Below are 115,343 nucleotides of genomic sequence, written 5' to 3'. Positions count from 1 at the left end.
AATCATAGCCGCGGCTCGTCAAGCGCATGATATGGGCTGGCTGGATCGTGCCATTTATGCTGCTGACAACACTCAGCAAGTGAGTAGCGTAGCGCTATCGCATCCGATGCCGCATCAAAGCGCCGTTGTACGTTACAGCAGGGAGGCTGGCATTGATCCTGCGTGGGCTTACGGCATTATGCGTCAAGAGAGCCGTTTTGTGACCTCAGCACGCTCCAACGTTGGTGCTAGTGGTTTGATGCAGGTCATGCCTGATACCGCCAAGTACATTGCACGCAATTTAGGCGAGACTTATAGCGCTAGCCGCGCCAACAGTGGCGATACCAATATTCGCTACGGGACGTGGTACATGGGCGATATCTTGGGCAAACTCAATTACCAGCCTGTCCTTGCAACCGCAGGGTACAACGCAGGCCCTAATAACGCTAAGCGCTGGCAGCCTGTTTATGGCTCGCTTGCTGCCGATCAGTACGTTGAGAGCATTGCCTTTCCTGAGACGCGCAATTACGTTAAGCATGTGATGGAAAACGCCACTATCTATAGCAGTCTACTCGGTCGCACCCAGCCTATTACTCAGCGTATGGGTACAGTGCCAGCGGCTTTTTAACACTCTACATACGCCAAAATCCTTTGATAAGGTGTTAAGGGGATTTTCAAAAAATTGTAAGCAGGTTGTTTTATAAGCTTGATACATCGTTTTGATATTTATCATATTTTTTTAGATGATAGGAGTCGTTTACGTTTGTGCTATATATTAAAAAAAGCGTTTTGCTACCATTGATTTAGTCTCCGTCCATGTTTGTTGTGAGATTGTCTAAGCGCTGACTGACAACCTAATTACTGATACTGCTCTATTAACTATGATAAAAAAATATTTAAACGCATCTACACTCTTAAGTGGATACCAGTTATCTACTTTGATGCGTGTGCATCCTAAAACCAAGCTCAATCCAAAAGTCTCTATATCAAGTCCGCTGCATTCTTTACGTTACCGCTTATGTCAGAGCGCTATAAGTATACTTGGGGTTTTATTAATTCAAGCAACTATCAGTACTTCTGTAAATGCTGCAAGCGTGACGCAGTCAGGTCAGCGCGTACTTATGATTGAGATGACGCCAGCGCTATGCAAAATCCAGCCAACGCGTGCACGTATGCGTCAATGTTTGGAGGGGTATTCATTAACGGTATCAGGTCTCAATTTAGGTTACGGTGCTAGCTGTGGCAGCAGTAGTGAACCGCGTTTGACGCCACTGCAACTAAAAGTCGTTAACCGCATCATGCCCGATACCACGGTGCGCAATCAGACTTGGCAGCACTATGGTGCTTGCGGGCCAATAAGCGCTAATAGCTATTTTCGCCTGATTACCAACTATGCAGGCGATCTAAAACTGCCAAGTGAGCTGACCACAGGTAACAGTTATACCGTTTCAAAGTCGCGTTTTTTGCGGCAAATGACGCGCTTGAACAAAGGCATGCGCTTATCAAACATCGATCTAATCTGCCAAGAGGGTAGTCGTCGCCAGTCTATCTTAACTGACATTCATATCTGCTACACCGGTAGCAGTTTTAGTAAATGTAGCAATCCTATCAACACTTGTGGCGGTAATTTTATTATTTCAGGCGGTAATTAGTTCATGCGTATAAAATGTAACAATAAAATTTTGAACTCCTGTCTTATCTTATCTAGACGTCTTATTGAGCGAAGTGCTACACTAGCCCACGTTTGAGACATTCATTAGTTGTCGTGACCATATTTTATAATCAATGAGGGAGTATTCTATGAAACAACCTATTCGTGTTGCCGTCACTGGCGCTGCTGGTAATATCAGTTATGCCATGCTATTTCGTATCGCATCAGGTGAGATGCTAGGCCCAGATCAGCCTGTTATCTTGCAATTGCTTGAGATTACGCCAGCACTTGACGCGCTAAAGGGTGTGGTCATGGAGCTAGAGGATTGTGCTTTTCCATTACTTGCCGATATCGTACAGACTGATGATGCCACAGTTGCCTTCAAAGACATCGATTATGCATTGCTAGTAGGCGCGCGTCCACGTGGCCCAGGCATGGAGCGTAAAGACTTATTAGAAGCCAATGCGGCTATTTTCTCAGCACAAGGCAAAGCATTAAATGACGTGGCTAGCCGTGATGTCAAAGTCTTGGTCGTCGGCAACCCTGCTAATACCAATGCGGTTATCGCTCAGCGTAATGCACCAGATTTAGATCCACGTAACTTTACCGCAATGACGCGCCTAGATCATAATCGTGCTATGGCACAATTAGCTGAGCAAACAGATAGCACAGTTAATGACATCAAAAAGATGACGATTTGGGGCAATCACTCATCAACTCAGTATCCAGATCTAACCGCTTGTACCGTAAATGGCAAGCCTGCGCTTGATTTAGTCGATCGCGACTGGTACGAAGGTACTTATATTCCAAACGTACAGCAACGCGGCGCGGCAATCATTAAAGCTCGCGGTGCCTCTTCTGCTGCTTCTGCTGCGAATGCGGCTATTGCTCATATGCGTACTTGGGCGATGGGTACAGATGAGAACGATTGGGTCTCTATGGGCGTATATTCAAATGGTGAGTATGGCATTGCCGAAGGTCTCATCTACTCGTTCCCTTGCACTTGCACAAATGGTGACTGGTCTATCGTTGAAGGTTTAGACGTCTCATCAGATTTCTCAAAAGAGAAAATGGCGGCAACTGAGCAAGAGCTTAGCGAAGAGCGTGACGCGGTATCACACCTACTACCATAAGCTTATGGTAGTATACAAAAACCCTCTCACTAGCAGAGGGTTTTTTTATGCTCAAGTATCTATTTGCTGACTAGCATTAACATAAGTGTTAACGAGCCATTACAGTTTTTCGCCGAGGGCTTGCTACAATAAAGTTTCAAACTAAAAAAGCTTAGAGTAGAATTTTAGGCTAATACAAAAATAATTGAGTCATATTATTGAGTCATACAAAGGGAGAGAGCAGATGTTAGGCGAACCAGATTACACTATGAATGATTTATTTGCACAACTGGGACTTGAGAGCTCAGATGAAGCTATTGATAGTTTTATCCAAAACAATCAACTAGCAAAAGAAGAAGAGCTTATTAAAGCGGATGTTTGGAGTGACTCTCAGCGGGCATTTTTACAAGAAGAATGGAAAAAAGACGCCGCTTGGGTCGAAGTCATTGATGATCTAAACGTGCGCATGCATCCAGATGCTTAATCTTTACGGCATAAAAAACCCACTACCTTTATGTTAGTGGGTTTTTTATGCCATAGGCTTTGCGTCATATCAATTGGGCTTGTCGCCACTTTAACAAATCAGCAACATCTTGATGAATACCTGCCTTTAACGCCTCGATACTCTCGTAATCTTTTTCACCATGCAAAAAATGCAAAAAACGCACTTGTAGTGTCTTGCCATATAAGTCGGCTTTAAACTGCGGAAAGTGCACCTCTAAGCGCCAATTATCACCTTTATCGACAGAAGGCCTAGTACCGACATTCGCGGTACCAAATAAGCTATGCGCGCGCATGCCGGCGACTCCTACCTGCTCATCGACCGCCAGTTTGCTCAAGCCATTGGGTACAATATTGCCTTTGTCATCGAGACAAACCACATCGACGGCCAAGATACCATGCAAAGCGGGTTTTAGGCGTGATAGCTCAATATTGGCTGTTGGAAAACTCATAGTACGACCAATCTGATCGCCGCCCACGACCTCACCTGTAATGGTATAGTCTCGGCCCAATAATTGATTCGCCGCCTCGATATCACCTGCTAGCAGTAGCTCACGGATACGCGTTGAACTGATACGCCGGCTAGCTGTCTCATCAATGTCGTCAGCAATCGTGTGTAGATTGGTCACGGGCAGCCCATAATCACGCAAGAACTGACTATCACCCGTGCGATCATGCCCAAAGCGAGAGTCATCTCCAAGTACTAGCGCTTTGACATTGAGGCGCTTGGCTAATAGATTGGCAAAGGCGGTGGCTGACAAAGCACGAAAATCACTATCGAAGTTGGCAACAATTAAAGTATCGACACCATGCTCAGCGAGCAAAACTTGCTTTTCAGCTAGCGTCGTCAAACGTGCAGGCGCAGACTTAGGCGCAAAAAATTCACGTGGCTGCGGCTCAAATATCATCACCGCAGCGCTTAGGTGTTCTGCATCGGCTAACGCACGTACTTGAGCCAGCATCGCTTGATGACCCAAGTGGACCCCATCAAAATTACCTATGGTCAACACGCAGGCATCAAGGGTACTGGTGATTTGGTCATCAGTTATATAAGGCGGCGCAATCAGTTGCTCAAGAAAATAGGTTTTCATAAATCATCGTTTATCGCTGTAGCTATCGCTAACATAAAAGGAATGCATTAAAAACACAAGGCTTGCGCGCTAGTTGTGTTCAAGGCTTGCCATTATAAAGTAAAATAAGCCCTCTCACACTCAAAACCAGATATTCCAGCAGATTATATGAGAACCGTTATGCGTATTGATAATAACAAAATGCTTGATGAAAAATTTACCGTAGAACGTGCCAACTTGCATGATTTGCCTGCTATTTTAGATATTTATAATCAAAGCATTGCAAGCAAACAGGCAACTGCAAATCTAGCACCAGTAACGACTACTGAGCGCGCTGCTTGGTTTGCTGAGCATCTTGATAATCAAACGCGCCCCATATATGTGGTTCGCGCCCTCCATACTTGTCTTCAGGATAATAGCAAAGATAAGTCACCGATTGTCGCTTGGGGTAGTTTTAGTGATTTGTACGCGCGCACCGCTTATCATATCAGTAGTGAGATTAGTATCTATCTGCACAAAAACTATCATAGACAAGGTCTGGGTGATAAGCTTGCACGGTATATGATCGCGCAAGCGCCCAGTCTGGGTATCGCAAACATTGTTGCGCTTATCTTTGCTCATAACCTGCCAAGTCTTGGTTTGTTTTACAAGCTTGGCTTTGAGCAGTGGGGCTATATGCCAAAGGTTTGTGATATGGACGGGTTTATCGCTGATGTCGTTATGCTAGGTTTAGCTATTAATCCTGATAACGCTCGCAAAATCTAATTTATTAGTTCAATATTTGGCGCTGTATTTAGCCCAAAATTTTCCATTGACCGTTCACTTTTTTGAGCTGATAAGTGAGCGGCGCAGGCTCGCTTTGACCCTTAAGCATTAGCTCGCCTTCGATAGTAGCCACAGTGTCGTCTTCACTATACTGAGTATCTGTAATAGTCACGCTATCTACAGTTTGCTGAAACGCGCTTTGGGTATTGGCAAGCTCTTGTTCAAAGTTTGCCATATCCACCTGATAGTATCCTACCGCGTCCTCAACATCGCCATAGTATAGAGTATTGAGCGCTTGTTTGACCGCATCTTCTGGACTATTGGGCTCGGTCATGTTGGTTACTATACTTGGCTGATCAGCTAAAGGCGGCGCAGGAATAGCACTAGGACTTGGCATACTCGTTTGATCGCTGGTAGTAGCCATATCAGCTGGTCGATTGTCTTCTAGTACAGCGTTATCTGTAGTCACAGCATCATCAACCACGACAGGTACATCATCAGTGTCGATCGCTATATTATCAGGATTACTGTTACTACAGGCACTCAAAATAAGACTACTACTTAGCATAAGCGCGTAGGGTAGTCGCTGCAGTTTTACGAATTGGGCTGTATCTGATTTCATTGCACACCTCAAATCTTTCACTTCATTTAAAACCAATTATGGCAACTATCATTACAATTAGCAGTCAGTGATTGATTTCACCTTGTGCCTATTTGGTAAAGCGGCTGTTTAATGCTTTAATCAATTACAACTACAACTAGCCATGCTTGAGCTGACGCGGGCGAAAGCCGGTAGCGAGCAGTACAATTGCATAAACTAAGGCACCGACCACACACATGATAAGTAGCGCCACGATTCGCTGCCACTGCGCAGAATCCGTTGGAAAGTAGGGGAGCAAGATATAGAGGACGGCAATCATAGCTACCGTTGAGACGATAAACTGCGCAAAAAGCTTTTTCCAGTGGCTATCAAAACGAAAGATATCGCGTTTTTGCAAGAAGTAATAGAGCAAGCCTGCATTGACAAAAGCGGCCCCTGTGGTGGCTAAAGCTAGCCCGCCATGCAATGGAATCTCTAATAGATAAAATATACCGATAAACAAAGCACTAAATATCATGTTGGCAAAGACTGAAACGATACCGATGCGCACTGGGGTCTTGATATCTTGACGGGCAAAAAACGCGGGCGCAAATATTTTTATCAGCATAAACCCTAAGATGCCGCCTGCCATACTACGCAGCGCAAGTCCGCTCATTTGCGAATCACGTAAGGTAAATTCCCCACGCAAAAACAGCGCTTGCATCAGCACATCTGAGAGAATAAACAGCGCGGCCGCAGCAGGCAAGCCGACAACGATGATCAATCTGGCAGCCCAATCTATGGTCTTTTTAAAGGTGATATCGTCCTTTTGCGCCTCACTTCTAGACAAACTTGGCAAAATAACCGTACCAATGGCGACGCCGATAAGACCCAACGGTAGCTCACTCATACGCTCAGCGGCATACAGCCACGAGACCGAGCCGCCAATCATCAAGGAGGCAAATACCGTATTTAGTAGCAGGTTAATCTGAGTGACAGAGACGCCAAAGATAGCAGGAAGCATTAATTTCAATATGCGCTTGACGCCTTCATGCCCAAAGTCAACTTTGGGCGCGACCAATAGTTTTTGTTGCCATAGCTGCGGCAGTTGAATCAAAAACTGTAATAGACCTGCGATAGCGACGGCGTAACCGAGCGCCATAATTGGCGTATCAAACATCGGTGCAAAGATAAGGGCGGCGCCTATCATACACAAGTTTAATAATACCGGCGCAAAAGCTGGCGCGGCAAAACGTCCATAGCTTTGCAAAATGCCACTAGCAAACGCGGTCATGGATATAAATAACAGATAAGGGAAGGTGAGGCGTAACAATTCTGCGGTAATCGCAAACTTATCGGGCTGATCGGCAAATCCTGGCGCAAACAAAGTCACAACCCAAGGCGCCAGCAAAATCACGACCACGGTCAACATTGACAAAATCAGCAATAACGCGCCTGAGGTACGGCTAACCAAAATCTGTACTTGCTGAAGATTGTATTTTTCTTTGTACTCGGATAATACTGGCACAAAAGCCTGACTAAAGGCGCCTTCAGCAAATAGACGACGCAAAAAGTTCGGTATTTTAAAGGCGACCAAAAAGGCATCCATTAGACCGCCTGCGCCAAAGACTCCTAAGAGTACGATATCGCGCACTAAACCTAATATACGCGATAACATGGTCATGCTACTGACCACCATGGTCGAACGAAACAAGCGACTTTTTGCCATGAGGATTATTCTGCCCAGTTGCTATTATCAAAAATCAAAAACAGATTGCCAAAAAACTGACGGATTATAGCATTTTCATAACATAGATAAATGAATTGCTTGTGGAATGCAGAGTGCTCTTTATCGCTCGCTGTTTTGATTGATCATCTGACGCAAGCGCATCCAGTCAAAATATTCACCCGGATCACTCTTGCGTCCTGGTGCGATATCGCTATGACCCGTTAGATGTCGGCGCGTTTTAGGATACGCGTGATAAATGGCAGTGATAATATCGGTAAGAGCGATATATTGCTCATCAGTAAAGGCCTGAAAATCTGAGCCTTCAAGCTCAATACCAATGCTATAATCATTGCATTCAGGTCGTCCCAAATAGCTGGACTTGCCTGCATGCCACGCGCGCTTATCAAAGGGGACAAATTGGGTGACCCTGCCATCGCGCTCTATTAGCAGGTGCGCGGATACTTCTGCGCCTTCGATACTTTTAAAGTACGGATGCGCACTCCAGTCAAGTTGGTTGGTAAATAGGGCTTTGACGTAGTGCAGACCATCACTATCGCAGCCACCAAACTCATCAGGTGGTAAGCTGATATTGTGGATGACGATAGTGTCAACACTCATGCTACCGTTTTTGCCCTTGGGACGCTCATTGAAATTGGGCGAGGCAAGCCAAGTGGCTGACAATAAGCGATGATCTTTGATATTTGTGATAGATGTAGACATGATGCTCTCAATTATTTGGCGACTAAAAACACGATAACAAACAGCGCTTTTAATTCTGGTATATCATATACAATATTATGAAGCGTATTGAAATATTATTACGGCGCTAATGTAAGCTTTAAGCCAACAGATTTTAGTCACAATCTTCTATAACCTCAAATTGCTTGCTAGCTATTAGCACAAAAACGCGAGATGCTGCCTTATGTTCTCTTATTCAACCGCTACAAATAAAAGCCATACTGCAAAAAAGACTCCGTCAAAAGGCGTAAGCCTGCGAGCACTTTTACCCCTGACTATCGCCAGTCTACTCTGTGCGCCTGCGCAAGCGGTCCTGCCAACGCCTTTGTCATTGGTAACGACAGGTGCCTTAGCGCCTAACTCAGCATCACTTGATGCAGCAACGCCAAAAACGACTGTAGTAGACTTAGCAGCTAGTACGGTGCAAGATAATAGTGCTAAGGGCGGACAAAATATTGCAGCAAATACGCCACAAGCCCAGCAGCTATTATCTAAGTGGCGCAAACAAGTTGAGGCGGATAATTTAGCTGAGCATACAACGTGGCGACGACTACTGTATTTTTTAGATGACAAAAAATCGATATTGAATAAAGGCGCGCCTAAGAGCCTAATCGATAATCCAGATTTCTTTTTGAGTGCCAATGGACAATCTGATGCTGGCGCTGAACTTGATGCGATGCTTATCGCATTTGCTAATCAAATGACAGTACCGAAAGCCACATCATCTCAAACCACATTGTCTCAAACCTCAAACTCTAGCAATAACGCAGCGGTTTGCCGTTTTCCTGCACGTACGCAGTGGCTCACAGATACTCTAGGCATTGATGGTGCGCGCTTGCAAGCGGACTGCCCAGAGCTTGCCTCTTGGATGAAAATGCTAAACCCCGAACAGCTATCAATTATGTTTGCTGAAGAGTATCTCGATAATCCGATTTCCGCTTTTGCTCATACCTTGCTGCGTATCGACTCGCCAATAAGCGCGGCAAATCCTAACCTGATACATCATGCTTATGCCCTTAACGATACCGTCGATGGCGACCCTGACGATGCTTTTGCCATTTACGCTATCAAATCAACGAGTGGTGGCTACAATAACAGAATTGAGATTGACCCTTATCACGAAAAGCTAGCTAAGTATCTCAAGGACGATGAGCGCGATGCGTGGACTTATCAGCTTGATTTGACGCCTGCTGAAGTACAGCAGATTATCTTGCACGTTTGGGAGACCAAAGATTTAGATATTCCTTATTATTTTACCACCGACAACTGCGCCTCTGAGATTCTGCGTTTAATTGATGTGGTGCGCCCTCAGCAAAACCTGCTTAGTCAATTGCCTTACGTGGTCATTCCCTCTGATGTGGTACAACTGTTAAACAATGAGGACTTACTAGCAGATGCCCGTTTTACGCCATCTGATAGTACCGTGCGTCAAGCTGAGCTGAACAAAGCCAAAGCAGCGGCCGAACTTGGTTATATATCATTAAGTAAAAACGATGCGCAAGCGATCAAATCCGCCGAGCGCAATGCGGCATCGAGCATATCAGCAGATGGCAAAACCATCGTAGATCATGGCATTGTTGCCTCAAATAATAACCCCACAGATCGCCATCCCTTCCAAATGGCTCAAATAGGTATCGGTCAGCGCGGTGACAACGGCTATATCGATGTTGGCGTGCGCGCAGGCTTTCATGACATGCTAGATCGCACCATGGGATTTTCGCAGTTTTTTAATTTAGAAGCCCTAGCTGCTACCGTGCGTTTTTACGATACGGACAGTAACGACAATGAGCCTGATAATGTGGTGCTAGAGAATATCACAATCCTGCGCGGACGCTCGTTTAACCCAGTCAACAGTGCACAAAGGGGCAAAACGTGGGGCGTCAACGTTGAGGCGACGCGCGTCGATGATGGCTCACAAGTTGAAGGGCGCGATCATCTGGTGGGCAGTGTCGGCTACGAGACAGGCTGGTCATGGGCGTTTGGCATCCCAAGATCAGGTACTGGCGAGATGCCGCCGCAGCTGTGCTATGCTTTGTTATCAGGAACCGCTCAGGGCGGACGTGGTCTAAGCAAAGGTTTTCGGGTTGGCGCAGGCGTGAACGCTGGCTGTCACTATCAGATTAACAATCAGTTACGTGCGCAGGCACAACTAGAGCTACCTTATTGGTATCATGGCGACACGAGCGCGCCTGATACTAAAGGTCACTATTGGCAACCGATAACGACGCTAGGGATGCAATATGATATTGACCGCACCCAAGCATTACGACTTGACGCCAGTTATGACTGGCAAGATCGCGTCGATGCTAATGACGATATCAAACTGGCATACAGACGGTATTTTTAGCGTTTATTGTTAAAGTAGATAACTCTGTTTTTATTGTAAGTGTGAAATCAAAGGATTCATTATGAGTACGCCACATATACTGATCATCGGTCAAGGCGATATCGGACTGCCTGTAACCAATAAGCTCGCTTATGATGGATTATCAGTCACTGGCCTTGCTCGCAGTGAACGTGAGCGCTATGATTTGGACGACAATGCAAAGTTTATGCAAACCAATGCGTTGACACTTAGCGCTGAGCAGTTGCAAGATTTTACTCATATTGCCATTATCGTAACCCCCGATGAATATTCTACCAGCGGTTATGAGGGTAGCTATTTGGCGATTAATCGACACTTGGCAAGCTTAGCAGACCAACTGCACAAGCTTTCGCGCATAGTTTTTATCTCCTCAACAGGCGTCTATGGACAAGATAGTGGCGAATGGGTGGATGACACGACCGCGCCGATTACGCCTGAGCGCGATGCCTCAAAGGTTATTTTGCAAGCAGAACAAGTATTGCAACAAGGCTTTGATGCTCGCGCCATTATCATTCGCCCAAGCGGTATCTATGGACGCGAGCGGCTTATGCGACTGCGTAAAGTGCGCGAGCCACAAAAAGAATCAGTAGCAGCGCAGCACTGGAGTAATCGCATTATGGATCGCGATCTGGTGACTATTATTACCAAGGTATTGACTTGTGATGCGCCAAAGCCTTTGTATATTGCGACTGACTATAGACCCGTGACGACGTTTGAATTAAGCGTTTGGCTAAGTGAGCAAGTAGGGGAGACACCGCCTGCTATCGATAAGAGTAAAACGGCAGTTACGGGGAAGCGCCTACATAGCAACATTCCGTTAGCATGGCTTGATTATCCTGATTGGCAGGTAGGCTACCGTGATATTTTGCATCATGAAGGATCGCAATAATAAAAGATTTTAAGTGTTTACTGGTAGTAGTTAGTTTTATAGTAGTTAATTTTATTTTAAGTCTGTGGAGACGTTATGACCCAGCCATTTATGTCTGACAATCACTTATCTAACCTCTTATTGTCAGAGTTAGGTGAGGGCCTTGAAGATAGCGCTGAGAAATCCTCCTTACCAGATAGCGAGCAACCTGCAATCGTGCATCCTAATTTTGATCCCAAGCAAACGCCGCTCGATCCTGCGCGTCCGCTTAACGATATTCCAGAGCCCACGCGCCAGATTAATAGCCAATTACGCCGTCTATACGGTAAATCTGTACGGTTTTTTGCGCCAAACGAGAGGGCACTATCTAAGTGGCGACTCATTGGTTCTGAGGCGTTCGCTGAGCATTTGGCCCTGCTTGAAGCGGCTGAGCTTATCGCGCTGCCTGACAGCTTTTATCATAATTACAGTGAGCAGCCACTATTATCCTCGCTTGAGCACATGGTTTTGCTCGATATGGCAGATATTAGGCGAACAATGAGTCGTTATCCTAAATTGAATCGCTATGGTTTTATAGCAGATGATAAGCCTTTATCAGCATCAAAAAGCCTTCAATCACCAGATAAAAAAGTCTTACAACATCATAAAAGTACAAACAATCAGTACGATCCCGACGAATTATTGAACAGTTTATACGCTGAGGATTGGCAAGTGATTTTGCAGCCGCAGCAGTTTGAAATGGGTGCGGGCAACTTGGCAACAGATGTCATGGCCTGTAGCGTAGCAGTTCACGCTCTAAAACAGTGCACGACGCGCAAAAGCGTCAACCAAAGCTATAGCGTTGAACAAATCTGCAATTATGTGCGCAGTTACTTGCTCAGCCAGCTGTCGCTTGCACCTATGCAGCGGCATCAATACCGTCAAATACGTTTGTTTGCAGGGCATATCATAGTGGCTGCGCACTATTTGGGATGGGATATTCAAGTCTCTGATACGGGCGATTGCTATTTCAATCTGTCATCGCGCTGTCGTTTGCTCACGCGTTATCCTAATATGGATGATTATTACATTAATGGCTGGTCAAGCCAATAACTCATAAAATCGCTTAGCCTCGTTACCGCTTTATCTTTTTACCGATTCATCTTTTCAACTACATCGTTTATAGGAATGCTTCATGTCAAACGCACAACCTGCTTCTTTCTCATCACAAGCTTTTATTCAACTGGCTTTGGACAATCAAGTCCTTAAGTTTGGTGAGTTTGTCTTAAAGTCTGGACGGGTTAGTCCTTACTTTTTTAATGCAGGTTTGCTGGCGACAGGAGAGATGTTGTCGTTATTGGCGCGTGGTTACGCGGATGCCCTAGCTACTGCTGGAGATAATGGCAACAAGGAGCAAGAGCTGGTTATCTTTGGTGCCGCTTACAAGGGCATACCTTTTGTAGCTGCCACCGCACAAGCTCTATGGCAGCATCATGGTATCAATGCCAAATGGGGTTATAACCGCAAAGAGACCAAAACTCACGGTGAGGGCGGCAATCTAGTTGGCGCTGATGTCAATGGCAAGGCGGTGTGGGTGCTCGATGATGTAATTACCGCAGGCACAGCGATGCGCGAAGTCGTTGAGATATTAGAGCAAGCAGGGGCAAGTGTGGCGGGCATTATCGTCGCCTTAGATCGAAAAGAGAAAGGTCAGAGCGAGCGCTCAGCGATTCAGGAGCTGGCGGCCAACCTGCAAGTGCCCGTACTTGCGCTTGTCGATATCGATAATTTAATCGAATACCTAGCCGATGATAATAGTCAAAACAAAGACGCGACTCAACTGGCAAAAATGCAGCAATACCGTGAGCAATATGGCGTTTAGTGCTTCTATTATGAGCGACTGTCTCGTTATATCAATAGTAATACAAAAGTGAGCCCTATCATGAGTGACAAAAAATCATTACATATACTAGTTATTATGGATCCCATTGAGCGGGTTAATTATAAAAAGGACACCACCTTAGCCATGATGTGGTCGGCGCAAGACCGTGGTCACACCCTGGGCTATTGCCAGATTCATGATTTATGGCTTGATCGCGGCGCGCTGATGATAGATTCGCAGCCAGTCAGTGTCCACCGCGATCCTGAGAATTTTTATACTCTAGGCGACAAATCGACAGCACCTGTCAGCGCTTATGATGTGATATTAATGCGTAAAGATCCGCCGTTTGATATGCGCTTTATTTATGCCACCTATATGCTCGATCATGCCAAAGCGGCTGACGTATTGGTCGTCAATGACCCACAAGCGATTCGCGACTGTAATGAGAAACTATTTGCCACTTGGTTTAGCGATTATATGAGCCCAACGATAGTCACGAGCAAACAGGCGCACATCCGTGAGTTTATTAGCGATCAACAAGATGTTATCGTCAAGCCGCTAGATGGTATGGGCGGCACGGGTATTTTTCGTTTGACCGCTGACAGCCCTAACATCGGTGTAACCTTAGAGATTTTAACCGAGCTTGAGACTTTGCCTATTATGGCGCAGCGTTATTTGCCAGAGATTGTTGAGGGTGATAAGCGCGTGTTGATCGTCGATGGCGTTGTTGTTGATTTTAGCTTGGCGCGCATTCCAACCAAAGGCGAGACCCGTGGCAATCTAGCCGCAGGCGGCAGCGGTGTGGCTATGGCACTCACCGATATCGAGCGTCAGGTGGCAGAAGTGGTCGCACCCATTGTCAAAGAAAAGGGGCTGATGTTCGTTGGACTCGACTTAATTGGCGGACGCATTACTGAGATTAACGTCACCAGTCCAACATGCGTACGCGAGATTGACGATCAGTGCGGTACTGACATCGCAACTGACTTTATCATAGCAATTGAGCATACGCTCGATAGCAAATAAGTCGGTTATACGATACCAGTCGATGCTGTCATGACACTATAGAGAATAGGAATTGCCCATGGCTAAATTTATAAAGTCATTTTTACTGAGCGCTAGCATGCTAGTAGCCTTTAGTGCTAATGCAACAGACCAGCTGAACAACACCAAATGGGTCAACTTCAATAAAGACGGTAAACCCAACGCAGTGCTGCGTTTTGTAGAGCGCGGCGGCAAGCTCTCAGCCAAGGTCGAAAAGGTGCTGATCAATCCTGAAAACAAGACCAAGTGCGACGAATGCAAAGGTAAGTACCACAACAAACCTTTGGTTGGCGCTACTCTTATTTGGGATCTGGAGCCAGATGCGAGTAATCCTAATGTCTACGATAACGGCACAGGTATCGACCCAAAGACAGGAATCACTTTTTCTGGCAAAGCCAAGCTTGAGGGCGACACTCTTAAACTGCGTGGCTACAAAGGCGTGTCATTTTTGGGCAAAACTCACGTTTTAAAACGTTTGTGACTTCTCATTTAGGAGTTTTATCATTCTTTGACCGCTTTTATAACACACTCTGGTTTAAAATAAGAAAAATACTAGTATTATAAATTAGGTGCCTAAATAGGGCGATCAAGCTATTAAAAACGCTATTAAAAACAGTATCGGTTAGAGAATGATTTGTTTTATACTAGCGAGCTTTATGACCTAAGGTGTGGTTACTTTGTGCTTTAGGTTAGACTGTTTTAAAAATTTTATCCATTCATAGAATTACATAGGTCGTCTCATGAAAACACCGCATATACTGATGATGGCTGCTGGTACTGGCGGGCATGTATTCCCAGCACTTGCGGTCGCTGAAGAGTTGACTCAGCGCGGCGCGGTAATTCATTGGCTTGGTACGCCAAGTGGTATGGAAAATGGGTTGGTTAAGCCTACAGGTTATACCTTCCATGCCATTGATATGCAAGGACTGCGCGGTAAAGGGGTTGGTCGACTATTAAAGCTGCCAGTAACACTACTATCAGCGACGATGGCGACGATCAGAATTATCAAAAGCAATCAGATCGATATCGTAGTTGGGTTTGGCGGTTATGTCAGTGCGCCTGGCGGCATTGCCGCGCGTATGACAGGCACGCCGCTGATTATTCATGAGCAAAATGCGATAGCGGGCATGAGTAATCGCTACTTATCCAAAATAGCTATTAAAGTACTCCAAGCGTTTGATAATACGTTTGCTGGTAGTCAAAGCGATAGCAAGATTGTCACTGTGGGCAATCCAGTACGTCAGACCATCACTGGGGTTGCAGCGCCGTCGGCTCGTTATGACATTAGCGATAAATCAGCGCTACGCTTGCTTATCGTTGGCGGCTCACTAGGCGCACAAGTGCTCAATGAAAACGTACCAAAAGCACTCGCACTGTTAGAGAGTCCATTTGAGGTGCGCCATCAATGCGGGCGCAATAACGAATCTGCGACTGTTGCAGCCTATAAGCGTGAAGATCTAAGTGTCCATCAGTATACCGTGCAGCCATTTATCGACGATATGGCAGCGGCTTATGATTGGGCCGATGTGGTCGTTTGCCGAGCGGGCGCGCTGACAGTCACTGAGATTCAAAATGTCGGTATCGCCGCTATATTTGTGCCGCTACCGCATGCGGTTGATGATCATCAGACAGCCAATGCCAAAACCTTGACTTCACAGGGCGCAGCGATTTTATTACCGCAAAGCGAGCTCACTGCGCAGCGCTTGAGCGATGAGCTTGCGGTACTTGATAGGCAAGCTTGCTTAAACATGGCGCAAAAAGGTCATGCGCTAGCTAATCGTAGTGCCAGCGCGCACGTGACCGATATCATTTGGCAAGCACTTTAAGACGTTGTAGTTATCATTCTACGGACTACTTTTATTTTTATTCACGAGCGCATTATAAGAGGGATCTATGCCGACATCGACCAAAGTACTACCCAAACGCTTGATTGAAATTCCAGAGATGCGCCGTATTCAGCATTTGCATTTTGTGGGTATTGGCGGTTCAGGCATGTGCGGTATCGCTGAAGTCATGAGCAATCAAGGCTATCAAGTCAGTGGCTCTGATATTGCTCAAAGCCCTGTGACTAAGCGTTTACAAGATATCGGTATAGAGCTATTTATCGGTCATGACTCCAAAAACATCGCTAATGCCGATGTTATCGTGGTGTCCTCCGCGATAGATCGTAGCAATCCTGAGATCAAAGCGGCGCTAAAAGCACGTCTGCCTGTCGTACGCCGCGCCGATATGTTAGGCGAGCTGATGCGTTATCGTCACGGCATTGCAGTAGCAGGCGCTCATGGCAAAACCACGACGACTAGCTTGCTTACTATGATGCTAGCAGAAGGAAAATTAGATCCAACGTATGTTATCGGCGGTAAGCTCAATGCTTCAGGCAAGAATGCAGCACTCGGTAGCAGTCGCTATTTGGTCGCTGAAGCGGATGAATCTGATGCCTCCTTTTTATCTTTGCATCCGATGGCGGCTATCGTAACCAACATCGACCAAGATCATATGGAAACGTATGAAAACAGTTTTGATAAATTAAAAGCCGCCTACATTCAGTTCTTACAAAACATGCCGTTTTATGGCTTAGCAGTCGTTTGCGGTGACGACCCTGAACTGTATGCGATGATTGATGACATCGGACGTCCTGTTCTGACCTTTGGTCTTGAACCATTTAACGATGTGCAAGCTGTCGATTTGGTTGTTGAAGGTACTAAAACTCACTTTACGGTTTTGCGCCGTGACAACGAACCTTTGCGTTTAACGCTCAATATCCCTGGTACGCACAACGTATATAATGCGCTCGCCGCGATTACCATGGCTACCGATGAAGGCGTGGATGATGAGGCCATTAAGCGCGCATTACAAAAATTTGCAGGAGTCGGTCGCCGCTTTGAGCAGCATGCTTCAGTCAGCGTTGAGGGCGGTGATGTCATCTTGATAGACGATTATGGTCATCATCCAAAAGAGGTTGATGCGACCATAAAAGCCGCTCGCCAAAGCTTCCCTGAACGCCGTTTAGTTATGCTATTTCAGCCGCACCGCTATAGTCGTACGCGTGACTGCTACGATGATTTTGTCGATGTGTTGTCATCGGTTGATGAGCTATTATTATTAGAGGTTTATTCAGCAGGGGAGAGCCCGATTGCAGGTGCTGATACCAAATCACTTGCTCGCAGCATTCGCCTGCGCGGGGAGATTGAGCCGACGGTTGTGGACAAGGATAATTTAGCGCCTGTTATGCAAAGGCTGCTAAAAGCAGGCGATATGCTTATCACTCAAGGTGCAGGGAATGTCGGTCAGATAGCTCTAGATTTGGCAGCGAACGATTTGTATCTTAAGTAAGTATTTTTGGAGTGATATATGACTACTCATAATCAACAAGACAGCATGCAAAAAAACAATGAGCACAAGACTATTGATAACCCAGAGCCTGCGTTAGCTGCTGCGTACGTAGAGCAGGACGATGAGTCTACAACCTCAAAAAAGACTAAGAGTGAGGATATAGACCAAGTACAAGACCCTGCTGTCTTTGGCAAAGTGGCTGTCGTTTATGGCGGCAGTAGCAACGAGCGTAGCGTATCTTTAGACAGTGGCGCGGCGGTGTTATTGGCGCTACAAAATAAAGGCGTTGATGCCACTCATTTTGATCCCAAAGATCAAGATATCATCGAGCTGCGTGCTTATGACCGCGTCTTTAACGTCTTGCATGGCCGCGGCGGCGAAGATGGTATTTTGCAAGGCGTATTGCAATGGCTTGATATTCCGCAAACGGGTTCTGGCGTATTGGCATCAGCACTAGGCATGGACAAAGTGCGTACCAAGCAACTATGGCAAGGCTGTGGCCTGGCGACTGCGCCATTTTCATTGTTGACTGCAGATACTGACTGGCAGCAGGTGGTTAATATGCTGGGTCTGCCACTGATTATCAAGCCAGTTCACGAAGGCTCGAGCATAGGCATGACTAAGGTCAATAATCTTGATGAGTTGCCTGAGGCCTATGCTACTGCTGTACAGTGCGGCGACGCGGTGATGGCTGAGCGCTGGATTACAGGTCGTGAATTTACCATTGTTATTATCGATGACGAAGCCTATCCCGTTATTCGTTTAGAGCCTGCTGACATCTCAAACTTCTATGATTTTGAAGCCAAATACAACCGCAATGATACTGGGTACTATATACCCTGTGGTTTAAGTGACAAAGACGAAAAGCACTTGCAAGCTTTAAGCTTAGCTGCTTTTCGTGCTGTAGATGCTAAAGGCTGGGGACGCGTCGATGCCATGCAAGATGTGGCAGGCAACTTTTGGTTACTTGAGATTAATACCGTACCTGGTATGACCAGTCATAGTTTGGTACCTATGGCAGCCAAAGCTAAAGGAATGGATTTTGATCATTTGTGCTGGCATATTCTAGCTCAGACGCTCTAGCTATTATATTGATACAAGATCATCAGAAATATAATGTATCGCTATACCTGCTATAGCACAACATAATGTAAACTTGTGTAAATTCGCTGTTAGTAATATAGGTTAGGCTATTGTTTATTAGTAAAATACGTTAATATCGTAAAAATATACACAGTTTGTTTACTGATAAGATATGTTTATAACACCTATAAGTCTTATAACACTTATAAGTAATATTTAGCTCATAACGATAACAAAGGCTATAGTTGTAACTGTAAATCATATGAGCAATAAAATCGCTAATATACTATTTTACTGCTGACTAACTACACTATCTGAGGACAAAGGTTACTATGGCTCAGGCTATTAACAATGCAACTGGCTTAATGAGTGATAAGACCCGTCGTACAAAGTCTAATTTTCAGCTGCCTAGTATTATCAGATACTTTTTTATAGCAGTAGTATTAGGTTTGCTCTTACTTATTTTGATTATGGGCGGCAAGGCACTTCGCGCGGCGCCTCCTGCTGCTATTTACGTTAGTAGCAAAGACTTGAGTACTGCTCAGTATCAAGCGCTCGCGCAAGTGATGAATCAGCAAGCGGTCAGTAGCTTTTTTACCTCTGACTTGCAAGCATTAAGAGACATTAGCATGGGCTTGCCGTGGGTCGATCAAGTCAGTGTGACTCGTGATTGGCAGCGTGGTATCGTTATCGAAGCTCTACCGAAGCAGGCCGTTGCCAAGTTTGGTACCGAGCGTTTGGTCGATGCTAAAGGCGTGGTATTTGTACCTGTTGACAGCAATGATTTGCATCAAACGCAGTTTGCAACCTTGCAAGGTGAGATTGCGCAAGCGCCTGTTATTATGCAGCAAATGCAACAGATTAATGACTGGTATGCGCCGCTTGATATCCAAGTCGAAGACATTATATTATCGCCGCGTATGACATGGCTGATACGTTTTGATAACGGTCTTCGAGTCATCGTGGATAATGAAAACACCGCGCAAAAATTGCTAAGTTTAAGCCAATTGCTAGGTAACCAGTTAAGCGCGCAGCGTGATGATATTCAGGCTATAGACTTACGTTATAAAAACGGTTTTACCCTAGCATGGAATATGGATAAGATGCCTGTTGACCCTTTAGATAATCAGTCAGCACCTGAGCCTCTAGCACCTTGATGTAGTACCTGTTTATTCTATAGCGCTGCAAGGATTGTAGTGTCTATTTTAATGATTTAATGGAAGCATCATTTAGTTTCCTGTCTTGCGATAATTTGTTTGGTACCATGAAAAATACAGAAAATCTGGTTGTTGTTCATCTAAGCGCCACGGCAGTGTATGTCGTTATTGGCAGTGTATACTCTGCAACAGACATCCGTATTATGGGTGTTGGACAAGTCAAAAATAGCGACTTTTATCAAGGCAAAATCAAGCACCGTGAACGCTTGCAAGGAGCGATTAAACAAGCCATCCAAGAAGCAGAAGATACGGCAAACTGCCGTGTGCATAGTGTTTGGTTAACACTTGCAACGCCAGAGCTTGCCAGCAAGAACAGCGCAGGCAGTGTGAGCGTGGAGGACGACGTCGTCAGTGCCAAAGACATGGTACAAGCCTTGTCTAATGCCAAATCGCAAGATCTCTCTTCTGATTACTACTTGATGCACTGCTGCCAGCAAGGTATCTATATCGATGATCAAGAGTTTATGGTCGATGATGCTATCGAGATGGTCGCTGACAAAATCAATGTCATGTACCACATGATGATGATGCCAGTCGCCAGCCGCCAAAACATCCAAAAACTACTGCAAAGCTGCGACGTTGGCATCGATCATATCGTCTTTGATGCAGTGACCAGCGCTGAATACAGCTTGATTAAAGAGGAGCGCCAGCAAGGGGTTTGTCTGGTAGACATTGGCGCTAGTACGACGAGTATTTGCGTCTATAAAGAAAACAAATTGATTTTTACCCACTGCTTAGCGACAGGTAGCCATGAGGTGACTATGGACATCTCAGCAGATTTTGGTATCTCTATGATAGATGCTGAAAGGCTCAAGAAATCTCACGGTACAGCCGATATTCATAGTATAGACCCAAGCTCGTTTTTTACCTTTAAACCGCAAGGACCAAATGACGACATTAACGTCAATATATACAATTTAGCGCGCATTATTGAAGCGCGCTATGTGCGTATTTTTACTGAAGTGGCGCGTCAATTACACGAAGCAGATCTGATAGGTTATATCGATCGCGGCATTGTACTGACAGGCGGCGGTAGTGCAATAAAAGGCATGATACCGTTTGCGAAAAAGCTGTTAAAAATGCGTGTAGTGATGACTAACATGCATCCCGCTATTAGTGCATACAATCATTTTGACAATGATGAAGTCTTTAAACATATTAATTCACAAATTAATGATCGCGCTTTTCATACCGCTTTTGGTACCTTATTATATAGTCAAAGCGAGCAGTTTCGTCATAGTGAACAAAGCGAACCTGAAGCCATTCAGCAAGCTCGGGTAAAAGGCGTATTTCAAAGCGCAGGACAGCGCTTATCTAAAGTGCTCAAAAAGATTCTATAGGACTTTTTTAAGCCTAAAAATACTGTTAAAGATAGATAATGATTCACCCTTTATTTTATTTAAACACATTCATAAATAGTAAGTCGATAGCACGCTATGTAAGTGCGTTGTTATATGATATTTAGACTATATGCAACTGGAGAACCCTTTATTATGTCAAAATATACCATGCCAGATGATAGCCAAGTTCATGACAATGGCCAAGCACGCTTTACTGTATTCGGCGTTGGCGGCGGCGGTGGTAATGCGGTTGAACATATGGTGCAACAAGGCATTAGAGGGGTTACTTTTGTTTGTGCCAACACCGATAGACAAGCACTTGATCGCCTAACGACGCCTAATAAATTGCAGCTAGGTGCCAAAACCAATCGCGGCCTAGGTGCTGGCGCTAATCCTGAAGTGGGACGCGAAGCGGCTGAGAGTGAAGAAGATGCAATTCGTGAATTGCTTGAAAACTCTGATATGGTGTTTATCACCGCTGGTATGGGCGGCGGTACAGGTACGGGAGCCGCGCCTGTCGTCGCTCGTATTGCAAAAGAGCTTGAAGTGCTCACAGTCGCCGTTGTTACCACGCCGTTTAAATTTGAAGGCGGTAAGCGCATCAAGGCAGCTAAAGCGGGTATTGAGCAATTAACCAACTTCGTTGACTCTATTATTACTATTCCTAATGATAAGCTGATGAGCGTGTACGGCAATATCTCTATGCAAGACGCCTTTAAAAAGGCAGATGATGTTCTACTTCATGCGGTACAAGGTATTGCTGAGACCATTGCTAGCGAAGGGGTTATCAATATCGATTTTAACGATATCCGTACGGCTATGACGGCCAAAGGTCATGCAATGATGGGTATTGGCCGTGCTAGCGGTGACGACCGTGCTCGCCAAGCCACTGAAAAAGCAATTAGATCGCCACTCCTTGACGACTTGTTATTAGAAAACGCCAAAGGTCTACTCGTTAACGTTATATCCTCTGAGTCGTTATCTTTAGATGAGATGAGCAAGATCAGTGCTATCGTTGATGAGATCACCGACATCGATGATGCTCATATTTTCTATGGCTCAGTCATAGACGAAAAAATGGGCGATGATCTGCATGTCACGGTTATCGCAACAGGTCTAACACTAGATGAAAACGCAGGTAAAGAGCAAGCCGCTGAGGCACCTGTACCTTCTGTTAATAGTACGCAGTCCGTTGATCCAAGCGTGCATACCAGCGCTCTAAATAGCCAAAAACAAGCACAGACTAAAACGTATCAAGACAATACAGTGCGCAGTGCAGTACCGCAAGAAGAGCAAAAGACCAAAACCAATAGCATTCAAGACTACCTCAAGCGTCAACAAAATAAGTAGTCTACTGATAGTGTCATTAGTCTAATATAAATCAGAACTATTCAAAGCCAGCACTAAGATGCTGGCTTTTTTGTGGCAGTTTGTTTGATGCACTACTAAGTCATAATAATAATGACTCATCGACAGCAGTATAAATCACGTCTTTAACCCTATGTTTTTAATACCATTATTTAAATTTTATTAACTAAAATAAACAAAGCCATCAATGATGATAAGGCCAGCTTATCAATGTTATTGATAATTTATCCTATCCCTACTATAGCGAACTTAGGACAACTAATGATACACTAGGGCAATTGTAACAAAATATGTGAGGAAACTGCCATGAATCAAAGAACTATAAGAACCGTTATAGCGGTTACAGGTACCGGTCTACATAGCGGTAAGCCTGTTGACCTAGAGTTTCATCCTCAGCCTTGTGACACTGGTATTGTTTTTGAGCGCTCAGATATTACAGGTTCAGCACCGATTCCAGCCAGCGCGTTTTTAGTACAAGATACTATGATGTCATCAAACCTAGTATTTGGTGGTACTCGCGTAGGTACAGTAGAGCATTTACTAAGCGCCGTAGCAGGCCTTGGTATTGATAACATGCTAATACGTGTCTCTGCCTCAGAGATTCCTATTATGGATGGTAGTGCAGCACCATTTATCGGATTGCTCTTGCAAGCAGGTTTTCGCGAGCAAGATGAGCCCAAAAAATTCTTAAAGATTGTGCGACCCGTTCGAGTCGAGGTTGATGATAAGTGGGCAGAGCTGAATCCTTATGATGGTTTTGAGCTAAATTTTGAGATTGATTTTGATCATCCTGCTTTTGATAAAGATCATCAGTATGCACAGCTTGATTTTTCAACCCAGAACTTTATTGAAGAATTAAGCTCAGCACGTACCTTTGGGTTTTTACGTGATATAGAGACGCTACGCAATAACAACCTCGCTTTAGGGGGTAGTATGGACAACGCTATCGTTATCGATGATGCGCGTGTACTCAACGCTGAGGGCCTACGTTTTAGCGATGAGTTTGTTCGTCACAAGATTTTAGATGCGTTAGGGGATTTATATTTGATTGGCTATCCTATTTTGGGTCGTTTCAACGCCTACAAGTCAGGTCATGCACTTAATAATCTACTTGTTCGTGAAATACTATCCGATTCAGATAACTTTGAAATTGTAACATTTGATGACAATGTAACTTGTCCAATCGATTATCTAGCCATAAATGACTATACCGTCGAAGGTTAAGTACACGGATATACATGATGTATCGAAACAATTACGCAATATTACATAAATCGCCAGGTTTTAAAGCCAAAAATTTATTTGGCTCTTTATATTATAATATATGAATATATTTCATGCTAAGTAGTACCTAGGCTCCAGAACTTCAAAAGCTGTCTTGTTAATGAATTCAAATTATGAATTTTTTAACAAGACAGTTTTTTTGTTTTTGTTAACAAGATTATTAAGACCTTATTATGGAAAAATTATAATTTTGTTTACATAAGATTACATTGTAATCACCTAGTTTTTAGTCATTTAGTAACCGTAAAAGCGCTAGTTTGAGGTTTTTGTCCGCCGTGACATGACTAGCGGCCTGTGATATAGTCCGCTTTGTGTTTTGGCTAAGCACTTGATTGTTAATGGCTTGAACAGGTTTTAATACTGTTTTTTGCAGGCTAGATTGAGTGTTAAACCCAGTATTTTTAGCATCATAGCTCGTGACTACAATACGTATATGCTTAAGTTGTTTAAATGTAATCGATTGATCTTTTAACACTTTTAGATAAGCGTTCTGTAAATAGCGAATATGGTTGGCTGCAGTCACTGAGCCAACACTGAGCGTCACTTGCTCAGATGTTAAACCAACGACTAAGCAGGTATCGAGAATCTCTTGAGGTAGACAATCTACCAAAAGCATCTTTATCTCTTTAGTAGCTTTAGTATAGAGCTGCATGTTGTCAGCTAAGGTTGAAGGTAGTGCGCTACCGGCAAAAGCTTGATGATCAATCAGTGTAGCAAGCCGATTAGGCTGTTTTTTTGACATTAACTTGATTCCCCTTTATCGGATCAAAGCGATGTTCTAATTGGCGATATACAAACCATATAGCAACCGATTTACGAGGTCAGCGACTATTAAGGTAATGATGCCAAGGTCGTAGACTGTAGACTAAATAGGACGCCGCTTTACTCAGGATTTTATCATGTTTATTTGATAATAATATCCTATAAATTAATTGATACTTCGTTACGGATGACGAGTAATCTTGCATTAACATAGGTAGTAAATTTTATGAAAAAAGCTTTATTGATTTTGTCAGTACTGGGAATGGGCATAGCACAAACAAGTGGTGCTGCTGAAACGACCTTTCAGACCAACAATACACTTAGTCAAACAATAACCAATATTTCTGCTTCATCGAACTATGGTTCCAACAAAAACATTTATAGCACCAATAGCAATGCCCATGTCTACAGCAACGACGAAATCAGTCAAGCTATCGATAACCTAAGCGAGCACGCCAAGCAAAAAGAATATCAGTTAGCATCACTAACTAGCCGTTTAGCGTACGAGCGCGAACAGCAAATCCGCAATAGTATCCCAGATAGCAATTCAGCGCCAGCTCGCGCTGCAGCGCGTGCAGCAAGAGCAGCGCACGCTAGAAGTACAGGTTACTGTGCTCGTTATGTGCGTAAAGCGCTACAGTCTGCCGGTTACGAGTTTACTCCAAACCCATCTGCCTATCAGTATGCGACGCGTGGCACTCTAGCGAAAGCCGGTTTTACTAAGATCAGCAACGACATGCAGCCGCAAGTAGGTGATGTCGTGGTGTTTGATCGTACCTCAAGACGCCCACACGGCCATATTCAAATATTTGACGGTAACGGCTGGGTCTCAGACTTCCGCCAAAAAGGTATCAGCCCATACAGCGGTGTCCATAGTTATACCACATGGCGCGATTCACAATATGTTGATGATGCCTCAGATCGTGGTATCTACCTTGCTATGGCTGACTAAGCGTCTTTTAGTTATGCGCACTTAGATATTAAACCCCGGTAATTACGACATTACTGGGGTTTTGTTTTTTAAGGAATTAAAGGTTAGCTAGCAGGGTTAAAGTCAAGCCAGTAGCGCTGATCGTGAAAATCAGGCGCCGTAGCATGTTGGCAGGCAAAGTATAACGGGGTGTCGTCAAAGTAAAGTATGACGCAAGGATTGATACGTTTAATAGTTAGCGTTTGCTTATCAAATATAGATTTAGGTAGCTGAGATAGAGCAATAGTAAAGCTGCGCTGATACAGATGAGGGTGAGTATCGTCTGTATCAGTCCAAACACTGTCAGTCCAAACGATGTTAGCATAACCTTTATCGTCTCTTTTGATTAAAGGGACAGGTGGCATACTATCAGGCTGACGATAACCGTGAAATTCATAGAATGCGTAATGACCATCTGGGCTAGCGTTAATTTCAATATAGCGACTATCATCATTGTGGGTTATGCCTTGTATAAAGCACTCAAGGCAAGTGTGTTCCCACAGATAATCTTGAAAACGCACATGTTGCGGCTGCCAATCTGGCCAATCAAGCCGCGCTGCTAAAGCCTGACTAGGTAGCTTGATACTATACTCTAGTTGTAAGCTTGGTAATGGCTGCTTAATAACGCTAATATTGACGTCAACCTGGATTTTCTTAAGCGATTGGGCTTTAACTTCAATGTCGCTGGCATCACTATCTAAGGTATTAATCGCTAGGCCAAGAGTAAAACTTTGGGTCGTAGTCATAATAAAGAGACACTAATAAAGGATAAAGTCGCTGCGGTGCTATGTATTTTGCTTCTAGATATATTTTGGCGCAAGAGATATAAAGAGATGATATACAAAAGCCGCAAACCCTTTAGGTGTTGCGGCTTCGTTGTAGCATAGTCTAACCCAACTACTGCGCGTGACGAGCTAGATTAGAGAGTTTGGGGTTAGCATTGGGGTTTTGACGTAGCAGCAAGGCCATACGACCGATAGTGTGAATCACCGTCGCTTTAGCTGCTCTTGCAATCTCGCTACTGACCACATCACGGTCGTGCTTGCTCCCTGCTGGTAGTTTGATTTTAATCAGCTCATGATCATCCAAAGCGCGGTCGATCTCCTCAGAGATAGCAGGGGTCACGCCATTGTTGCCGATCATGACGATAGGTTTTAGCTCATGACCAATGCCTTTTAGGCGTTTGATTGTTGCGTTGTCGAGTTCCATAATTGTCCTGTATTTCATCTAAAAAGTATGAATATGATTGAAAAAGTTAATCAGTATTATCGTCTATATCGCACGATTTTGGCTGCTGAAAATGCTAAACTATGACTATAAGGGTATTATAAACGCTATAGCATGATAAAGCAGGTTTTAAACCATGAGATTGTGCAAAGTATAAGAATATTAGCGCGTTACTTTTAAATAAAAAAGCACAACTAGGCTGTAGCGTACTATAGGTAGCAGTTTTTTAGCGTGCTGCGTCTTTATTGCTAGATGCTGCGCAAAACCTCTCTTAGTAGCACTGTATTTGTTTTATAGTAAATCGACTATATAAAGTGATAGGAGCATCATTTGGCCACGCGTATTGAAAATAAAACATTATCAAAAAGTAGCCGCGCTTGGATGAAAGAGCACTTAGATGATCACTATGTGCAAAAAGCGCAAAAAGAGGGCTACCGTGCGCGCGCCGCTTATAAATTGCTTGAGATTAATGACAAGACCAATATTATCAAAAAGGGCATGACCGTTGTCGATTTGGGAAGTGCGCCTGGTAGCTGGTCACAAATCGCAAGCCAGTTGGTCGGGGATAGTGGTACCTTGATCGCCTCAGACATTTTAGCCATGGATGCTCTACCTGATGTGACCTTTATTCAAGGCGATTTTCGCGAAGCTGAGATCTTTGACAAGATTATGGCAAAAATCGGAGAGCATCAAGTCGATGTAGTGCTCTCTGATATGGCACCTAACACAGCGGGTAATAGCGCGGTGGATCAGCCGCGAATGATGTACTTGTGCGAGTTGGCAGTTGATTTTGCCTTATCGACGCTTCCTGTCGGCGGCGCACTGATTATGAAAGTATTTCAAGGCGCAGGTACTCAAGAGTTGCGCCAACAGATGCAAAGCGACTTTAGCAAAGTACGCAGTATTAAACCTGCGGCTTCAAGAGCGCGTTCAAAAGAGATGTTTTGGATAGCAATCAAGTAGTTAATAGACGTTATATTCTAAGGTATTAAATATCACTAATATGCGAACATCAGTAGCAAACCGCTACATTAGTTAACCCAATATAAGCTTGAATTGTAACTCTCAAAACCACATATCATGATATATTAGCTTTGTTTTCATTTAAGATTTAAGCAAAGTCGCCTAGTAGAGCCTACTTTATCGTTGTTTTAGTCTAGATTGTTGGTTGCAAAAACAGTCAATCGCAACCACATAAGATATATAGACAATCAATAAGATAACGCTTTAATGGCGTCACGTGTCACCTTGACACACCAATAAGTAAGGGATGGAAAGCTTGTGAGCGACATGGTAAAAAATACCTTATTGTGGCTGGTGGTAATCGGCGTTCTAGTGCTGGTGTTTAGCGGCTTTGACCAATCGTCTGAGCCTGACAACCTCAATTACTCTGAGTTTGTGACCGCAGTGTCAGAGAACCAAGTAGCCAGTGTTGAGATCGACGGCGAGCAGATCACCGGTGAGAAAAAGAATGGCTCAACTTTTGAGACCATTAGGCCTGCTGTGTCCGATGAACAGTTGATGCCACTGTTACGTGAAAACCAAGTTGAGGTTGAAGGCACCGCGCCAAAACGTCAAAGTGTACTAATGCAATTACTAATTGCCAGCTTCCCGATTCTGCTGATTATTGGTTTGTTCCTGTTCTTTATGCGTAATATGCAAGGCGGCGCAGGCGGCAAGGGCGGTGGCCCTATGAGCTTTGGCAAGTCTAAAGCCAAAATGCTCACCGAAGACCAAATCAAAGTGAACTTCACAGACGTTGCAGGCTGTGAAGAGGCTAAGGAAGAAGTCGTTGAGGTAGTTGAGTTCTTACGTGATCCAGACAAATTTACTAAACTTGGTGCGACGATTCCTCGCGGTATCTTGATGGTAGGTCCGCCAGGTACCGGTAAAACCCTACTGGCTCGTGCCATCGCTGGTGAAGCTAAGGTACCCTTCTTTTCAATCTCAGGTTCTGACTTTGTTGAGATGTTCGTCGGTGTTGGTGCTTCACGAGTTCGTGATATGTTTGAGCAAGCCAAAAAAAGTGCGCCATGTATCATCTTTATCGATGAGATTGACGCAGTCGGTCGTCATCGCGGCTCTGGTATGGGCGGTGGTAACGATGAGCGTGAGCAGACACTAAACCAGTTATTGGTTGAGATGGATGGTTTTGAAGGTAATGAAGGCGTCATCGTCATTGCTGCAACGAACCGTGCTGACGTACTCGATAAAGCGCTATTACGTCCTGGTCGTTTTGACCGTCAAGTGCAAGTTGGCTTGCCAGATATCAAGGGTCGTGAGCAAATCTTGAAAGTGCATTTGCGCAAATTGCCAAATACCATTAGTGTTGATGCTCGTGCACTTGCCCGCGGTACGCCAGGGTTTAGTGGGGCGCAGTTAGCCAACCTAGTGAACGAAGCGGCATTATTTGCCGCACGCCGTAACAAGCGTAGCGTCGACATGAATGACTTTGAAGATGCTAAAGACAAGCTGTACATGGGTCCTGAGCGTAAATCTATGGTCATCCGCGAAGAGGAGCGCCGCGCTACCGCCTATCACGAAGCAGGTCATGCGCTAGTCGCTGAGCTATTGCCAGGTACAGATCCTGTGCATAAGGTGACAATTATGCCGCGTGGATTTGCTTTGGGCGTCACTTGGCAGTTGCCTGAGCATGATCAGACCAGTATGTATAAGTCAAAAATGCTAAGTGATATTGCTATCTTGTTCGGTGGTCGTATCGCCGAAGAGGTCTTTATTGACCAGATGTCAACGGGCGCTTCTAATGACTTTGAGCGGGCTACCAAAATGGCACGTGCAATGGTCACCAAATACGGTATGTCTGATGCGCTAGGTATTATGGTTTATGAAGACGATGATCAATCGCAAGGTTACTTTGGCGGTGGTGGTCGTACGATTTCAGAAGCTACTCAGCAAAAGGTGGATGAAGAAGTACGCCGTATGCTAGAGGAGCAGTATGATATCGCGCGTGAATTGATTGAAGCTAATCAAGATAAAATGCATGCAATGGTAGATGCTTTAATGAAATGGGAGACGATTGACCGCGATCAGCTCCAAGATATCTTGGCAGGTGAAGATCCACGTCCACCAAAGGTTTATCAGTCTAACGAAGTGAACTTATCTAAAGATAGACCTAAGCCTGAAGGTACTACGCCGCCACCATTACCAGCGATGTAGTACACTATCGGCACAAATATAAAGAAGCTCTTTTTTATAAAGGGCTTTTTTATTGTCTTTGTCCCGTCCTAGAATGAGTTGACACTTTTTAGGCGATAATATGTCAAACGTAGAGAGTAAGAGAGCGAAACGCAGTCAAAAAGATTACACCTTAGGCTTTAAATTAAGCATTGTACATAGTGTTGAAAAAGGCGACATGACCTATAAACAAGCCCAGAGTATTTATGGCATACAAGGACGCAGTACCGTTTTGGTATGGCTACGAAAGCATGGTAAATTGGACTGGACAGGTTCTAATCAGCGGAGGCGATGTCCTATGTCAGCCCATAACCCTAGTGTAGAAACCCCTGCTCAGCAGATAAAGCGTCTAGAACGAGAGCTTGCAGACGAAAGAGATCGTAATCTTATTTTAAATACCATGATTGATATATATGACAAAGACCATGGAGTAAACTTAAGAAAAAAGTCTGTCACGACAGTCTCTGGCACCTTAAACAAAACGGACAAGTGAGTTTAGCTAGGGGCTGTCGCTTATTAGGAATCAGTACTCAAGCCGTTTACCAACATAGAGCGCGACACCTCAAGCGAGTAGACGAGTTAGCCATACTGTCTGAATGGGTTGTATTTTATCGCCAGTTTATGCCAAAGCTTGGCGGACGTAAACTGTACTACTTGCTCAAACCTAAGCTTATAAAAGCAGGTATCAAACTAGGTCGAGATGGTTTCTTTGATTACTTGCGGGCACATGACTTACTGGTGAAACCCAAACGTAGCTATACTAAGACGACTGACAGTAAGCACTGGCTCAAGAAATATCCTAATTTGTTAAAAGACAACCAAAACCAACCGCTGATACCAGAGCAAGTACTCGTGGCGGACATCACCTACGTAAAGTCTAGTGAGGGCATTCATTATCTATCGCTGGTGACAGATGCTTGTTCAAGACAGATTATGGGCTATCACTTGAGTAACGATATGAGAGCGTGCAATGTGGTCAAAGCGTTAAAGATGGCGCAGTCTAACCGCTACTATGATCATGCTATGATTCATCATTCAGACAGAGGACTACAGTACTGCTCCGAGCTATACCAAGAGGCACTAAAAGCTTATCAGATAACGCCGTCAATGACGGATGGCTATGATTGTTACCAAAATGCCTTGGCTGAGAGAATCAATGGTATTTTAAAATATGAGTTCTTACTATACGAGTGTAATACTTTTGATGAGTTGAAAGTAATGATAGACGAGTCTATACATATCTATAATGAGAGGAGACCGCATTTAAGTTTGAATATGCTCACACCGAACCAAGCTCATAAAAATATAAGAAGTGATATTCCAAAAAAAAGCCAGATACTTGCAGTATCTGACTCCTTATAAACCCTCAACCTATTTTAGGACGGGACACTTTATTTTATCAGCAAAGGCGGTCTCTTTACTGGTATTATAATTCCAAGTATTTTAGTAATTGATGGATAGTTAATGAGCTTATTTTTACCTCTACCTGTGTATCAAATCATTAGTCGTCATAAGGTTTTAGATTTGTCACAGCCGCATGTCATGGGCATTTTAAATGTGACACCAGATTCGTTCTCAGATGGCGGTCAATTCAACGACATTGATAAAGCAGTCATGCGCGCTAAAGAGATGATCGCAGCTGGAGCAACCATCATCGATATCGGCGGAGAATCTACGCGTCCTAATGCTAGAGCAGTAGAGAGTGAAGAGGAGATAGCGCGCGTTATACCCGTTGCGAAGGCGATACGTGAGCAATGCGGCAGTGATATATGGCTCTCCATCGATACTAGTAATCCTGCCGTGATAAAGTCAGCTGTAGCGGCGGGTGCAGATATCTGGAACGATGTCCGTGCGCTTAAGCGAGAGGGCGCAGCACAGATGGCAGCAGAGCTTGGTATACCGGTTATGCTTATGCATATGCGCGGTGAGCCAACCACGATGAACAACTTGGCGCATTATGATAATGTTATCAAAGAGGTTAGTGCTGAGCTCACGGCTCGTATTGATGAGGTCATGCATTTAGGGGTCAAAAAAGAGAATATTATTATCGATCCAGGATTTGGCTTTGCCAAAAACTATGAGCATCATCGCGCGCTATTGACTCAGCTAAGCGATTTACAAGCACTGGGTTTACCCCTGATGTTTGGCGTCTCTCGCAAGCGCTTTTTGGCCCAGGTGCTGTCTAAAAGTGGGGTCAACGGCGCGGCGCAGACACCAGCTACTGAGCGTGATACGATCGGTACAGCAGCTGGGTTATTAGCAATACAGCAAGGCGCTTGCATTATAAGGACGCACAATGTTGCTATGATGCAGCAGGTTAGCGCTCTGTGGCAGCAATTATCTTTGTATAATGCCAGCATGTCCAATAAAGAATAATCTAATTTATAACCCCTTAATATCCATCTACCAAGTGACTATTAGAGATCTACTATGACCACACCATTGCAACCAGAGCCAACCACTGAGCAGCGCCGTATTATTTATCAAGCGCGCCGCGGTCTAAAAGAATTGGACTTCTATATCGATCCTTATATTAAAGAGCTGTACCTAAATGCTGAGCAGACCGAGCAAGATACCTTTGCTCAAATGCTCACTTGTGAGGACCCTGATTTGCTTGATTACTTTACCAATCAAAGCCAGCCAGAGGACAAGGCAATTTGGGACTTAGTTAATAAAATAAAAACTTGGCGTCATGCTAAGGACAAGCTATAAGCCCAAATAAACAGTTGTGATTTTCAATGAATTAAAGAGTCGCCTGCTTTGCAAGAGATACCTATACCCGTCTTAGTTACTCCGCTGCGTATTGATACAGTAGTTGAGCCGACTAGCCGTATTAGCATGGTGCTTTATACGGCTTTAGTTATAGTAATGCTAGTACTGGCTTGGTTGGCCCAGTTATCGTTGTGGCAGTACGTTTTAATACTGCTTGTGGGCGTATTAGCCTTTGGCTATATCACATTATCAAAACCTATACTTCTGCATTTGACTCAGCCTCCTTTAGAGCAGCGTATTGATAGACACTGGCAATTACTACTGCGGATGGGACGAGGGGATGAGTTATGGCAAGCAGGACTGATTGGGGCGCATCGCTATCCGCTACTGATACATTTTGACTTTATGGTGACAAGCCCTTATCAGCGTGAGCTCTGTATAACGATATTTCGTGATCAAGTCAGCTTGGACGACTGGCGTAAGCTTAATATCCTTGCCAGCATTTTACCGAATAAAACCAACTAAAACGTCTTTGGGCGTTATATCTGAACAACCATAACAAAACACCTAACCCTATTGAGAATCAGATTTGCTATATTGTTGACTGAATCGACTGTTGTTATCAGTTAGAGCGGTCACTATCTAGCTTAAAGCAGTCAACTAAATGTGTTTTAATTAAAATAATTAAAGGAATATATTATGAGCTTACTCGGTAATTTGGTATCGCAAGTGGCGCGCAGAGCTATGGATCCAGAAGATGCACAGCGTAACCCTGTCAATCAGCGCATAAATCCACGTCGCACAGGCGGTTTAGGGGATATCTTGGGCGGTGTGCTTGGCGGTGGTACGCAAGCAGGCGGCTATAACCCGCAGCGCTATGAGCGCCGGCAAGCAGACAACGGCTTTGGTCTAGATGATATTTTAGGTGGCCTAACAGGGGGCAATCAGCGCGGCGGCATGAGTTCAGGCGCAGGCGGCTTAGGTGATATTTTAGGAAGCGTACTCGGTGGTCAGCGTAGTCGAGGCGGTTTTGGCGGTAAAGGCATGCTAATTGCCGCGCTTATGCCTATGGTGCTAAGCTGGATTAAGCGTAACGGGGGCTTAAGCGGCGCTTTATCTAAAATTACAGGTATGGGTCATGAGCAGCAGGCACGCTCTTGGATGAGTAATAGTGAGCCAAATGACAACTTAGATCCTAATGAGATTGATAGGTTATTTGATAGTAGTGAAATTCAGCAAGTAGCAGCGAGTACTGGTGCTAACGAGACTGAAGTGCGTCAAGGTCTAGCGGAGCTTTTGCCAGAGGTGATGAATCAGCTTACCCCGCATGGCAATCTAGATGATGAGACCGAGGCCAATCAAGAGATCGATCAAATTATAGGTCAGCTATCAAACCGTTTGGGTTCATTTAAATAAAGTACTGACTTTAAGCCAGCTTAACCTAGTCACTAAAAAAGAGCACTTTAAATGCTCTTTTTTTGGTTCTGGTTTACTTTTAATTACTAGTACTAAAAGCGCTCATCTAACGTCTCAAGAGTGTATTCAAGAGCAGCAAAACAAATATCACTCTTAAAGCCGCGATACTGCAAAAACCGCACTTGCCGTGCTTTTTGCTTTTGCTCAGTCGGTATGTCGTTGCCGTATTTTTTGGTACGGGCGGCAACGGCTAGTTTGAGCCAATCAACGCCTTCAACCATACTATCATCGTCGTCATCGACAAACTCTCTAAACTCGTCAGATTCGCTATTTGCCATGTCGATAAGCTCATCGATGTTGCCAGGCATAGCGATCTTTTTTTGATAAAACGCTTGTTTGATACGCCCCCGCCCGCGCCCTTTACGAATGTTTTCTCGTATGAGCATCAAGGTCGTACGGTAGTCGCTTTGATAGCCTTTATCGCGAAACTCATCGAGTAGGGCATCAATTTTGTCAGGATCTTGCTCTTTATCGATGAGCTTTTGTTTGAGCTCAGCTCGTCCATGTTCGCGGCGCGATAGATAGTAAAATGCCAGCCAGCGCAGGCGACTCTCCGCTTTTATGGCATCAAGCTCGCTTTGCTTTTGTTCTGGCGTACGCAAGTAAGCTTTGAGTGCAGAGGGTAGATTATCTAGTTCGGTAGCAGTAAGCTGTTCCTTAGCATCCGAAGTTAAATGGGTAGTAGGCTCTAAGTTGACGTTATTATTAATATGGCTATTTGAGTTGGGCTCTTTATCTGCCGTTTCGCTATGCTGCTTGTGAGCTGACACATCACGTTTGACCTCAGCTAAAATATCGCGAATGCTTTGAGAGTCAGGATCTTTATATAGCTCAGCATCAGTAGGTTCAGCGGTAAAGCTAGCCGCGGGATGAAAGCGTTTTTTACGCTTTTTTCGAGGTTTGGTGTCATTGTTCTTTTTTGCAAGCGTACGCTTCGATTGTGATGGTTCAGCGTTGCTATCAGAAACCTGATTCTGGGCAGAAAGCTTATTTTGAGAGGAGGGTTTGTTTTTTTGAATGCGCTCTTTAGATGCTTTTTTTGGTTTAGGCGTAGCACTAGAGGCCGAGTCAGTGTCTGACTCGGCCAATATTTCAGCTAATGTTTTAATATGCATAATACAATAGTTATAACTACAGTTTATTGAACGGCGTCAGTTTCTGGCGCATCTAGCATCGTATCATCTTCTTCTTCAACGATAGCATCGCTGACCGACCCTAATTTCTCAGCGCGAATCTTACCTTCGATCTCTTCAGCAACTGCTGGGTTTTCTTTAAGATAAAGGACAGAGTTAGCTTTACCTTGACCGATCTTTTCATCGCCATAGCTGTACCAAGAACCTGCTTTGCCGACTGCACCGATCTCAACACCTAGATCGATGACTTCTGCTAGATGATTGGTACCCGCGCCATAAGTGATCTCAAACTCAGCTTGACGAAACGGCGGTGCCATTTTGTTTTTGATGACCTTGACGCGGGTTTGGTTACCGATGATCTCATCACCATTTTTGACCGCACCAATACGGCGAATATCCATACGTACAGAGGCGTAGAATTTGAGTGCATTACCACCAGTCGTCGTCTCTGGGCTACCGAACATAACCCCAATTTTCATACGAATCTGATTGATAAAGACGACCATACAGTTAGAGCGTTTGGCGTTACCAGTAATTTTACGTAGTGCTTGGCTCATCAAACGCGCCTGCAAACCCATATGTGAGTCGCCCATCTCGCCTTCGATCTCAGCGCGAGGTGTCAAGGCTGCAACCGAGTCAATAACGATCATATCGACTGCACCTGAACGCACAAGCATATCGGTAATCTCAAGCGCTTGCTCACCATTGTCAGGCTGCGACACGAGTAAGTCATCGGTATTAACGCCTAGCTTGCGTGCATAGACAGGATCCAAAGCATGCTCAGCATCAATAAAGGCACAAACGCCGCCTTGTTTTTGACACTGGGCAATCGCTTGTAAAGTCATCGTCGTTTTACCCGAGCTCTCAGGGCCATAAATCTCAACGATACGGCCTTTGGGTAGACCGCCTATGCCAAGCGCAATATCAAGGCCTAATGAACCTGTTGAGACGACCTCAGCATCAAGTACCGCTGAGTCATCACCTAAATGCATAATCGTGTTCTTACCAAATTGCTTTTCAATTTGACCTAGAGCCGCTTTTAGGGCTTTGGCTTTGTTGTCATCCATAATGGATTCCTTTTTATCAATAAAATATTTGAAAACAAAGAGGCAGTCAGGGTAAAACATGACTGCTGAATATCTCGATCAGCTAAGGATAACCAATCATTCGTATTTAGATAGAGGATAACGCTTAGTTATCAGTCTACTATACAGTAAAATAAGATAAAGTTAACGGACGTATCAAGCTAAAAACTAGGATAGTAAACTGCTAATTTTCAACGTCCTATAGAGTTATTTGATGAGGTAATTATAGCAAATTCCAAGCTCATTAGCGCGCTTTGGAGTAGAGCAGACGACAATGATTGTCGCCTACATCAACGACTAAAGCAGACATAAGTGAGTACTATTTGAATGATAGTTTTGAGATATAAATAAGAGGACTTTGTCAATATTTTTGCAAGTTGTCCACAGCGAATAAAGTGCTATTTTTGAGCAGTTGTGAAACATTGACAAGATAAAAAAATATTTTAAAAATATCGAAAATAAATTTATTGCTTTACTATTTTGTTGTAAGTAATTGATTCAAATGGATAAATAAATTGTATAAAAAATGACCACTTTTACCTTACCCTTTAAGCTACCAAGGCAATTGCTTGTCAAGTCCCTAGTTATCCACAGGGTTATCCACAGCAACTGTGGAGAACTCTTACACCCCTTATACTGTCTATGATTGCGTCTACTATTAAGGCAGTAGGGTCAACTAGGAGTCATGGTTTCATGAGACTGACAATCAAAATAATGATGAGTAATAGTGATGTTTCACGTCTTAAATTATTTTTATAACTGCAAGATAGATTTATGATATTTCATTTATTAGTAGAGATACTTCAAAAGTAAAAAAGTACCAACAAAAAAAGCGGCAGCTCCAATAGTTAGAGCTACCGCTTTTTTATAGAATAAGCATCAGTCTTTGACGTAGATTAGATCCCAAACACCATGTCCGCGCTCAATCCCGCGACGCTCAAATTTGGTCATAGGCCGAAAATCAGGACGTGAAGTAAATTGATTGGCGCCTGCCTGATTGCTCAGTCCTGGCACTTGGTCTAACACCTCTAACATCCAAAACGCATAGTGCTCCCAATCAGTTGCAGCATGGAACCAGCCGCCTGACTTGAGACTACGTGTGACAATAGCCATGCGCTCGGCGCTGACAAATCGGCGCTTGTAGTGGCGCTTTTTTTGCCAAGGGTCAGGGAAGTATAGCTGAATGCGATCGATGTGCTGCTCTGGCAGTTGCTTTAATAGTTGAATAGCATCACCGTTGATAATTCTGACGTTGGTCAAACCTTGCGTATCTGCCATATAAGCACATTTACCGATGCCAGGCTCATGAACTTCAATACCGACAAAGTTACGAGTGGGGTCAGCGGCGGCCATCTCGATAAACGAGTCACCCAACCCAAAACCGATCTCTAAGGTTAGCGGCGCGGCGCTACCATTAGGCGTGTCATGAAATAGCACTCGCAAATCATCAATATCATCAAGGTTGCCGTCGCCGGTGCTGTTATTGACTAAATAGTGCGCAAACTGTGGATCGGTAAGCGCCTGCTCAGCGTTTTTGTTCATGTGAGTGCGGCGCTTCATAAAGGTATTGACGATACGTAGATGTTTGTCATTGCCTTCAAGGTTTACGCGAGCTTGGTCTTGACTATCAGTACTCTCACTACTAAGAGTTTGATGTTTATCAAGAGATTCGTCGTTAATGGGAGATTGACTCATAAGATTAATATCATTAAAAATATGAGCGTATTATAGGTGAAATCAGAACCCGTGTGAACGATTATCCTGCGCTGGTGCATTTGTGGTTACTGGGCTTATAACCAGTGTACCTAAGCTAGAGCGAGTTTGATAAGAATTGGTTATCAGTGCACTTTTGCTGTGAATACAGGCTTATAATAATGGTGACCTCATACCGTTTATCTCAAATAAAAAGACTACTGCTATTACAGCGTGCTGCTGATATAAGTTTTTTTTGTGTGCTGCTATCTCTCAACGCTGCGCAAAATTCATCTCAGTAACACTGTATCTATTTTATAGTGGATCGACTATATAGGTCTCATCTGCTCTTAACTCCTAAATAGAGTCTATCCTTATGCTGTTTATCGAAACAGATTCACCGCCACCGTTTTATCAAGAAAAGATAACCCCAGCGCGCCGTCGGCAGCTGGATCAGTGGTTTATCGGTCAGCGTACACAAAAATATTATCTACAGCGTTTTGAGCAGTTTGATAAACAAGGGTATCTCTCGCCTAAATGGCACTGGGCGGCGTTTTTTATCACTTTTCCTTGGCTGCTGTATCGAAAGCGCTATATGGACGCTATCGTCTATAGCGTAGCTGGCTGGTCCTTTATTCAGCTAAACATTGCGATTGTACTGGTCACTTTTGAGTTTATGGCGATGTCCTTTGTGCCAGATGCTTATCAAATGGTAACTCGTATAGGTATTGCTGCCATTATTTGGCTGTTTTGGTCTTTTATGGTGGCGCGCTGGACGGACGCTTATTACTACCGTATGGCTAGGCGTGAGATCGCAGACGTGCTAGATGCTTATCCTCGTGATGGAGCCGCGCAAAAGGCGCACTTAAAACGTGAGGGCGGGGTCAGCTTGTTTGGTTTACTGCTAGGTTTTGGACTGTTTGTGTTTGCGCTTACGGTCATCAAAGTACAGTTTTTGCCTATTATTGCAAAACCTCAGGAGAACGAAGTACTGTTTAATACTTATGATATTGCCAAAACCACGCAAAACAAAGTGGCGCTTTTGTATGCGCAAACTGGGCAATGTCCAACCAAGCTACCGCTGGCTATCGATGAGCCGCAAGTACAACTACAGATCGCGACCGAGGCTGGAGGAGCTGCGAATACGGACTGCGCGATTATTGCTACTATCCAAAATGTACGGTTCCCACTGCGCTATTTAAATGACCATACCCTAGTGTTTTATCATGAGAGTGGGAGCGATAATTGGCAGTGCACCACGTCACTAAATGAGGACTTAGCGCCTGTAAATTGTTCTCCAAACTAGCTTTCAAAATCTCGATACTGAGAGTTATTGTAAGATAAATAACGATACTATTTATTAGGATGAATGACAATATTGCCTTCATTGTTGTTACCTGTATTGTCGCTATCGTCTTCATTAACAGGCGTCGCTTGGCTTCTAAGGGCTTCTTCAAACTCACCCAAATCCATCTTGCGCGAGCGACCGATATCTTCATCAAACAAGCTCTCAAGCTCGGCCATAGCGGACTTCGCTGAGGCTATCATACTGGCTTCATCGTCATAAATAGCTTGCTGACGCTCAATCAAATCATCGTCATAGTCACGGAATGTTTGGATAGTCTCGCGGGCCTTTTCAGGGGTAATGCCAAGTAATTGTAGCGACTCGCGTGACATATCAAGTGAGGACAGATACGTCTCACGCCAAATATGACGGACGCCCACTTCACGTAGGCGATAATAGTGCTGGCGATCGCGGGCGCGAGCGAGAACCACAAGATCAGGATAGTTGTGATGCAGATACTCAGCCGTGGTGATAGAACGCTCCAAGTCATCAACAGCGATGATAAAGATACGCGCCTTATCGATGCCTGCTGCTCGCAAAATCTCAGGGTTTTTGGGGTCGCCATAGTATACTTGATTACCAAATTTACGGACAAAATCTACGCGATTGGCAGAGCGTTCAATAGCGGTAAATTCGATATTGTGCATGCGCAATACCCGTCCTATGATCTGACCGACGCGCCCAAAGCCTGCGATAATGACAGGATGTTCGTGATCTGGAATGGTATCGTAATCACGGCTGGGTTTACTCTTAGCAAATAGTGGCTCGCCGACTTTTTCTAGCAGTAAGAACGCCAGTGGCGTGAGCGCCATAGAAATGGTCACTATAAGGTTTAAAGTGTTTTCAAGCTCAGGTCTTAGGACATTTTGAGTTGAGGCAACGTTAAAGAGGACAAAGGCAAATTCACCACCCTGCGCGAGCGTCACCCCTAAACGAATGCTAGTCGGCCAGCGATTGCCAAAAGCTTTGGCGATACCTGCGATGACCGTAAACTTAATTAGCATCAGTGCAACTGCGCAGCTGATAATAAATATAGGATGGGCAATAATGAATTTTACATCAGTCAGCATACCGACTGACATAAAGAACAAGCCAAGCAGCAAGCCTTTGAACGGCTCGATACTGGCCTCAAGCTCGTGACGATACTCAGAATCTGCGAGCAAGACACCTGTCAAAAACGCCCCTAATGCCATAGATAGACCGATTTGACCCATCAAAATAGAGACGCCCATAACAATAAACAAGGCGACAGCGGTCAAAAGCTCTGAGGCACCACTTGAAGCGACGAACTTAAAAAACGGTCTAATAACATAGCGGCTGGCAAGGATGAGACCTGCGAACACGGCAAATACTTTACCAAAATAAATCAGATCATAGCTCTGCTCTCGCACTCCTGATAAGAAGGGAATAACCGCAAGTAGCGGGATAACGGCGATATCTTGAAAGAGTAAAATAGTAAAGGCTTCGCGCCCATGAGTGCTTGAGAGCTGCTCTTTTTCGTTGAGTATCTGCAATACAAAAGCGGTAGAGGAGAGCGCTAAACCAAAACCGACAATAAAGGCAGTATCTAGTTTTAAGGAGAAAAACTGATACATAATCGCCATCAGTATTATGCCCGTCAAACCTACTTGCAAACCGCCTAATACAAATATAGAGCGCCGCAGTGCCCACAAACGCGAGGGCTGAAGCTCAAGACCGATGATAAACAGCAGCATGACTACACCGAACTCTGAGAAGTGCAATAGACTCTCAGCGTCTCCTGCCACGTCCAGCACACTAGGCCCTAGGATCAAACCAGTAATCAGATACCCTAAAACGGTAGCGATACCAAGACGTTTGGCAAGGGGAACAAAAAGTAGGGCTGCACCCAAAAAGATTGTGGCTTGTAACATTAAATTCGGTGAGCCCGCGGCGGCTGCGAACATAGGTGTTCCTTTGTTTGGATATAAGTAATGATGTTAATAAGTGTAGATTAGGGCGTGTTGAACATTCAACCATGGCACTGCTGATCGCTGCCAGTTTATCAAAGCTATGTTCCAGACACGGCGCAAGTCGAAGATAATGTCTAGACCTTAGCTAGACTTGCAACACACTGCTTATATAGAGCTGGGGAGCAATTTTAGCATCAGCCTGAAAGGACAGGACTCTTTTTTGCCGCTTCTTTGACAAAAATAGACGCTTAGAATGACTAAACTTACTATTTTTATCTTTGAATCGACTAAAAAATAGTCTCTGTCAGTGCGTATTTGTGAATTATCAAACACGCCCTATTATTTTTTGCGGTAAATTTTCCAAATACCATTGTCTGCAATAGGATCGTTATAAGCATCGTTGCGACGTTTGCGCGGGGTCTGTCTGCTATCAACGATCTTAAAATCTGGTAGTGCGTGAACAATGAGACCGGTGCGATAAAACCGTATGCGCTCAGGCTCTATCATCTCTCCCTTTTGATCGCGGCAAAACACATAAGCCCGCAAATCAATGAACTCACGATGCGCTACTAACCGGGCCTCATCGTCACCGTCTAAGATTGCGCTCATACGTGTCAATTCATCAACGCTGTACTCGCCGCACTTGTCAGTTAATGCACCTACTGAGCCAAAGCTTTTGGATTCCTTGGCGCGCGTTTTAGTCAAATGCAAGCGCTGGACATGATAGATAAATTGTGGAATCTCAAGACTTGCGGGCAATGGCAGGTGATCGGGTGGCAGGTAAGCGGCGGGATAAAACGCCATAGCACGCTCGATAAGGGGTTGCCAACGCTGCTGATAAACTTGCACTTCTGCTAGATTGCCTTCAAATATCGGCATATCACGCACTTGACGCAAGATATCAGGAGGAAACTGCTCATTACGAAAGCTTGAGATGTCCTCTTGCAGTGTGGATAGCAGAGCCTTAGACTGTTTTTTGCCGTCCTTTGAGACAGGGTCGTCAATGTAGTCGGGAGCGACAAAGGGCGCTGAGCGTCTAGACATGGTCTTAATGGTCCGTTTGGAATAAGATATAAAGCTCTAAAAGTGGTCTGATAAATATTTATCTAATAAATAATGCTAGCACAGACGCCTAATGCTGCGTAGATTTTATGCAAATTAATCAAAGAATATAGCATCAGTGATTATGCCCGGCATGACTGACATCAACAGGGCGCTCTGAGATATCGCATACTAGGGCATCAGTATGAGTTTGTGTTTGCAGATGCGATGAGCTCTCCACTTGAATGGTCACGTGATGAATACCTAAATCTAATAGCCTTTGCTCAAGCGCAACAATAAGTAGATTAGACTCTGAGATGCTCATATCACCGTCGACAACCACGTGACAAGATAGCGCATTAAGACCACTGGTAATGCTCCAAACATGCAGATCATGTACCTTTTGTACTTGCGGATGCGCCACTAGCTGCTGCTCAACATTGACCAGTGATATGTTACTAGGTGTACCCTCCATCAAGATATGCACAGAGTCGCGCACTACGCGATAACCACTGACTAAAATCAGTACTGCGACGATGACGGAGGCTACCGCATCTGCCCATATCCAGCCAAAAACTATCATCAGTAGCGCAGCAATAATAGCAGCGACTGAGCCCAAAAGATCGCTTAAGACATGCAAATACGCACTCTGCATATTGAGATTGACGGGTTCTTTGGCGTTAGAGGGTTGACTATCGCTTGCGCCGTGGTTGTGATCGTCTGAGCCGCTACTACCCCTATGCATCAACCACGCTACCAAAATATTGATTAGCATCCCGATTGTGGCAATAATCAGCATGCCTTGGCTGGCGATTTCAATTGGGGTGTTAAAGCGCTTAACCGCTTCATAAAAAATCATCACCGCAATAATGACCAGAGTAGCACCATTGACCATAGCGACTAAGATCTCAAAACGCTTATAGCCAAAGGTTTTTTGGTGAGTCGCGGTCTTCTCGCCAATCTTAAAAGCCAGCAAAGTTGCACCAAGAGCGATGGCATCACTTAGCATATGTCCTGCATCTGATAGAAGCGCTAAGCTGCCTGTCAACCAGCCGCCAATAGCTTCAATGAACATGTAGCCTGTGATAATCAAGAAGCTAATGAGCAAAGTACGTTGATAGCCTTTAGTATCGCGCGGCGGCGTAGTCTGCTCTAGATGCTCGTCATGATCGTGACTGTCTTGGGTATCGATGGTATAGATTTTTTGATGATTATGATCGCTATGTCCATCGTGCTCATCATGTGCACTGTGATTGGCGTGTTCAGTATTAGCGTTAGTATCAGTATTAGGATTGTTTTGATTCATAACCATACTCAAAGTTGATTATATTAATGTTAATAAGGATAACACTATTCTAAATTTAACATATTCATACCGCTTATAAATAAGGTAAACCCTCAAAACTACCAGCCCACAGGGTCGATATCTAAAGTTAGCTTGAGATACTTAGCGCTTGGCATAGCGAGTACAAGTTGCCACCATGCTTGTAGTACGCGGTGCAACTGCTGACGATCTTTGGCAAGTAACAACAATTGCGAGTGATAGCGGCTGTTTTTCTTGCTCATAGGCGCATCGATAGGACCGAGCACGGCTAAATGATGCGGTTTTGGCAAGTTAGCAACGGCATCATTCAGGGCTTGCGTGGTCGCCGCCAAGGTTTTGCCTTCACAGCGGACGAGCGCTGCATGGCTAAAGGGCGGTAAGCCCATCATTTTGCGCTCTTGTAATAGCGTGCGCGCAAAAGATAAATAGCCGTCTTTGACCAATTTTAACAGCAGCGCATTGTCAGGCTGCAGGGTTTGAATGAGCACCCGTCCAGGTTTGTCCCCGCGACCTGCACGACCTGCAACCTGAATCATCAGCTGCGCGGTATGCTCAGGTGAGCGAAAGTCAGCCGACAAAAAACCGCGATCAGCATTAGGCAGGCAAACTAACGTGACGTTGGGAAAATGATGCCCTTTGGCGACCATTTGCGTACCGACCAAAATGGCAGGCTTGCCTTCATTAATGCGCTGATATATCTTCTCCCAGCTGTCCTTGCGACGCGTGGTATCACGATCAATTTGGATAATAGGGTAGATATCTTTGCTGGTTTGTGGATTGGCAAAAATCGCATGGAGATTGTCGCTTAGACGGGTAGTGCCCATACCTTTGGCGTCTAGATTGAGGCTGGCGCAATCAGGGCACGTCGTTGGAATATACGCTTGCCAGTCGCAGTGATGACACTTTAGATAAGAGCTGTGTCTATTATAATGAACGGTTAAGTGTGCGTCACAGCGCGGACAGTCCGCTTGCCAGCCGCAAGCCTCACACAAGAGCACAGGCGCATAACCGCGGCGATTCAAAAATATGAGCACCTGATCGCCCGCCTCAAGTGTTTGCTTGATCGCACTGATAAGTGCATCGGTAAGCCCCGTATCAAAACGCTCGCCGTCATCTTGCGCTTGCTGATGGGTAGGTTGCAAGCGCGCATCAATCAGCTGCATAGTGGCGGGCTTGGCAAGTCCTGGACGTGTGCGGAGTTGATACTCTATCAATTTGCCATCGTCGACTAATTTTAAATGCTCAAGGGTCGGGGTGGCAGTACCAAGCACCACAGGAATCTTATGCTGATAACCACGGTATAAGGCGACATCGCTTGCATGATAACGCAGAGTATCTTGCTGTTTATAGGAGTTATCGTGTGCCTCATCTACGATGATAAGACCTAAATTGGCAAAAGGGTAGAGCACCGCTGAGCGCGTTCCGATGATAATTTGCGCATGCCCCGTACGGCAATCTTGCCAGCCTTGCATGCGATACGTATTGGTCATGCCAGAATGTAGCAGGACAATTTGTGCAGCAAAACGACTGGCAAAGCGTGCGCGCGTCTGCGGCGTAAGTCCAATCTCCGGCACCAAAATCAATACTTGCATGCCAGCCTCAAGGACGACTTGCATAGCTTGCAAGTACACCTCAGTTTTGCCACTACCAGTGATACCGTTAAGCAAAAATCCTGTGTACTCCTGCGCCGTATACGCGCTGATAATCGCCTCAACCGCAATCTTTTGCTCGTCATTAAGATCAAGCGGCATCTTGGCTAAGCTGACTGGTTTGGGCAGCGCTTTGGGTTCGATATAGCGCTCAATGAGACCTTTATCCTCAAGCGTTTTTAAAAAAGGTCGCTGCATTCCTTCTAGCAATAAGACGTCTTCGCTTGCACCGCGGCTGCCGTGAAGTTTGAGCATATTAAATTGCTGTTTTTGCTTGAGCGCATTTGCTCTAAAGTCATCATCCGTGACATGCGGCAAGATACGCCAATGGGTAATGAGCAAATCTAAAGGTTTACCCTGACGCACTAAGGTCGGTAGCATGACAGAGAGCACATCACCTAAAGGATAATGGTAATAGCGGGCAAGCCACTGCGCCAATGTGAGCATAGTAGTACCCAAAATAGGCGCATTATCAAGACACTTATTGATAGGTTTTAGCTTGCTAATAGGCACGTCACTCGCAGTTTGTGAGGTATAAGCGACGACAATACCGATAAGGGTTTGACGACCAAAGGAGACCTCAACACGGCTACCGATCAAAGGCTGCGGGGTGTCACTTGGTACACTGTAATCAAACACGCGATATAGCGGAACCGGTAGGGCAACTTGTACCAACATAGAGGACGCTCGCAACCTTTTAGCAGTGTAAATGTAGAGTTAGTAAGTTTAAAGCAAACAAGCCCAAATGGGATAATTTGGGCTTGTTTATTCAATCATTGGTTATTGACTATTTTACTCAAGATACATAATTGCTTCGATCTCAACCACGCCGCCTTTAGGGAGCGCCGCGACTTGTACCGCAGCACGTGCAGGATAAGGCTCTGATAAGTTGGCGATAAAGACTTCATTTAGAGCCGCAAAGTCATTCAAATCAGTCAAAGATACGTTGAATTTGATCACATCATTAATAGTGCCGCCAGCGGCTTCACATATGGCTTTTAAGTTTACAAAAACTTGCTTAGCCTGCGCCTCAAAACCTTCTTTTAATTCCATCGTTTGCGGATCTAAGCCCAGCTGCCCTGAAACATAAACCATATGACCAGCTTTGATAGCTTGCGAGTAAGTACCAACGGCTGCTGGGGCCTTATCTGTTTGAATAGTTTGACGACTCATTTTTATTCCTTTTGGTTGGTTTTTTAACACGCCCTATTATAACTGATACAAGCGCATGATGTTAGGAAAGCCCAACACTGAACGTAGTTCGCGGATACCTTTGGCTAGATGGTTACGGCTACGTACAATAATATGCACGATAGTATCTACGCTACGCACATCTATGGTTTCCACGCCGATATTCAACTGGCGCAGATGATAAATCACTTCACTAATTTGCTCATCAGTTAGAACGATAGAGACTTTTAGATAAGCGGGGAAGCGTATCTTGCTATCGTACTCGTTTGATTCGTTTTGTCTGACTGCCGTATCATCTCGCCACTGCAATTGAATCACCTGATAAGGGTTATCCTTGCGGATGTCATCTAACGAAAAGCATTTGTGCCGATGTACAACCAAACCATGACGCGATAGATGACCGACGATAGGGTCACCATAGATAGGATGGCAGCAGTTGGCAAAGTCAAACTCGACGCCTGCGGCATTGGCAACTAATTGCTGCGGCTGCGCCATCTCGCGATTATTTTGTTGTGTTTGTAAGCTGACCTCATCGTTGAACAGGCGCGAGACGACCAGCTGCGGCAGTAGCGTCCCTGAGCTTATCTGTTCATACAGGGCCTCTTTACTACTTAGGCCGCGCCATTCAAGCAGATTGTCCCACTCGCAATCGTGAATGTCATCGAGACTTTTTTGGTACGTTTTAAGCGCGCGATCGAGTGCTTGTTTGCCGTGACGTTGCTTATCATCGACAGATAGATCCTTAAACCAACGTAGAATCTCCTCTCGAGCCTTGTTAGTGACCACAAATCCGAGCCATTCAGCCTTTGGCTCTGAAAGCTTTTCTGTTTCAATCTCAACCGATTGACCGTTTTTGACCACAGTACCGAGCTTGGCATGTTTGCCATCGATATTGGCGCCAACAGCGACGTTACCTACAAAGGGCCCAACTGCATAAGCAAAGTCGAGCGCTGTAGCCCCTTGTGGTAGCTCATACGTTCGTCCCTGCGGGCTATAGCAAAGAATCTTGCTTGAGTGCAGATAATCCATAAGCTCATTGATAGCTGATACCGCAGCGCTAAAGTCCGTACTGTTTTCATCTAAAGTATCTTCATCAACCAAATCTTTCATGTTACGCAGTGACGCTTGAATGACCGATTGGCTGACGTCTGAGGCATGCTCGGCACCAATAACGCCAAGTCTGGCAGCACTTTGCATCTTTTTAGTCAAAATAGTGGCTTTGATAATGTCGTTATCACGCTCATAAATCAAGGTCAAAGACTGATTGCCACCAGGCAAAGGTCTGCGAATGTTGTCTTGAATATTAGCGTCTTCGATCTGATATTTTTTGATTAGATAGTAGGCAAGCTTGTCGCAAGCTTCGATAGTATCTAGCACAATCTCAAAGGCATAGTGGCGTAGTAGCGAATTGATCTCGCCGCGGTTACGAAAAAACTGCCGATAGATAACGACACGATTATCCAGCACTTTAACATGGCCATTTAGATCTAAATTGTTGAGCACTATGCTCAAATAACGATGAATGGCTTCTCTTTGAAAATTACGCCCCAGACCATGTTGCAACAACTTATCAGATAACTTGTTGTACATCTCAAAATCAAGGTTGCGATAACAAAGTACCTCAATATAATCGGCAATATCGTTAAGCCCCATAAGACGGGCAAACGGCACATAAAAATCAAGGGTTTCTTGTGCGGTATCGCGCTGTTTTTTGGGACTGACCGCATCAAGCGTCGACATATTATGTAAGCGATCGGACAGTTTAATAATCAATACGCGGGGATCAGCGAGGGTCGCGGTCAAAATTTTGTGAAAAGTCGCCGCTTTATTTTGCTGTTTATTATGGTTTGAGGATTTGAGCTTGGTGACGCCATCAACCAGTCTTGCGACTGCTTTACCGTAACGCGCCTCAATCTGCTCGCCGCTAACCTCAGTATCCTCGACCGTATCATGCAAGATGGCGGCAATGATTGTATCTCGATCTAAGCGAAAGCCTGCTAGTATTTCAGCGACAGCAATAGGATGAGTGATATAAGGTTCGCCTGATTTGCGCTTGTCTTTGATATGAGCGATATCACCAAATGCGCAAGCATCAACGATATCGCGGCGCTCGTCGCTACTTAAATAGCCCACTGAGCGCAGCAAGTTATATTGGGCATCGTCAACCAAGTGATGACTAAGTTTAGGTAAGGTTTGACTCATAGAAGGATTATCCTAATAAATAATGACGACTCATCGATTTCACTATGGTCAAGATAAATGGAGGGTGACAACCACGACCAAACGCGGCAACCACCCTCTAATTAATCGTAAAATGCGCTTGATGTCAACTGTTAAGCGATTAGGATTCATAAAAACTGAACTATTCGTCTTGCTACGGAGTAAATAGCACTTATTAATGGCGCTTATATGGGTATTAATGGTACTTATATGGGTATTAATAGTATTTATATGGGTATCAACAGCTGTTATTCCTACACCAAATTAGCTACGTGACTAAATATATTTTGAATGCTGCAAATAACAAAAGCCACCGTATAAACGGTGGCTTTGATTTGTGCTAAGCGGTATAAAGCTTAAAAACCATGATCACCTGATAAGGCTAAATCAAGAGAGCTGGTCGCAAAGTTGTGCTCAGGCTGATTGAGAATATCGCGGGTGATTTTGCCCGCGGCAATTTCACGTAATGCCAAAACGGTTGGCTTGTCGTTATCGACCTCAACCAAAGGCTCGGCGATGCCTTTAGCCAATTGACGGGCGCGCTTACTGGCAACCAAAACCAGCTCAAAGCGATTATCCACATTATCCAAACAATCTTCAATCGTCACTCGTGCCATAGCTCGCTACCTCAGTTGTCTTTTCAACGCATCTCTTGTGATAAAGAAGGTCGACAAAATAAATATATAAGAATTAATAACCCACTATCATAACATTTTTGTGCGCAGGCGTCATGAGTTTTTCTATCAATACTGTTTAGTTGCTAAGTGTTCGGTACAAGTATAAATGTAAGTATCAGTATCAGTATCAGTATCAGTCGTCAGTGCCATTGGCAAGCAAAGTACTGATCGTTCTATGATAGCGCTGTTGTTGGCGTTTTAGCGTTTGTCTATCAGCGACGATAATGGCTTTGAGTTCTGTCAATGCCACCTCAAAATTATCATTAATAATGACAAAGTCAAAATTCACATATTGCACCATTTCAGTCACGGCGCCAGCGAGCCGTTTTTCTATCACCTCCAAGCTATCTTGACCGCGAGTGGATAAGCGCTGACGCAAAGTGGCGATACTAGGCGGCAAGATAAATACCATCGTCGCCTCGGTAAATATCTTTTTAACTTGCAAAGCGCCTTGCCAGTCGATCTCCAAAATCACATCGACGCCTGCCTCGAGCTGCGCGCGTACGCTCGACTCTGAGGTACCATAATAGTTGCCAAATACTTCAGCATGCTCCAAAAACTGATTGTCATTAATAGCGCTGACAAAACTATCAACACTCGTAAAGTGATAGTGATGACCGTCAATCTCGCCCGGACGCGGCGCACGAGTGGTATGTGAGACGCTAACCGTTAAATCATTGGTGGTTGCCAGCAGCTGCTTGACAAGGGATGTCTTGCCCGTACCTGAGGCGGCTGTAATAATAAATAAGGAACCTGTCATACCATGTGTCCAAGTCAATGTTGTAATGAGTATTTAGCCAAAATCATAAAAATGTAGTTGAATTATCAAACATGCCCTAATAATAGCGCTTTATTATAAACCGCTTTTGACGACTAAAAATGATTTTATGAGTCTGTGTATTTACCTAAAAGTATTCAGCCTCTTTAAAGGTCATAAAAGTTAAAACGCAGCAAAAGCAAAATATGCTAAAGTAGGGCATTTGTTTTAAGCTATCTATTTAAGCTTTGACTGTAAATTATCTAATGATAGGTCACCTTATGCAAATTTATCTTGCCAATCCTCGTGGGTTCTGTGCTGGTGTGGATCGCGCGATTGCGATCGTTAACGAAGCCTTGATGCGTTTTGAGCCGCCTATTTATGTGCGTCACGAAGTCGTGCACAACAAGTTTGTGGTCTCAGACCTTGCCAATCGCGGTGCGGTATTCGTCGAAGAGCTGCACGAAGTACCAGATGGGGCAATCGTTATCTTTTCAGCGCATGGCGTCTCAAAAGCGGTCGAGGATGAAGCTGAGCGCCGCGACTTAACGGTGTTTGACGCCACTTGTCCACTGGTTACCAAAGTGCATATCGAAGTGGCAAAATTCGCTCAAGATGGTATGGACGCGATCTTAATCGGTCACGCTGGTCACCCTGAGGTTGAGGGTACGATGGGGCGCTTTAACCGTAAACACGGCGGCGAGATTCATCTGGTTGAAGACGAAAAAGACGTCGAAGCACTTACGGTACAAGATGCTGAGCGTCTCGCTTTTGTGACACAAACGACGCTATCTATGGATGATACCGCGCGCGTTATCGATGCCCTGCGCCATAAATTCCCAAGTATTCAAGGCCCGCGTAAAGATGATATCTGCTATGCCACTCAAAACCGTCAAGACGCGGTAAAAGATTTAGCAACGCGCTGTGAGGTAGTGTTAGTCGTTGGCTCGCCCAATTCCTCCAACTCCAACCGCCTACGTGAGCTGGCTGAGCGCATGAACTGCAAAGCTTATCTCATCGATAATGCGCAAGAGATGGATAAGCGCTGGTTCGATGGCGTCACCAGTGCAGGCGTCACTGCTGGCGCTTCTGCCCCTGAAGTGCTCATTCAAGAAGTATTGCAGCAATTGCAAGATTGGGGCGGGGAGCTACCCAATGAGCTGGCAGGTATCGAAGAAAACGTGACTTTTAGCTTGCCAAAAGCCTTGCGTATTCCAGTCACACAAGTAGGTAGATAACGCTTAGAGCAACAAGAGTAAGAGAAATAAGGGTAAGAGAAGACGTCATGAAAAAACATAGGACAAAGTTTGACTTAGCTACTGCTGATAGTGCTCAGATTGCTAAACAGTTGAAGATAAACCTATTTGTAATTGTTATGGTTATCTTTGTACTAAGTATCAATATGATCCACTTTATCAGAGAAAAAAGTCTTTTTTATGCCGCGCTAACGTTGCTTATGGTGGTTTTACTTTTCTTTATTATCAAAGCTCGCAGAATTTTAAAAATGAGACAACAAGATCTCACTCAATTAAATGAAGGTTAATTATGGCCGCATATTATGAATTTATCGGCCGTCAGCAGCAAAAAGACGGTAGCACGGTGGCGCAGTATCGCCCCACCAAACATGCACAAGGCGCTTGGAATGAGCATGAGCAGCATATGGCACCAGCGACAGGCCTGCTGACCTCTGAGCTCATTGGCTTTAATCTGCAAGACAACATGCGTGTTGCGCGTATTAGCTTAGATATTTTGGGGCTAATACCGCTCGACGACTTTACGATTACTACGCGCTGTATTCGTCCAGGTAGAACCATTGAGCTTGTCGAGGCGGTCATGAGTAGCCGTGGTCGCGATTGTATCATTGCCCGCGCTTGGCGACTCATGACGCAAGACACTAGCGTCATTGCAGGGTTAGAGGACGCGCCAGCCAAACACCAGCCTGAAGATTTGCAGAGCTGGGATGGCATGAAAGGCTGGCCGGGCGGTTTTATCAAAACCGTAAGCTTGGTCTCTGATGCTAATCGCCGCGCAGGTCGGGGTATGGTCTGGATCACCAATGATTTAGAGATGGTAGAGGGGACACCGACAAGCGATGTGGTGCATCTATTGGGTATGGTAGATACGGCGAATGGCGTGGTGCCAAGGCTTGGTCTTGGGCTCTCAAAGCTTGAATGGATGTTCCCCAATACTGACCTGCAAATTCACATGCACCGAGAGCCAAAAGGGGCTTGGCTCGGAATCGAGGCGGTGCAGCAGTACGGCGAAGATGGTATTGGCGTGACCAGTGCGGTGCTTCATGATGTGCAGGGACCCTTCGGTCGCAGCGAGCAGATCTTGACGATACGTCCGATGCCGCATTAACTCAGTGCCTATTGACTCAGTACCTATGAAAAATTGCCATTGGTAAATTGCCACAATACATTACTTTATTAAATGATACCGCTTAAAAAGCTTAGGCGGTGTTTTTGTTTCGACGCTATCTATTATTTACGCTTGAAAAATTTACCTGCGCCCCTATTAGTATAAGCAGCCTAGCGCTATTTAAAACCAAATCGCTCTTATGCTTATTTGAGCGATTTTGGTTTAATGACTGCTGTTTAATAATAAGTTTTGACATACATTAAAGGAGTTTTTTATGAGTGAATCAAAAAACGACAATCCAATAGTTAATGAGAATAATCCAGAATTAAAAAAACATACGTTTGAAGCGGAAGTGGCGCAATTGCTACATCTAGTGACGCACTCCTTGTACTCAAACGCTGATATTTTTGTCCGTGAGCTGGTATCAAACGCATCAGACGCCTGTGATAAATTGCGTTTTGAAGCCACCAATGACGACAGCCTGTACGAAGATGACGGTGAGCTCAAAATACGTATCGCCGTTGATGAGGAAGCTAAAACCATTACCTTTATCGATAACGGTATCGGTATGAACGAAGCTGATGCCATTGACAATTTGGGTACGATTGCCAAATCAGGTACCAAGGCATTTTTGGACAAATTATCTGAATCACAAAAGCAAGATGGTCAATTGATCGGTCAGTTCGGTGTTGGCTTTTACTCTGGGTTTATCGTGGCCGACACCATTACGGTTGAGTCGCGTAAAGCTGGTGAGCCTGCGGAGCAAGGCGTACGCTGGATATCTGATGGCAGCGGTAGCTTCACGGTTGAGACGATCACCAAAGAAACTCGCGGCACATCCATCACCTTGCACCTAAAAGAAGAATACACCGAAGGCGAGGATAACTACCTCGACCGTGCTAAGATTAAGCGCTTAGTCAATAAATACTCAGACCATATCAGCCTGCCGATTCAGATGCGTAAAGAAGTCTGGCAAGAAGATGTTAAAGATGAGAACGACGACAGTGATACGCCTGCGGGCGGCGAGATGGTACTCACCGATGAGTGGGAAACTATCAATAAAGCCAGTGCGCTATGGACACGCTCAGCATCCGAGATCGAAGATGAAGAGTATGTCGATTTTTATAAAAACATCAGCTACGACATGGATGAGCCGCTGACGTGGACGCATAACCGCGTGGAAGGCCGCGTACAGTACACTCAGCTATTATATGTACCCAAAAAAGCGCCGATGGATCTATATACTCGTGAGCAGCAGCATGGGCTTAAGCTGTATGTCAAACGTGTATTTATCATGGATGACGCCGAGCAACTACTGCCTATGTACTTGCGTTTCGTCAAAGGCGTGATTGATTCAGCTGATTTGCCACTCAATGTCAGCCGAGAGTTATTGCAAGAGTCGCGCGATGTCAAATCTATCCGTGATGGTAATGCGCGCCGCATCTTGACCATGCTGGCAAGCCTTGCTAATAGTGAAGATAGTGACAAGCAAGATAAGTTTGCACAGTTCTATAGCGAGTTTGGCGATGTCATCAAAGAAGGTCTGGGCGAGGACATGGGCAATCAAGAACGTATTGCCAAGCTTTTGCGTTATGCCACTAGCACTGATGATAAAGTTGCGACCAGCTTTGAGGACTATAAAGCTCGCATGATTGAGGGTCAAAAAGCCATCTACTATCTAACGGCTGATAACTTAGCCGCTGCAAAGAACAGTCCGCAGCTTGAGTTATTTAAGAAAAAGGGCATCGAAGTTATCTTGATGACCAGCCGCGTTGATGAGTGGGCGATGAACTTTTTGACGACATTTGACGACACACCGCTACAAAACATTGCCAAGGGCGCAGTAGATTTAGGCGATTTGCAAGACGAAGAAGAAAAAGCGGAAGCTGAAAAGGCGCAAGAGTCTATGAAGCCTGTGGTTGAAAAGCTAAAGACCGCCCTAGATACACGCGCTAAAGACGTACGAGTCTCTAATCGCTTAGTTGATAGCCCTGCGATACTCGTTACTGCAGAGGGCGAGCTGTCACCACAGATGATTCAGATGCTGCAGCAAATGGGTCAAGAAGTGCCAGAGACGCAGCCTATCTTGGAGGTCAATCCTGATCATCCGCTGATTAAAAAGCTAGAGGCCAGCGAGCAGGCTGATGGTGATTTTGATAAGCTTGCGCAAGTCATTTTTGATCAAGCGCTACTTGCCGATGGTGGGCAGCTTGATGATCCTGCCGCGTATCTCAAACGCGTCAACGAGCTGTTGATGCGCTAGAATCTACTGTTTCAATCACTCGTTAAAAAGAGACCTTTATATAAGGTCTCTTTTTATATGTGTTTAACGCTGTTTTTATAAGTATTTACAAATCCTAGTATTGTCTTCACTGACAATCCGTTACAATCGCGTTAGACTCATTCATTAAAAGTCTGATTTTTCAAACCATTTAGACGCTTATAAAAAGTCATCGCTTTGATGATTGTTCAATTATCTACTCGATAGAGGTCACCATCTTTGTCACTCTCATCGCTAAAAACCACTTCGCTTCAACGCTTCTCTCTTAATTTTGCGGCCAATATCATTGCAGCCTTATGGATGCTCGTTGGTTCAACGCGGGCGTTCTCTTGGGTTAAGCCTACTTTTTTTCAGTTTGCTTTATTTGCAGCACTCGCTCTTAGTAGCAACGTACTATTCTCTTGGCTAGCAGCCGAGAGCGGTAGCGTATTCAATGAGCAAGGGCTTGTCAGCTATTTAATTTGGCCAGTGATTATCTTGCTGGGTGGTATTATCTTAGCGCGGCGCTTGGGTAATCAAGGACTATTATTTGTCCCTGTAGTGCTGTGGCTCGTCGCCGATACTTTATCAGCGCTACTACAAAGCTTAGTACAGTTCTTTGGTCATCAAGGCTGGCTGCCTGAATGGAGCTACTCATTACTACCGATACTGTTTCTATTATTATTTTTGTGGCAGACCATAGCCCTGCTTTGGATATTCTCTCGTCGTCTGCGCGCGCCATGGTGGGAGCGTATTATTGTACTAATCGGCGCTGTCGCACTATTGACGATTTGGCAAAACAATGTGGCAGATCAGCCTATTTTTAAGCAAACCCTTATGCAGCCAGTGTTGGATGAAGCGGCTTTATACGAGCAGCCGCGTCTATTACAGCAAGCCTTAGATAGCCTTGACCCTAGCGTCTTGGGTCAGACAGACTGGTACTTTATGGGGGTGGCAGGTTTTGCAGGGCAAGATGTGTTTCGCTCTGAGATCAATCATGCGCGCGAGCTATTTGATGTACGCTTTGGTACTAGCGGGCGCTCATTATCCTTGATCAACAATACCTACAGCTGGCTGGATGAGCCTGTCGCGACTAAAACTAGTATATTACAAAGCCTTAAAACCATCGGTCAAAAAATGAACGCGGATGAAGATGTGCTACTCTTAACCTTGTCCTCTCATGGCAACGAAGATATTCTTCAGCTTGAGAACGCACCTGTTGAGATGGACAGCTTGGAGGCTGTATGGCTACGCGAGGCGCTAGATAGCGCAGGTATTCGCTGGCGAGTCATCATTATATCGGCCTGTTATTCAGGCTCTTTTATCGATGATTTAGCTTCGCCGACAACGGTAGTGATTACTGCATCAGCGGCGGACAAGATGTCCTTTGGCTGTACTAATAGCGCTGAGATGACTTATTTTGGCCAAGCGTTCTTCGCCGAGAGTCTACGAGAAAACACCAGCTTTGCAACTGCATTTAAAGACGCCAGCCTGCGCATACAAGAGCGTGAGAGTTTTATGGGTTTTGAGCCCTCAGAGCCGCAAATGGCGATCGGTAGCTTGATGGAAACTGCCTTGCCAGCGTTTGAGCAAGCACTGTTTAACCAGCGCCCAACGCCAAGTGATAGTAGCTTTGATAATAATGAGAGTAGCAGTGTCAATAATGCTAACAAGGCTGACAACGCTACGGCTGAAACCGCAGTGATAGTAGAATAAAATATATAGTTAACTATTATTTAGACAAAATTTTGCACCGATACGATGATTATTTTTATTAAAATAAAAGGATACTGATTATGAATACTACTTATGCCAATAGCTTAGCAACCAATTCTCAAATGACTCAAGTGAGTGTCAACCGCTGTTTTGATGGCGAGCAGCACTATTATCGTCATGAGTCTGTGGTAACTAAGACGCCAATGACCTTTAGTATTTATTTACCAGATGAGGCCTTGGCAGGACAACGCTGCCCTGCGATTTTGTATTTATCAGGACTCACTTGTAATGCTGATAACGTCACGCACAAAGCCCACTTTCAACAAAAATGTAGCGAGCTTGGCATGATATTTATCGCACCTGACACCTCACCTCGTAGCAGCGATGAGGTTGAGGTGCCAAACGATGAGCGTTATTTTGTGGGGCAGGGGGCGAGCTACTATGTCGATGCGACAACAGCGCCTTGGTCGGAGAACTTCAATATGCAAAGCTACATTGTCGATGAGCTATACGATCTACTGCGTAGCGAGTTTGCTATTAGCAGTATCGGTATTACAGGTCACTCTATGGGCGGGCATGGCGCGTTATTGCTTGGTTTCAAGTTTCCAAGTAAGTTTGTCAGTGTCTCAGCATTATCGCCAGTTTGCGCAGCTAGTGAGTCTGATTGGGGACAGGCAGCTTATACCGAATACTTTGGCGATGATAAAGCGCTTTGGAAGCAAGCGGACGCGGCGCATACGATTAGCGAAGTTGGCAAGCAGTATGCCAGCATTTTAGTTGATCAAGGCGCAGCTGACGATTTTTTAGCTCAAAATCAATTGCAAACAGAAAAATTACAGCAAGCTTGCAAAAAAGCTGAGCAGCCATTAACCCTGCGCTATCAAGCGGGTCATGATCACAGTTATTACTTTATTCAAACGGTGATCAATGATCATATTTGGCATCATTGGCGTATGGCGCAGCTTGCCTAAATTTTGCTAACTGCGACTCTAAGCATCTAAGCATTTAAGCATTTAAGCATTTAAATATTTAAGCATCTAAGCATTTACCGATATCTTAGGCAAAATTGTCTTATAACTGTAGCGACGCTTGATTCTAACTGTGTGTTTTATTATAACTGGCTATCTAATTGATAAATCACCCTATTTTTAGATTTAAAGGGTGTTTTTATGACTGCGCTGTCGCTAGATAAGTCGGCAGATTTTTGTCATTCGCGTTATGATTGCTACTGAAAATCATACTTATTATGATGCTTAAAAAGGTAATCTTTATGGTAGAGCATTCATCATTATCAGCAGACACTCAAATAGATGATGACAACTCATCGCTAGCGATTATGCGAGCAGATATGGACAAGGCAATCGAGCAAAAACAAAATGAGGCGGTGCCAGAGAGTCAATCTGATTTGTTATTAAATGAGATAGATGGGTCGGGCAACCAAACGCTAGATGCAGTGCAAATGTCACGCTTGATTGAGATGGCATGGGAAGATAGAACGCCATTTTCAGCGATAGAGCATAGTTTTGGTCTTAGTGAAGCTGATGTGATTACTTTGATGCGAAAAGAGCTTAAACCGTCCTCGTTTCGCTTGTGGCGTCAGCGCGTCACTGGGCGTGATACCAAGCATCAGGCCAAGCGCGGCTTTGAAATCGGCCGTGCCTATTGCAAAACTCAGTACAAACCCCGATAGTCATTAATAACCAAAAATCTTATCAAATTATGCTCAAAAGGTAATCTATTATGATCTGTCCTGCTAAGCCGTACCTAATCGCTCCTTCAATCTTATCCGCTGATTTTGCGCGCTTGGGCGAGGAGGTCGAGAATGTAATGAATGCAGGTGCGGATGTCATTCATTTTGATGTCATGGATAACCATTATGTCCCCAATCTGTCCTTTGGTAGCATGATATGTAAGGCGCTACGAGACTATGGTATTGATGCGCCCGTTGATGTACATCTAATGGTATCGCCCGTCGACGGTATGATTGAGCAGTTTTTGCAGGTGGATGCGAGCATTATTACCTTTCATCCAGAAGCCAGTGCTCATATCGATCGCTCATTGCAATTGATCAAAGATGGCGGCGCTAAATGTGGTCTGGTGTTTAATCCTGCAACGCCGCTACATTATCTAGATTATGTGATGGATAAAGTCGATCAGATACTACTTATGAGTGTCAATCCAGGGTTTGGCGGTCAGTCATTTATTGACAGCACCTTAGATAAAGTCCGCGAAGTGCGCCAGCGTATTGACGCTAGTGGTCGAGATATCAGATTAGAGGTAGATGGCGGTATCAAGGCAAATAATATCCGTGTTATCGCTGAGGCGGGCGCTGATATGTTTGTCGCAGGCTCGGCGATTTTTAATCAAGCGGACTACGCTGCGGCTATTAGCGCTATGCGTGAAGAGCTGGCGTTAGTACAAAAATAGAGCAAAGCGATAGGTGGTACAATAAGTAAGATGCTATTTGTAGTAGCATAACTATTATGTAAGAGGTGATATATGGATACGCAAAATACTGTTAGTAGCTCTCAAACTAGTAGCTCCCAAACGCCAAGTGATGACTTAATCTTATCGCAAAGCGTGCATACTTATGAGCCTAATCAATCTGCTAAAAGTTTTGAATCTAGAAGCCTAGTTCCTAAGGGTATCACTATTGGTCTGGCAGTCTTTGCCCTGGTACTGAGCTTGGCAGGTTATGGTTTTCGCCTGATGATTGGTGATAATCCTAGCAGCGTACTACGTCATGCTGCTGTTGTCGTACCTGCTTTTGTACTTGGCATTCCTTTATTATTTTGGCTCGGTTCGCGCGTGATGAACAAGGTCAAAGGCATGAATATTGAGACGAGAAACGCGCTGAGCCTTGGCTGGCTGACGGCTTGTGTCTCTATGCTATGGCTGATGGGTACTTACAGCTAATAAAGCTTACCCTTAATAATGCAGTTTTATCTAGCTTTATACTTCCTATTTCTATTTTACTCAATAAGTTGTGAGTCTCATCATAACTGGACACTTGCATGCAAAAGCAAAGCACTAAAATCACCGATGTTATTTTTCCAAAAGACTTACCCAACGGCCTGTTCATCGCTTTGATCATTGCCTGTTTATTATTAGGGCTGTCAGCACTGAGTCATGGTGAGGGCTTGCAAAGCTGGCTTGGTGTATTTGAGAGCTGGCTTTTGATGCTCATCATACTGCCTACCGCGACAGCAACTCTGGTTCTTCCTTTTAAACTTCGTGATCCGACTTTTGAGCTTAAACTTGCCTATTATCTAGGAATGTTTGTGGCATTCTTATTTACTTTAGCCAAATTACGTTACTGGCGCTAAAACCTTTCTCGTTTACAAGACTTGTGTCACACCTCTTGAAATTACGCGTCAAAGCGTCCATTGTATGACTATAATAGATTTTCCCTAGCGTTGTTAGCAGTTACATTGAGGCTACTTTACAGGGAATAATAAGGATACTAATTAATGCCATATGACAGTGATAATGAGATAGAAGTGGATCATGACAGTAGCGATCATTTCAACGGATTTGCTAAAGAGACGACCTTGGAGTTGGTGGAGGGCGATAATGGCAAACTATTATTGCGCGATACTGAAAAAGAGGGCGCGCCGCTGATGACTATAGACTTCTCAGAAAAGCTTAAAGAATTACTAGGTAGCGATACTCAAGCAATCGGTCAACACATGATACACGCCGCTATTCAAGTCATCATGCAAAAGCAGATGAGCCAGTGGCATGCGCATGTGTACGATAAAGAGCCAAAGCACTATAGCTAAATAACATTATTGAGTAAAAGTTAAGCAAAAAAAGGGTTTATCTACTGATAAACCCTTTTTTTGTTTTAAAGAAACAAAACTTACTTAATTTTTGCTTCTTTAAAAATAACATGCTGGCGAACTTTGGGATCAAACTTTTTGATCTCCATTTTGCCAGGCATAGTACGCTTGTTCTTGGTAGTGGTGTAGTAATACCCAGTACCAGCAGTTGATACCAACTTGATTTTATCTCTCATGACAACGATCCTTTAAATGGTGGCAGAGCACTTAGCCCAAGTTTAAGTCAAACTTAAACTTTTTGGCCTTGTGCGCGCATATCTGCTAATACTTTATCAATACCTAGTTTGTCGATAGTACGCATACCCTTAGTTGAGATACGTAGACGAACAAAACGGTTTTCAGATTCTACCCAAAAACGATGGTTATGAAGGTTTGGTAAAAAGCGGCGACGGGTCTTGTTGTTTGCATGCGAAACATTATTACCCACCATAGGGCGCTTTCCGGTCACTTGGCAAACTCTAGCCATGGGGAACTCCTAATCTGTGAGGTATGAGGGCTACCCATACCAGTCTGGACATATTGACGTTTTTGCGGCATGGACACAGCAATCGTCGTTTTGCACCAAACGAATCTATATGAAGGTTGAGCTGACATCTCCATCATCTAAAGGCAAATGACAGAGCGATCAATTCAGAAATTTTAAAGCCGACATTTATACCACAAAATGAGCAGATACTCAAATTATTTTGTCGTATTTATTACGGTATACGGCGCATATTATACTCTAAAATCGCAGGCGTATGTGATTGATTATTTGACGATAAGGATTAATTAACAGTTGTAAGTTAATATAAAAGTCAGTAAAGTTACTGTCATAAATTTTATACAAATCATTAATATAAAGGCATCAGTGTAATTATATGTGTTTTTATATATAGATGGTTTTTAGAATTATTTTTCTTATTTGTAAATTATTTCTGTCTCGGGGTTTAAAACATGTCCTATAGTTCGCTACCACTCAGCTCTAAATTATTCAAATTTACCTCTTTGACTTGTGCGTTAGCATTGGCTGGCTGTGGCGGCGGCGGTGGTGATACGGTTGATTCTATTGCGCCAGAATATGATGGTAGTAATGGTGGACAGACAGGTGGCAACAATGGCGGCAATAATAGTGGTGGCGGTGAACAAGTGCCAGAAGTTGAAGCCGATTTCTTTTTGCAGAAACTTACAGTAAATCCAACAATCGTCACACTCTCTGATGAAGAGACTGTTTTTAACGTTGTAGTAAAAGCTGCTGAAGTTAGCTCAGGTGGTGCAGTGGTTGGCAAGCCTGTGAGTCTTAAGGTTACAGACTCTGAAGGTAATGGTATTACTATTGAAGGCCAAAGTATCCAAACGACTGATAGTGATGGCAATGCATCCTATACGCTTAAATTAAACCCGCAAGCAGTGGTTGATAGATCTGCGCTAATAGCGAACGGATTTGTTTTAGTGGCTACTGCTCAGAAGGCAAATGGTACTTCTGTTTCACAAGAACTAAGAGTCTCAGTGAGTGTGGAAGGTAGTGGCGGTACTCAGGTTACGGAAAGTAAGCTTGATATACAACCTACACTCAGTACCAGTTCTGTCTCTAATAACATTCTAAACCCTTATGGTGACAATGCTGAATTTACTGTTATCGCCAAAGATAACAATGGGGCGCGAGTCCAAGGTGTTACCGTAGGGTTAGGTATAGCTAGCGTCAAAGGTATATCTATCATAGGTGGCAACAACAAAACAACGAACGCTAGTGGCGCAGCTATCTTTAACATAAAAATAGACGAAAATCTCACAGAGACTGAGCGTAACAAACTTATGCAAGGAATTGCATACGCTATTAGTATTCAAGAACAAAACGGTGCCACAAAGGCGGTAACAGGTAATTTCAATGTAGCTTTACCTTTTTCAGACTATGCTCTTAACGTACAAGGTCAAAACACGGTACTTAATGCTTATGGAGATAGGCAGACTTTGACTATCGTGGCAGCTGCTAAGAACAATCAGGTGCAAACTACTATCAATGGCGCAAAAGCAATTATTAAGCTTAACAATCCTATTGATGGTGTCACGTTAAGTAGTGAAGCGCTGACTCTCGATAACAATGGTAGAGCAGTAGTAGATTTATCGATTGCATCCACACTCAGCGCGGATGATCGTCAAAAGCTAGTAGAGCAAGGCGTTAGCTATACTGTGACGCTATCAGAGCCAAATAAGTCTGTGACTACTAAGACTTATAAAAATATAGTTGAATTACCAGCCGCAAAAAACATTGTTAGTTTTGAGAATAGTACTAAAAAGCAAATATCAAGCTCAGGTGGCGTTGCTGTCATAAGCTTTAGAATAAATGCTGTAGGCGGCGGTACTGTAGCAAATCAACCTGTTATCGCAAGCTTGCCTATTGAGTTGGCTAATAACGGTCTGCTTACTCTTGATGGTAGTGCTGAGAAAACGACTGACAATAGAGGTATTGTCAGTTATACGGTAAGAGTGCCTGCAGGTCTGACTAGCGTTCAAAAAGCTCTATTAGAGCAATCTAACAACTTTGCGTTAAGCGTGAGAGCAGTTGAAGCTTCAGGTGCGAGTAGTGTAGCCAGTAGTGAATCCATAGTTATAGGTTCAGACGTGGGTCGAAGCGATATCCAGCTATCATCTAGTAATATGCCTAGAAATGTAAGCGTGACAGATGAGCAGTTCACTGTTCAGATATCAGCAAAGCGTATTAATGGAAGCGCGGCTACCAATAAGTCTGTCAAACTTGTATTGAGCAATGTAGCAGGTATAAGCATACAAAGTGGTAATCAGCAAGCTACTGATGCAGCAGGTAATGCGGTATTTACGCTTAATATCAGTCAAAACCTCACTCAAGCGCAGCGCGAAGCTCTTGTAGCATCAGGTATCGACTATACCGCTATCCTTACAGACGATGATGGTACCGAAGCCAAAATTGTTAACACAATCAACATTGTGAAACCTGCAACTAGTATCGATTTTGCTTCTATATTGACACCTGCTGTCAGTGAGCTTGGTGGTCGTGGCAGCATCAGTGTCAAACTACAAACCAAAAGCGCGTCACCACAGCCAGTAGAGGCAAAGATAGTTGATATTCAACTGGGAGCAAAGGCACTTGACTATGGTATTAGTGTCAATCAAACCTCAGCGACGACTGACTTTAGTGGTGAAACTACATTTATAGTTGTCATTCCAGAAGGCTTAACAGCGCAGCAACGTGATGAGCTCAAGCGCACTGGAATTAACTATCAGATCTCTTACGTCGAAAATGGTATTACTTACAAGTCTGATGTCAAAAAAGTCAACATTACCACTCCAGTTATTGCTTTAAACATCTTGAATGCACCCAATAATATCGACAATAGAGCGGGATATATTCTCAACAGCGCTGGCGCCACTACCAATATCCAAGCTCAATTGAATAATCAGTCAAACAACTCGCAAGTGACTAATCAGTCAGTCAAGATGAGGTTTGATAATGCATCACTGGCAAGTCTGTTGACAGTTAATGGTCAGACTGGATCAGCAGTTATTACTGCTACTACAGATGCGGACGGTACTGTTAGTTTCGATGTCGTAGTACCCAACAACCTGACTAATGCACAAAAAACTGCTCTTAGCAATCAAGTACTGACAGCTACGTTGGAAGAAACAGTAACGGGCAAAAAACAACAAGTTAAAGTTAAAGTGCAGTCGATGGCCGCTAGTATTTCGCTGCTAGCAAATACACCGAATTCGCTAAATCTAAATGGTGGTCAGACCCAGATCGAAGTTATTGCAAAAGACAACCAAGACAATACTGTTACTGGACAAAAAGTATTCTTTGCGCTGCCAGCAGCTATTGCTAGTCAAGGCGTTGCGCTAGTATCAAGTGGTAGCCAAACGACTGACAACTCAGGTCGAGCGACGTTTACAATTGCTGTGCCAAATAACCTTACGAATGATCAAAAAGCGGCTATTGGAAGCAGCTTTACAATCGCCCTATCAGCCGCCGATGCTAGTGGTAATATCGTCACTCAAGCACGTACTGTAAATACAGTCATGCCAACGGGCACAGTAGAAGCCTTGACTATTGGTGCCAACAAAGTGGTTAATACAAGTGGTGATACCTTTAAGGTATTTGTCAGACTGACAGATGACGACGGTAGCATAGCTGATCGTGAAGTGCGCTTAAATGTCAATGACCCTATTAGAACGGGCGTAAGCATTAGCAATGGTACTGCAATTACTAACAATGACGGTGTGGCTACTTTTGATTTAACCTTGGAAGATGGCGCTAATGTAAATCAAGCCATACTAGAAGCTGGTATCCGACTCACAGCGACGACAACTACTGCCGAAAATGTGAAGTTGGAACAAAATTATATCGTCGCAGTAGATACTACGACCATTGACAGTTACCAGATTCTGGTCTCATCTGACAAGCCCACTTTAACAACAGGCGGTGACCAGACTAATGCAACATTCCGCGTCACTGATAGTAGTGGCGGAGTGCTTAGCGGAGTGCCAGTACAACTGAGCATTGAAGGTTTGGAGGCCAGTGGCGCAGCTTTGACCACTCCGAGTCTGGCAACTACAGACGTAGAAGGTAAGATAGATGTTGGTGTCTTATTAGCAGCTAATACGGTGAATGCGCGCCTTAACCACAATATCGTTATCAATGCCAAAATCGTCACGCCGCAGTATGATGCAAACGGTGATGTAACTTTACAAGTTCGTGAAGAGAAATCTCTGAACTTGTCAGCAGTAGGCACTGAGATTAGTATTGTGTCATCAACGACTAATCTTAAAGATGACGAAACCACTACTATTACTACCACTCTTGTAGATGGGTCAGGTCTGGCTATTAATAATGCAGGCGTAGAACTGATTGACGCTAACGGCACTATCATTGAAGCTAGTGCAATAGCGACAACTGACGCTAATGGGCAAGCTATTTTTGAAATTGCTGAAAATGAGCTTGATTTTGATAACAATGGTAACTTGCGTATATTCGCGCGTGCCTTTGGTGAAAATAGATTAAATACTCAGCGCAGCTTAAATAGTGTTGATCTAGTTAAAGTTTCACAAGCCGGTATTAGCTTTATTGATATAGAGGACGTCTATGACGTCAATACACCGCAAACCATCACGGTTCAGATACGCCGCGATACCGCAGCACAAGCTTCAGCACTTATTGGTAAGCAGGTTGAGGTGCAAACCACTATAGGTACATTCGCTAGTAGCAACGATGTCATAGTCACAAGACCAATTACTACTGCTAATATAATGGGAAATATAATCACAGTACCTGTAACTCTAACGTCGTCGCTTGCTGGTATTACTGCATTGCAAGCAACTGTATTGGGTGAGACGCTGCCAAATGGTGAACCACGCTTTCGCGCTACCGTCGATGCACGTTTCCGTGCAACAACTCCTGCCAAGATGCTGTTTCAGGCAGTAAGGTCTGTTATTACTCCAGGTGGTAGCACTGAGGTAGTCGCTACGGTCAAAGACAGAAATGATGTGCCAGTAGAGGGCCAGACGGTTGTCTTTAGTCGTGCTTCTGACTCATCAGCTGGTCGCCTATCTGCTGCTACGGCGGTCACGAATAGCAGAGGTGAGGCTCGCGTCGTTTATCAAGCCAATGCTAGCTCACCTATTAATGGTGTGATTATTAATGCGCGTTTATTGCAAAACAATGCAGGTATAGGGACTAAGACTACCAATATTACTGTATCGGAAGATGCGGTTTACACTACGTTAGCTTTTGCTAACAAATTATCATCTGATGATATTTACTATACGGTACGTGGCTCTATCTCTGTTATGGATGGTTCAGGACGCGCTGTTCCAAACAAAGAAGTCTCGATAAAATCTTATGCTACAGCATACGCTCAGGGCAGAGTTTGCTTATTAGATAGTACAGTGATTTATCAAGCTGCTGATAATACTGATGCAGATGGCAATGTAACTACTCCAGCGCCTGTAAGTTTCACTGAACAAGAACCAGTGTTTTTAGAGTCTAACTTTATATCTACTGAAGATCTCAATTACAACTTTACATTGGATCAAGATGAAGATGTCAATCAGAACAATCAATTAGATCCCATTAATCCAGTTGCCATTATTGGCGGCACGCTAGCAGATAATGAGTATTCTTTCATCACAAACGATGAGGGGCGTGCAGACTTCGAGATTCGATATCCTTTACGCTACTCAAGATGGGTAACCGTAGGTTTCGACGCAACGACCTTTGTTAATGGTAGCGAAAACACCCAAACCATCAACTATAGATTACCTGTTCTAGTGGGCGACGTATCGGTCTCTGATTCAACATTACTAACACCTTGGAATAATAATGCTAGCCCGTTTGGTACAGGTGGTGCTACTTGTGCAGATAGTCTAAGTGTGAGTATTAATGAAAATAAAAATAGTACAAGTGTATCTATTACGCCTTATCAGAACTACTCTGTATCTATAAACACGCAAACTGGCAGTTCAAGCTCAACTTCTGACGATGGCTTCTACTTTGTTAACTTCAACCAAGCATTTGATTTGGGCTCCACTATCAGTGTTACAAGTAATGGAGTAGGATTTACTAAGACTCTCAACATTGAATAATTAAATAGTCGTTGTCCGTTGTTACATAAAAGCTCTCTAGCGCCTAGCTATAGAGCTTTTGATTTTTACTCTCATAAAAAATTAATCACCAACTCAATTGCTAAAACACAATAAAATAGCCGACCGGCTATATCTCAGACAATCTTAACTTATTATAGATTTAATCTTTAAATTGGATACCTTATGTCAGACACCGCAACCCTCCTAATCAAATGCCGCGATCAAGCGGGTATCGTTCAAGCCGTATCAGAGTTTATTCATCGCTATAGCGGTAATATTATTGCGCTTGATCAATATTCAACCGCACATGAAGGCGGACAGTACTTTATGCGTTTGGAGTTTGCCTTAGCAGGTCTCAGCGAGATTATCGATAATTTTGAGGCAAGCTTTGCTCATACCGTTGCCAAGCGCTATGAGATGACGTGGCGGTTACATGACAATGCGATTAAGACGAAGGTGGGTATTTTGGTCTCGAAGTTTGATCATGCGCTGCTCGATTTATTGTGGCGGCATCAGCGCGGTTTGCTTGATTGTCAGATTACCACAGTGGTTAGCAATCACGAGGATTTGCGTCAAGCGGTGGAAAACTTCGGTATTCCTTTTTATTATGTGCCCGTGACCAAAGATAATAAGAGCGATGCCGAAGCCCAGATTCATAAGCTGATGGCGGGTAATGATCTACTGGTACTAGCGCGCTATATGCAGATATTGTCGTCAGACTTTATTGAGCGCTGGCCGATGCAAGTGATCAATATTCACCATTCGTTCTTGCCAGCTTTCGTTGGCGCAGACCCTTACAGACAAGCCTTTGATAAAGGGGTCAAGCTCATCGGCGCAACGGCGCATTATGTCACAGCAGAATTGGATCAAGGGCCAATCATCGAGCAAGATGTACACCGCGTCACCCATAGACAAGGCGTCAAGGAGTTGCGAGCGATTGGCCGTGATGTCGAGCGTAATGTACTGGCGCGCGCGGTCAACTGGCATGTACAAAACCGCGTTATCGTTACGGGCAACAAGACGGTGGTGTTTAACTGACAGCGGTTTGCATGATAAATAAGAAATAGCGCTCAGTATAGCGAGTGTGCTAAGCGCTAATCTTGATCTATAACACCAGCTCTAATACAAATTTGCTGCCTACAAACCCTATCGCTAGTAATACAAAGGCTGATATCGTGATATTAGCCGCGCGTTTGCCGCGCCAGCCTGCGCGCCAATGTCCAATCAGTAACCCGCCAAATAACAGCCAAGATAGTACGCTAAAAACGGTTTTGTGCGCGATATGCTGCGCCATCAGGTCCTCGACATAAATAAAGCCGATGCCTAGTGCGAAACTGAGCAGTACAAAGCCGACCAAGATCATATCGAACAACAGACCTTCCATTGTTTGTAATGACGGCAGCTTATTGACCCAAAAGCGATGAATGGTCTGATGCTTAAGCTCACGGTTTTGTAATCGCAAAAATAGCGCTTGTACCGCTGCCATGAACAGCACGCAGTAAGCGGCAAAGGAGAGTATAATATGTGCTTCTAGTCCGATACCGATATCTGTCAGGGGACGATAAGGCGCACGTCCAAAGTAGCCGATCGTGACACCGATAAGGGCAATAGGCGCGGCCAAAATCCCAAGACTAATAATAGGTCGATACAAAGAAAATAGCGTATAGAAAAGTAGGAACAATAGAGCGATTAAGCTTATCGTATTAAACAGATTAAAATTTAATCCGTATAAGGTGACGATATCAGGGTAGAGCAGCAGCATATGCGACAGCATACCAATGAGCAGCAAGCCTAGAGTAACGCTTTTATGAATAGGCTTATTGGTCGTGAGTGACCAGCCGATATATATACTGACTACAAGATAAGCCATGCTAGCTATCAAAAACGCAAGTAACACAGATGGTGCCTCATAAGTATCAATAGCAGTAGTATGACAGGAACTTAATCGCTATCTAAACAAAGCTAAACCTAACGCCGCGACAGGCTGCTAAGGTGGTATAAATGCTTTAAAAAACATAGCGTAAAATAGAATCACTGCCAAGTAAGCGCTAAAATGATATGATTAGAATAATCGTTCAATTTATCATAAAATGAAAGCCAATTGAGAATCATCTTCATTAAATGAATGACTCCCTAAGTCTTATCATGACAATATCATTGAGTATTAAGTATTGAGCACTTAGTTAGATAAAAAATTGAATACCAAATAAAAATTAACTCCCAATCGAGAATTATATATGTTTGATACCTTAACCGAACGCCTCTCATCGAGTTTACGTAATATCGTCGGTACCGGTCAGCTGACTGAAGACAATATAAAAGACACGCTACGTGAAGTGCGCATGGCACTGCTAGAAGCAGATGTCGCGCTACCAGTCGCCCGTGATTTTGTTAAACGCGTCAAAGAACAGGCATTGGGCGCAGAAGTGCTCAAAGAGTTAGCCCCAGGGCAGGCTTTTGTCAAGATTGTCCATGATGAGTTGACCGAAATGATGGGCAGCGCTAACCAAGCGCTTGAGATGACGGGTAAGCCGCCTGTCGTTTATATACTAGCGGGCCTGCAAGGTGCGGGTAAAACGACGACTGCGGGTAAACTGGCTAAATACTTGCAGGAGCGTCAAAAGAAAAAAGTCATGCTGGTATCGGCTGACGTCTATCGCCCCGCTGCCATCAAACAGCTTGAGCAAGTCGCCGGACAAGTAAGTGCTAAGTTTGTCAATTCAACGACGGATGAGAACCCCATTGATATCGCTCGCCGCGCCATCGAAGAGGCAAAGATTCAGTATCAAGACATCTTAATCATTGATACGGCGGGTCGCTTAGCTATTGATGAGATGATGATGGATGAGATCAAAGCGCTTACTGCGGCGGTCAATCCTCAAGAGACGCTGTTCGTGGTCGATGCGATGACGGGTCAAGATGCCGCCAATACCGCCAAAGCCTTTAATGATGCGCTGCCTCTGACAGGTGTTATCCTAACCAAGACTGACGGCGATGCGCGTGGCGGTGCAGCGTTATCCGTACGCGCGATTACGGGTAAACCTATTAAGTTCTTGGGCCGCGGTGAGCAGCTCGATGCCCTTGAATTATTCCATCCAGAGCGTATTGCCCAGCGCATACTCGGTATGGGTGATGTCTTAAGTCTAGTTGAAGAAGTTGAGCAAAAGATTGATCGCGACAAAGCCGAAAAAATGGCTAAGAAAATGCAAAAAGGCGGCGACTTTGATCTAGAGGATTTACTGACTCAATTCCAGCAAATGAAAAGTATGGGCGGCATGGCAGGATTTTTAGATAAGATGCCAGGTATGGGCGGCTCTGATATGCAAAAGGCGGTTGAAGACGCCAAGCCTGAAGAAAAGGTACGGGAGATGGAGGCACTAATTAATTCGATGACCCCGTACGAGCGCAAAAACCCTGACAAGATTAACCCAAGCCGCAAACGCCGTATCGCCGCAGGCTCAGGAAGAGAGATTCAAGATATCAATCGTTTGCTCAAACAGCACAAGCAGATGGCAAAGATGATGAAAATGATCTCAAAGCCTGAGGGCATTAGTAAAATGATGAAATCCATGCAAGGCTTGATGGGTGGTGCTGGCGGCGGCGGTGGCGGTGGCCCGTTATTCGGTGGTGGTCAAGCTAAGGGTCAGGGCGCAGGAGGTATGAAAGACGTCAATCAGGCGCAGCTCGCTAAACAAATGGGACTCGATCCCAACAATATGCCAAGCGCAGAAGATATGCAAAAGCAGTTGGCAGAGATGCAAAACCAAGCGCCAAAAGACTTTAAAAAACGCTTTTAGTTGATAAGAAAATATCATTTTGATAAGCCCCAAACTCATGTCAGTTTTGGGGCTTTTTATGAGTATTGCTTTTGGACATTCGCCAGAACAAATTTGCAAATAGTATGCACACTAAATGTTATCATAGGCGCTATTTTTAGGTGCTCCTAGCCAAAGCTGAGGTCTTATGTTTTTAGCGATAGATACGGTATTTGATCAGTGCTCAATTGCGATATTGGGCCGCAATGGTGAAGTTATCTTTAGCCAGACTGAAAAAGGTAAGCGTGAGCAAACTCGGCAGATACTACCGATGATAGACGCCGCTTTGCAAGCTAATCAGCTTAAACTTGCTGACATTCAAGCCTTGATGTTTAATCGCGGGCCAGGTGCTTTTAGCGGTATCCGTATTAATACCGCTGTGGTGCAAGCGCTGTCGGTGGCGCATGATTTGCCTTGCGTTGGGGTATCTAGCTTGCAAGTGATCGCGCAAGCTGCCTACCAAGAATATGGTATCGAGTCAGTCTATAGCGCTCTTGATGCGCGTATGCAGCAAGTTTATTTTGGACAATACTCATTAGTAGACGACATCATGCAGCCAGTCTCTACAGAAACTGAGCAACTTTTAGATTATGACACGCAGACTGAGCTAAATTTTGCTATCGCGGGTAACGGCGCTGGACTATTAACCCTGCGTGATGGTCAGCGAATCTATGAGTCCGTTGTACCAGACGCTACTGTCATCGGGCGGGTGGGGCTAGCGCAGTTTAGGGAAACAGGCGGTACGGATGCTGCGCATGCCTTACCTAAATATCTACGCAATCAAGCTTGGAAGACTCTCAAAGAGCAAGGCAAAGCCTAGAGTCGTTTATTTTTAAGGTTACAAGCTCGCTTAATCACTATTTAACAACCCATACCAGCTCAGTTTAGCTCAGCGCTGCTTTTAGGAAGATTGCCGTGGATATCATTTTATTAATTCAAGCCGTTGTCATGGGTATCGTCGAAGGTATCACTGAGTTTTTACCCATCTCTAGCACCGGCTACTTGATTTTGTCCGCAGATGTCATGAACTTTTGGACCAAAGATAAAGTCGATTTGTTCGTCGTTGTCGTACAGCTCGGTGCTATTTTGGCGGTCATTTATGACTACTGGGGCCGCTTGTGGGGCGCTCTTATGGGGCTGATAACGGGTCAATCAGATACGATGACTAACCCAAGGCAGCTGGGGCTTAGCCTTATTGTCGCCACTATTCCTGTGATGATCGTCGGCTTTACCTTTGCTGATGAGATAAAAGCCTATTTGTTCAATCCTATTACCGTAGCGATTATGCTTATCATCGGTGGTTTGTTGATATTCTACGTCGAAAATCGTCCGCAAACGATTATCGCCAGTGAAGCGGAAGACGTGCGTGTGGCTACGGCGCTCAAGATTGGACTGCTGCAATGCTTGGCGCTGATACCAGGCACGTCACGCTCTGGCGCTACCATTATCGGTGCCTTGTGGCTTGGCGTGTCGCGCAAAGCCTCAGCGGAGTTTTCTTTCTTTTTGGGTATTCCTGTGATCGTAGGCGCAGGCTTGCTCGATTTGCTCAAGCACCATGAGGTATTGACCAGTCAGGAGGATTGGCTCGTATTGGGAGTGGGCACTATCGTCTCCTTTATCGTCGCGCTGCTTTGTATCCGCTGGCTAGTGGCTTGGGTCAGTCGCCGCGACTTTAAAATCTTTGCCTGGCTGCGCATTATCACAGGAATAGTCGTATTAGTCGCCGCTTGGGTCTTTGGTTATCAGTTTGCGGGCTAGCCTTCTAACAGCATTTTGGCCTTTTAATTATACGAGAGTGAGTCATGTCAGCACAGCCTATATGTCACTTATACTACGCTACTGATAGGCAAAAACCGCAAATCGATGCACTGCAAAATCTGCTTGATAAGCATCAGTTATCATTGCAACTGAGCGTTGAGCAGACGATTGGTAAAGTCAATCAAAAAATTAAGCAGCAGTTGAGCGCTTTGCACGATGATCCTGTTTTATGGTTAGATGACAAGGATAAATTATCATTGATTGCTGATGGCTTGAGTGTGGCGCCAGAGTGGGACAAATTACAGCGGCGTGTGGTCAGCGCAGGACGCAAGTCAGAGCTGCTTTTGCAAGCGGCTAAAATCACAGCAGATAGTATAGTCATTGATGCCACCGCAGGTTTTGGTCATGACAGTCTGATACTTGCCAGTACAGGCGCACGAGTCATTATGCTTGAGCAGCAGCCGATGATGGCATTATTACTATTGGCAGAACAGCGCCGTATGAGCGCACAACCAAACTGGCAAAAGCTGATGACGCGTTTGCACATCATCAACATCGATGCACGGAGTTATTTTGCTGACAAACAAAGTGCATCGACACTTGATGATAGTATCGTCGATATGGTGTATTTAGACCCGATGTTCCCAGAGGACAGCCATCAAGATAGTAAAACAGGTAAGGGAGCAAAGGTTGGTAAGCACATGCAAGTGCTGCATCAATTAGCTTATCCGCCAACCTTGATTGAGGAGGTGCAGTTGTTGCAAAGCGCTGAGGATTTTATCGCTGGGCATAACGAGCAGGGTGGCCGCGTCATCGTTAAGCGTCCACAATACGCGCCAGTATTTGCCCAGCGACAAGCCGATGAAAGCTGGCAAAATACTGCGCTGCGCTTTGATGGCTACTTTGCCTAATATTTAAATGAGTAATAAATAGTCTAGGAGCATAGGATGCTAACGATAGTCATTTGGGCGGCAGGTGCAGCCTTATTATTGGTCAATATCATACTTCGCACGCGAATCTTGCAACTTGAGGCGCACCTAAGAGCGCTGAGCGATCCACAAGAGCAGTTGACCTATTTACGCAATCAAGCAGCAGCTGGAAATAAAAGAGCTGCCATTAAGGCGCTACGCACAAAATACCCTGGACTAACGCTAGCTGAAGCCATGAAGTTATGGAAGCAAATTGAACCATAAATCAAAGCTATCTATACATCAAAGGTTTTAAAATTAATAAGCACAAAAATAAAAAATACAGAAGGTCATAACCAAGCATAAAGGTTCTAAGACGAGTAATTAATGGCAAACTATCTTCATCTCACACTTAAAGATAAGCTCTATGCTTATATGCAACTGACGCGCTTTGATAAGCCTGTCGGTATAGAGCTACTCTTGTGGCCCACCCTTTGGGGCGTGATGCTCGCGGCTATGGGTCAAGCCCAGCAAGTGGATGGCGCAACAGCAGGTCTACCGAGTTTAAAGGTGTTTGTGCTCTTTGCACTAGGCGCGATTTTGATGCGAGCGGCAGGCTGCGCCATTAATGATTTTGCCGATCGCAAAGTAGATGGACACGTAACGCGTACTAAAGGTCGCCCACTAGCTGACGGTCGTCTAAGCGGACGCGAGGCAATAGCGGCGTTTTTGGTCTTAGTTGTACTGAGCGCCAGTTTGCTATTGTTTTTACCTATAACCGTATTTTATTGGTCATTGGGCGCAGTCGTTCTGGCCTTTATCTATCCGTTTATGAAGCGCTACACCCATTTGCCGCAAGTGTTTTTGGCTGCCGCCTTTGGCTGGGCGATACCCATGGCTTATGTCGCCGTGCAAGGCGCGCCTGATATCTGGTGCTGGCTACTATTCATCGCCTACATGTGCTGGACAATCGCTTATGATACTCAGTACGCTATGGCGGATCGAGAGGATGATCTAAAGATTGGTGTCAAATCGACAGCCATACTGTTTGGTCGCTTTGATGTGCTTATCATTTCAATACTACAGACTTTGTTTTTAGTGATTATGGGCGCAGTATTGTGGCACTATTTTGCGCCAACCAGTTTGAGTATCGTGCCTGTATTTGGCCTGGCCTTAGTGGCGATGATGTTTGCCAAGCAAAACAGCGTCTGCGCCACTCGCAAGCCTGCTGCCTGCTTTCAAGCATTCCTAGCTAATATTTGGGTCGGACGTTACGTCTTTGCCTTAGTCGCTTTATCTTGTATATGGACTACCTTTAATGGCTAAATTACCCAGCTCTCTTAAACGCTTTACTAGCAAAAAACCACCACTCAATGAAGTGCAGACTGAGTTTCAGTTAAGACTGGCTGAGCAAGGACTGACGCGCGAGCAAGTGATTGACACTGAGCGCAAATTAGCAAAATTTGCCAATACTATGGACTCTCTGGTGCGTGTACCCTTTACCAAACAGGGGTTAGGCGCGGATGCGGCACTCTCAACGATTCCGATAGCAGGAGATTTGGCGGGGCTGGCACTCACCAGCTACGCGTTTATATTAGGGCGTCAACTGGGCGTCCCTGCAAGCAAAATGACACCTGCGGTACAGATGGCGCTGGCTGACATGGTCGTCGGTATTATTCCGGGTGTAGGCACTGTGATCGATGTGTTTTTGCGCCCAAGCCGTAAGACATTGGGGATTGTCCATCAGCATATCCAAGATGAGTATGGCATCACCGACACCATGCATATCGATAGACCGTTTTTGCATCAAAGCTTGGAGGATAAGCAGCAGCAAAGCCGCTTTTGGCGTAATCCTGTTATCGCTTGGCTATACTTGCATATTCCTGACATCTTGGGGGTGCTGGTCATTGCCTTTGTTGTGCTTGGTCTATGGACGGCTATTAGATGGCTAATAGGAATGTTTGGCGGCTAGGTCGTCGTCATTCAGTGACGACCTCTGCCTCAGCGCTAGTGGCGTTATAATTAGTCACTTTGCCATTTTGTATCACATCTATACTACTACCGCCGCCATGACTGATAAGCTCGATACTGCCGTCACGGGAGCGATAGGTGGGATTATTGCCTTGACCTTCAGGCGCACTCAAGGTCATTTTTGGTCGGTTAGGCAGGGTAACTATAGCATTGAGCACTCCACTAGCTGAGGTCTCAAAGATGACAGAGAGCGTGTCACCGGCGTCACTACGGTATTTAACATCAGTGATTTGCGTGCCCTTTACAGCTTGTTCTGGATTTGGGGCAACATTTTGTAAGTCTGCTTCTTGATCTAGTTCATCAATATCATCGAGCGCGTCCAAATTTATCTCACGCTCGTCTACTTTTGGCTCCTCTACATTCTCTATTGGCTGCTTAGTATTCATATCGGCAGTAGCGGGCATGCTTTGCGTCTCAACCTCGATTGGAGTCTCAGGTTCAGGTTCTTTTTGACAAGCGCTTAGAGTGAGGCTAATCGCTAATACAAAAAGTAAGCCGTAGCGCACAGGTTTTAGGAGTTTTTTCATAGGACAATCAGCTTGGTTGATAGTAATGAGTAGTGTTTATATATTCGAGCAAAATTTATGGTTAAGTAAAGACAGCTATTAAACATTAAGCGCTTATTGTTATGATTATTTTACGCTTGCCTCCATGATCTCTATGCTCGCACAGATAAATACCTTGCCACATGCCTAATCCTAGCGCGCCGTTGACCAAAGGTATCATAAGGCTGACGCCAAGCATCATACTCTTAAAATGCGCGGGTAGATCATCAGATCCCTCTAAGGTATGTCTATATTCGGACTGATTGGCAGGAGCAATAGTATTGAGCCAGTCTTCGGTATCTAGTCGGACATCAGGGTCAGCATTCTCATTGATAGCAAGGCTCGCTGAGGTGTGCTGCAAGAATAGATGCACAAAGCCTGCGTTTGCTTTATCAGGTAGCAGCTTATTGATCGCGTGTTCGATATGGGCGGTAATAATATGGATACCGCGTGCGTAGGCTGGTAGCGTTATAGTGGTTTGCAGATAAGCCATGGTCTATCCTTATTCATCCAAAGGCGTTTGCAAGCGTATACGATTGGGTGCAAGCTTGGCAAGCAATGCACTTGATAAAGGCATAAAATCACCTAACATCATATCAGCCAAGGCTTCAGCACATATCGGTGCAAAAGCATACCCTTTTGCGCCCATCGCTGTGAGCGTCCATAAGCGCGTGCTATCAGGTAGTTGACCTACAATCGGATGATAATCGGGTGTTTGCGTGCGAACGCCTGCGCGCGCTTGCCACTTGCTAGTATCGGCCGGTATCACCTCATTCATCTCAGGAATGGCTTTGATCAGTTTATCACGGCTAATTTGGTGCTCGCCCGCCCGAATATCGGTTGCGATATCATTACGCACAAAACTTGCGCCAAGTAATAAATACGGTTGACCTTCTACAACATTATTAATATGCGCATCCCCTGCCTGAGCAGTAAAGAGCGTACAGTAGCCGCTATACTTGAGCGGTATCTTTGGCAGTTTAGCAAGCTGCTCGGTACTGGGTATGAACCATGACAGCTGACCACGAATCTTGCGACAATCAAAAATACGAGTATCTAAAGCATGGCTCTCAAAGGCGGCGCAGATGACCACATTGTCGGCTTGAAGGGTGATCTGCTCGCCATCCCTATGACCACTCACATAAACTTGCTCGTTATTTTCATTAATCTCATTAACGTCTAATTGCTGATAGCGAATCAATGGATGAGACATAATGACGTCTTTTAGGGCTTGCGGATTAACTAAGCCTGATTGCGGCAAATATAGATTATCGGATAAGTCCTGCATGGTTAAATGACTAAGTTGACGCGCTTGCTCATCGGGTAGGGTGGTCGCCATCGTATCAGGATAATCAGCAATTTGCGCGACATCGATATTGGCTTTTAGAAGTAAATCAAGCGCGCCTGTCGGTTCAAGCACCGCTGCGCTATTATTTTTGGCAGCTAACTCATTAAGGGCGCGATACAGGCGGCTACTATAGAGATAACCGATAGTATGCAGATGCTCGTCGGCGTGATGAATGGGTGTCATTTTAGGCGCGAGTAGGGCGCGCGGATTGCCAGATGCGCCTGCAAGCGGTGCGTTTTTATCCACGAGTGTGACCCGCGTACCGCGATTGGCTAGTGACCAAGCGACCGTTAACCCAGATACACCAGCACCAATGATAAGGGTATGGCTAGGTTTGGATTTTTCGTTGACTTGTTTTGTTTTAATGAAAGCATCGTTAGACAGCTCAGCGTCTTTTTTAACCTCAGCAGTGAGCATCTCTTTCTTTGGGCCAAAACCTTTTATCTTTTTGAGTATAAAGCCGCTGCTCTGTAGGCCACGTTTTACTACGCCTGCGCAGCTATAAGTCGCTGCTGTCGTACCGATATCAGATAAGCGGGCAATCTGTGCAAATACCGACTCTGCCCACAAGGACTCATTGCAAGAGGGCGCAAAACCATCTAAAAACCAAGCATCAATGGGCGTGCTCTTTTGAGTAGATTGACAATTAGAGTGATCAGTTGCAAGTTTAGCTAAGCTATCGGCAGCATCACCCAGCCAGATATCGAGCGTTAGATTATCAGCGCTAAAGTTAAGGCGATGACAGCCTGCAATAAGGATAGGATAGGCTGCCAACAACTCTACTACCATCGCTCGTAGTTCTGGCGCACGCTGGCACCAAATGCCCAGTATCTCGGTCAAATCCTCGATAGGTATAGGATGCTTTTCAGTAGTGATAATATGTAAGCGCGCATTACTTAAATGCGCATGCGTTGCTCGAAGCTTGCGCCATAAGTGCCAGAGAGCTAGGACATTGAGGCCAGTGCCAAAACCCAATTCAGCGACACTAAAGGTTTGATAAGCGGCTAGATTTGCCAAGCGCTCAGATACATGATTGCCCTCCAAGAACACGTAGCGAGATTCTGCTAAGCCATTAGCCTGTGAGTAATAAACGTCACCAAATTCACCTGATACGGGCACTAGGTTACCTGTATCGTCCTTTTGCCAGTCAATCTGCGCAGGCTTGATGATATTGGCATAGCTCGTAGCTTTTGTAGGGTCAAGATGCCCAATTGGCGCAACAGGATTAGACATAAAAGATCACATCAAATAAGGCAATAAAAGCAGGTTACCAGCGCTCGCGGCGTACAAAAACCAGCCAAGAGATAAAAATACCGACCAGTAAGCTGATGAGTACTGTAAATGCACCGTATAAAAACAGCTGACCTTTACTCTCATAGACCAAGACGTTAACCTGCGTTTGTAAGTCATTAACTTGGCGTTGCAGCTTGGCATTGCGCCCTAATAGCTCTTGATTGGCATCCGATAATGCTTGATTGGAGGGTTGCATTTGCGCCGCTAGGGTATTATCAATGGACAAAGCTAAGTCTGGATCAGCTTGAGCGGTACTGGGCTCAGTCATTGTCATTTGAGTCGTTGTTAAAGGCGTAGGCTCAGCACTAGGAGTTAGTGTTGAAGCCGCTTGCACTGGCATTGTCGCCAATAGCATGATGCTCATTAGACCGTACTTATAATGTTTCAATCGATTCACGATTGTGCTGCCTTGTTGGCAGGCAAGGTATGAATAAAAGGTCTGACGTCTACATGACTATACACACCATCACGCAGGTAAGGCTCGGCATCTACCCAAGTTTGCGCGTCTTTGAGCGTATCAAAATCCGCGATAATCAGGCTGCCTGACATAGCGTCGCTACCATGCTCGATAGGGGTAGGACCTGCGATGATTAAGCGCTGCTCACGATCTAAGGCTTGCAGGCGCTCGACGTGTTCTGCGCGAGTGATTAGGCGTTGCGCTTGGCTACCTGCAACGTCATGACCGATGATAGCAAATAAGGCCATGGTGGCTCCTTAATTAAGAGTAAAATAGCGAGTGTATAATACAAGAAAAGTAAAGTTTTAAATCTATTTGGCAGTTTTGTCCGTCAGTGCTGGATTGACATGGTTTTTTAGCACTACAAACTGAGCAATGACGAAAACGAGCATAATAGGAATCCAGCCGTAAGTCTTAAAGTTGATCCAAGCTTCGTTCGACATGGTAAAGGCCGTGATATAATGCAGCACGCCCATAAGCACAAAAAACAGCGCCCAAGCGATAGTGAGCTTTTTCCAGCCGCTCATAGTAAGCGTAAAGACCTCTTTCATTGCCAGGCGCATCAAAGGCTTGTTAATAGCTACGCTTACGAGCAAGGCAAAGGCAAACACCCCGTTTATAATCGGTGATTTCCAGCGTAAGTAGATGTCATCACGCAGCAATAAGGTGACACCGCAAAAGACAATGGTCAATAACAGAACTACCCATTGCTGCTTATCAAGTTTGCCTTTTTGACGGGCAAAGTGAATGACGTAAACGACGAGAGTCGCTATAAGCAGAGCACCTGCTGCGGCCAAGATACCTTGATTGCGGGCAACGATAAAAAAGGCAATCAGGGGAATAAAATCTAATAGAGCTTTCATAGCTAGGATAGTGTCCATCAAAACGTAGGAGATAGTTTACACGTCTACTGGGCTAAAAAAAAGCAATCAACGCATGAATAAGGCTGTACCTATGAAAATCGATTTGCACTGTCACAGTACCTGCTCTGATGGCACCTTTGCACCTGCTGAAGTCGTTCGCCGCGCACATGTCGCTGGTGTCGATGTTTTGGCATTGACCGATCACGATACGCTAGCAGGTATCGATGAGGCGCGCGCTGCGGCTAATACTTATGACATGCAGCTTATTAATGGGGTTGAGATCAGCTGCGAGCACACCTTGAGTGGTGGCTACGGCAAGAACAAATCTACTAATAAAATCATCCATGTGGTGGGCCTTGATTTTACCGATCGCGCGCAGATGCATGCCACTTTGCAGCAGCTGCAAGACAGCCGAGCGACTCGCGGTCAGCGCATCACCGAAAAGCTGAGCACGCTACTCGATATTGAGTTTGATGAATTATGGCAAGAAGTGTTGGCTAAAGCGGGCGATAACCCTCAAGCGGTTGGACGCGCTCATATCGGTCAAGTATTGTTTGAGCGCGGTGAGGTCAAAACTGTACAAAAGGCATTCGATAAGTATTTAGCTGATAATAAGCCCGCTTACGTGGCTCTTGACGCACTGAGTATGGCGGATGGTATCGCGCTCATTCATGCTTGCGGCGGCAAAGCAGTACTTGCTCATCCTACCCGTTATCAGCTCTCAGCGACGCGGGTGCGCAAACTTATTGAGGAGTTTGCCGCACTTGGCGGTGATGCCTGCGAGCTACCTGCTGATAGTGAACCGCTGAGCACTCGGCGTATGGTTGATCGCAGTATTACAGAGCACAATCTAGGGGTGTCAACCGGTAGCGACTTTCATGGCAGCAATATGCCGTGGCGCAAGTTGGGTGATATTCCTACTCTAAATGCAGATCAGCGGGGCGTTTGGCAAAGCTTTCGCTAATAGCGAGAACCACGATTAAAAACTTATACTATTATAAATTTAGGTGTTAGCAAATACAGTTTAGTAGGTGTCTGTATTTTGGAGGCGAGAAGTTTTAGAGGCGAGAATAACCTTGTAACAAAGTAAAGCGCTATTAGTCTTAACACGTGTATATAATTGCGTAACATAAGCGTAAACCATTTGGCTACTTATTTATGCCGGTATCTATAGACCAGTTGGGCTATAAAAAACTTACTCAGATTATTTTTGAGTGGCAAGCTGCTGATAGGGCATCGCTGTTTGCGTTATTTATAGTCATCGAGGTCGCATTGCATTGGCTATGGTGCTTGTTTGTATGGTTCAAACGAGACACTTATGGTCTATATGTCAACATGGATCTGCTCTATCCAGTCTGGATATGGACGACTGTCATAGGACTGTTCTCGTACTGGATAGTCGGTCATGTTGCGCGCATCAAAACCTCAGATCAGCGCCTGCATCTGTGGCAAATTATTCTGGTCACTATATACACAGTCTACATTGCCATCGCTATCGTCATCATGGGCTATAGCAGTCTGCTTGCTGGAGTATCTCTGGTTGGCGGCGCTATGCTTGGTATGATGCTGATTGAACAGCGCTACATTTGGCGTGCTTTTTTGGCGCAAACCTTTTTGATATTGTTTGCCGTCTCTTTGCCATATTTTGGTATTGCTTTACCTAATTTGAGCCAGTTGGTTGTGACTTCACTGCCGCCTGAGGTATATCATCAACTGACTTATAATGAGGTGATGACGATAGAGAATGCTATCGCTGCCTCAAACTTCAAAAACAATGATCTAAGATGGGATAGCGTTAGAGAGATTCAGCGCTCTTCAGCGTTTTTTTGGCGCTCAACGCATATGTATTTGGCGCTGCCAAAAGCGATTTTTATCGTTGCGGTGTTTAGAGTGTTGCTGCTTGTTTTATACGCCAGTAAAGATGAGAGCCTAAAACAGGCCAATCAAGACGATTTGACGCATTTAAAGAGTCGCCGTCATGGTCTTGAGATGATGCAACAAGCATTAAGCAAAATGTCTCGCGGACAAAGCTTTAGCATTATCTTACTCGATCTTGATAATTTTAAAGACATTAATGATGAGCAAGGTCATGATGCAGGCGATAGAGTACTGCAAAAAGTATCGGCTATACTGTCAAAGCCCAAATTAGATGTAGCAGGCAAAGACGCTATCGTTAGCCGCCATGGCGGCGAAGAGTTTTTGGTCGTATTGCCTAACACAGCACATAATAAAGCCATGAGTATCGCCGAGCAATTAAGACAAGATATCGCTCAGCATCCTATCGCCCTTAGTGATAATTTAGAGGCTGTAGAGAGTGTGGATACAGTAGAGTGTCTAAATGTCACAGCAAGCTTTGGGGTTTATAGCGTTGACTACGAGGAGCTAACGGCATACAAAATAACGTCTGTAGCCCATACAGATGCTGTTTCATTACCGAATGATATCTGCCAATACTTTATCAGTATAGCGGATAAAGCTTTGTATAAAGCCAAGCATCTAGGCCGTAATCAAGTGGTTAGCGCCAACGAGTTACTGGTGCAAGGCGCTATTACCAAAAAGCGTTACTGCAAATAGTATCAGGCAGTAAAAAAGCCTTATTCACGCCATTTGTAAGTTCTGAACGACACTTGCCAGCACGCTAGTGGCAAAACTACCTGTCGTCAAAGTAAAGCTGAGCACTAATGTCTGCTCACTACTATCTTGCTGCTCTTGCCACTCCCAATGCATCGCTTCAATCGGTAATCGCAATGCTCGCCGCTGCGCTTTGATGCCTCGCAGCTCTAAACCTTTTGCTAGCTGTGTTAATAATAGATTATTCTCTATGACATCAGCTTCAAGCTGGGCGGCTAACCCGCTGACCTTATCGTTAGATGTGCCCCACAAGACGCCCGTTGGATGAATGTCGGCGCTGGCAAGGCGCTCGCGTAATGTATCTTCTAGGCTATCGCTAGCAAATATCGAACCTGAGCCATCGAGGTTAAATACCTCGCCATCTAGTCCCGTATTCCAACTGCCATCACGCACTCTTGCAGCCAATATCTCATTGAAAATTAAACTACGCGCCGCTGACAACTCCATCGAGTTTTGCTCGCGCGGTGCACGTTTACGTTTGCTCTTTTTGGGCGTAGCTCGATGCTCTGGTATGGAGCGCGCAAACAGTGCTAAGGCTTCTTTAATATTGTTGCCTTGCCAGCCAAAACGCTGTGGACCAAAATAATTAGGCACACCGCTTTTGCTAATAGTCGCTAGATGCTGTTCTACAGACGACTTATCGTCATCCTTCAATTCAATATCTTGCAAAGTAATATCTCGCAAGGTAATGATAAATTGATTGGCCCTGTGCGTCCCGCGATTAAGCTTTTTGTTATGCCAATGCTGGGCGAGGATAGTGATTGATTCTTCATCGCGAATATCTACAGGTGCAAACTTGGACCCTGGCATTTGCCGCACAGGTATACGCAAACTAAACCACTGCGTCGTCAGTGCATGACGGTCCTTGAGACCTGAATATCCGACATCGCGCAGTGGAATATCTGCCCATTCTGATAGCAGTTTTGCCAGATACGCGGTATTTACCCCTGACTTTTGTATATGTAGCCACAAGTGCTCACCCTCTCCTGTGAAGTCAACATCTAATATCTCATTGACGACAAAGTCTGTGTTGTAGGACTTATAGGTCGCTTGTCTTATAGGAGGTACGGTAGGCTGCGGTAGGCTGGCAGTATCCGTCGCTTTTGTAAAATCAATATCAAATAAATTATGAGTATTTGTGATCATAAAAAGGATCTTTTAGAGAAGTGATTTAAGTATAAAAATGTAAAGGTTACTATTTCTAACTATATCTGAACGATCATAGGCTGACGCTTTTAGCTTTTATCTTCTAGCTTAGTGCTTTGGGAACGTTTGTGTGAATAGTCAAAAGTTACGTTTTGCAACGCAGTAAACGCACAAATAAACAGCGTGTGGACATGGGTCTTGCTACTATCGATGAATCAATACTATTTAATCACGTTTTGATGTGCCGTGTTTTAATTTGATATGACCTAAAAGCTGTAGACGCAAGCATTATTTTTTGAATAACAACCGTTAAGGATAACTTATGAGCAACGCTATGATTAACACCGTTACCATCGACAAAGCCGATATTCCAAATGGTGGCATGAAGTCCTATAAACAAGACGATGATAGTATCATTTTAATCACTCGTGATGATAATGAGTTTAGCGCCTTTGATGGTAAATGTCCGCATGCGGGTGCAGATTTGGGCGAGGGTATGCGCTGCGGTGATCGCGTTATCTGTCCATGGCATCATGGTAGCTTTGATAGCCGTGATGGGACGCTGCTTGAGCCTGTGGCTATGCGCGGCTTGACTCAGTATGAACTGACCGATGAGGGCGATAGCCTCACTATCAATACCGCAGCAAAGATGGACAAACGCGTAGAGAATGACAAATTAACTGACACTCATACGATCATTGTTGGCGGCGGCGGAGCCGGCTTTATGACTGCCAATCAGCTGCGTCATACTGGCTACGGCGGCAAAATTACTATCATTAGTAAAGACGACAAAGCGCCCTATAATCGTCCTCTACTATCAAAAGCGTTTTTGGCAGGCAAGATGGATGAGAAATATTTGATGCTGGGCGGCGCAGAATGGGCCAGCAAAAACAATATCGATCTGCGCCTAAAGCAAACGGTGAGCGAAGTGCTCCCTAATGAATGCACTATCGTTGTGACAAACGAGAATGGCGATAGCGAGCAACAAACCGCAGATTTCTTAGTCGTTGCAACAGGCGCTGAACCTAAAATACCACCCTTTAAAGGCGCTGATTTAGACGGCGTCTATACACTGCGCAGTATGGATGATGCCAAGGCAATCAAAGGTGCTACCGACAACAAAAACGTTGTCATCGTCGGTACAGGCTTTATCGGTATGGAGGCTGCTTCTGCATTGGCGCAGGTAGGCGAGACAAAGTCTATCACTGTCGTTGCTCGCGGCGCACGCGTCATGGCAAATATCGTCTCAGAAACGGTGAGTAATGCCCTTGTTAAACTTCATGAAGAAAAAGGTATCAAATTTGCCTTTGGCGCAGGCGTCGATCAAATCAATGGCGACGGCAAAGTTAGTGGCGTTACATTGTCAGATGGTAGTAGTATCGATGCTGACGTTGTCATCTTAGGCACTGGCGTCGCGCCACGTACCGAATTGCTCAATGAGGTTAACGATCCAGACGGCGTACAGGTCGATGATCACTTGCAGTTGCGTGATGGCGTTTATGCGCTCGGTGATATTGCCAAAGCCACCAATCAGATGGGGCGGATGCGTATTGAGCATTGGCGCGTAGCACTGCAACACGGCATCGTAACTGCCGCTGCTATTTTAAATGAAGACAACGTTAACTCACTAGAGGAGCGTATTCCGTTCTTTTGGACGGCGCAGTATGGCAATAGTTTGCGCTATAGCGGACATGCGGCGACGCCCGATCATAATATCTTGTTCGGCTCGCCTGATACGCTAGACTACATCGAGTATTATTTCGATGACGAAGGGGAGAATACGCGTGCCAGCGCTGCAAGCTCCTTAGGACGTGACAAAGAGCTGATTGCCTTCTCTGAACTCTTGCGCCGTGGTCATGCGCCAACGCGCGCGCAGATCAATGCAGGGTTCGATATTATTGAGCAAGCAAAGGTTTTATCGCGCTAGCATTGGCAGAGTTTTGTTACTATAAAGGCTGATCTATTGATTTAGGTCAGCCTTTTTATATATTAAATAGCATATTTTTGTTATACAAAGCGCTTTTTAAATCTTGAGAATACAATGATGACTACTATCAAAAACAAAGAAAAGGTGTTTCTTCGTCAAGCAACGGCCGACGATGTTGGTGCCATTGAGCAATTACTCAACCTGTGCTACCGAAGCACCCAAGGCTGGACGAATGAAGCATCTCTCGTCGGCGGCATACGCATTACCCAAAGCGAGCTTATCCACATCATCAACGATCCAAAACACTACTTTTTTGTATATCCCAAAACGACGATGGGCGAGCGCGATAGCGAAGAGACAGGCGAGCTACTAGGCTGCATTGCAGTTGATGTAAAATCAGATAGTGATGTCAACAACAAAGCCTATATTGGCATGTTTGCCGTTCATCCAGAATTACAAGGGTGCGGCGTGGGTCATGTCATCTTAGAAGCCGCCGAGACTTTTGCGACGCGGCATTTACTATCTAGTCATGAGCAAAGGAGCGATCAGCCAAGCCGTCTGACCATGTCAATCTTGAGTCATCGTCCTGAGCTGTTGGCATATTATCAGCGACGCGGCTATCAGTTGAATGGCAATAGTATGCCGTTCCCAGATGATGGTAATAATGGCGAGCCTAAACGGCAAGATTTAGAGCTATTAGAATTAGAAAAATTGGTGAGCAGATAGGGTTATCTTTACTGTCCCCAAAAGTGCCCAAAGGTCATAAACAGCCCAGCGCTTAGTAATACAAAGGCGACAATAAGTAAGCGCTTAAACCAGTTAAAGGCAGGCCGCCGCGTGGCATTGTCATCAGACATAAGGTAGGCAAACAAGCACAGTAAGCTTGCCGCCAATGTCATAATGCCAAGCCCAATAGGTAGGATGTACAGGTAGATCTGCCACACAATCATCTCGCAACTCTTATTATTTAAAGCATCATAACAGTATCAAGATTGTGCTGTCTGTCATAGATTTTAGTACGGGCATAGCTTATTAAGTAAACTGGCTTTGGTCTAAAGACAACTGGGGTTAAATCAGCACGCTTGTATTACTCAGAATCATCATGCATCTGTGCTTGAATATAGTTCTCTACACCTACCGATTTAATCAAATCCTCTTGTGTATCAAGCCAGTCGTCATACTCCTCATTACCATCCTTAAGAGTAAGCAATAAATGACGTGATACATAGTCTTGATGCGTCTCACACAATGTAATCGCATCAGTAATAATGTCGAATTTTTGTCGCTCTAAACGCAAGTTGCAACTGATAATTTCAGGGACGTCTTCACCGATATAGACTTTGCCTAGTTGTTGTAGATTAGGAAGCCCACCGAGCAAAAAGATACGGGCAATCAGATCATCCGACCACTTCATCTCAGCGATAGACTGCTTGTACAAATGATCGTTTAGAACCTCTAGTCCCCAATGCCTTGCCATACGCGCATGCAAAAAATACTGATTAATCGCTATTAAAGACTGACCAAGCACTTTATTGAGCACTTGAATGACTTCTTTGTCGCCTCTCATGATTCTCTCCTTTAGTGTGATACTAAATCTGGCGATACTTCAGCCATTTGGCTCTGCAAGTAGTTAGGCAGACTTATCATATCAATAAGACGCAGCTGCTGCTCAAGCCAATGAGCATGATCTTCTTCAGTGTCTTTGAGCTGCTGGGTCAAGATATCGCGAGTGACGTAATCTTTCTCTTCTTCACATAGCGCAATGCCTGCTTTGAGATCTTTTTGTACTGCATATTCAAGATCCAGATCAAGCTGTAGCATCTCAGGAACTGCAGTGCCGACTTGAATCTCATTAACGCTCATTTTAGGGATGCCGCCTAGCATCAAAATACGGCGAATGATCGCCTGCGCATGCAAGGTCTCATCTTCCATTTCGTGATGAATACGGTCATACAATTTGCCGTAGTGCCACTCAGCATACATCTCAGAGTGAATAAAATACTGGTCACGAGCGGCCAGCTCACCGCCCAATAAAAAGTTTAAATAATCGATAACTTTTTGACTACCTTTCATAATATATACTCACTAAAAATTTGATTAGTAGGGCGTGTACAGCAGACCTAAGTCAAGGATAGCAGACTGGATCTTGATAGTAATTGTACTTGATAGTAATAGTAACAGACATTTGCAGTAGAATAAAAATAGAAAATAGCATGCATAAACTCTAGTGCAGGATAAGCATCATAAAGATAATAGACTAGGCTAAGCGTGCTCGATAGTGGAGAGGTAGGTTTATAGGCTAACTATTCATGTACTAACTAAAAGCTAAACAGCATAAGCAAGAACGTCATGCTTGGCGTGATGCTCATCAAGATAATCATTGACCATAGGCTCGCAGCAGCCGCAGCGAGTAGCGACATCTAGCGTCTCTTTGAGACCATCAAGTGTATCGATACCAGAGCTGATTGCCGCCTGAATTTGCTTTTCTTTAACGCTATTGCAGATACATACGTACATATAACTATTCCTAAATCTTCTGACAATTTACTTGTCATGAATAAGAATGACGATTTAATAGCACATATAGTAACGATAATTGTTATTATTTGCAATAGCTTTTACAGTGACAAAGTTTAGAGAGGTTAGCTTTAAATCTAAGAAATTATGTTTGGTTTTTACTCATCGTTAGGTATACTTAATTATCGAAGATAAAAAAGCGAGACCATCATGAAAAATGTCAAAAATACAAATGTTAAAAATATAAATATCAGAAACATAGTTGCCATGCTTTTATTAACTCCACTACTTGCTGCTTGCTCAAGTGGACCCTCTGAGAGTGATGTAGAAAATCTTATTGAAGCACAGTATGAGCAGGCGGGCAGCATGATGGATAATGCGATGGCGGGTGCTGGCAATGATGAGATGGCAAGGGCAATGAGCGGCATGATGGCAGGCATGATGCCAACCCTTGAGAGCGTAGAAAATGTCAATTGCGATACCATTGAGGGCGACAATACCTATATGTGTACCGCTGATATTACGCAAACGGTTGCGGGTAATAGTCGCACTGACAAAGGAAGCTTCAAGGTGTACCAAGTAAATGATGAGTGGGTTTTGGGGATGTAGACTTTTTACTACTCTATTCAATAAGCCTTAATCACTCTCGCTCAGTCTAGTCACGATTTTCCCTGAACGATAAGCCAGTAAAGAGAGCAAGGTTTCACTCATGCCATGACTATGCTCACTTGCCCCTTGAATAAATATCTTAGGTTTAAAGTTAGCGTTAATCGTTTTCACCCTATAATCGGTGTCTAGCACCAAGCGATCCTCGGTATCGTATACTAAATACTCCTCAAAGTTTTTGACAATATCGGTCGCTATAATCTCGTAACCTGTCGCCAAAAATAAACCGTCAAACTCCATGTTTACCGTTTTATTATCCGTCAGCTCTTTAAATATTGCCTGTTTTGAGTCGCTATCTATACCTTTTAATTCATGAAATTGATGCAGCTGGACCTGCTCAGTCCCAATCAGTTTTTGATAATAAAGGCGTTCGTACAAGATGCTAATGAGTTTAGGATCGACGACTGAATAATTGGTATTTCTGTGGTTCTCAATGATGTCTTCTCGAAAGTCATCATCATAAGTCAAAAAGGTCTCAACCGTATCACTATCAAAGATCTCGTTCACAAATTCAGTTTCATCAGCAGGCTTTAGGGCATAGGTTCTAAAATAAAGATCGACTTTGGCATTGGGGTACTCATCTGCCAAATGCATGGTAATCTCAGCAGCGCTTTGACCAGAACCCACCACTACAAATTTATACTTTGCATGTTTATCGGTAAAATCAGTCTCTAAGCTGTACAAAAAATCTTCAGAGTGACTGATCTTGATATCAGGATTGGCACTCATATACTCAGGAATGACTTTGCTGATACCTGCTGCAAGCGAGATGTCTTTGGCGTATATAATCTCCGCCTCTTTAGTGGTGACATTTTGCAAATGTAGCGCTAAGTAGTCTACGACGTCTGAACCTTCGATAAGCACAGGCTCGATCTTTATAACCTTAGTAGCGTATTTGACATAATTTTCAAACTTCTTAGCCGCCCATTGTAGATAGTCGTTATATTCCACTCGCCTTGGAAAAAAGTTTTTGAGATTGGCAAAAGTCTCTAACCGACCATTTTCTGCTAAGTAATTGATAAAGGTAAAAGGGCTGGTGGGATTTCTGAGCGTCACTAAGTCTTTGAAAAATGAAATCTGCATCTCAGCTTCGGGTATCAGCATACCGCCGTGCCAGACAAAGTCAGGCTTGCTCTCTATAAACATGATTTTTGAGTGGTCATTTAACATATCCTTCTCTAACAGGGCAACAGCCACTGAAAGATTTGCTGGACCAAAACCTATCCCTATAAAATCGTAAATGTGCATAAGTAACCTTGTTTGAGTTTTTATTTTTAGATGTCAACACAGTCTATGGTTGGGTAAGTCAGCAACTAAGATGTGCAACCTTTATTATCTGAAAAGGCAGCGCTAAGCTGAACGACTTCAAGCCCTAAAAGACAAGTGAGACAATATCAGCTTTAGGCTTTTAAAAAGGTTACGTTTAGTATTATGTATTTAGTATCAAATACATAGCAAAAGTTTAAATAGTAGACCAAAGGCTTTGACCTAAAATCTAGCCACAAAAAAAGGCTATTCTATCTAAAATAGCCTTTTTACTTGTACACTCTATCAAACTAAAGCTGACTAGCGCCCACTACCTCATTGTCACAAACTCTTCAGAGCCTGTCGGATGAATAGCAACGGTATTATCAAAATCCGCCTTGGTCGCGCCCATCTTGATTGCGACCGCAAAACCTTGAATCATCTCGTCAACGCCATAGCCAATACCATGCAGACCAATCACCTTTTCATCATCGCCTAGGCATACCAGCTTCATCACGCACTTTTGACGATGCTGAGTCACTGCGCTATACATTGAGGTAAAGGTCGAGGTATAGCACTTGATATTATCCTTGCCATGATGATTGATCGCGTCAATCTCAGACAAACCAATCGTACCGATAGCAGGATGAGTAAAAATAACCGTCGGAATGAGATCATAAACCAGATGCTCATCGGTCTTATCATTAAACAAGCGCTCAGATAGCCTGCGACCTGCTGCAATAGCGACCGGCGTCAAATCAACACTGTTCTCGATAATATCGCCAACCGCATAAATGCCGTCAACGTTAGTGTTCTGAAACTTATCGACTTTGATTTTGCCGTTGTCCGTCGTCTCAACCCCTGTGACATCTAAATTGATAGTATCAGTGGAGGGCGCTCGACCAATCGCCCAAATCAAGCAATCGACCGTATCAAGGCTGCCGTCTTTGGTGAACAGCTCTAAACTACCATCGTCGTTTTTATTGACCTCAGTCAGCGTCGTTTCGGTATGCAACTGAATACCGTCTTGCTCCATCTCTATCAGCAAAGTCTCAACGATAGTGTGGTCAAACGAGCGTAGCGGTGAATGCTGGCGCACATACAGATGCACCTCTGATCCTAAACTGTTGAGTACGCCTGCAATCTCAACCGCAATATAGCCAGCCCCTGCGATAGCCACGCGTTTGGGCAGATGGTTTAATCTGAAGAACCCGTCAGAATCGATACCGTGCTCAGCGCCTGGGATGTTAGGGAAGATAGGATGACCACCGGTCGCAATCAAAATATGGTCAGCGGTAATGTGCTCGCCATTGACTTCTACGGTATTGGTATCGACGAACTTGGCAAAGCCTTTTATGACCTCAACGCCGTTCTTTGCCAAATTATTATCATAAGAGCGATGAATGTTTTGAATATATTGCTGGCGACTATTGACCAGTTTTTGAAAGTCAAAGTTCTTTAATTCAACATCAAAGCCATAATCTGGCGCATACTTCTCAATGGCTTCGGCGACTTGCGCGCCGTACCACATGACCTTTTTGGGTACGCAGCCCCAGTTGACACAAGTGCCGCCTAATTGTTCTGCTTCGATAATGGCGCATTTTTTGCCATAGCTTGCCGCGCGATTGATCGAAGCAATACCGCCGCTACCGCCACCAATGGCGATATAGTCATAATGTTTTGTCATGGTTGAGATCTCTTTATTTCGTTTTGAGGCAATTTTAGTCTTATTGTTATGGGTACGATTCTGTATCTTACAAGTTGCCGACCATACACCAAGCGTGCTTGATGATACCATGAAGCGTGGATAACTTTAATGAGGAAAACCTATGCATATCGCTATCTTGACTATGACGTTCTCTTTGCCTGGCTGCAGCTCCTTAAAAGAAAAGCGCCAACGTATGGGCGGCTTGCATGCGCGCTTTGGCAATACACCAAGTGTCGCCGTCTGCGAAAGCGGTGAGCGCGATCGGCACGATGCCAGCGAATGGACGTTTGTCATCGTCGGGCTATCCAAACGTGAGGTTGAGTCGCAGTGTAGTCAGATAGAGGAAAAGATAGAGCGGACGGTAGATGCAAGGATGATGAATGTTGAGCGGGAGTTTATTTAGGTGGGGTGGGTTTTATCTCCTACTATACAAAAACATTCAAAACCCTATCAAGCAAAATCAAGGCTGATTTCAACGCCTAAGTTAGCATTGATGTTCACCAATGCATCTAAGCTAAACTTGCTAATTTTGCCTTGTAATAAGTCATTAAGACGAGGTTGAGTGATTCCGCAAAGCTTAGCAATCTCGCTTTGCGTACCTGACATATCTTTAATAATGTCTGTAATATGATGCATAAGTTCAGCACGCAATTTTAGATTAGCGCTTTGAGTAGGCGTATCACAAAGAGCGTCAAATGCAGAGGTATATTTAGTCATCTTTTAAATCCTGTATAAGCGGTGCGTAGAACGCACCCTACAAGTAACTCAACACTATTTTACAATCCCCGAAGCGCCTGAGTCGCATCATTAAAAGCCACTTTAGCGTCCTCAATCTCTCCTGCGAAAAGAGGGAATAAATGCGGCATCGTCTCATAAATGGTGAGCTGAGTATCTACACCGGCTTCTTCAAGTTTATTCGCATAAGCCACGCCTTCATCGCGCAAAGGATCGAATCCTCCGACCAAAACAACGGCAGGAGCGACGCCTTCTAAATCACCAAATATTGGCGATACCATCGGGTCTGTCGTATCGGTGTCATCGTTTATGTATTGCTCTTGGAACCAGCGCATCTTAACGCGCTCTAAAAAGAAACCGGTCGCAAATAACTCATACGACTCATACTCACGGCTCATATCGACCCAAGGCACCCATAATAGTTGCAATTTTGGCGGATAGGTATCGTCTTTGGTTTGCTGCGCGACGACAGCCGCTAAGTTACCACCTGCGCTGTCACCACCGACCGCCAGACGCGTCGCATCAACACCAAACTTATCGGCATTATTGGCAACATGACGGAAAGCTGCCAGTCCATCATTGACAGGAGTAGGGAAGGCGTGCTCAGGCGCGAGGCGATAATCGACTGCGATGACGGTGCAATTACCATCTGCCGCCAAATACTGACAGACCAAATCGTGTGATTCAAGTGAGCCTGCCACATAACCACCACCATGAAAAAACACCAAAGCTGACTGATTATTATCTTTGACTTTGCGATGGCGATAACGACGTAGCGTTATGCTATCACCGCCTGATACGTCAAGGGGAAAGTCATCGCTGATGATATCTTTATGATTAGACTGCGCGAGTAATGGCCCTTGTGCATCGATTTGTCTGCGCGTGCTGGCAACGCTCGCTAGGTGATTGGGCGGTGGACCAAATAGCTTAAGAATGACTTGTACTGAGACATCTAAAGTCTGACCGTCTATGACGATGGGATCGCCTGCGATTTTGCGTAGAATGGGTTTAGGTAGGTGGACTATTCTTTTAACGATAGCTTTTTGTGCTTTGAATGCGAGTTTTTTTAGTTTTGGATGGTTTTTGATTTTCATTAAAGACATCCTTATCTTGAGTAATGAATGATAAACCGTTACGCCTTAGTTTTATGTCTACAAACCTTACGCAATACGGGTCATTTGCGTAAGATTAGAGTCTTCAATCATCTCCTTTGTCACCTTTATAAAGTTTTTAAAGTGCGCGCTTTGTCCATGCTGTTCCATAAGCTCCTGATTCTCCCAGACCTCGTAAGTGATAAAGTGATTCGGATTGTCATTATCTTGATGGATATTATAGTGCATAGCGCCTTGCTCAGCTTGCGATGCCTCGGCTAGCTTAAGTAGCTCAGACTTAAGGCTTTCAGCGTGTTCAGGTTTGGCGGTGATATTAGCAACGAGGGTGATAGCTTGTTTTTCTTGAGTGTTCATAATGGTGTCCTAAGGTTAGCCTTGTAGTGATTGTAGTAACTCTTGAGTTTGGCGTTTAAGCTCGGCAATAGCGTCTTTATTTAAAGCATTAGCATGCGGTTGTCCGAACTCGCCTCTAGCTTCGCCGTCCTCGCCATCTTTGATGTCATTATCAAAGTATTTACCCGTATCGTCAGCGAACTCATCCGACGTGGCAAGCTCGGTTAGGATGTTCGCGCCTTTATCTGCTGATGACCAATATTTGCCATAAGCTTCATCGACCATTTTGGTATTCAGTAACGAGCCAGGATTGACCGCGATAACGTTTATATTATCGTCTGCGACAGTGTCCGCTAAATCCATATTCCACATCGTAAGCGCGAGCTTGCTTTGCGCGTAGGCGTCTTTGTCGTCAAGACGTTCGTTCCCTGCAAAGGCTTGATAAGATATTGGTGCTTGCGCCGCTGAGCTTAGATTGATAATGCGCGCTTTATTAGACTTTTTAAGTAAAGGTAATAGGGCGTTGGTCAACTCGTGAGGCGCTAGATAATTGACTACGAAGCGCACGTCCAGTCCGTCTTTGGTCACGGGCGATGCGGTGGTATAAATCCCGGCGTTATTGATAAGGACATCAAGCTTTGATATCTTGTCATTCACTTCTGCTGCCATGCTACGCACCGCATTTAAATCTGACAAATCAGCCACAAACCCGTCAATCTTATCTGCTGCTGCGTCTGTCGCTACTGCTTTGACCTCCATAATAACCTTGTCGAGCTTATCCGCGTCTCTGCCATGCAAATATATCTGATGCCCTGCTTTTGCTAAATTTAAAGCGGCAAGTTTACCAATGCCATCCGTGCTGCCAGTAATTAAAATGGTTTTCGTCATGAGACATCCTTATAGTTTGAGTTATTATTTGAATTTTGAATGTGTTCTATTTTATCGGTCGCCATGGCGCTGATTGTAATGAAAGTGTTGTGATTGGGAAGGTGGCTGTAATTGAGGGGGTTTAATAGTGCTTTTAAATGGGGTGATTCGATGGGTGAGAGGACTTTGATAAGAGACGTGGTGTTAGCTCTGGTAGGGTGCGTTCCACGCACCATTCACTATCTCAATTTTAAAGGTGCGTGGAACGCACCCTACGAAAAATTTGAAGAGTATAGTGTCTGTTGGGTGTCGCAAGCTCCACGCCAACCTACGAATTGTATATGGATTCGAGAGTTATTCTGTAGGTTGGTGTCGAGGAACGAGACCCAACGAGTTGGCTTTGATAAATGTGAGACAGTTGGGTTTCCTTGGTCAAATCAACCTACGAGCTGAATTTAAAAACAAGGAACAGGCTGAGTCTAATAATGTGACTGTCTTAGCTGGAATGGACTTTATAAATTGGCTATATGAGAATTTAGAGTATGTTTCGGAGAAAAATTTGTCAAAGTTGGGTATATCTACGATGCCAACAATTCTATGAGAGGTTAAAGACTTTGACGAGTGTATTAAAACTCACTTAAGCTACAGATTAGGTATAAATTGACGAGCAATTTGTATATTAGCACCGAGACACAAGCCCCAACAATATTTTAAAATTGAATTTTTGGGTGTCGCAAGTTCCGTCCAGCCGTCCAGCCTACGTTTGCTGAGAGATGCTTAAGTCTACGAACTCTAAATTTTAATTATATTCCTCACTATAGGCTCGTATTACTTCGTGTTCTATTCTAATATAATCCTTAGCCAATTCAAGCAACTCTGGTCTTTGGAAGAACGGAGAATTGTATCCTTTAAAACCATGGGTTACAGACACTTTAGATCTATTTCTACCTTTAAAGAACGCATTGTGATAAATCAATGCTTTTCTAGCAGGGTGTTCTCTATCTCGCAAAATTTTTTCTAGGATACCAGCTTCGAATGTAATTTGACGAACATCTTTAATCTTATTTTCAAAGTTAAGTTGAATCGCTAGATTAGAGATTTCAGATTCTCTCTGTTATTTATCAAAACTAAACTGTTGGCAATATCTTCTAATTTGATGCACTGATTTGTCTAATAAAAATATATCGTAGCCAAAGGACATATTACTTACAGTTAAGTATCTATATTTAGCTCTTTCCTCAAGTTTATTTATAAAATCACTTACGTCATCGGATATATTTAAACTAACGTTAGTATGCTTCTCAAATTTATTTATCGCAGGACTTATATTATGGCTTATTTCTTTACCTTTGATTAAATTAGCTAAAAGAATGCATTTCGAATACTTTTCAAGGCAATGTAAAGAAGACCATAGAAACTGTGGCGTTAGATTATTTCTATATGCAAGACGAGCATGAATATAATCTTGATCTGCTGTATCTCTGAAACAGCGAATAGCAACCTCATATAAAGCCTGACTGTCTTTGATATCCATATTAAAACCTCGTAATTGATCTATCGCGAATCTGAGTATATTTACGATAAGTGTATAATCTAAGCTATAGTATTTTCAAAAAAGGCCACCCCAAAAGAGCAGCCTTTAAATGACAACCGAAACTAAAATACTAACTCGCCTCAGACATCGCTTGCTTTAGCATCGGCTTTAAGAACTCACCCGTATACGAGCCTTTCACTTCTGCCACTTCCTCAGGCGTCCCTTCCGCGATAATCAGTCCACCCCCTTTGCCGCCTTCAGGACCAAGATCAATGACCCAATCGGCAGTTTTAATAACATCTAAGTTATGCTCGATGACCACGATGGTATTACCTTTATCACGTAGTGCATGCAGGATATGGAGCAGTTTATCGATATCATGGAAGTGCAAACCAGTTGTCGGCTCATCCAAGATATACAGCGTCTGCCCCGTATCACGTTTAGCAAGCTCGCGTGCTAATTTCACTCGCTGCGCCTCACCACCAGATAACGTCGGCGCGGATTGACCGAGGCGAATGTAGCTGAGACCCACATCCATTAGCGCTTGCAAGCGACGATAAATCGCTGGTATGGCTGAGAAGAACTCAGTGGCATCTTCTACCGTCATATCGAGGACGTCCGCGATGGTTTTACCTTTATAGTGAATCTCGAGCGTTTCGCGGTTATAACGCTTTCCTTCGCAAGTATCGCAAGGCACGTACATATCGGGCAAGAAATGCATCTCAACTTTGATAAGACCATCGCCCTGACACATCTCACAGCGTCCACCTTTGACGTTGAAGCTAAAGCGACCCGCTTTATAACCCCGAGCACGCGCCTCTTGTGTTTGTGAGAACATCTCACGTACGGGCGTAAACACGCCTGTATATGTGGCAGGGTTTGAGCGCGGCGTACGACCAATGGGGCTTTGGTCAATATCGACCATTTTATCCAAATGCTTAAGGCCGCAAATGCTGTCATGCTTATCCGCGATGAGCGTTGAAGCGTTATTCAACTGGGTGGCGGCAAGTGGCATTAAGGTACGGTTAATGAGCGTTGATTTACCTGAACCCGAGACCCCAGTAATACAAGTCATAATACCGATAGGTAGGGTCAAATCTACGTCGTGTAGGTTATTGCCGGATGCGCCTTTTAACTCAATGCTCATGGGTACTTTTTTGGGTTTGGCTTTGCCTTTCGCTTCTACTTCTATGGTTTTGGCTTTGTGGCGTATAGTTGGAATCTCAATGCGCTTTTCCCCAGACATATATTGTCCAGTCAGCGATTCCTTGTTCGCCATAATATCTTTGACGGTACCTTGGGCGATGATATGACCGCCATGTACGCCTGCGCCAACACCGATATCGATAACGTGATCCGCTTGGCGAATCGCATCTTCGTCATGCTCTACAACGAGGACGGTATTACCCAAATCACGCAAGCGTGTTAGCGTTTTTAATAAGCGATCATTATCACGCTGATGCAAACCAATGGAGGGTTCATCAAGGACATACATCACGCCCATCAGACCTGCGCCAATCTGACTAGCCAAACGAATACGCTGCGCTTCGCCGCCCGATAGGGTTTCGGCAGAGCGGGCAAGGGTGAGATAATCAAGGCCAACGCTGACCAAAAAGTTGAGACGCTCGTTAATCTCTTTAAAGATTTTCTCCGCAACTTCCCCTTTATGCCCGCTCAGTTTGAGCGTTTTATAATAGTCAGCGGCATCACCGATAGACAGCTTAACGATTTCAGCGATGGTTTGATCATCAACGCGCACGTTGCGTGAGATCTCATTGAGACGTGCACCATCGCAGACATTACAAGTGGTGTCGGCTAAATATTTAGCTAGCTCATCACGTACTAGATTGCTTTGCGTTTTGGCATAACGACGCTCAAGGTACGGCAGCACACCTTCAAAAGGAATAGTCTTGTTGGTTTTGCGTCCGCGCTCATCGGTAAAGTTAAAAGTCAGCTTTTCTTTACCCGAGCCATGCATGATGAGGTCTTGCTGCGCTTTTGGTAGATCCGTCCACGGAGTATCCATATCTATTTTAAAATGCTTACAGACAGTGCTAAGCAAGCCAAAATAGTACGAGTGACGCTTATCCCAACCATTAATAGCGCCTTGATTGAGTGTTTTATCGATGTGGGTAATCAGCTTTTCAGCCGCGAAATACTGACGTTTACCCAGACCATCACAGCTTGGGCACGCGCCGTATGGATTGTTAAAACTAAACATGCGCGGCTCAAGCTCAGAGACAGCGCGATCACAGACAGGGCAAGAGTGCTTGGCGGACATCACTTGGTTCTGATCGCCACCTTCTTTTGGGTTGCCATCCATAAAGTGTAGGGTGACAAGACCTTGACCTAAACGCAGTGCGGTCTCCAAACTTTCGGCGACGCGGTTACCCAAGTCATCGCGCACTTTGAAGCGGTCAACGACGACCTCTATCGTATGTTTTTTCTTTTTATCGAGCGTTGGTAATTCATCGGTGTCATAGACATGACCATCGACGCGTACGCGCACAAACCCTTGTCCAATTAATTGCTCTAGCAAAACGGTATGCTCGCCTTTACGCTCACGAATCACCGGCGCTAGGATCATAAGCTTGGTATCAGCCGGCAAGGCCATGACTTGATCGACCATCTCAGTCACGGATTGGGCGACCATAGGCTCATTGTGCTCAGGGCAAAACGGCGTACCGATACGCGCATAGAGCAGACGCAAATAATCGTATATCTCAGTAATGGTACCGACCGTTGAGCGCGGGTTATGGTTGGTTGATTTTTGCTCAATTGCAATCGCAGGAGACAACCCTTCGATACTATCGACTTCGGGCTTCTCCATCTGTGATAAGAACTGGCGCGCGTACGCTGATAAGCTCTCGACGTATCGGCGTTGCCCTTCAGCATACAAGGTGTCAAAGGCGAGTGATGATTTACCAGAACCTGATAAACCTGTGATCACGACGAACTTATCGCGTGGAATATCAAGATCAATGTTTTTAAGATTATGGGTACGAGCGCCGCGTATTGCGATATGGTCATGTGCCATTATAGATAGGTTTCCTATGGGCTAAGAGCGTTATAAAGAGATAAGCGTTGGGCTAAAGATAAAACAAAGATTAAAATATAAGTAAGTTTTGAGAATAAGGGTTTTTAGATAAAGCGTTAAAAGTTATAAACAGTCAATTATCATAACGGGATGGCTTTGAGGTGTTGTTATTCATTGGTATGTATTTATTAAAGATCACTGTTAAACGTAACTATTAAACATAAATAATGCCAAAAACGCACCCGTTGATGACGTCAGTTGTGCTGTTCTATATTGTCATGACACAGGCATTATTCAAGGTTTCACTGTACTCCGATCGCTTTGAATTATAGAACTGCGGCGTCATCAAAAGTAGCCGAGTAAAAAGTCAGTGCTTTGGGGCAAAGTGGCAAAAGTTTCGGCAAGCTGACGGCGAATGTCTTATACTAGGGGGCTTGATTTGTCGCGAATATAAAGCACATCGTCATAAGGCAAACTGTTTGCTACGACGACAAGGCTTGATAGTCAGTTGCTATTGGATATCCCTGTGAGGCAAGTATGAACAGCGTAGAAAAACGGGCAATCTTTGGGGTTGGTGGTATCTTTGCCCTGCGCATGATTGGTCTGTTTATGATCGTGCCAGTGTTTTCGGTCTACGGCGATAATTACGCGCATGCCACGCCATTTTTGATCGGTTTGGCGGTCGGTATCTATGGGCTAGGTCAGGCGATATTTCAGATACCCATGAGCCTTGCCGCTGACAAATTCCCGCGTAAGCCGATTATTATGCTCGGCCTAGTCTTGTTCGCACTAGGCGGTATCATCGCCGCCAATGCGACCGATATCTACGAGGTTATCATCGGGCGCGCGCTGGCAGGTAGTGGCGCGGTGTCGGCGGTACTCATGGCGCTACTGGCTGATGTCACGCGTGAGGAGATGCGCACCAAAGCGATGGCGACCATGGGTTTGACCATTGCGACTTCTATTATGCTCGCTTTTGCTTTTGGACCGCTACTGGTCGGCTCGCTAGGTATCTCTGGTCTGTTTTGGCTGACCTCAGGGTTTGCGATTTTAGCGATGTTGCTATTGTTCGTCGTACCTACGCCGATGCGCGTCCTCAAGCATAATCTAGATAATAAATCGATCGGTGAGCAGCTTGCTACCGTCCTCAAAGTTGGTGATTTGAACCGTTTGCACATCGGTATTTTTGCCTTGCATTTAACCATGACAGCGATATTTGTGATTTTGCCGCATCAACTCTCTGAGGTAATGGGACTCTCTGTCCGTCAGCAAGGTTTGGTCTACTTGCCGCTATTATTTATTGGCTTTGCTGTCGCCATTCCCTTTATTATCATCGCTGAAAAAAAGCGCAAAATGCGTCAGGTGTTTTTGGGGGCAATGGCGCTCATGACGGTATCATTAGTATTGTTGGCCATAGGTAGCCAAGTTGGTGTTGGTATTATTTTGGGGCTTTTGCTGTACTTTATGGGCTTTAATTTACTAGAGGCGACCATTCCGTCATGGATATCTAAACGCGCACCTGTCGCTAATAAAGCCACGGCGATGGGGCTAAACTCCTCCAGCCAGTTCTTTGGGGCTTTTGTTGGTGGGGCGATGGGTGGTCTGCTGTTGACCCAATCCAATCTACTAGCATGGGGTATCTTGGCTGTCATTATGGGCGCAGCACTATTGCTTATCATACCGATATCTGACCCGCCTTATCTATCGAGTACCACTGTTACTATCCCCAAAAATATCGATATTCAGCACTGGTCACAACAAGTGATGGCAGTTGAAGGCGTTGATGAATTAGTGGTCATGGCAAAGGAACAAGTCGCTTATCTAAAGCTCGATAAGACGCAGCTGACCGACTCCTCAAAAGCGCAATTGGCAGATTTGGCGCAAAGTCCGTTAAATATTTAGAAGCTGATTTAATCTCAACTATCTAAATTTTTTGGCGTAGGCTGGGTCAAAAACTCAGCCTACAACAGTAGTTCACGCTAAGTCGAGAGTAAGGTATGATATAAAATATGTCGTAAATACTAAGATCAGATTAAGATTAACGTATCTTTAATAGTGGCAGTGCTGTTTTTAAACGATTGTCATACAAAAGGAATAAATATGAATAATCTCTTTGTTAAATCTATATGCAAGATTGCGATACCTTTTGGACTATCAACAGCGCTATTACTCTCAGGCTGCGCCACGCAAAACATTCAAACCTATCAAAACGTCAAACCGACGCTGGATATGCATGAGTTTTTCTCCGGTCAAATCGATGGTTATGGGATGTTTCAAGGGCGTAGCGGTGAGGTCAAAAAACGCTTTTATGTCGATATTGATGCCACCCACGAAGGCGATGATGTCATCGTCTTAAACGAAAAATTCAATTGGGCAGACGGCACTAAATCGCAACGAATTTGGCGACTGACCGAGCAAGCTGATGGTCGATGGACGGGCACTGCAGGCGATGTGATAGGGCAGGCCAAAGGCGAGGTCGCAGGCAATGCTTTTCATTGGCAGTATGTGCTTGATTTACCAGTCGATGACAAAACCTACAAAGTAAATTTTGATGATTGGATGTATTTAATCAGTGATGACGTGATGCTCAATCGCGCGGTTATGAGCAAGTTTGGCGTAGAATTAGGTAGCGTGACGTTGAGTATGCAGCGTAGAGATAATTAAAGATATTTAGAGTCTTAATAACAAAATCAGATAGTTGTAAATAAACGACGTGTATTGTCGTATAGGATAAAAGTTTTCTAGATATTTAGACAAAAATTGGTTAAAGTAAACTTGTATTATCAGTTATGATTATTTGCTAATTGATTAAATTATTCATAAATAAAAGGACGGTACTATGCGCGGAGTTAACAAAGTTATCATCATCGGTAATCTTGGAGCAGATCCTGAAGCACGTCAATTTAATAATGGCGGTAGCGTGACCAATATTTCGGTGGCAACCTCTGAGCAGTGGACAGATAAGCAAAGCGGCGAAAAAAGAGAGGCGACAGAATGGCATCGCGTGTCTTTATTTAATCGTTTAGGTGAGATTGCTGCGCAGTATCTACGTAAAGGTAGTAAGGTTTATATTGAAGGCAGTTTGCGTACGCGTAAATATCAAGATCCAAACGGTCAAGATCGTTATATCACTGAGATTCGCGCAGAGCAAATGCAAATGCTTGATGGTGCAACAGGTGGTCAGGGCAGCAATGATGGCTATGGCAATCAGGGTAATCAAAACAACTTTGCTCAGCAGCCACAAGGCAGCTACAACCAAGGCGGTGGCCAAGCTATCGCACAAGGTAGCAATCAGAATACCTTTAACAACAATCAGCAGGCCAGCCCGCAACAGAACAGTTTTTCATCTAATGCAAGCTCAGCGCCCAAATCTAATGCCATGCCTGATGGCCCAGTAGATGATGATATTCCGTTCTAACTTATAAGAGATAGCTTTTTAACTCAGCTAAAAAGCATATCAGTACTTAAGTACCTTATTATAAAAAGTCCACAAGCGTGGACTTTTTTATTGGTCTATAAAAAGTCCAGCTCTGTATGTTTGAGCTTCGATTAATAATTTTTATAAGTATAAATATAAACTTCTGTTTATTTTGAATAGAAATACTTTGAATATAATTTTAAATATAAAATAGTATTATTAATATTTTATTACCTATGTTTAATAAAAATTATGTTAATGTGCTTAATTAATAATACGGCTGTTTATAAATGCAGGTTTTAAATCATTATATTTAACGTATTATTAGCCTTTTATTTTTGATTTGATATTGATAATCAAATCTATCACTGTTCAGAACGAGGTCGTTATGAGTAAGAATAATGCTATTGATTTAGACAGTTTAGACGTTGATGAGCTACGCGCTATCACTGAGAATGCGCAGCAACTTATCGCTCAAAAGCAGCATCAGCGTTTGTATGACGCCTACACGCAGTTTGAAAAAATCGCTGAAGAGAGCAATAGTACGATTGAAGAGATATTAGAAGCGGGCGAGAAGCTGGCTAAAAAACGCAATATTAAATATCGTAATACCGAAAACAGCGATGAGACTTGGACAGGTCGTGGTCGTAAGCCCACTTGGCTTGTTGACGCTTTAGCTGACGGTCAAAGTCTTGAGAGTTTTGCTGTTTAATTGATGGATGTGATTCATCATGAGCTGATCACTTTATAGATAAGAATTCTTTTATCTTGTAAGCGAGAATTAAAAGCCAGTATCTTTGCCGCTATTATTAGCGCAAAAGATACTGGCTTTTTTTCTGTCATCTATAGGGCATTGTTTGTTATGATAATGACGTTTTTGTCTATTATAAGAGTCAGTTATCAGTGTCACCATCCTCTACCTCGTCTCATAAGCGTCTCCGTAAGCTTTGGTGGCTTGTCGGGCTGGTTTTGTTTGTGTTTTTTGCGCTGCTACAGATGCCAGCGGCGTGGGTGATGCAAAAATATGCGCCAAATAACAACCATGTCCAACACGTTTCGGGTAACTTGTGGCAAGGCTCAGCCATTTGGCAAATGCCAGCACCTAGTGCGCCACTGACAGGTACGGCCAGTTGGTCATGGCAACCGTGGCAGCTATTCTTGGGTAAAATCGGCGCTGACGTCGAGATTGCTACGGGTCAGACGCGCCTGCAAGGACAAGTCAAAGTGAGTCGCAGCGCTTGGCAAGTGGATGACATGAGTGGCAAGATAGCGCCTGAGACGCTAACTAGTGTGGTCGATTGGCAACTGCCTAATACGCCTATACAAGTCAATAATGTCTCTTTGCAGCGCCGATCAGGCTCAGATGAGCAGGTTGCAGGATTTACGCAAGCGGACGGTCAATTGACTTGGGTAGGCGGTGAGGTCGGATATCCAAGTGGCGGAAAAGTGTTTTATATCACGATGCCAGCTATGCGTGCCCAGCTTAGCCAAGAGCAAAAAAGCGATAAAAATATGCTGCATATCAATCTGCTTAACAACCAAGACAAGCGCTTGGGCGACTTGTACATTGATAGCGACAATATGGTGGATGTGAGCCTAACTCAGCGGCTTTTGGAGAATATGCCAGAATACCAAGGTCAAGCGCCGCAAGATACCTCAGTCGTTAGCGTACGCCAGCCTTTATTCTCTGGAGTGTCAAACTCAGCAAGTGCAGGAGCGCCTTGATGATAAGTGCCCGCGATCGCCTTAAACCTGCTATAGATATTCTGAACCGCTTCTCAGGATGGCTTTTATTATTAGCGATTATATGGCTGAGCTGGACAGTGGCGCGGTTATTATGGTTATTACTAGCCGCGCCAACAGTACCTGCCTTGCCATTAGCGACTTTGCAGAATAATACCTCAATGGACGCAGGCGATAACAGCTTATTTGCTATCTTTGCAGACCCAACGCCTGTTGCTGCTGCTACGTTGCCGCCGCCTAATATTATTCTTAAAGGCGTGCTATTGGCCGTGCCTAATAGCGCCTCGTCAGCACTGCTCGATGTCAATGGTGAGGTCAAAAACTACCGTATCGGTGACGAGCTACAAGAGAGCGGTTATACGCTAATCGCTGTTGATTGGGACTCAGTGATTATCTCAGATCGCAGCGATCAGCAAACCATCATTAATATGCCTGATCGCTTAGCACTTGACCAGAGCGAGATGATCGCTGATGGTATGAGCAATCAGCGTTTGCCTACGAGTGATGCATTAGCGCTACCACAAGCAGTCGCGCCCATTGATACAGGTCTTGATCCATCTGCTAGCACTAATAACGCTGACGAGAGCCCGCAGTCTGCTATTAGTGAGGCGGTGACCGCCCTGCAAGAGAATCCTGCCAGCTATCTGAGCCGTATGGGCGTTATGGCATCAGGAGAGGGTTATCAAGTGACTGCTGCTATGCCATCGAGCCTGCGCAATCGTTTGGGGCTTGAGCCTGGCGATAAAGTATTAAGCGTTAACGGTCAAAACGTCGGTAATAATCCTGCACAGGACTCTAGCCTATTGCAACAAGTGCAGCAATCAGGCGAGGCGCAAATAGAGGTTCAGCGCGGCGATCAGGTCATCACGATTCGTCAGCAGTTTTAATGTTATATATCAAAGGTAGTCACAACGCTGAGTCATTGTTATTCTCAGTATTACAGGCGCATTTTAGCTTATACTTGCACCATCACAGTAGGTATCGATCATCATGGTAAGTTTGCACAAATCTTCAGTCATACCCCAGCGCTTTTCACTACAGCGCTTGACAGGCTTTTGCCGTCCGCTATGCTTAGCGCTGCCATTGTGGGCGGCGAGCGTGGGACTTGCTTATGGCGAGAGCTGGAAAGTCAATTTGCAAGACGCCGATATCAAAGCCTTTATCAACGAAGTGGCAACGATTACCAATCAAAACTTCGTCTTAGATCCACGTATCAATGGCAATGTGACGGTCATATCGAACCGTGCCCTTTCACGCGATGAGATCTATCAGCTGTTTTTAAGCGTCATGCAAGTCAATGGCATTGCCGCTATCGACTCAGGTACAACGACTAAACTAGTACCAGATAATGTCGCCAAACAGTCTGGCGTTGCAGTGGATTTGCGCGGTGATAGTGTGGGCGAAGCCTTGGCGACGCGAGTGATTTATTTAACCAACACCCAAGCCGCTGAAGTGCTCGGCGTCATCCGTCCCCTTATGCCGCAGTCTGCCCATGCCGCAGCCGTTCCCGGCGTCAATGCCCTAGTCTTATCCGATCGCGCCGATAGTTTAAACCAGCTTACCGCTCTTATCCGTGATTTAGATAGCAATGTTAATGATAGCTTACAGGTGATACCACTGCGTCACGTGGATGCTGAGCGTATGATGGAGTTAATTAGCGCTTTGGTTGCAAGTGCTGGTAGCGGACAAGCACAAGGTGGTAACCAGCTCAAAGTGATCGCCGATTCGGCAAGTGATCGACTACTCGTGAAAGGCAGTCCTGAGATGATTGCCAAAGTACAAGACATGGTCAATCGGTTAGATACTACCCCGACGCGTAGGCTAAGCGGTTTGCGTGTGTTCCGCCTCAAGTACGCCAGCGCAACTCACATCGCTGACATGCTGCGCGGCTTGCTTGCCAATCAGTCTATCAATAGTGCAGGCGCCGTATCGACCCTAGAGCCTGCATCACTCACCGATGCCAGCGGCGCTAGTACCGCTATCAATAGTGGAGCCAGTCAGGCGCTCGAAAATAATAATAGCTCGATTGTACCAGCGGCTAGTGGCTCTACGGCACAATCTGGTAGGAAATTTAGTATTATTGCAGATGAAACCCAAAACGCGGTCATTGTAAATGCCGATCCTGAGCTCATGTTTGAGATCGAAGAGGCGGTAGATCAGCTCGATAATCGCCGTGCGCAAGTGCTGATTCAAGCGGCTATCGTTGAGATATCAGGAGATGATGCGACCCAGCTTGGTGTTCAATGGGCGCTAGGTAATGCCAACAGTGGCTATGGCGTCGTCAACTTCAATAACGTAGGCGCTAGTGCTACCTCGATTGCGGCGGCGGCTTTGGCAGGTGGCGGCGCAGCTGGCGCGGCAGGTATTAGCGCTGCTGCTAGCTCAATCGTTGGTGCCTTGGTTGGTATTGGTGATAGTCGCAAGGACAGTAATGGTAATACTGAATTTTATGGGGCTATCTTGCAAGCTTTGGACAGATCGACCAGTGCCAACCTGTTATCCATGCCTTCTATCTTAACCCTAGATAACGAAAAGGCCAGTATTTTGGTGGGTCAAAACGTGCCTTTTGTCACAGGCTCCTTTACCACTAGCGGTAACTCCTCAACCAATCCGTTTCAGACCATTGACCGTCAAGATATCGGTATCAACCTAAACGTCATTCCCCATATCGGTGAAAACGGCACAGTGCGTTTGGAAGTCTCGCAAGAGGTCTCGTCAGTTGTGCCCGGTAGCGTTGGAAATGCCAATGGCATTATTACCAATAAGAGCCTCATCAATACCACTATCTTGGCTGATGATCAACAGACCATTGCTTTGGGTGGCCTGATGCGAGATAACAGCACCACCAGTCAACAAAAAGTTCCTGGACTTGGCAACGTGCCTATTATCGGACGTCTATTTCGCTCTGATAATGACAGCACGCAAAAGAGCAATTTGATTATCTTTTTGCAACCCACTATCTTGCGTGATGGCGGCGCGGTGGCGAGCGTGACTGAGCGCAAATACAATCAGATGCGCGTGCTGCAATTGGTCATCGACAAAAACGGCACGATCAAGCAGTTACCTCTGAGTGGCACCCAAGGTTGGAGTGGTGAGGTGAGTGCAGATTACGAGCTTATGAATCTCAACCCTTTGATTCCTAAACGTGACCAAACGCCGCAGCCTGCGCCCTCAGGCTTTACGCGAGTCGATAGTCCAAGTGCCAGTAGCGGCGTGACGACTTATCCTTTAAACCGTTGATACCTTATTAAGTGACTGGTTAAGCGAAATGGTTCATCAAACTAAGGAGCGTAAGATGACTGCAAAAAAATGGATAGCTTTAACAGCAGTAGGTGCCGCTTTACTATTACTACCAAGACGCAGTAGCCGTCAGCTACCAGCGCACAGAGCGCATAGCACGAATGACGAGTCAAAAAATCTGACTGCTCACAAAAAGAGTGAGGATCATCCAAGTTCTTCTAAGATATAAAATGGAAGTTCAAGCAGATATGCTTTTCTTTAAAGGCAATTTTTAAGAGGGAGTTTTTAGACAATCAGAAACTATTCAACATTATTTGATACATAAAGCTAATATTCAATCTACCTCTATTTAATTTGCTATGCTAATATTTTAACTCCTCAATTCTAGCGGTCGCTCCTATGAATGCCCAGCACTTTGCCCGCGCCCATCCTATACTGATGTCGATAGCTTTTGCACTGCTGTGCATGACTCTGCTTGGGTGTAAGCCAAAGCCGCAGTCTATGTTTGAGCAGCAAGCAGAGGTAGAGTCCGCGCAAGAGATTGGCACTACTATTGACGAGACATCACATGCGGTGGCAGTAGTCGAGGACGCTCACTCAGTCATCAGTGAAAATTTAACCGCTTTAGATATTGATATTATCAAGCAGCAAGCCATCGCGCGCCAGCCTGACTGCGATACAGAATCTTGTCAGTACTTCGAGCTTAACATTGTAGATTTTTCGCCCAAGCAGCCGTGGCTCACTAGTATCATGTGGCAAACCATTGCCCATGTTCTTGCGCCCGAGATGCCCTTACCAAGCCAAGATGAAGCGGCCAAAAAAATTGTATTAATGCTGCTCAATCAAATTGAGTATGGTGAGGGCACAGTGAGTACACTGCCTATGTATCAACGTATTGATACCGAAGTAGTATTCAATCCTGTCTCTAACGCTCCGACTACTATACAGAGTACCCCGACAGGTTATCTGGCTATTCGCTCAAGTGTATCTAAAGACGATAGCCAAGAGCAATTTAATTACGTCATGCTCGATATGCAAAAAAAATTACAGCTTAATATCAAGGACATTTTATTGTCAGAGGCGACGCCTGACGAATTGCTAGCTACCTTCCAAACTGCTAAAAAAGACTGGCTCACTTTGCAAGGGGTGCAGGCGCAGTACCTTGATGACTGGCCATTACAGCTATCAGAGCAGTGGTATCTCGATAAAAAAGGTTTGCATATGGTATATCAATCAAGCGAGCTTTTAGAAGGTAGTACTGGTGCTGTCGATTTACTGGTGCCTTATGCACTATTGCAAGGACTGATCAAGCCCAACTACAGGGTCTATAGCAACCAGACATCCTAATTATTTATCATGGAAGCATGTATGTCCCGTACCAGATCTATACCCGAAAATAGCGATTATGATAAGCAGGATATGCCTGACTATTCTATGCCTAAGTATCCAATGATAGACACGCATACTCATTTTGATGCGCCAACTTTTGACCATGATCGACTCGTGCAAGCTCAAAAAGCCTATCAGCGCGGCGTGCGTCACTTAGTGCTGGTCGGTTATCTCCAGACGCATTTCGAGCGTCTATATACTTGTCAGCAAGCGCTATCAGCGACACCGTTGCAAGATGTGTCAGACAATAAAGAGCAAGTACCCAAAGCGCATATTGCCCTCGGTCTGCACCCTTTTTATATTGATCAGCATACTAAAGCACATTTAAGTGATATGGAATGTCGTTTAAACGCTAAGCGTCCATTGGCTATTGGTGAGATAGGACTTGATACGTATACCGATGCGATGAAAGCACCAGATATGTTTGCCAAACAAAAGCAGTTTTTTAAGGCGCAGTTAGATATGGCAGTTGCCCATCAGCTGCCTGTGATGCTACATATTCGTAAAGCACATGCTGAGGCCTTGGCGATTTTAAAAGCGCACAGTTATGACGCACACAAACTTGGTGGTATTGCTCATAGCTTTAGTGGCGGTGAGCAAGAGGCCAAAGCCTTTGTCAAATTAGGCTTTAGGCTTGGGGTGACCGGTCAAGTGAGTAACCCTAATGCTAAAAAACTGCGCCGCGCTATCGTCGCCGCGGTTGAAACCTATGGTACTCGCTGCTTAGTGATAGAGACCGACTGCCCGGATATGTTGCCGATCATGTGTCAGCAGGCACAAGAGGACTTGCCTGCGTCAGGTCAAAGCCCAGATGATGAATGGCAAGGAGTTTCCGCTCATAATAGAAACGTACCTGCCAACTTGCCTTGGGTACTACTAAGTTTAAGTGAGCTATTGGATGTTACTCCTGAGGTACTAGCGCAGCAGCTATGGCAAAACAGCTGCATGGCGCTAAAAACCTCATGGACTTATCCAACCAACGAGAGTCTTTGATCCTTATGAGTCAAGTAGCAAATAGCCAGTATGAACGCCGATTTAAAGGTACCAAAACGCTCTATGGTAGAGCAGCCGATGTATTTTCGGCAGCTCACGTCTATGTCATCGGCGTCGGCGGCGTCGGGTCATGGGCCGCTGAAGCATTAGCGCGCACGGCTGTAGGTAGCATTACGCTGATCGATTTGGACGTCCTGGTCGCATCGAACGTCAACCGTCAACTGCCCGCTTTAGACAGCACCTTTGGTGTGAGCAAAATCGAGGCGATGGGTCAGCGCATACGCGAGATCAATCCAGAGGCCAATGTACATCTGATCGATGATTTTTTGACTAGTGATAATGTAGAGGCTCTATTGCCAAGTCGCGCGCAGGCAAATCTTGCCGCCAAGCAAGGCCGTCCTATAGTCATCTTAGACTGCGTTGATGATATGAGTGCCAAGCTCGCTATTGTACTGCACTGCCGATTCAACAAGCTTAAGCTCATTTGTGCAGGCGGCGCAGGCGGCAAGATAGATCCGCTACAGATCACGGTTAGTGATTTGCGCGATACTTATCAAGATCCGTTACTGGCCCGTCTACGCAACAAATTACGGCACGAAAAGTGCATTAATAAGGAGCTAAAAGAAAAATTCGGTGTCAGATGTGTGTATTCTACAGAGCCGCCAAAAGTGGACAAAAGCGCTCAAGTGGGCGGCTTACAGTGTGGCGGTTATGGTTCAGCGGTTGTTGTGACTTCAGTGGTGGCAATGATTATGGTAAGTGAGGCGCTGTCAATAATCACTAAGCTGGCACCAAGTACAGAGTAAGATGCGCCCCTAGTATCTAATGCTTTTGATATCAGTAATAGCAACCTTAGTTATAGTAAGGTTAGTAATAGTGGTAAAACTAAAAAGAGCTATGAGTATTAACAGTGGGCGTCATATCAATATGCATATCGGTACTATTATTCAGTCGTGGAGAGCGTCTTGTCTATATTAAATTATCCCATAGCGATAGATGAAGCAGATCGTATTGACAAGCTGCATAAATATCAGCTACTAAACAATGATTATGATCCCGCTTTTGCGCGTTTGACAGAACTGGTCAAACTGTTCTTTGATGTGCCGATTGTCACGATCACTTTTATGGATGAGCGCACGCAATATCTAAGATCGCCTCACGGTATGGAGGGGGCTTGTAGCACTACGCGTGAGGTGGCGATTTGCAACTATACGGTATTATCCAACGACGTCTTTGTGGTGGCAGATTTATCCAAAGATAGCCGCTTTGTAGACAACCCCTTGATCACAGAGCGTCCTCATTTGCGTTTTTATGCTGGCGCGCCTATTTTGTTGTATGAAGACAATAAGGTATACCGCCTAGGCTCTTTGTGTCTTATGGACACTCAGCCCAATCACTTATTTGATGATGAACAAGCTGAGCTGCTGATCAAGTTTGCTGCGATGGCCTCAGATGCGCTGGCGCTACAAGAGAGTCAACGCATTGCCAAACATGCCAACAAAATGAAATCAGATTTTTTGGCCAATATGAGTCATGAAATACGCACGCCGATGAATGGCATCATAGGTATGATCGATATGCTTGGCGAGACTGAGCTGAGTTTTGAGCAAAAAGAGTATTTGAACAATATAAAGGTATCGACTGAGCATCTACTTGCCATTATCAATGGTATTTTAGATTTATCCAAAGTTGAATCTGGCAAGATGGTCATCGACAACGTACCGATGAATTTATCAACGCTGTGTAACGAGGTAGTCAGCCTATTTGCAGCAAAAGCTCGTTTGCGCGGACTCACTTTAGAGTATCACTATAGCGAATCGCTATCTGCTTATGTACAAGGCGATCCTGTTAGAATCAAGCAGATAGTCGCCAACCTTGTCAACAATGCCATTAAGTTTACGCGCGAAGGCGGGCAGGTCATTATTAATGTTGAACATGCCTCGACTCTCGGTAACGACGACAGTGCAGATGACCGAGCAACAGAGCAAAAGCCTATGACGGTAGGTATCGAAGTTATCGATTCAGGCGTCGGGATCAAACCTGAGTCCTTAGACGCTATATTTGATGCCTACAATCAAGCCGATAGCTCAACCCACCGGTTATACGGTGGTACAGGTTTGGGTCTGTCCGTATGCAAATCTTTGGTTACTTTGATGGGCGGCTATATCGAGGTTGAGAGCGAGGTTGGTGCTGGATCTACTTTTATGGTTATGCTGCCTTTGACGACCATTGACAAAGAGCAGTATGATGATTGGCAATTAACGCATGATAATGGCGCTCATGCTACCAGCACCCAGCGCACAGGCCATATACTTTTGGTCGAAGATGATAACGTCAACGCTGTTATTGCCAAAAAGGCCTTACGAGATGGCGGGCATATTGTGACCCATGTCACTGATGGTCAACAAGCGATTGAACATTTTGCGTTATATCCTAAGCGCTATGACATTATTTTGATGGATCATCATATGCCAATTATGGATGGGGTACAGGCGACCATCAAATTACACGAGCTCTACGAGCCGCAATCGCTACCCCCGATCATAGCGCTGACTGCAAATGCTATGGATGGTGAGCGCAAAAAATACCTGATGGTTGGGATGCAAGACTATTGCACCAAACCTTTTAAAAAAGATCAGTTGAATGCACTGGTGCAGTATTGGCTGATGCACAAGTCCTCAATGGTGGATGAGTACTAATACTAATAAAAAAGCTTAGCCGTCAATTTGAGGGCTAAGCTTTTTACGTGTCAGTTTTTGGTTTGATATGTTGTCGTCAGATTCAGCTTACACGAGTTTGATAGTCGCCGGTACGGGTGTCTACTCGTACTACTTCACCTTGTTGCACAAATAAAGGCACGCGTACCACAGCGCCAGTCTCAAGCGTGGCTGGTTTGCCGCCGCCGCCTGAGGTGTCACCGCGAACGCCAGGATCGGTCTCTGTAATTTGTAGCTCTACAAAGTTTGGCGGCGTGACACTCAAGGGCACACCATTAAATAAGGTGATCACGCACGAGGCGTTGCTATTATCTTTGAGCCACTTTTGGGCATCACCAATCGCCGTTTTGTCCGCCTGAATTTGCTCAAAGGTCTCTGAATCCATAAAATGCCAAAATTCACCATCATTGTACAGATAGTCCATATCTGTATCGATGACGTCAGCGGCCTCTAGGCTATCGCCTGATTTAAAAGTTTGCTCTAATACCTTGCCGCTGCGTAGATTACGTAGTTTAACGCGGTTAAAAGCCTGACCTTTGCCAGGTTTTACAAACTCGTTTTCCATAATAGAACACGGGTTGCCATCGAGCATGACTTTTAGACCGGCTTTAAACTCATTGGTAGAAAAACTTGCCACAAGAGACTCCTAAGGGTTGTCAGTATTAAAAATTGCCAAATAAAGGGATAGATACTCGTTTAGTCTATATTACATCAGGTTAAGTTTGTATTAGGGTCAGTCTATATTTTGGTAGGGTGCCTATTAACCGCGTATAATATCGGCTTTTAAATATAGATGTTAGGTGCTAGGTGCTGTCATGATAAACCATTTAATCACACAAAAAAACTGGCAAACACAATTATCCGAAGCCATCACCTCAATCGATGAGTTACTAGTGCTGCTAGGTCTTGAATCACTGCGTGAACAAGTCTATACCCCAGAGCATTTCAAAATGCGAGTACCGCGTGCCTTTGTCACAAAAATGAGAGTAGGAGACGCTGATGACCCACTACTTAAACAAGTACTGCCAGATAATCAAGAACAAATAGCTGTGACAGGGTACGTCGCTGATCCGCTCGCTGAAAATGAGCAAAATCCTATCAAAGGTATGCTGCATAAGTATGAATCTAGGGTGCTTTTGACCATTACAGGGGCCTGCGCTATTCATTGCCGCTACTGTTTCCGTCAGCATTTTGATTATAACGCCAATATGCCAACGAGTGCAGTGCAAGAAGATATTATCGCTTATATCAACGAGCATCCTGATATCAGTGAAGTGATACTAAGTGGCGGCGACCCCTTAAGTATTAGTAATCGCCGTCTCTTTGCGTGGCTTGATACCCTAGAATCTATCGAACAATTGACGACTATTCGTCTGCATACTCGTTTACCGCTCGTCATTCCTGAACGACTTGACAATGAGCTACTAGAAAGACTCGCGCAAAGTCGCTGCCATATCGTTATGGTCATCCATTGCAATCATGCTAATGAGATTGATGAGCATACCTCAACGTACTTAAAGCGCGCGCGCGCAGCTAATATTATGCTGTTAAATCAAACAGTTCTACTAGCTGGAATTAATGATGATGTTGATACTCAGGTAGATTTAAGTTTACGATTATTTGCCGCAGGGGTACTGCCTTATTACTTACATATGCTAGATAAAGTAAAAGGAGCTGCCCACTTTGATGCCGACGAACGGTCGAATATTGAGCTTTACTGGTTAATGCTAGCAAAACTACCTGGATACTTAATGCCCAAGCTGGTTCGCGAGTTGCCGAACAGACCTTTTAAGGTGCCCGTTGACATTTACAAGATTAACTAAAGTTGGCACCATAGTATGTTTAAATTGTAAAACAGTACTCGCCGCTCTGCGCAGGGATTACTTCGTTATGAAGGCTACATTTTTAGTGATCAAGAACGCCTTATACAATTTATCAATAGAGAAATACTTTTGATATATCAATTCGTATTCGTGTATAGTTCCATTATATTCTATTAATTAATTATACAATTTTACATATTGACCACGTATAACGTTATTCTAGTATTTCTACTAAGGAGTTTTTGTGGCCACTTTGTCAGCTTTTCAGAAATACTTATCGACTAAGAACTTACTACCCCAATCATCACGTCAGTATGTGCATGGTCAAGAACAGCAACTGCGTGAATGGACCTTCCATTTATCTTCACAATCTCAAAATGAGCAAGCGCATCAATTAGAAGAGGTACTCGCTGATCTAGCGGCTTCTGATTTAGAAGACGATGAGCGTCTTAAATTGGTCGCTATCGTAATGAGCGCTACTAATAAGCTAATTGTTGAT

At 44.6% G+C, this 115,343-nt stretch carries 107 protein-coding genes (2 of these 107 cut by a window edge); 66 read left to right on the top strand and 41 right to left on the bottom strand.

Annotation, left to right across the window (positions count from 1 at the left end; translation table 11 throughout):
* The 4 genes from ACR64J_RS10105 to ACR64J_RS10090 form a co-directional block, all read left to right on the top strand.
* Positions 1–607: the 3' end of a transglycosylase SLT domain-containing protein gene (locus ACR64J_RS10105; RefSeq protein WP_435949564.1), read on the top strand. The gene continues 1,532 nt to the left of window position 1, outside the view; only the last 607 of its 2,139 coding nucleotides appear in the window; its start codon lies off the left edge, out of view; it ends in the stop codon at positions 605–607.
* A gap of 313 nt (positions 608–920) precedes the next feature.
* Positions 921–1,631, top strand: a complete 711-nt coding sequence (locus ACR64J_RS10100) for a hypothetical protein (protein WP_317199274.1) — start codon at positions 921–923, stop codon at positions 1,629–1,631.
* Positions 1,632–1,779: 148 nt separating this feature from the next.
* Positions 1,780–2,763 (top strand): malate dehydrogenase, encoded by a 984-nt coding sequence (locus ACR64J_RS10095; RefSeq protein ID WP_317199130.1) that lies wholly within the window; start codon positions 1,780–1,782, stop codon positions 2,761–2,763.
* 223 nt (positions 2,764–2,986) lie between these two features.
* Complete coding sequence (locus ACR64J_RS10090; RefSeq protein WP_317199129.1) at positions 2,987–3,226, top strand: DUF2789 family protein; 240 nt, start codon at positions 2,987–2,989, stop codon at positions 3,224–3,226.
* 64 nt (positions 3,227–3,290) lie between these two features.
* Here the strand turns inward: ACR64J_RS10090 and ribF are convergent, their stop codons facing one another.
* Positions 3,291–4,334, bottom strand: coding sequence for a riboflavin biosynthesis protein RibF (ribF, locus tag ACR64J_RS10085; RefSeq protein ID WP_435949563.1), 1,044 nt, complete (start codon positions 4,332–4,334; stop codon positions 3,291–3,293).
* 159 nt (positions 4,335–4,493) lie between these two features.
* On the opposite strand from ribF, the gene ACR64J_RS10080 reads away from it, so the two are divergent.
* Positions 4,494–5,078: an N-acetyltransferase family protein gene (locus ACR64J_RS10080; RefSeq protein WP_435949562.1), complete on the top strand. Its 585-nt coding sequence runs from the start codon at positions 4,494–4,496 to the stop codon at positions 5,076–5,078.
* 28 nt (positions 5,079–5,106) lie between these two features.
* Here ACR64J_RS10080 and ACR64J_RS10075 read toward each other — a convergent pair whose 3' ends face one another.
* The 3 genes from ACR64J_RS10075 to ampD form a co-directional block, all read right to left on the bottom strand.
* The gene (locus tag ACR64J_RS10075; RefSeq protein WP_435949561.1) at positions 5,107–5,700 is read right to left on the bottom strand and encodes a hypothetical protein; all 594 of its coding nucleotides are present in this window, start codon (positions 5,698–5,700) and stop codon (positions 5,107–5,109) included.
* Between the two features lie 136 nt (positions 5,701–5,836).
* Positions 5,837–7,387 carry a murein biosynthesis integral membrane protein MurJ gene (gene murJ / locus ACR64J_RS10070; protein ID WP_435949560.1) on the bottom strand — a complete coding sequence of 517 codons (1,551 nt, stop codon included), beginning with the start codon at positions 7,385–7,387 and terminating at the stop codon, positions 5,837–5,839.
* Between the two features lie 120 nt (positions 7,388–7,507).
* Positions 7,508–8,107: a 1,6-anhydro-N-acetylmuramyl-L-alanine amidase AmpD gene (ampD, locus tag ACR64J_RS10065; RefSeq protein ID WP_435949559.1), complete on the bottom strand. Its 600-nt coding sequence runs from the start codon at positions 8,105–8,107 to the stop codon at positions 7,508–7,510.
* A 202-nt stretch (positions 8,108–8,309) separates the two neighbouring features.
* Between ampD and ACR64J_RS10060 the strand changes: the two genes are divergently transcribed.
* The 13 genes from ACR64J_RS10060 to lpxC all read left to right on the top strand — a co-directional run bounded on the left by ACR64J_RS10060 (position 8,310) and on the right by lpxC (position 23,828).
* Positions 8,310–10,472 (top strand): Lnb N-terminal periplasmic domain-containing protein, encoded by a 2,163-nt coding sequence (locus tag ACR64J_RS10060; protein ID WP_435949558.1) that lies wholly within the window; start codon positions 8,310–8,312, stop codon positions 10,470–10,472.
* A 61-nt stretch (positions 10,473–10,533) separates the two neighbouring features.
* Positions 10,534–11,379 (top strand): SDR family oxidoreductase, encoded by an 846-nt coding sequence (locus ACR64J_RS10055; protein ID WP_435949557.1) that lies wholly within the window; start codon positions 10,534–10,536, stop codon positions 11,377–11,379.
* 75 nt (positions 11,380–11,454) lie between these two features.
* A complete protein-coding gene (locus ACR64J_RS10050; RefSeq protein ID WP_435949555.1) occupies positions 11,455–12,450 on the top strand; it encodes a hypothetical protein in 996 nt (331 codons plus the stop codon).
* 82 nt (positions 12,451–12,532) lie between these two features.
* Entirely contained in the window at positions 12,533–13,219 is a 687-nt protein-coding gene (pyrE, locus tag ACR64J_RS10045) for an orotate phosphoribosyltransferase (protein WP_435949553.1), read from the top strand.
* Positions 13,220–13,279: 60 nt separating this feature from the next.
* The gene (gene gshB, locus ACR64J_RS10040) at positions 13,280–14,245 is read left to right on the top strand and encodes a glutathione synthase (protein ID WP_435949551.1); all 966 of its coding nucleotides are present in this window, start codon (positions 13,280–13,282) and stop codon (positions 14,243–14,245) included.
* A 58-nt stretch (positions 14,246–14,303) separates the two neighbouring features.
* Positions 14,304–14,744 carry a DUF2147 domain-containing protein gene (locus ACR64J_RS10035; protein WP_435949549.1) on the top strand — a complete coding sequence of 147 codons (441 nt, stop codon included), beginning with the start codon at positions 14,304–14,306 and terminating at the stop codon, positions 14,742–14,744.
* A 259-nt stretch (positions 14,745–15,003) separates the two neighbouring features.
* Positions 15,004–16,089 carry an undecaprenyldiphospho-muramoylpentapeptide beta-N-acetylglucosaminyltransferase gene (gene murG / locus ACR64J_RS10030; RefSeq protein WP_317199117.1) on the top strand — a complete coding sequence of 362 codons (1,086 nt, stop codon included), beginning with the start codon at positions 15,004–15,006 and terminating at the stop codon, positions 16,087–16,089.
* Between the two features lie 67 nt (positions 16,090–16,156).
* Entirely contained in the window at positions 16,157–17,596 is a 1,440-nt protein-coding gene (gene murC, locus ACR64J_RS10025) for a UDP-N-acetylmuramate--L-alanine ligase (protein ID WP_435949548.1), read from the top strand.
* Positions 17,597–17,614: 18 nt separating this feature from the next.
* A complete protein-coding gene (locus ACR64J_RS10020; RefSeq protein ID WP_435949546.1) occupies positions 17,615–18,679 on the top strand; it encodes a D-alanine--D-alanine ligase in 1,065 nt (354 codons plus the stop codon).
* A gap of 332 nt (positions 18,680–19,011) precedes the next feature.
* Positions 19,012–19,836 carry a cell division protein FtsQ/DivIB gene (locus ACR64J_RS10015; RefSeq protein ID WP_317199114.1) on the top strand — a complete coding sequence of 275 codons (825 nt, stop codon included), beginning with the start codon at positions 19,012–19,014 and terminating at the stop codon, positions 19,834–19,836.
* A 107-nt stretch (positions 19,837–19,943) separates the two neighbouring features.
* On the top strand, positions 19,944–21,236 hold the full coding sequence (gene ftsA / locus ACR64J_RS10010) for a cell division protein FtsA (RefSeq protein ID WP_317199113.1): 1,293 nt from the start codon (positions 19,944–19,946) through the stop codon (positions 21,234–21,236).
* A 153-nt stretch (positions 21,237–21,389) separates the two neighbouring features.
* Complete coding sequence (ftsZ, locus tag ACR64J_RS10005) at positions 21,390–22,586, top strand: cell division protein FtsZ (protein WP_317199112.1); 1,197 nt, start codon at positions 21,390–21,392, stop codon at positions 22,584–22,586.
* A 324-nt stretch (positions 22,587–22,910) separates the two neighbouring features.
* Complete coding sequence (gene lpxC, locus ACR64J_RS10000; RefSeq protein ID WP_435949545.1) at positions 22,911–23,828, top strand: UDP-3-O-acyl-N-acetylglucosamine deacetylase; 918 nt, start codon at positions 22,911–22,913, stop codon at positions 23,826–23,828.
* A 286-nt stretch (positions 23,829–24,114) separates the two neighbouring features.
* On the opposite strand, the gene ACR64J_RS09995 is transcribed toward lpxC, so the two are convergent.
* Positions 24,115–24,630: a hypothetical protein gene (locus tag ACR64J_RS09995; RefSeq protein WP_435949544.1), complete on the bottom strand. Its 516-nt coding sequence runs from the start codon at positions 24,628–24,630 to the stop codon at positions 24,115–24,117.
* Between the two features lie 246 nt (positions 24,631–24,876).
* On the opposite strand from ACR64J_RS09995, the gene ACR64J_RS09990 reads away from it, so the two are divergent.
* The gene (locus ACR64J_RS09990; RefSeq protein WP_435949543.1) at positions 24,877–25,602 is read left to right on the top strand and encodes a CHAP domain-containing protein; all 726 of its coding nucleotides are present in this window, start codon (positions 24,877–24,879) and stop codon (positions 25,600–25,602) included.
* Positions 25,603–25,685: 83 nt separating this feature from the next.
* Here the strand turns inward: ACR64J_RS09990 and ACR64J_RS09985 are convergent, their stop codons facing one another.
* Positions 25,686–26,366 (bottom strand): hypothetical protein, encoded by a 681-nt coding sequence (locus ACR64J_RS09985; RefSeq protein WP_317199108.1) that lies wholly within the window; start codon positions 26,364–26,366, stop codon positions 25,686–25,688.
* A 151-nt stretch (positions 26,367–26,517) separates the two neighbouring features.
* A complete protein-coding gene (locus tag ACR64J_RS09980; protein ID WP_317199107.1) occupies positions 26,518–26,829 on the bottom strand; it encodes a YhbY family RNA-binding protein in 312 nt (103 codons plus the stop codon).
* A gap of 348 nt (positions 26,830–27,177) precedes the next feature.
* Between ACR64J_RS09980 and ACR64J_RS09975 the strand changes: the two genes are divergently transcribed.
* The 7 genes from ACR64J_RS09975 to ACR64J_RS09945 all read left to right on the top strand — a co-directional run bounded on the left by ACR64J_RS09975 (position 27,178) and on the right by ACR64J_RS09945 (position 34,170).
* Positions 27,178–27,810, top strand: coding sequence for an RlmE family RNA methyltransferase (locus ACR64J_RS09975; RefSeq protein ID WP_317199106.1), 633 nt, complete (start codon positions 27,178–27,180; stop codon positions 27,808–27,810).
* 318 nt (positions 27,811–28,128) lie between these two features.
* Positions 28,129–30,024 (top strand): ATP-dependent zinc metalloprotease FtsH, encoded by a 1,896-nt coding sequence (gene ftsH, locus ACR64J_RS09970; protein WP_317199105.1) that lies wholly within the window; start codon positions 28,129–28,131, stop codon positions 30,022–30,024.
* 100 nt (positions 30,025–30,124) lie between these two features.
* Positions 30,125–31,404 (top strand): IS3 family transposase gene (locus tag ACR64J_RS09965; protein ID WP_435949542.1). Its coding sequence is split into 2 segments (ribosomal slippage): positions 30,125–30,503 and positions 30,503–31,404, totalling 1,281 coding nucleotides; the frame shifts between segments, so codons are not numbered across the junction.
* 102 nt (positions 31,405–31,506) lie between these two features.
* The gene (gene folP / locus ACR64J_RS09960; protein ID WP_435949540.1) at positions 31,507–32,418 is read left to right on the top strand and encodes a dihydropteroate synthase; all 912 of its coding nucleotides are present in this window, start codon (positions 31,507–31,509) and stop codon (positions 32,416–32,418) included.
* Between the two features lie 54 nt (positions 32,419–32,472).
* On the top strand, positions 32,473–32,754 hold the full coding sequence (locus tag ACR64J_RS09955) for a succinate dehydrogenase assembly factor 2 (protein WP_317199103.1): 282 nt from the start codon (positions 32,473–32,475) through the stop codon (positions 32,752–32,754).
* A 48-nt stretch (positions 32,755–32,802) separates the two neighbouring features.
* Positions 32,803–33,279 carry a hypothetical protein gene (locus ACR64J_RS09950; RefSeq protein WP_435949538.1) on the top strand — a complete coding sequence of 159 codons (477 nt, stop codon included), beginning with the start codon at positions 32,803–32,805 and terminating at the stop codon, positions 33,277–33,279.
* Between the two features lie 174 nt (positions 33,280–33,453).
* A complete protein-coding gene (locus ACR64J_RS09945) occupies positions 33,454–34,170 on the top strand; it encodes a YidB family protein (RefSeq protein WP_435949537.1) in 717 nt (238 codons plus the stop codon).
* A 92-nt stretch (positions 34,171–34,262) separates the two neighbouring features.
* Here ACR64J_RS09945 and ACR64J_RS09940 read toward each other — a convergent pair whose 3' ends face one another.
* From ACR64J_RS09940 to trmB, 3 genes are all read right to left on the bottom strand, one after another.
* Positions 34,263–35,345, bottom strand: a complete 1,083-nt coding sequence (locus ACR64J_RS09940) for a regulatory protein RecX (RefSeq protein WP_317199100.1) — start codon at positions 35,343–35,345, stop codon at positions 34,263–34,265.
* A gap of 23 nt (positions 35,346–35,368) precedes the next feature.
* The gene (recA, locus tag ACR64J_RS09935) at positions 35,369–36,430 is read right to left on the bottom strand and encodes a recombinase RecA (RefSeq protein ID WP_435949536.1); all 1,062 of its coding nucleotides are present in this window, start codon (positions 36,428–36,430) and stop codon (positions 35,369–35,371) included.
* A gap of 897 nt (positions 36,431–37,327) precedes the next feature.
* Positions 37,328–38,143: a tRNA (guanosine(46)-N7)-methyltransferase TrmB gene (gene trmB, locus ACR64J_RS09930; RefSeq protein WP_435949535.1), complete on the bottom strand. Its 816-nt coding sequence runs from the start codon at positions 38,141–38,143 to the stop codon at positions 37,328–37,330.
* 373 nt (positions 38,144–38,516) lie between these two features.
* On the opposite strand from trmB, the gene ACR64J_RS09925 reads away from it, so the two are divergent.
* On the top strand, positions 38,517–39,446 hold the full coding sequence (locus ACR64J_RS09925) for a pilin (RefSeq protein WP_435949534.1): 930 nt from the start codon (positions 38,517–38,519) through the stop codon (positions 39,444–39,446).
* Positions 39,447–39,493: 47 nt separating this feature from the next.
* Here ACR64J_RS09925 and ACR64J_RS09920 read toward each other — a convergent pair whose 3' ends face one another.
* From ACR64J_RS09920 to gmk, 8 genes are all read right to left on the bottom strand, one after another.
* Positions 39,494–41,410 carry a monovalent cation:proton antiporter-2 (CPA2) family protein gene (locus ACR64J_RS09920; RefSeq protein ID WP_435949533.1) on the bottom strand — a complete coding sequence of 639 codons (1,917 nt, stop codon included), beginning with the start codon at positions 41,408–41,410 and terminating at the stop codon, positions 39,494–39,496.
* A 345-nt stretch (positions 41,411–41,755) separates the two neighbouring features.
* Positions 41,756–42,460: a hypothetical protein gene (locus tag ACR64J_RS09915; protein WP_435949531.1), complete on the bottom strand. Its 705-nt coding sequence runs from the start codon at positions 42,458–42,460 to the stop codon at positions 41,756–41,758.
* 133 nt (positions 42,461–42,593) lie between these two features.
* On the bottom strand, positions 42,594–43,763 hold the full coding sequence (locus tag ACR64J_RS09910; protein ID WP_435949529.1) for a cation diffusion facilitator family transporter: 1,170 nt from the start codon (positions 43,761–43,763) through the stop codon (positions 42,594–42,596).
* 98 nt (positions 43,764–43,861) lie between these two features.
* Positions 43,862–46,108 (bottom strand): primosomal protein N', encoded by a 2,247-nt coding sequence (locus tag ACR64J_RS09905; protein WP_435949528.1) that lies wholly within the window; start codon positions 46,106–46,108, stop codon positions 43,862–43,864.
* A gap of 114 nt (positions 46,109–46,222) precedes the next feature.
* Positions 46,223–46,603 (bottom strand): RidA family protein, encoded by a 381-nt coding sequence (locus ACR64J_RS09900; protein ID WP_435949526.1) that lies wholly within the window; start codon positions 46,601–46,603, stop codon positions 46,223–46,225.
* 36 nt (positions 46,604–46,639) lie between these two features.
* Positions 46,640–48,823, bottom strand: a complete 2,184-nt coding sequence (locus ACR64J_RS09895; protein WP_435949525.1) for a RelA/SpoT family protein — start codon at positions 48,821–48,823, stop codon at positions 46,640–46,642.
* Positions 48,824–49,197: 374 nt separating this feature from the next.
* Complete coding sequence (gene rpoZ, locus ACR64J_RS09890; RefSeq protein ID WP_435949524.1) at positions 49,198–49,458, bottom strand: DNA-directed RNA polymerase subunit omega; 261 nt, start codon at positions 49,456–49,458, stop codon at positions 49,198–49,200.
* A 193-nt stretch (positions 49,459–49,651) separates the two neighbouring features.
* Positions 49,652–50,278: a guanylate kinase gene (gene gmk / locus ACR64J_RS09885; RefSeq protein ID WP_435949522.1), complete on the bottom strand. Its 627-nt coding sequence runs from the start codon at positions 50,276–50,278 to the stop codon at positions 49,652–49,654.
* Positions 50,279–50,556: 278 nt separating this feature from the next.
* On the opposite strand from gmk, the gene ispH reads away from it, so the two are divergent.
* From ispH to ACR64J_RS09835, 10 genes are all read left to right on the top strand, one after another.
* Positions 50,557–51,513 carry a 4-hydroxy-3-methylbut-2-enyl diphosphate reductase gene (gene ispH / locus ACR64J_RS09880; protein ID WP_317199088.1) on the top strand — a complete coding sequence of 319 codons (957 nt, stop codon included), beginning with the start codon at positions 50,557–50,559 and terminating at the stop codon, positions 51,511–51,513.
* A gap of 307 nt (positions 51,514–51,820) precedes the next feature.
* Positions 51,821–52,636, top strand: a complete 816-nt coding sequence (locus tag ACR64J_RS09875; protein ID WP_317199087.1) for a thioesterase family protein — start codon at positions 51,821–51,823, stop codon at positions 52,634–52,636.
* Between the two features lie 274 nt (positions 52,637–52,910).
* Entirely contained in the window at positions 52,911–54,899 is a 1,989-nt protein-coding gene (htpG, locus tag ACR64J_RS09870; RefSeq protein ID WP_435949521.1) for a molecular chaperone HtpG, read from the top strand.
* A gap of 237 nt (positions 54,900–55,136) precedes the next feature.
* Positions 55,137–56,612: a C13 family peptidase gene (locus ACR64J_RS09865; protein ID WP_435949519.1), complete on the top strand. Its 1,476-nt coding sequence runs from the start codon at positions 55,137–55,139 to the stop codon at positions 56,610–56,612.
* Positions 56,613–56,692: 80 nt separating this feature from the next.
* On the top strand, positions 56,693–57,583 hold the full coding sequence (gene fghA / locus ACR64J_RS09860) for an S-formylglutathione hydrolase (protein WP_435949518.1): 891 nt from the start codon (positions 56,693–56,695) through the stop codon (positions 57,581–57,583).
* Between the two features lie 488 nt (positions 57,584–58,071).
* Positions 58,072–58,302, top strand: coding sequence for a TIGR03643 family protein (locus tag ACR64J_RS09855; RefSeq protein ID WP_317199273.1), 231 nt, complete (start codon positions 58,072–58,074; stop codon positions 58,300–58,302).
* 50 nt (positions 58,303–58,352) lie between these two features.
* Complete coding sequence (gene rpe, locus ACR64J_RS09850) at positions 58,353–59,039, top strand: ribulose-phosphate 3-epimerase (RefSeq protein WP_435949516.1); 687 nt, start codon at positions 58,353–58,355, stop codon at positions 59,037–59,039.
* Positions 59,040–59,111: 72 nt separating this feature from the next.
* Positions 59,112–59,528: a hypothetical protein gene (locus ACR64J_RS09845; RefSeq protein WP_435949515.1), complete on the top strand. Its 417-nt coding sequence runs from the start codon at positions 59,112–59,114 to the stop codon at positions 59,526–59,528.
* A gap of 98 nt (positions 59,529–59,626) precedes the next feature.
* A complete protein-coding gene (locus ACR64J_RS09840) occupies positions 59,627–59,938 on the top strand; it encodes a hypothetical protein (protein ID WP_317199081.1) in 312 nt (103 codons plus the stop codon).
* Positions 59,939–60,082: 144 nt separating this feature from the next.
* Complete coding sequence (locus ACR64J_RS09835; RefSeq protein WP_317199080.1) at positions 60,083–60,394, top strand: hypothetical protein; 312 nt, start codon at positions 60,083–60,085, stop codon at positions 60,392–60,394.
* 80 nt (positions 60,395–60,474) lie between these two features.
* Here the strand turns inward: ACR64J_RS09835 and rpmG are convergent, their stop codons facing one another.
* Together rpmG and rpmB are read right to left on the bottom strand one after the other, a co-directional pair.
* A complete protein-coding gene (gene rpmG / locus ACR64J_RS09830; protein ID WP_010201403.1) occupies positions 60,475–60,630 on the bottom strand; it encodes a 50S ribosomal protein L33 in 156 nt (51 codons plus the stop codon).
* A 53-nt stretch (positions 60,631–60,683) separates the two neighbouring features.
* The gene (gene rpmB / locus ACR64J_RS09825) at positions 60,684–60,920 is read right to left on the bottom strand and encodes a 50S ribosomal protein L28 (RefSeq protein WP_317199079.1); all 237 of its coding nucleotides are present in this window, start codon (positions 60,918–60,920) and stop codon (positions 60,684–60,686) included.
* Between the two features lie 470 nt (positions 60,921–61,390).
* Here rpmB and ACR64J_RS09820 point away from each other — a divergent pair, with 470 nt between their 5' ends.
* A complete protein-coding gene (locus ACR64J_RS09820; RefSeq protein WP_435949514.1) occupies positions 61,391–67,045 on the top strand; it encodes a hypothetical protein in 5,655 nt (1,884 codons plus the stop codon).
* A 171-nt stretch (positions 67,046–67,216) separates the two neighbouring features.
* The gene (purU, locus tag ACR64J_RS09815; protein WP_435951065.1) at positions 67,217–68,083 is read left to right on the top strand and encodes a formyltetrahydrofolate deformylase; all 867 of its coding nucleotides are present in this window, start codon (positions 67,217–67,219) and stop codon (positions 68,081–68,083) included.
* A gap of 67 nt (positions 68,084–68,150) precedes the next feature.
* On the opposite strand, the gene ACR64J_RS09810 is transcribed toward purU, so the two are convergent.
* Entirely contained in the window at positions 68,151–68,942 is a 792-nt protein-coding gene (locus ACR64J_RS09810; RefSeq protein ID WP_435949513.1) for a cytochrome C assembly family protein, read from the bottom strand.
* A 340-nt stretch (positions 68,943–69,282) separates the two neighbouring features.
* Between ACR64J_RS09810 and ffh the strand changes: the two genes are divergently transcribed.
* From ffh to ACR64J_RS09775, 7 genes are all read left to right on the top strand, one after another.
* Positions 69,283–70,842 (top strand): signal recognition particle protein, encoded by a 1,560-nt coding sequence (gene ffh / locus ACR64J_RS09805; protein ID WP_435949512.1) that lies wholly within the window; start codon positions 69,283–69,285, stop codon positions 70,840–70,842.
* Positions 70,843–71,008: 166 nt separating this feature from the next.
* Positions 71,009–71,680, top strand: a complete 672-nt coding sequence (tsaB, locus tag ACR64J_RS09800) for a tRNA (adenosine(37)-N6)-threonylcarbamoyltransferase complex dimerization subunit type 1 TsaB (RefSeq protein ID WP_435949511.1) — start codon at positions 71,009–71,011, stop codon at positions 71,678–71,680.
* A 95-nt stretch (positions 71,681–71,775) separates the two neighbouring features.
* Positions 71,776–72,618 carry an undecaprenyl-diphosphate phosphatase gene (locus ACR64J_RS09795; RefSeq protein ID WP_435949510.1) on the top strand — a complete coding sequence of 281 codons (843 nt, stop codon included), beginning with the start codon at positions 71,776–71,778 and terminating at the stop codon, positions 72,616–72,618.
* 44 nt (positions 72,619–72,662) lie between these two features.
* On the top strand, positions 72,663–73,529 hold the full coding sequence (locus ACR64J_RS09790; protein WP_317199073.1) for a class I SAM-dependent methyltransferase: 867 nt from the start codon (positions 72,663–72,665) through the stop codon (positions 73,527–73,529).
* A gap of 36 nt (positions 73,530–73,565) precedes the next feature.
* On the top strand, positions 73,566–73,811 hold the full coding sequence (locus ACR64J_RS09785; RefSeq protein ID WP_317199072.1) for a hypothetical protein: 246 nt from the start codon (positions 73,566–73,568) through the stop codon (positions 73,809–73,811).
* Positions 73,812–73,913: 102 nt separating this feature from the next.
* Positions 73,914–74,852 (top strand): 4-hydroxybenzoate octaprenyltransferase, encoded by a 939-nt coding sequence (ubiA, locus tag ACR64J_RS09780; protein WP_435949509.1) that lies wholly within the window; start codon positions 73,914–73,916, stop codon positions 74,850–74,852.
* Positions 74,845–75,498 carry a DUF4112 domain-containing protein gene (locus ACR64J_RS09775; protein WP_317199070.1) on the top strand — a complete coding sequence of 218 codons (654 nt, stop codon included), beginning with the start codon at positions 74,845–74,847 and terminating at the stop codon, positions 75,496–75,498. Before ubiA ends, ACR64J_RS09775 begins: the two co-directional genes overlap by 8 nt.
* Before the next feature lie 7 nt (positions 75,499–75,505).
* On the opposite strand, the gene ACR64J_RS09770 is transcribed toward ACR64J_RS09775, so the two are convergent.
* From ACR64J_RS09770 to ispZ, 6 genes are all read right to left on the bottom strand, one after another.
* On the bottom strand, positions 75,506–76,084 hold the full coding sequence (locus ACR64J_RS09770; RefSeq protein ID WP_435949508.1) for a hypothetical protein: 579 nt from the start codon (positions 76,082–76,084) through the stop codon (positions 75,506–75,508).
* A gap of 85 nt (positions 76,085–76,169) precedes the next feature.
* Entirely contained in the window at positions 76,170–76,595 is a 426-nt protein-coding gene (locus ACR64J_RS09765) for a secondary thiamine-phosphate synthase enzyme YjbQ (RefSeq protein ID WP_435949507.1), read from the bottom strand.
* 9 nt (positions 76,596–76,604) lie between these two features.
* The gene (mnmC, locus tag ACR64J_RS09760) at positions 76,605–78,683 is read right to left on the bottom strand and encodes an FAD-dependent 5-carboxymethylaminomethyl-2-thiouridine(34) oxidoreductase MnmC (protein ID WP_435949506.1); all 2,079 of its coding nucleotides are present in this window, start codon (positions 78,681–78,683) and stop codon (positions 76,605–76,607) included.
* Between the two features lie 34 nt (positions 78,684–78,717).
* Positions 78,718–79,140: a hypothetical protein gene (locus tag ACR64J_RS09755; RefSeq protein WP_435949505.1), complete on the bottom strand. Its 423-nt coding sequence runs from the start codon at positions 79,138–79,140 to the stop codon at positions 78,718–78,720.
* Positions 79,137–79,448 (bottom strand): YciI family protein, encoded by a 312-nt coding sequence (locus ACR64J_RS09750; RefSeq protein ID WP_435949504.1) that lies wholly within the window; start codon positions 79,446–79,448, stop codon positions 79,137–79,139. Before ACR64J_RS09750 ends, ACR64J_RS09755 begins: the two co-directional genes overlap by 4 nt.
* Positions 79,449–79,511: 63 nt before the next feature.
* Positions 79,512–80,063, bottom strand: a complete 552-nt coding sequence (ispZ, locus tag ACR64J_RS09745) for a septation protein IspZ (RefSeq protein WP_317199064.1) — start codon at positions 80,061–80,063, stop codon at positions 79,512–79,514.
* A gap of 91 nt (positions 80,064–80,154) precedes the next feature.
* Here ispZ and ACR64J_RS09740 point away from each other — a divergent pair, with 91 nt between their 5' ends.
* Together ACR64J_RS09740 and ACR64J_RS09735 are read left to right on the top strand one after the other, a co-directional pair.
* A complete protein-coding gene (locus ACR64J_RS09740; RefSeq protein WP_435949503.1) occupies positions 80,155–81,027 on the top strand; it encodes a PHP domain-containing protein in 873 nt (290 codons plus the stop codon).
* 194 nt (positions 81,028–81,221) lie between these two features.
* Positions 81,222–82,637 (top strand): GGDEF domain-containing protein, encoded by a 1,416-nt coding sequence (locus ACR64J_RS09735; protein ID WP_435949502.1) that lies wholly within the window; start codon positions 81,222–81,224, stop codon positions 82,635–82,637.
* A gap of 24 nt (positions 82,638–82,661) precedes the next feature.
* Here the strand turns inward: ACR64J_RS09735 and truD are convergent, their stop codons facing one another.
* Positions 82,662–83,840, bottom strand: a complete 1,179-nt coding sequence (gene truD, locus ACR64J_RS09730; RefSeq protein WP_435949501.1) for a tRNA pseudouridine(13) synthase TruD — start codon at positions 83,838–83,840, stop codon at positions 82,662–82,664.
* A gap of 322 nt (positions 83,841–84,162) precedes the next feature.
* Here truD and ACR64J_RS09725 point away from each other — a divergent pair, with 322 nt between their 5' ends.
* Together ACR64J_RS09725 and ACR64J_RS09720 are read left to right on the top strand one after the other, a co-directional pair.
* On the top strand, positions 84,163–85,767 hold the full coding sequence (locus ACR64J_RS09725) for an FAD-dependent oxidoreductase (protein WP_435949500.1): 1,605 nt from the start codon (positions 84,163–84,165) through the stop codon (positions 85,765–85,767).
* Positions 85,768–85,881: 114 nt separating this feature from the next.
* A complete protein-coding gene (locus tag ACR64J_RS09720) occupies positions 85,882–86,493 on the top strand; it encodes a GNAT family N-acetyltransferase (protein WP_435949499.1) in 612 nt (203 codons plus the stop codon).
* An 8-nt stretch (positions 86,494–86,501) separates the two neighbouring features.
* Here ACR64J_RS09720 and ACR64J_RS09715 read toward each other — a convergent pair whose 3' ends face one another.
* From ACR64J_RS09715 to ACR64J_RS09700, 4 genes are all read right to left on the bottom strand, one after another.
* Positions 86,502–86,717, bottom strand: a complete 216-nt coding sequence (locus tag ACR64J_RS09715; RefSeq protein ID WP_435949498.1) for a hypothetical protein — start codon at positions 86,715–86,717, stop codon at positions 86,502–86,504.
* 137 nt (positions 86,718–86,854) lie between these two features.
* Positions 86,855–87,334 (bottom strand): bacterioferritin, encoded by a 480-nt coding sequence (gene bfr / locus ACR64J_RS09710; RefSeq protein WP_317199057.1) that lies wholly within the window; start codon positions 87,332–87,334, stop codon positions 86,855–86,857.
* 11 nt (positions 87,335–87,345) lie between these two features.
* Complete coding sequence (gene bfr, locus ACR64J_RS09705) at positions 87,346–87,840, bottom strand: bacterioferritin (RefSeq protein ID WP_317199056.1); 495 nt, start codon at positions 87,838–87,840, stop codon at positions 87,346–87,348.
* Between the two features lie 252 nt (positions 87,841–88,092).
* Positions 88,093–88,284: a (2Fe-2S)-binding protein gene (locus ACR64J_RS09700; protein ID WP_435949497.1), complete on the bottom strand. Its 192-nt coding sequence runs from the start codon at positions 88,282–88,284 to the stop codon at positions 88,093–88,095.
* Positions 88,285–88,551: 267 nt separating this feature from the next.
* Here ACR64J_RS09700 and ACR64J_RS09695 point away from each other — a divergent pair, with 267 nt between their 5' ends.
* Positions 88,552–88,893 carry a hypothetical protein gene (locus ACR64J_RS09695; protein ID WP_435949496.1) on the top strand — a complete coding sequence of 114 codons (342 nt, stop codon included), beginning with the start codon at positions 88,552–88,554 and terminating at the stop codon, positions 88,891–88,893.
* A gap of 27 nt (positions 88,894–88,920) precedes the next feature.
* Here ACR64J_RS09695 and ACR64J_RS09690 read toward each other — a convergent pair whose 3' ends face one another.
* Together ACR64J_RS09690 and gorA are read right to left on the bottom strand one after the other, a co-directional pair.
* A complete protein-coding gene (locus ACR64J_RS09690) occupies positions 88,921–90,198 on the bottom strand; it encodes a lysine N(6)-hydroxylase/L-ornithine N(5)-oxygenase family protein (RefSeq protein ID WP_435949495.1) in 1,278 nt (425 codons plus the stop codon).
* Between the two features lie 328 nt (positions 90,199–90,526).
* Positions 90,527–91,882 (bottom strand): glutathione-disulfide reductase, encoded by a 1,356-nt coding sequence (gorA, locus tag ACR64J_RS09685; RefSeq protein ID WP_435949494.1) that lies wholly within the window; start codon positions 91,880–91,882, stop codon positions 90,527–90,529.
* Positions 91,883–92,024: 142 nt separating this feature from the next.
* Here gorA and ACR64J_RS09680 point away from each other — a divergent pair, with 142 nt between their 5' ends.
* The gene (locus ACR64J_RS09680; protein WP_435949492.1) at positions 92,025–92,306 is read left to right on the top strand and encodes a DUF503 domain-containing protein; all 282 of its coding nucleotides are present in this window, start codon (positions 92,025–92,027) and stop codon (positions 92,304–92,306) included.
* A gap of 47 nt (positions 92,307–92,353) precedes the next feature.
* On the opposite strand, the gene ACR64J_RS09675 is transcribed toward ACR64J_RS09680, so the two are convergent.
* The 6 genes from ACR64J_RS09675 to uvrA all read right to left on the bottom strand — a co-directional run bounded on the left by ACR64J_RS09675 (position 92,354) and on the right by uvrA (position 99,521).
* A complete protein-coding gene (locus ACR64J_RS09675) occupies positions 92,354–92,620 on the bottom strand; it encodes a helix-turn-helix domain-containing protein (protein WP_435949491.1) in 267 nt (88 codons plus the stop codon).
* A gap of 59 nt (positions 92,621–92,679) precedes the next feature.
* On the bottom strand, positions 92,680–93,732 hold the full coding sequence (locus ACR64J_RS09670) for an alpha/beta hydrolase (RefSeq protein WP_435949489.1): 1,053 nt from the start codon (positions 93,730–93,732) through the stop codon (positions 92,680–92,682).
* Positions 93,733–93,798: 66 nt separating this feature from the next.
* A complete protein-coding gene (locus ACR64J_RS09665; RefSeq protein ID WP_435949488.1) occupies positions 93,799–94,104 on the bottom strand; it encodes a putative quinol monooxygenase in 306 nt (101 codons plus the stop codon).
* A gap of 15 nt (positions 94,105–94,119) precedes the next feature.
* Complete coding sequence (locus ACR64J_RS09660) at positions 94,120–94,971, bottom strand: SDR family NAD(P)-dependent oxidoreductase (RefSeq protein ID WP_435949486.1); 852 nt, start codon at positions 94,969–94,971, stop codon at positions 94,120–94,122.
* Positions 94,972–96,064: 1,093 nt separating this feature from the next.
* Entirely contained in the window at positions 96,065–96,484 is a 420-nt protein-coding gene (locus ACR64J_RS09655; protein WP_435949485.1) for a hypothetical protein, read from the bottom strand.
* A 130-nt stretch (positions 96,485–96,614) separates the two neighbouring features.
* Positions 96,615–99,521: an excinuclease ABC subunit UvrA gene (gene uvrA / locus ACR64J_RS09650; protein WP_435949483.1), complete on the bottom strand. Its 2,907-nt coding sequence runs from the start codon at positions 99,519–99,521 to the stop codon at positions 96,615–96,617.
* Positions 99,522–100,058: 537 nt separating this feature from the next.
* Here uvrA and ACR64J_RS09645 point away from each other — a divergent pair.
* The 12 genes from ACR64J_RS09645 to ACR64J_RS09590 all read left to right on the top strand — a co-directional run bounded on the left by ACR64J_RS09645 (position 100,059) and on the right by ACR64J_RS09590 (position 113,003).
* Positions 100,059–101,423 (top strand): MFS transporter, encoded by a 1,365-nt coding sequence (locus ACR64J_RS09645; RefSeq protein ID WP_435949482.1) that lies wholly within the window; start codon positions 100,059–100,061, stop codon positions 101,421–101,423.
* Between the two features lie 198 nt (positions 101,424–101,621).
* On the top strand, positions 101,622–102,185 hold the full coding sequence (locus ACR64J_RS09640) for a DUF3833 domain-containing protein (RefSeq protein ID WP_435949481.1): 564 nt from the start codon (positions 101,622–101,624) through the stop codon (positions 102,183–102,185).
* A 175-nt stretch (positions 102,186–102,360) separates the two neighbouring features.
* On the top strand, positions 102,361–102,939 hold the full coding sequence (gene ssb, locus ACR64J_RS09635) for a single-stranded DNA-binding protein (RefSeq protein WP_317198777.1): 579 nt from the start codon (positions 102,361–102,363) through the stop codon (positions 102,937–102,939).
* A 388-nt stretch (positions 102,940–103,327) separates the two neighbouring features.
* A complete protein-coding gene (locus tag ACR64J_RS09630; RefSeq protein WP_317198776.1) occupies positions 103,328–103,651 on the top strand; it encodes an H-NS histone family protein in 324 nt (107 codons plus the stop codon).
* 191 nt (positions 103,652–103,842) lie between these two features.
* Positions 103,843–104,664, top strand: coding sequence for a type II secretion system protein N (gene gspN / locus ACR64J_RS09625; protein ID WP_435949478.1), 822 nt, complete (start codon positions 103,843–103,845; stop codon positions 104,662–104,664).
* The gene (locus ACR64J_RS09620) at positions 104,664–105,569 is read left to right on the top strand and encodes a type II secretion system protein N (RefSeq protein WP_435949477.1); all 906 of its coding nucleotides are present in this window, start codon (positions 104,664–104,666) and stop codon (positions 105,567–105,569) included. Before gspN ends, ACR64J_RS09620 begins: the two co-directional genes overlap by 1 nt.
* Positions 105,570–105,672: 103 nt before the next feature.
* Complete coding sequence (gene gspD, locus ACR64J_RS09615; protein WP_435949475.1) at positions 105,673–107,922, top strand: type II secretion system secretin GspD; 2,250 nt, start codon at positions 105,673–105,675, stop codon at positions 107,920–107,922.
* 55 nt (positions 107,923–107,977) lie between these two features.
* Entirely contained in the window at positions 107,978–108,151 is a 174-nt protein-coding gene (locus ACR64J_RS09610; RefSeq protein ID WP_435949473.1) for a hypothetical protein, read from the top strand.
* 170 nt (positions 108,152–108,321) lie between these two features.
* Positions 108,322–109,269, top strand: a complete 948-nt coding sequence (locus ACR64J_RS09605) for a DUF3298 domain-containing protein (protein ID WP_435949472.1) — start codon at positions 108,322–108,324, stop codon at positions 109,267–109,269.
* An 87-nt stretch (positions 109,270–109,356) separates the two neighbouring features.
* Complete coding sequence (locus ACR64J_RS09600; protein WP_435951064.1) at positions 109,357–110,304, top strand: TatD family hydrolase; 948 nt, start codon at positions 109,357–109,359, stop codon at positions 110,302–110,304.
* Between the two features lie 5 nt (positions 110,305–110,309).
* Complete coding sequence (locus ACR64J_RS09595; protein WP_435949470.1) at positions 110,310–111,110, top strand: tRNA threonylcarbamoyladenosine dehydratase; 801 nt, start codon at positions 110,310–110,312, stop codon at positions 111,108–111,110.
* Between the two features lie 159 nt (positions 111,111–111,269).
* A complete protein-coding gene (locus tag ACR64J_RS09590; RefSeq protein ID WP_435949469.1) occupies positions 111,270–113,003 on the top strand; it encodes an ATP-binding protein in 1,734 nt (577 codons plus the stop codon).
* Between the two features lie 82 nt (positions 113,004–113,085).
* Here the strand turns inward: ACR64J_RS09590 and efp are convergent, their stop codons facing one another.
* A complete protein-coding gene (efp, locus tag ACR64J_RS09585) occupies positions 113,086–113,658 on the bottom strand; it encodes an elongation factor P (protein ID WP_435949468.1) in 573 nt (190 codons plus the stop codon).
* A gap of 178 nt (positions 113,659–113,836) precedes the next feature.
* On the opposite strand from efp, the gene epmB reads away from it, so the two are divergent.
* Complete coding sequence (gene epmB, locus ACR64J_RS09580) at positions 113,837–114,844, top strand: EF-P beta-lysylation protein EpmB (RefSeq protein ID WP_435949467.1); 1,008 nt, start codon at positions 113,837–113,839, stop codon at positions 114,842–114,844.
* 244 nt (positions 114,845–115,088) lie between these two features.
* Positions 115,089–115,343, top strand: the start of a protein-coding gene (locus ACR64J_RS09575) for a hypothetical protein (protein ID WP_435949466.1). Its footprint extends 1,569 nt past the window's final position; the window shows 255 of its 1,824 coding nt (coding positions 1–255); its start codon is at positions 115,089–115,091; the stop codon falls past the right edge of the window.

It is taken from the genome of Psychrobacter sp. DM8 (genome assembly GCF_051307025.1).
GTDB lineage: Bacteria > Pseudomonadota > Gammaproteobacteria > Pseudomonadales > Moraxellaceae > Psychrobacter.
The sequence above is the reverse complement of the archived record's forward strand: the minus strand, read 5'-3'. Positions and strand labels throughout refer to the sequence as shown.

Coding starts and splice junctions, on each gene's coding strand:
- ispH (WP_317199088.1), top strand. CDS start 50,557: ATGCAAATTTATCTTGCCAATCCTCGTGGGTTCTGTGCTGGTGTGGAT.
- ACR64J_RS09735 (WP_435949502.1), top strand. CDS start 81,222: ATGCCGGTATCTATAGACCAGTTGGGCTATAAAAAACTTACTCAGATT.
- ssb (WP_317198777.1), top strand. CDS start 102,361: ATGCGCGGAGTTAACAAAGTTATCATCATCGGTAATCTTGGAGCAGAT.
- ACR64J_RS09855 (WP_317199273.1), top strand. CDS start 58,072: ATGTCACGCTTGATTGAGATGGCATGGGAAGATAGAACGCCATTTTCA.
- ACR64J_RS09905 (WP_435949528.1), bottom strand. CDS start 46,108: ATGTTGGTACAAGTTGCCCTACCGGTTCCGCTATATCGCGTGTTTGAT.
- ACR64J_RS09765 (WP_435949507.1), bottom strand. CDS start 76,595: ATGGCTTATCTGCAAACCACTATAACGCTACCAGCCTACGCACGCGGT.
- ACR64J_RS09665 (WP_435949488.1), bottom strand. CDS start 94,104: ATGAACACTCAAGAAAAACAAGCTATCACCCTCGTTGCTAATATCACC.
- gshB (WP_435949551.1), top strand. CDS start 13,280: ATGAGTGACAAAAAATCATTACATATACTAGTTATTATGGATCCCATT.
- ACR64J_RS09925 (WP_435949534.1), top strand. CDS start 38,517: ATGCTGTTTATCGAAACAGATTCACCGCCACCGTTTTATCAAGAAAAG.
- trmB (WP_435949535.1), bottom strand. CDS start 38,143: ATGAGTCAATCTCCCATTAACGACGAATCTCTTGATAAACATCAAACT.
- ACR64J_RS09645 (WP_435949482.1), top strand. CDS start 100,059: ATGAACAGCGTAGAAAAACGGGCAATCTTTGGGGTTGGTGGTATCTTT.
- ACR64J_RS09750 (WP_435949504.1), bottom strand. CDS start 79,448: ATGGCCTTATTTGCTATCATCGGTCATGACGTTGCAGGTAGCCAAGCG.
- ACR64J_RS09660 (WP_435949486.1), bottom strand. CDS start 94,971: ATGACGAAAACCATTTTAATTACTGGCAGCACGGATGGCATTGGTAAA.
- fghA (WP_435949518.1), top strand. CDS start 56,693: ATGAATACTACTTATGCCAATAGCTTAGCAACCAATTCTCAAATGACT.
- ACR64J_RS09600 (WP_435951064.1), top strand. CDS start 109,357: ATGCCTAAGTATCCAATGATAGACACGCATACTCATTTTGATGCGCCA.
- ispZ (WP_317199064.1), bottom strand. CDS start 80,063: ATGAAAGCTCTATTAGATTTTATTCCCCTGATTGCCTTTTTTATCGTT.
- lpxC (WP_435949545.1), top strand. CDS start 22,911: ATGAATCAAAGAACTATAAGAACCGTTATAGCGGTTACAGGTACCGGT.
- ACR64J_RS09770 (WP_435949508.1), bottom strand. CDS start 76,084: ATGAAAAAACTCCTAAAACCTGTGCGCTACGGCTTACTTTTTGTATTA.
- ACR64J_RS09900 (WP_435949526.1), bottom strand. CDS start 46,603: ATGAGTCGTCAAACTATTCAAACAGATAAGGCCCCAGCAGCCGTTGGT.
- mnmC (WP_435949506.1), bottom strand. CDS start 78,683: ATGTCTAATCCTGTTGCGCCAATTGGGCATCTTGACCCTACAAAAGCT.
- ACR64J_RS09790 (WP_317199073.1), top strand. CDS start 72,663: ATGTCAGCACAGCCTATATGTCACTTATACTACGCTACTGATAGGCAA.
- ACR64J_RS09740 (WP_435949503.1), top strand. CDS start 80,155: ATGAAAATCGATTTGCACTGTCACAGTACCTGCTCTGATGGCACCTTT.
- pyrE (WP_435949553.1), top strand. CDS start 12,533: ATGTCAAACGCACAACCTGCTTCTTTCTCATCACAAGCTTTTATTCAA.
- folP (WP_435949540.1), top strand. CDS start 31,507: ATGAGCTTATTTTTACCTCTACCTGTGTATCAAATCATTAGTCGTCAT.
- ACR64J_RS09595 (WP_435949470.1), top strand. CDS start 110,310: ATGAGTCAAGTAGCAAATAGCCAGTATGAACGCCGATTTAAAGGTACC.
- ACR64J_RS10060 (WP_435949558.1), top strand. CDS start 8,310: ATGTTCTCTTATTCAACCGCTACAAATAAAAGCCATACTGCAAAAAAG.
- murC (WP_435949548.1), top strand. CDS start 16,157: ATGCCGACATCGACCAAAGTACTACCCAAACGCTTGATTGAAATTCCA.
- ACR64J_RS09985 (WP_317199108.1), bottom strand. CDS start 26,366: ATGACTACGACCCAAAGTTTTACTCTTGGCCTAGCGATTAATACCTTA.
- ACR64J_RS10075 (WP_435949561.1), bottom strand. CDS start 5,700: ATGAAATCAGATACAGCCCAATTCGTAAAACTGCAGCGACTACCCTAC.
- rpe (WP_435949516.1), top strand. CDS start 58,353: ATGATCTGTCCTGCTAAGCCGTACCTAATCGCTCCTTCAATCTTATCC.
- ACR64J_RS10080 (WP_435949562.1), top strand. CDS start 4,494: ATGCGTATTGATAATAACAAAATGCTTGATGAAAAATTTACCGTAGAA.
- epmB (WP_435949467.1), top strand. CDS start 113,837: ATGATAAACCATTTAATCACACAAAAAAACTGGCAAACACAATTATCC.
- gspD (WP_435949475.1), top strand. CDS start 105,673: ATGGTAAGTTTGCACAAATCTTCAGTCATACCCCAGCGCTTTTCACTA.
- ACR64J_RS09680 (WP_435949492.1), top strand. CDS start 92,025: ATGCATATCGCTATCTTGACTATGACGTTCTCTTTGCCTGGCTGCAGC.
- ACR64J_RS09620 (WP_435949477.1), top strand. CDS start 104,664: ATGATAAGTGCCCGCGATCGCCTTAAACCTGCTATAGATATTCTGAAC.
- ACR64J_RS09630 (WP_317198776.1), top strand. CDS start 103,328: ATGAGTAAGAATAATGCTATTGATTTAGACAGTTTAGACGTTGATGAG.
- ribF (WP_435949563.1), bottom strand. CDS start 4,334: ATGAAAACCTATTTTCTTGAGCAACTGATTGCGCCGCCTTATATAACT.
- bfr (WP_317199056.1), bottom strand. CDS start 87,840: ATGAAAGGTAGTCAAAAAGTTATCGATTATTTAAACTTTTTATTGGGC.
- ACR64J_RS09695 (WP_435949496.1), top strand. CDS start 88,552: ATGCTTTTATTAACTCCACTACTTGCTGCTTGCTCAAGTGGACCCTCT.
- htpG (WP_435949521.1), top strand. CDS start 52,911: ATGAGTGAATCAAAAAACGACAATCCAATAGTTAATGAGAATAATCCA.
- ACR64J_RS09895 (WP_435949525.1), bottom strand. CDS start 48,823: ATGAGTCAAACCTTACCTAAACTTAGTCATCACTTGGTTGACGATGCC.
- recA (WP_435949536.1), bottom strand. CDS start 36,430: ATGGATGACAACAAAGCCAAAGCCCTAAAAGCGGCTCTAGGTCAAATT.
- ACR64J_RS09980 (WP_317199107.1), bottom strand. CDS start 26,829: ATGGAACTCGACAACGCAACAATCAAACGCCTAAAAGGCATTGGTCAT.
- tsaB (WP_435949511.1), top strand. CDS start 71,009: ATGTTTTTAGCGATAGATACGGTATTTGATCAGTGCTCAATTGCGATA.
- ACR64J_RS09845 (WP_435949515.1), top strand. CDS start 59,112: ATGGATACGCAAAATACTGTTAGTAGCTCTCAAACTAGTAGCTCCCAA.
- ACR64J_RS09820 (WP_435949514.1), top strand. CDS start 61,391: ATGTCCTATAGTTCGCTACCACTCAGCTCTAAATTATTCAAATTTACC.
- ACR64J_RS09875 (WP_317199087.1), top strand. CDS start 51,821: ATGGCCGCATATTATGAATTTATCGGCCGTCAGCAGCAAAAAGACGGT.
- gorA (WP_435949494.1), bottom strand. CDS start 91,882: ATGACAAAACATTATGACTATATCGCCATTGGTGGCGGTAGCGGCGGT.
- murG (WP_317199117.1), top strand. CDS start 15,004: ATGAAAACACCGCATATACTGATGATGGCTGCTGGTACTGGCGGGCAT.
- ACR64J_RS09835 (WP_317199080.1), top strand. CDS start 60,083: ATGCCATATGACAGTGATAATGAGATAGAAGTGGATCATGACAGTAGC.
- ACR64J_RS09700 (WP_435949497.1), bottom strand. CDS start 88,284: ATGTACGTATGTATCTGCAATAGCGTTAAAGAAAAGCAAATTCAGGCG.
- rpmG (WP_010201403.1), bottom strand. CDS start 60,630: ATGAGAGATAAAATCAAGTTGGTATCAACTGCTGGTACTGGGTATTAC.
- ACR64J_RS09655 (WP_435949485.1), bottom strand. CDS start 96,484: ATGGATATCAAAGACAGTCAGGCTTTATATGAGGTTGCTATTCGCTGT.
- ACR64J_RS10050 (WP_435949555.1), top strand. CDS start 11,455: ATGACCCAGCCATTTATGTCTGACAATCACTTATCTAACCTCTTATTG.
- ACR64J_RS09840 (WP_317199081.1), top strand. CDS start 59,627: ATGCAAAAGCAAAGCACTAAAATCACCGATGTTATTTTTCCAAAAGAC.
- ACR64J_RS09785 (WP_317199072.1), top strand. CDS start 73,566: ATGCTAACGATAGTCATTTGGGCGGCAGGTGCAGCCTTATTATTGGTC.
- ACR64J_RS10100 (WP_317199274.1), top strand. CDS start 921: ATGCGTGTGCATCCTAAAACCAAGCTCAATCCAAAAGTCTCTATATCA.
- truD (WP_435949501.1), bottom strand. CDS start 83,840: ATGATCACAAATACTCATAATTTATTTGATATTGATTTTACAAAAGCG.
- murJ (WP_435949560.1), bottom strand. CDS start 7,387: ATGGCAAAAAGTCGCTTGTTTCGTTCGACCATGGTGGTCAGTAGCATG.
- ACR64J_RS09715 (WP_435949498.1), bottom strand. CDS start 86,717: ATGATTGTGTGGCAGATCTACCTGTACATCCTACCTATTGGGCTTGGC.
- ACR64J_RS10055 (WP_435949557.1), top strand. CDS start 10,534: ATGAGTACGCCACATATACTGATCATCGGTCAAGGCGATATCGGACTG.
- ACR64J_RS09990 (WP_435949543.1), top strand. CDS start 24,877: ATGAAAAAAGCTTTATTGATTTTGTCAGTACTGGGAATGGGCATAGCA.
- ampD (WP_435949559.1), bottom strand. CDS start 8,107: ATGTCTACATCTATCACAAATATCAAAGATCATCGCTTATTGTCAGCC.
- ffh (WP_435949512.1), top strand. CDS start 69,283: ATGTTTGATACCTTAACCGAACGCCTCTCATCGAGTTTACGTAATATC.
- ACR64J_RS09605 (WP_435949472.1), top strand. CDS start 108,322: ATGAATGCCCAGCACTTTGCCCGCGCCCATCCTATACTGATGTCGATA.
- ftsA (WP_317199113.1), top strand. CDS start 19,944: ATGAAAAATACAGAAAATCTGGTTGTTGTTCATCTAAGCGCCACGGCA.
- ubiA (WP_435949509.1), top strand. CDS start 73,914: ATGGCAAACTATCTTCATCTCACACTTAAAGATAAGCTCTATGCTTAT.
- rpoZ (WP_435949524.1), bottom strand. CDS start 49,458: ATGGCACGAGTGACGATTGAAGATTGTTTGGATAATGTGGATAATCGC.
- ACR64J_RS09725 (WP_435949500.1), top strand. CDS start 84,163: ATGAGCAACGCTATGATTAACACCGTTACCATCGACAAAGCCGATATT.
- ftsZ (WP_317199112.1), top strand. CDS start 21,390: ATGTCAAAATATACCATGCCAGATGATAGCCAAGTTCATGACAATGGC.
- ACR64J_RS09940 (WP_317199100.1), bottom strand. CDS start 35,345: ATGCATATTAAAACATTAGCTGAAATATTGGCCGAGTCAGACACTGAC.
- bfr (WP_317199057.1), bottom strand. CDS start 87,334: ATGAGAGGCGACAAAGAAGTCATTCAAGTGCTCAATAAAGTGCTTGGT.
- ACR64J_RS09720 (WP_435949499.1), top strand. CDS start 85,882: ATGATGACTACTATCAAAAACAAAGAAAAGGTGTTTCTTCGTCAAGCA.
- ACR64J_RS09915 (WP_435949531.1), bottom strand. CDS start 42,460: ATGTCTAGACGCTCAGCGCCCTTTGTCGCTCCCGACTACATTGACGAC.
- ACR64J_RS09610 (WP_435949473.1), top strand. CDS start 107,978: ATGACTGCAAAAAAATGGATAGCTTTAACAGCAGTAGGTGCCGCTTTA.
- uvrA (WP_435949483.1), bottom strand. CDS start 99,521: ATGGCACATGACCATATCGCAATACGCGGCGCTCGTACCCATAATCTT.
- ACR64J_RS10095 (WP_317199130.1), top strand. CDS start 1,780: ATGAAACAACCTATTCGTGTTGCCGTCACTGGCGCTGCTGGTAATATC.
- ACR64J_RS09670 (WP_435949489.1), bottom strand. CDS start 93,732: ATGAAAATCAAAAACCATCCAAAACTAAAAAAACTCGCATTCAAAGCA.
- ACR64J_RS09995 (WP_435949544.1), bottom strand. CDS start 24,630: ATGTCAAAAAAACAGCCTAATCGGCTTGCTACACTGATTGATCATCAA.
- ACR64J_RS09955 (WP_317199103.1), top strand. CDS start 32,473: ATGACCACACCATTGCAACCAGAGCCAACCACTGAGCAGCGCCGTATT.
- ACR64J_RS09945 (WP_435949537.1), top strand. CDS start 33,454: ATGAGCTTACTCGGTAATTTGGTATCGCAAGTGGCGCGCAGAGCTATG.
- ACR64J_RS09640 (WP_435949481.1), top strand. CDS start 101,622: ATGAATAATCTCTTTGTTAAATCTATATGCAAGATTGCGATACCTTTT.
- ACR64J_RS09910 (WP_435949529.1), bottom strand. CDS start 43,763: ATGAATCAAAACAATCCTAATACTGATACTAACGCTAATACTGAACAC.
- gmk (WP_435949522.1), bottom strand. CDS start 50,278: ATGACAGGTTCCTTATTTATTATTACAGCCGCCTCAGGTACGGGCAAG.
- ACR64J_RS09920 (WP_435949533.1), bottom strand. CDS start 41,410: ATGTTCGCAGCCGCCGCGGGCTCACCGAATTTAATGTTACAAGCCACA.
- ACR64J_RS10015 (WP_317199114.1), top strand. CDS start 19,012: ATGGCTCAGGCTATTAACAATGCAACTGGCTTAATGAGTGATAAGACC.
- ACR64J_RS09775 (WP_317199070.1), top strand. CDS start 74,845: ATGGCTAAATTACCCAGCTCTCTTAAACGCTTTACTAGCAAAAAACCA.
- ACR64J_RS10035 (WP_435949549.1), top strand. CDS start 14,304: ATGGCTAAATTTATAAAGTCATTTTTACTGAGCGCTAGCATGCTAGTA.
- rpmB (WP_317199079.1), bottom strand. CDS start 60,920: ATGGCTAGAGTTTGCCAAGTGACCGGAAAGCGCCCTATGGTGGGTAAT.
- ACR64J_RS09690 (WP_435949495.1), bottom strand. CDS start 90,198: ATGCACATTTACGATTTTATAGGGATAGGTTTTGGTCCAGCAAATCTT.
- ACR64J_RS10020 (WP_435949546.1), top strand. CDS start 17,615: ATGACTACTCATAATCAACAAGACAGCATGCAAAAAAACAATGAGCAC.
- ACR64J_RS10090 (WP_317199129.1), top strand. CDS start 2,987: ATGTTAGGCGAACCAGATTACACTATGAATGATTTATTTGCACAACTG.
- ACR64J_RS09675 (WP_435949491.1), bottom strand. CDS start 92,620: ATGACTAAATATACCTCTGCATTTGACGCTCTTTGTGATACGCCTACT.